Origin of the sequence: Alistipes sp. AM16-43, from assembly GCF_003435745.1 — a bacterium.
GTDB lineage: Bacteria > Bacteroidota > Bacteroidia > Bacteroidales > Rikenellaceae > Alistipes > Alistipes onderdonkii.
Genome location: NZ_QTUQ01000002.1, coordinates 57,672 through 173,014 on the forward strand (window position 1 = coordinate 57,672; position 115,343 = coordinate 173,014).

99 protein-coding genes, 1 tRNA gene and 1 pseudogene (2 of these 101 cut by a window edge) are annotated in these 115,343 nt (G+C 60.7%); 41 read left to right on the top strand and 60 right to left on the bottom strand.

What is annotated here, in order from left to right:
* On the bottom strand, positions 1–2,615 hold the 5' portion of the coding sequence (locus DW189_RS03465) for a two-component regulator propeller domain-containing protein (RefSeq protein WP_117506898.1). Its footprint begins 1,504 nt before the window's first position; the window shows 2,615 of its 4,119 coding nt (coding positions 1–2,615); the start codon lies at positions 2,613–2,615; the stop codon falls past the left edge of the window.
* Positions 2,616–2,855: 240 nt separating this feature from the next.
* Here DW189_RS03465 and DW189_RS14355 point away from each other — a divergent pair, with 240 nt between their 5' ends.
* The gene (locus DW189_RS14355) at positions 2,856–2,999 is read left to right on the top strand and encodes a hypothetical protein (protein ID WP_162508146.1); all 144 of its coding nucleotides are present in this window, start codon (positions 2,856–2,858) and stop codon (positions 2,997–2,999) included.
* 76 nt (positions 3,000–3,075) lie between these two features.
* Here the strand turns inward: DW189_RS14355 and rsxA are convergent, their stop codons facing one another.
* The 8 genes from rsxA to DW189_RS03505 form a co-directional block, all read right to left on the bottom strand.
* Entirely contained in the window at positions 3,076–3,654 is a 579-nt protein-coding gene (gene rsxA / locus DW189_RS03470; protein WP_022333297.1) for an electron transport complex subunit RsxA, read from the bottom strand.
* Positions 3,655–3,656: 2 nt separating this feature from the next.
* The gene (locus tag DW189_RS03475) at positions 3,657–4,241 is read right to left on the bottom strand and encodes an RnfABCDGE type electron transport complex subunit E (protein WP_018695001.1); all 585 of its coding nucleotides are present in this window, start codon (positions 4,239–4,241) and stop codon (positions 3,657–3,659) included.
* Positions 4,234–4,911, bottom strand: coding sequence for an RnfABCDGE type electron transport complex subunit G (locus tag DW189_RS03480; protein WP_229065184.1), 678 nt, complete (start codon positions 4,909–4,911; stop codon positions 4,234–4,236). Before DW189_RS03480 ends, DW189_RS03475 begins: the two co-directional genes overlap by 8 nt.
* Positions 4,912–4,924: 13 nt before the next feature.
* Complete coding sequence (locus DW189_RS03485; protein WP_026318209.1) at positions 4,925–5,890, bottom strand: RnfABCDGE type electron transport complex subunit D; 966 nt, start codon at positions 5,888–5,890, stop codon at positions 4,925–4,927.
* 21 nt (positions 5,891–5,911) lie between these two features.
* The gene (gene rsxC / locus DW189_RS03490) at positions 5,912–7,255 is read right to left on the bottom strand and encodes an electron transport complex subunit RsxC (protein ID WP_018694998.1); all 1,344 of its coding nucleotides are present in this window, start codon (positions 7,253–7,255) and stop codon (positions 5,912–5,914) included.
* A gap of 97 nt (positions 7,256–7,352) precedes the next feature.
* Positions 7,353–8,507: an RnfABCDGE type electron transport complex subunit B gene (locus DW189_RS03495; RefSeq protein WP_117506899.1), complete on the bottom strand. Its 1,155-nt coding sequence runs from the start codon at positions 8,505–8,507 to the stop codon at positions 7,353–7,355.
* Complete coding sequence (locus tag DW189_RS03500; RefSeq protein ID WP_117507180.1) at positions 8,507–8,929, bottom strand: SoxR reducing system RseC family protein; 423 nt, start codon at positions 8,927–8,929, stop codon at positions 8,507–8,509. The genes DW189_RS03495 and DW189_RS03500 overlap by 1 nt, the downstream gene beginning before the upstream one ends.
* Positions 8,930–8,934: 5 nt before the next feature.
* The gene (locus DW189_RS03505; protein WP_117506900.1) at positions 8,935–10,515 is read right to left on the bottom strand and encodes an NAD+ synthase; all 1,581 of its coding nucleotides are present in this window, start codon (positions 10,513–10,515) and stop codon (positions 8,935–8,937) included.
* A 518-nt stretch (positions 10,516–11,033) separates the two neighbouring features.
* On the opposite strand from DW189_RS03505, the gene DW189_RS03510 reads away from it, so the two are divergent.
* Positions 11,034–11,483 carry a cupin domain-containing protein gene (locus DW189_RS03510; protein ID WP_117506901.1) on the top strand — a complete coding sequence of 150 codons (450 nt, stop codon included), beginning with the start codon at positions 11,034–11,036 and terminating at the stop codon, positions 11,481–11,483.
* Between the two features lie 207 nt (positions 11,484–11,690).
* Here DW189_RS03510 and DW189_RS03515 read toward each other — a convergent pair whose 3' ends face one another.
* From DW189_RS03515 to trkA, 7 genes are all read right to left on the bottom strand, one after another.
* On the bottom strand, positions 11,691–12,452 hold the full coding sequence (locus DW189_RS03515; protein ID WP_022333290.1) for a zinc ribbon domain-containing protein: 762 nt from the start codon (positions 12,450–12,452) through the stop codon (positions 11,691–11,693).
* A gap of 24 nt (positions 12,453–12,476) precedes the next feature.
* Positions 12,477–13,262: a Nif3-like dinuclear metal center hexameric protein gene (locus tag DW189_RS03520; RefSeq protein ID WP_117506902.1), complete on the bottom strand. Its 786-nt coding sequence runs from the start codon at positions 13,260–13,262 to the stop codon at positions 12,477–12,479.
* Positions 13,263–13,388: 126 nt separating this feature from the next.
* Complete coding sequence (locus DW189_RS03525; protein WP_018694991.1) at positions 13,389–13,955, bottom strand: MerR family transcriptional regulator; 567 nt, start codon at positions 13,953–13,955, stop codon at positions 13,389–13,391.
* 2 nt (positions 13,956–13,957) lie between these two features.
* Positions 13,958–15,427 (bottom strand): methyltransferase RsmF C-terminal domain-like protein, encoded by a 1,470-nt coding sequence (locus DW189_RS03530; RefSeq protein WP_117506903.1) that lies wholly within the window; start codon positions 15,425–15,427, stop codon positions 13,958–13,960.
* 6 nt (positions 15,428–15,433) lie between these two features.
* Positions 15,434–16,048 (bottom strand): deoxynucleoside kinase, encoded by a 615-nt coding sequence (locus DW189_RS03535; RefSeq protein WP_018694989.1) that lies wholly within the window; start codon positions 16,046–16,048, stop codon positions 15,434–15,436.
* A gap of 109 nt (positions 16,049–16,157) precedes the next feature.
* Complete coding sequence (locus DW189_RS03540; protein WP_018694988.1) at positions 16,158–17,630, bottom strand: GH3 auxin-responsive promoter family protein; 1,473 nt, start codon at positions 17,628–17,630, stop codon at positions 16,158–16,160.
* Positions 17,631–17,699: 69 nt separating this feature from the next.
* A complete protein-coding gene (gene trkA, locus DW189_RS03545) occupies positions 17,700–19,040 on the bottom strand; it encodes a Trk system potassium transporter TrkA (RefSeq protein ID WP_022333285.1) in 1,341 nt (446 codons plus the stop codon).
* Positions 19,041–19,176: 136 nt separating this feature from the next.
* Here trkA and DW189_RS03550 point away from each other — a divergent pair, with 136 nt between their 5' ends.
* Positions 19,177–19,437, top strand: a complete 261-nt coding sequence (locus DW189_RS03550) for a hypothetical protein (protein ID WP_022333284.1) — start codon at positions 19,177–19,179, stop codon at positions 19,435–19,437.
* Positions 19,438–19,454: 17 nt separating this feature from the next.
* On the opposite strand, the gene DW189_RS03555 is transcribed toward DW189_RS03550, so the two are convergent.
* Both DW189_RS03555 and DW189_RS03560 read right to left on the bottom strand, forming a co-directional pair.
* Positions 19,455–20,657: a leucine-rich repeat domain-containing protein gene (locus DW189_RS03555; protein WP_162508145.1), complete on the bottom strand. Its 1,203-nt coding sequence runs from the start codon at positions 20,655–20,657 to the stop codon at positions 19,455–19,457.
* Between the two features lie 145 nt (positions 20,658–20,802).
* Positions 20,803–21,654 (bottom strand): 3'(2'),5'-bisphosphate nucleotidase CysQ, encoded by an 852-nt coding sequence (locus DW189_RS03560; protein ID WP_117506905.1) that lies wholly within the window; start codon positions 21,652–21,654, stop codon positions 20,803–20,805.
* A 316-nt stretch (positions 21,655–21,970) separates the two neighbouring features.
* Here DW189_RS03560 and rplU point away from each other — a divergent pair, with 316 nt between their 5' ends.
* The 3 genes from rplU (at position 21,971) to DW189_RS14200 (ending at position 23,151) form a co-directional block, all read left to right on the top strand.
* Positions 21,971–22,282 carry a 50S ribosomal protein L21 gene (rplU, locus tag DW189_RS03565; RefSeq protein ID WP_055204064.1) on the top strand — a complete coding sequence of 104 codons (312 nt, stop codon included), beginning with the start codon at positions 21,971–21,973 and terminating at the stop codon, positions 22,280–22,282.
* A gap of 19 nt (positions 22,283–22,301) precedes the next feature.
* Positions 22,302–22,562, top strand: a complete 261-nt coding sequence (gene rpmA / locus DW189_RS03570; RefSeq protein ID WP_009598768.1) for a 50S ribosomal protein L27 — start codon at positions 22,302–22,304, stop codon at positions 22,560–22,562.
* Between the two features lie 223 nt (positions 22,563–22,785).
* Positions 22,786–23,151: a hypothetical protein gene (locus tag DW189_RS14200; RefSeq protein ID WP_130065718.1), complete on the top strand. Its 366-nt coding sequence runs from the start codon at positions 22,786–22,788 to the stop codon at positions 23,149–23,151.
* A 166-nt stretch (positions 23,152–23,317) separates the two neighbouring features.
* Here DW189_RS14200 and DW189_RS03580 read toward each other — a convergent pair whose 3' ends face one another.
* The 4 genes from DW189_RS03580 to nifJ form a co-directional block, all read right to left on the bottom strand.
* Entirely contained in the window at positions 23,318–23,746 is a 429-nt protein-coding gene (locus tag DW189_RS03580) for an META domain-containing protein (RefSeq protein WP_022333281.1), read from the bottom strand.
* 80 nt (positions 23,747–23,826) lie between these two features.
* Positions 23,827–24,600, bottom strand: a complete 774-nt coding sequence (locus DW189_RS03585) for a S1/P1 nuclease (protein WP_162851429.1) — start codon at positions 24,598–24,600, stop codon at positions 23,827–23,829.
* A gap of 130 nt (positions 24,601–24,730) precedes the next feature.
* Entirely contained in the window at positions 24,731–25,888 is a 1,158-nt protein-coding gene (locus DW189_RS03590; protein WP_162508144.1) for a BACON domain-containing protein, read from the bottom strand.
* A 188-nt stretch (positions 25,889–26,076) separates the two neighbouring features.
* On the bottom strand, positions 26,077–29,619 hold the full coding sequence (gene nifJ / locus DW189_RS03595; RefSeq protein ID WP_117506909.1) for a pyruvate:ferredoxin (flavodoxin) oxidoreductase: 3,543 nt from the start codon (positions 29,617–29,619) through the stop codon (positions 26,077–26,079).
* A gap of 788 nt (positions 29,620–30,407) precedes the next feature.
* Between nifJ and DW189_RS03600 the strand changes: the two genes are divergently transcribed.
* Together DW189_RS03600 and DW189_RS03605 are read left to right on the top strand one after the other, a co-directional pair.
* Positions 30,408–31,646, top strand: a complete 1,239-nt coding sequence (locus DW189_RS03600; RefSeq protein ID WP_117506910.1) for a M16 family metallopeptidase — start codon at positions 30,408–30,410, stop codon at positions 31,644–31,646.
* Entirely contained in the window at positions 31,643–32,908 is a 1,266-nt protein-coding gene (locus tag DW189_RS03605) for a M16 family metallopeptidase (RefSeq protein ID WP_117506911.1), read from the top strand. The genes DW189_RS03600 and DW189_RS03605 overlap by 4 nt, the downstream gene beginning before the upstream one ends.
* Before the next feature lie 183 nt (positions 32,909–33,091).
* On the opposite strand, the pseudogene rsmA reads toward DW189_RS03605, so the two are convergent.
* The 6 genes and pseudogenes from rsmA to recQ all read right to left on the bottom strand — a co-directional run.
* Positions 33,092–33,775: pseudogene (gene rsmA / locus DW189_RS14570) on the bottom strand (16S rRNA (adenine(1518)-N(6)/adenine(1519)-N(6))-dimethyltransferase RsmA); the annotation flags it as partial.
* A gap of 385 nt (positions 33,776–34,160) precedes the next feature.
* A complete protein-coding gene (locus DW189_RS14730) occupies positions 34,161–34,379 on the bottom strand; it encodes a GNAT family N-acetyltransferase (RefSeq protein WP_162508143.1) in 219 nt (72 codons plus the stop codon).
* A 234-nt stretch (positions 34,380–34,613) separates the two neighbouring features.
* A complete protein-coding gene (locus DW189_RS03620) occupies positions 34,614–34,853 on the bottom strand; it encodes a hypothetical protein (protein WP_018694971.1) in 240 nt (79 codons plus the stop codon).
* 1 nt (position 34,854) lies between these two features.
* Complete coding sequence (locus tag DW189_RS03625) at positions 34,855–35,040, bottom strand: hypothetical protein (protein WP_147326489.1); 186 nt, start codon at positions 35,038–35,040, stop codon at positions 34,855–34,857.
* Between the two features lie 12 nt (positions 35,041–35,052).
* A complete protein-coding gene (locus DW189_RS03630) occupies positions 35,053–35,271 on the bottom strand; it encodes a hypothetical protein (RefSeq protein WP_022333272.1) in 219 nt (72 codons plus the stop codon).
* Positions 35,272–35,345: 74 nt separating this feature from the next.
* Positions 35,346–37,538: a DNA helicase RecQ gene (gene recQ / locus DW189_RS03635; protein WP_117506915.1), complete on the bottom strand. Its 2,193-nt coding sequence runs from the start codon at positions 37,536–37,538 to the stop codon at positions 35,346–35,348.
* 100 nt (positions 37,539–37,638) lie between these two features.
* Here recQ and lptB point away from each other — a divergent pair, with 100 nt between their 5' ends.
* The 12 genes from lptB (at position 37,639) to DW189_RS03690 (ending at position 52,779) form a co-directional block, all read left to right on the top strand.
* Positions 37,639–38,460 carry an LPS export ABC transporter ATP-binding protein gene (gene lptB, locus DW189_RS03640; protein WP_022333270.1) on the top strand — a complete coding sequence of 274 codons (822 nt, stop codon included), beginning with the start codon at positions 37,639–37,641 and terminating at the stop codon, positions 38,458–38,460.
* A gap of 66 nt (positions 38,461–38,526) precedes the next feature.
* Positions 38,527–39,771, top strand: a complete 1,245-nt coding sequence (gene aroA, locus DW189_RS03645; RefSeq protein ID WP_018694966.1) for a 3-phosphoshikimate 1-carboxyvinyltransferase — start codon at positions 38,527–38,529, stop codon at positions 39,769–39,771.
* Positions 39,772–39,776: 5 nt separating this feature from the next.
* Positions 39,777–40,754: a chorismate synthase gene (gene aroC / locus DW189_RS03650; protein WP_018694965.1), complete on the top strand. Its 978-nt coding sequence runs from the start codon at positions 39,777–39,779 to the stop codon at positions 40,752–40,754.
* Positions 40,754–41,725, top strand: a complete 972-nt coding sequence (gene prmC, locus DW189_RS03655; RefSeq protein WP_259295423.1) for a peptide chain release factor N(5)-glutamine methyltransferase — start codon at positions 40,754–40,756, stop codon at positions 41,723–41,725. Before aroC ends, prmC begins: the two co-directional genes overlap by 1 nt.
* Entirely contained in the window at positions 41,707–42,219 is a 513-nt protein-coding gene (locus DW189_RS03660; RefSeq protein WP_117507182.1) for a regulatory protein RecX, read from the top strand. Before prmC ends, DW189_RS03660 begins: the two co-directional genes overlap by 19 nt.
* Complete coding sequence (locus DW189_RS03665; RefSeq protein WP_117506916.1) at positions 42,204–43,931, top strand: M23 family metallopeptidase; 1,728 nt, start codon at positions 42,204–42,206, stop codon at positions 43,929–43,931. The genes DW189_RS03660 and DW189_RS03665 overlap by 16 nt, the downstream gene beginning before the upstream one ends.
* Positions 43,932–43,989: 58 nt before the next feature.
* Positions 43,990–44,376 (top strand): response regulator, encoded by a 387-nt coding sequence (locus DW189_RS03670; RefSeq protein WP_022332860.1) that lies wholly within the window; start codon positions 43,990–43,992, stop codon positions 44,374–44,376.
* Positions 44,377–44,466: 90 nt separating this feature from the next.
* Positions 44,467–46,554: a sensor histidine kinase gene (locus DW189_RS03675; RefSeq protein ID WP_232045507.1), complete on the top strand. Its 2,088-nt coding sequence runs from the start codon at positions 44,467–44,469 to the stop codon at positions 46,552–46,554.
* Entirely contained in the window at positions 46,551–47,864 is a 1,314-nt protein-coding gene (locus DW189_RS03680) for a sensor histidine kinase (protein WP_117506918.1), read from the top strand. Before DW189_RS03675 ends, DW189_RS03680 begins: the two co-directional genes overlap by 4 nt.
* A gap of 351 nt (positions 47,865–48,215) precedes the next feature.
* Entirely contained in the window at positions 48,216–50,999 is a 2,784-nt protein-coding gene (locus DW189_RS03685) for a glycosyl hydrolase (protein WP_259295424.1), read from the top strand.
* 3 nt (positions 51,000–51,002) lie between these two features.
* The gene (locus DW189_RS14580) at positions 51,003–51,356 is read left to right on the top strand and encodes a hypothetical protein (protein WP_259295425.1); all 354 of its coding nucleotides are present in this window, start codon (positions 51,003–51,005) and stop codon (positions 51,354–51,356) included.
* A 13-nt stretch (positions 51,357–51,369) separates the two neighbouring features.
* Positions 51,370–52,779: an L-fucose/L-arabinose isomerase family protein gene (locus DW189_RS03690; protein ID WP_117506919.1), complete on the top strand. Its 1,410-nt coding sequence runs from the start codon at positions 51,370–51,372 to the stop codon at positions 52,777–52,779.
* A gap of 5 nt (positions 52,780–52,784) precedes the next feature.
* Here DW189_RS03690 and DW189_RS03695 read toward each other — a convergent pair whose 3' ends face one another.
* Positions 52,785–53,684: a helix-turn-helix domain-containing protein gene (locus tag DW189_RS03695; RefSeq protein ID WP_117506920.1), complete on the bottom strand. Its 900-nt coding sequence runs from the start codon at positions 53,682–53,684 to the stop codon at positions 52,785–52,787.
* Positions 53,685–53,810: 126 nt separating this feature from the next.
* A tRNA-Arg gene (locus tag DW189_RS03700) sits at positions 53,811–53,884 on the bottom strand.
* 346 nt (positions 53,885–54,230) lie between these two features.
* Between DW189_RS03700 and DW189_RS03705 the strand changes: the two genes are divergently transcribed.
* The 8 genes from DW189_RS03705 (at position 54,231) to DW189_RS03740 (ending at position 63,199) form a co-directional block, all read left to right on the top strand.
* Entirely contained in the window at positions 54,231–54,785 is a 555-nt protein-coding gene (locus DW189_RS03705; protein WP_022332855.1) for a 30S ribosomal protein S16, read from the top strand.
* A 252-nt stretch (positions 54,786–55,037) separates the two neighbouring features.
* Positions 55,038–55,568: a ribosome maturation factor RimM gene (locus DW189_RS03710; protein ID WP_055204031.1), complete on the top strand. Its 531-nt coding sequence runs from the start codon at positions 55,038–55,040 to the stop codon at positions 55,566–55,568.
* Between the two features lie 14 nt (positions 55,569–55,582).
* A complete protein-coding gene (mnmA, locus tag DW189_RS03715) occupies positions 55,583–56,884 on the top strand; it encodes a tRNA 2-thiouridine(34) synthase MnmA (protein WP_117506921.1) in 1,302 nt (433 codons plus the stop codon).
* 701 nt (positions 56,885–57,585) lie between these two features.
* Entirely contained in the window at positions 57,586–57,825 is a 240-nt protein-coding gene (locus DW189_RS03720; protein ID WP_018694950.1) for a helix-turn-helix domain-containing protein, read from the top strand.
* 9 nt (positions 57,826–57,834) lie between these two features.
* On the top strand, positions 57,835–58,788 hold the full coding sequence (locus DW189_RS03725; protein ID WP_117506922.1) for a hypothetical protein: 954 nt from the start codon (positions 57,835–57,837) through the stop codon (positions 58,786–58,788).
* Positions 58,789–58,959: 171 nt separating this feature from the next.
* Complete coding sequence (gene ppdK, locus DW189_RS03730; protein WP_117506923.1) at positions 58,960–61,689, top strand: pyruvate, phosphate dikinase; 2,730 nt, start codon at positions 58,960–58,962, stop codon at positions 61,687–61,689.
* Positions 61,690–61,877: 188 nt separating this feature from the next.
* A complete protein-coding gene (locus DW189_RS03735) occupies positions 61,878–62,366 on the top strand; it encodes an outer membrane beta-barrel protein (RefSeq protein ID WP_022332850.1) in 489 nt (162 codons plus the stop codon).
* A 302-nt stretch (positions 62,367–62,668) separates the two neighbouring features.
* Positions 62,669–63,199 carry an outer membrane beta-barrel protein gene (locus tag DW189_RS03740; RefSeq protein ID WP_055211021.1) on the top strand — a complete coding sequence of 177 codons (531 nt, stop codon included), beginning with the start codon at positions 62,669–62,671 and terminating at the stop codon, positions 63,197–63,199.
* Positions 63,200–63,492: 293 nt separating this feature from the next.
* Here DW189_RS03740 and def read toward each other — a convergent pair whose 3' ends face one another.
* The 8 genes from def to DW189_RS03780 form a co-directional block, all read right to left on the bottom strand.
* Positions 63,493–64,038, bottom strand: a complete 546-nt coding sequence (gene def / locus DW189_RS03745; protein WP_018694945.1) for a peptide deformylase — start codon at positions 64,036–64,038, stop codon at positions 63,493–63,495.
* A complete protein-coding gene (gene ruvX, locus DW189_RS03750) occupies positions 64,035–64,448 on the bottom strand; it encodes a Holliday junction resolvase RuvX (protein WP_018694944.1) in 414 nt (137 codons plus the stop codon). Before ruvX ends, def begins: the two co-directional genes overlap by 4 nt.
* A 3-nt stretch (positions 64,449–64,451) precedes the next feature.
* A complete protein-coding gene (locus DW189_RS14365; protein WP_156326287.1) occupies positions 64,452–64,613 on the bottom strand; it encodes a hypothetical protein in 162 nt (53 codons plus the stop codon).
* Between the two features lie 10 nt (positions 64,614–64,623).
* Positions 64,624–66,168 carry a glycine--tRNA ligase gene (locus DW189_RS03755; RefSeq protein ID WP_117506924.1) on the bottom strand — a complete coding sequence of 515 codons (1,545 nt, stop codon included), beginning with the start codon at positions 66,166–66,168 and terminating at the stop codon, positions 64,624–64,626.
* Positions 66,169–66,584: 416 nt separating this feature from the next.
* Positions 66,585–67,217: a RadC family protein gene (locus DW189_RS03765; protein ID WP_022332847.1), complete on the bottom strand. Its 633-nt coding sequence runs from the start codon at positions 67,215–67,217 to the stop codon at positions 66,585–66,587.
* Positions 67,218–67,364: 147 nt separating this feature from the next.
* Positions 67,365–68,063, bottom strand: a complete 699-nt coding sequence (rnc, locus tag DW189_RS03770) for a ribonuclease III (protein ID WP_117506925.1) — start codon at positions 68,061–68,063, stop codon at positions 67,365–67,367.
* 97 nt (positions 68,064–68,160) lie between these two features.
* Entirely contained in the window at positions 68,161–69,408 is a 1,248-nt protein-coding gene (gene fabF, locus DW189_RS03775) for a beta-ketoacyl-ACP synthase II (protein ID WP_117506926.1), read from the bottom strand.
* Between the two features lie 42 nt (positions 69,409–69,450).
* On the bottom strand, positions 69,451–69,687 hold the full coding sequence (locus DW189_RS03780; protein ID WP_018694937.1) for an acyl carrier protein: 237 nt from the start codon (positions 69,685–69,687) through the stop codon (positions 69,451–69,453).
* A gap of 178 nt (positions 69,688–69,865) precedes the next feature.
* On the opposite strand from DW189_RS03780, the gene pepE reads away from it, so the two are divergent.
* The 4 genes from pepE (at position 69,866) to DW189_RS03800 (ending at position 73,194) form a co-directional block, all read left to right on the top strand.
* A complete protein-coding gene (pepE, locus tag DW189_RS03785) occupies positions 69,866–70,567 on the top strand; it encodes a dipeptidase PepE (RefSeq protein ID WP_117506927.1) in 702 nt (233 codons plus the stop codon).
* Between the two features lie 53 nt (positions 70,568–70,620).
* Positions 70,621–71,463, top strand: a complete 843-nt coding sequence (locus DW189_RS03790) for a prephenate dehydrogenase (RefSeq protein WP_117506928.1) — start codon at positions 70,621–70,623, stop codon at positions 71,461–71,463.
* Between the two features lie 5 nt (positions 71,464–71,468).
* Positions 71,469–71,834, top strand: a complete 366-nt coding sequence (locus tag DW189_RS03795; RefSeq protein WP_022332842.1) for a YraN family protein — start codon at positions 71,469–71,471, stop codon at positions 71,832–71,834.
* 133 nt (positions 71,835–71,967) lie between these two features.
* Positions 71,968–73,194, top strand: coding sequence for a 3-deoxy-D-manno-octulosonic acid transferase (locus DW189_RS03800; protein WP_018694933.1), 1,227 nt, complete (start codon positions 71,968–71,970; stop codon positions 73,192–73,194).
* Positions 73,195–73,365: 171 nt separating this feature from the next.
* Here the strand turns inward: DW189_RS03800 and DW189_RS03805 are convergent, their stop codons facing one another.
* Together DW189_RS03805 and DW189_RS03810 are read right to left on the bottom strand one after the other, a co-directional pair.
* A complete protein-coding gene (locus tag DW189_RS03805) occupies positions 73,366–74,655 on the bottom strand; it encodes a histidine-type phosphatase (protein ID WP_174760547.1) in 1,290 nt (429 codons plus the stop codon).
* Entirely contained in the window at positions 74,649–75,935 is a 1,287-nt protein-coding gene (locus DW189_RS03810; protein ID WP_117506930.1) for a serine dehydratase subunit alpha family protein, read from the bottom strand. Before DW189_RS03810 ends, DW189_RS03805 begins: the two co-directional genes overlap by 7 nt.
* Positions 75,936–76,008: 73 nt before the next feature.
* Here DW189_RS03810 and DW189_RS03815 point away from each other — a divergent pair, with 73 nt between their 5' ends.
* Together DW189_RS03815 and DW189_RS03820 are read left to right on the top strand one after the other, a co-directional pair.
* The gene (locus DW189_RS03815; protein ID WP_117506931.1) at positions 76,009–76,566 is read left to right on the top strand and encodes an NUDIX hydrolase; all 558 of its coding nucleotides are present in this window, start codon (positions 76,009–76,011) and stop codon (positions 76,564–76,566) included.
* Between the two features lie 137 nt (positions 76,567–76,703).
* On the top strand, positions 76,704–77,375 hold the full coding sequence (locus DW189_RS03820; protein ID WP_018694929.1) for a DUF421 domain-containing protein: 672 nt from the start codon (positions 76,704–76,706) through the stop codon (positions 77,373–77,375).
* A gap of 184 nt (positions 77,376–77,559) precedes the next feature.
* Here DW189_RS03820 and DW189_RS03825 read toward each other — a convergent pair whose 3' ends face one another.
* Positions 77,560–78,246, bottom strand: a complete 687-nt coding sequence (locus tag DW189_RS03825; protein WP_117506932.1) for a SagB/ThcOx family dehydrogenase — start codon at positions 78,244–78,246, stop codon at positions 77,560–77,562.
* 88 nt (positions 78,247–78,334) lie between these two features.
* Here DW189_RS03825 and DW189_RS03830 point away from each other — a divergent pair, with 88 nt between their 5' ends.
* The gene (locus tag DW189_RS03830; RefSeq protein ID WP_117506933.1) at positions 78,335–79,423 is read left to right on the top strand and encodes a 4Fe-4S dicluster domain-containing protein; all 1,089 of its coding nucleotides are present in this window, start codon (positions 78,335–78,337) and stop codon (positions 79,421–79,423) included.
* A gap of 13 nt (positions 79,424–79,436) precedes the next feature.
* On the top strand, positions 79,437–80,108 hold the full coding sequence (locus DW189_RS03835) for a GNAT family N-acetyltransferase (protein WP_117506934.1): 672 nt from the start codon (positions 79,437–79,439) through the stop codon (positions 80,106–80,108).
* 171 nt (positions 80,109–80,279) lie between these two features.
* Here DW189_RS03835 and DW189_RS03840 read toward each other — a convergent pair whose 3' ends face one another.
* The 5 genes from DW189_RS03840 to DW189_RS03860 all read right to left on the bottom strand — a co-directional run bounded on the left by DW189_RS03840 (position 80,280) and on the right by DW189_RS03860 (position 85,027).
* Complete coding sequence (locus tag DW189_RS03840) at positions 80,280–81,461, bottom strand: transglutaminase-like domain-containing protein (RefSeq protein ID WP_022332835.1); 1,182 nt, start codon at positions 81,459–81,461, stop codon at positions 80,280–80,282.
* Positions 81,458–82,192, bottom strand: a complete 735-nt coding sequence (locus DW189_RS03845) for a copper homeostasis protein CutC (RefSeq protein ID WP_117506935.1) — start codon at positions 82,190–82,192, stop codon at positions 81,458–81,460. Before DW189_RS03845 ends, DW189_RS03840 begins: the two co-directional genes overlap by 4 nt.
* Before the next feature lie 132 nt (positions 82,193–82,324).
* Positions 82,325–82,906: a lactate utilization protein C gene (locus DW189_RS03850; protein WP_117506936.1), complete on the bottom strand. Its 582-nt coding sequence runs from the start codon at positions 82,904–82,906 to the stop codon at positions 82,325–82,327.
* The gene (locus DW189_RS03855) at positions 82,899–84,290 is read right to left on the bottom strand and encodes a lactate utilization protein B (protein WP_117506937.1); all 1,392 of its coding nucleotides are present in this window, start codon (positions 84,288–84,290) and stop codon (positions 82,899–82,901) included. Before DW189_RS03855 ends, DW189_RS03850 begins: the two co-directional genes overlap by 8 nt.
* On the bottom strand, positions 84,287–85,027 hold the full coding sequence (locus tag DW189_RS03860; protein WP_117506938.1) for a (Fe-S)-binding protein: 741 nt from the start codon (positions 85,025–85,027) through the stop codon (positions 84,287–84,289). Before DW189_RS03860 ends, DW189_RS03855 begins: the two co-directional genes overlap by 4 nt.
* Before the next feature lie 270 nt (positions 85,028–85,297).
* Between DW189_RS03860 and DW189_RS03865 the strand changes: the two genes are divergently transcribed.
* Complete coding sequence (locus DW189_RS03865) at positions 85,298–86,605, top strand: Ig-like domain-containing protein (protein ID WP_117506939.1); 1,308 nt, start codon at positions 85,298–85,300, stop codon at positions 86,603–86,605.
* 117 nt (positions 86,606–86,722) lie between these two features.
* Here the strand turns inward: DW189_RS03865 and DW189_RS03870 are convergent, their stop codons facing one another.
* Positions 86,723–87,160, bottom strand: a complete 438-nt coding sequence (locus DW189_RS03870; protein WP_117506940.1) for an Hsp20/alpha crystallin family protein — start codon at positions 87,158–87,160, stop codon at positions 86,723–86,725.
* Positions 87,161–87,394: 234 nt separating this feature from the next.
* Between DW189_RS03870 and DW189_RS03875 the strand changes: the two genes are divergently transcribed.
* On the top strand, positions 87,395–87,958 hold the full coding sequence (locus tag DW189_RS03875) for a Crp/Fnr family transcriptional regulator (RefSeq protein ID WP_117507184.1): 564 nt from the start codon (positions 87,395–87,397) through the stop codon (positions 87,956–87,958).
* 80 nt (positions 87,959–88,038) lie between these two features.
* Entirely contained in the window at positions 88,039–89,415 is a 1,377-nt protein-coding gene (locus DW189_RS03880) for an MATE family efflux transporter (protein ID WP_117506941.1), read from the top strand.
* On the opposite strand, the gene DW189_RS03885 is transcribed toward DW189_RS03880, so the two are convergent.
* From DW189_RS03885 to DW189_RS03935, 11 genes are all read right to left on the bottom strand, one after another.
* Complete coding sequence (locus tag DW189_RS03885; RefSeq protein ID WP_232045505.1) at positions 89,390–93,427, bottom strand: two-component regulator propeller domain-containing protein; 4,038 nt, start codon at positions 93,425–93,427, stop codon at positions 89,390–89,392. The two genes, DW189_RS03880 and DW189_RS03885, sit on opposite strands and share 26 nt — an antisense overlap.
* A 384-nt stretch (positions 93,428–93,811) precedes the next feature.
* The gene (locus tag DW189_RS03890; RefSeq protein ID WP_117506942.1) at positions 93,812–95,281 is read right to left on the bottom strand and encodes a sialate O-acetylesterase; all 1,470 of its coding nucleotides are present in this window, start codon (positions 95,279–95,281) and stop codon (positions 93,812–93,814) included.
* Positions 95,282–95,294: 13 nt separating this feature from the next.
* Positions 95,295–97,040 (bottom strand): right-handed parallel beta-helix repeat-containing protein, encoded by a 1,746-nt coding sequence (locus DW189_RS03895; RefSeq protein WP_117506943.1) that lies wholly within the window; start codon positions 97,038–97,040, stop codon positions 95,295–95,297.
* A 24-nt stretch (positions 97,041–97,064) separates the two neighbouring features.
* A complete protein-coding gene (locus DW189_RS03900; protein ID WP_117506944.1) occupies positions 97,065–99,041 on the bottom strand; it encodes a glycoside hydrolase family 97 protein in 1,977 nt (658 codons plus the stop codon).
* Positions 99,042–99,056: 15 nt separating this feature from the next.
* Entirely contained in the window at positions 99,057–101,096 is a 2,040-nt protein-coding gene (locus DW189_RS03905) for a hypothetical protein (RefSeq protein ID WP_390613198.1), read from the bottom strand.
* 39 nt (positions 101,097–101,135) lie between these two features.
* The gene (locus tag DW189_RS03910) at positions 101,136–102,164 is read right to left on the bottom strand and encodes a hypothetical protein (RefSeq protein ID WP_232045503.1); all 1,029 of its coding nucleotides are present in this window, start codon (positions 102,162–102,164) and stop codon (positions 101,136–101,138) included.
* A gap of 5 nt (positions 102,165–102,169) precedes the next feature.
* Positions 102,170–103,480 carry a M60 family metallopeptidase gene (locus DW189_RS03915; RefSeq protein ID WP_232045501.1) on the bottom strand — a complete coding sequence of 437 codons (1,311 nt, stop codon included), beginning with the start codon at positions 103,478–103,480 and terminating at the stop codon, positions 102,170–102,172.
* A gap of 70 nt (positions 103,481–103,550) precedes the next feature.
* Positions 103,551–104,918 carry a M60 family metallopeptidase gene (locus DW189_RS03920; protein ID WP_117506948.1) on the bottom strand — a complete coding sequence of 456 codons (1,368 nt, stop codon included), beginning with the start codon at positions 104,916–104,918 and terminating at the stop codon, positions 103,551–103,553.
* A gap of 157 nt (positions 104,919–105,075) precedes the next feature.
* Positions 105,076–106,734, bottom strand: a complete 1,659-nt coding sequence (locus tag DW189_RS03925; protein WP_117506949.1) for a DUF1735 domain-containing protein — start codon at positions 106,732–106,734, stop codon at positions 105,076–105,078.
* 46 nt (positions 106,735–106,780) lie between these two features.
* Complete coding sequence (locus tag DW189_RS03930) at positions 106,781–108,631, bottom strand: RagB/SusD family nutrient uptake outer membrane protein (protein WP_117506950.1); 1,851 nt, start codon at positions 108,629–108,631, stop codon at positions 106,781–106,783.
* A gap of 13 nt (positions 108,632–108,644) precedes the next feature.
* Positions 108,645–111,764, bottom strand: coding sequence for a SusC/RagA family TonB-linked outer membrane protein (locus DW189_RS03935; RefSeq protein WP_259295426.1), 3,120 nt, complete (start codon positions 111,762–111,764; stop codon positions 108,645–108,647).
* A gap of 334 nt (positions 111,765–112,098) precedes the next feature.
* Between DW189_RS03935 and DW189_RS14585 the strand changes: the two genes are divergently transcribed.
* The gene (locus DW189_RS14585) at positions 112,099–112,863 is read left to right on the top strand and encodes a GNAT family N-acetyltransferase (protein ID WP_026318193.1); all 765 of its coding nucleotides are present in this window, start codon (positions 112,099–112,101) and stop codon (positions 112,861–112,863) included.
* A gap of 42 nt (positions 112,864–112,905) precedes the next feature.
* Here DW189_RS14585 and DW189_RS03955 read toward each other — a convergent pair whose 3' ends face one another.
* Together DW189_RS03955 and DW189_RS03960 are read right to left on the bottom strand one after the other, a co-directional pair.
* Entirely contained in the window at positions 112,906–113,142 is a 237-nt protein-coding gene (locus DW189_RS03955) for a helix-turn-helix domain-containing protein (RefSeq protein WP_018694904.1), read from the bottom strand.
* Between the two features lie 388 nt (positions 113,143–113,530).
* Positions 113,531–114,571, bottom strand: coding sequence for a nucleoid-associated protein (locus DW189_RS03960; RefSeq protein ID WP_117506952.1), 1,041 nt, complete (start codon positions 114,569–114,571; stop codon positions 113,531–113,533).
* Positions 114,572–114,718: 147 nt separating this feature from the next.
* Between DW189_RS03960 and DW189_RS03965 the strand changes: the two genes are divergently transcribed.
* Positions 114,719–115,343: the 5' portion of an NAD(P)H-dependent flavin oxidoreductase gene (locus DW189_RS03965; RefSeq protein WP_018694902.1), read on the top strand. Its footprint extends 365 nt past the window's final position; 625 of the gene's 990 nt are visible here — the first part of the coding sequence; the start codon lies at positions 114,719–114,721; its stop codon lies beyond the right edge, outside the window.

Genomic DNA, 115,343 nt, shown 5'->3' on the forward strand with positions numbered 1-115,343 from the left:
GTAATGATGATCGTCAGGGGCGTCATCAGCTCGTGGGTGACATTGGTAAAGAACTGCAATTTGGCGTGGTTCAGCTCCTCGGTTTTCCGGCGTTCGAATTTCGAAATGCGGATTTCATGCTGCATGCGCAGCCGGTAGCGCAGGAAGCGGATCGCACCGTAGGCCATCCCCGCAAGGGCTGCGAGATAGAGCGCCACGGCCCACCACGAGCGCCAGGGTGCCGGCAGGATACGCACCTTCAGCACCCGCTCGTTGCTGCTCCAGACACCGTTGCCGCCCGCCGCCTGCAAATGAAAGGTATAAATGCCCGCAGGCAGGTTGTTGTAGGAGGCGAAGCGGTGCTGCGAATCGACCAATACGTACTCCTTGTCGAACCCGTCCAGCTTGTATTTGAAGATGTTGTCCCTCGGATTGGCATAAGAAAGCATCGAAAATTCGATATAGAAATTGTTTTGCCGGTGGGTCAGCGTCACCTCATCTGCATAGTCGATCTCCCGGGAGCTGATATGCTCCCGCTCCTTTTCCGGCATGGTACGCAGGGACTGGTTGTGAACCCGGAAATCGGTCAATACGATCGGAAGTTTCGACTGGTGGGGCTGGATGCGGTTGCCCGTAAAGATGCGCAGTCCGTTCGAACCGCCGAACGCCATGCGTCCGTATTCGACACGCGCCGATGCATTGCGGTTGAAGAAGAACGATTGCAGGTCTGCCGTAATAATATAGGTGTTGATATGCTCGGGAGTACCGTTTTCGTCGGGCGAGAACGAGAACACGGCATCGTTGGTCGTAATCCACATGCGGCCGTTCTCATCCCTTGCAATGTTGGTGATCCCCTTTTTCTCGATGTTGGGGAATGCCGTGACCGCCTTGAAACGATCCTCCGAAGGCGAATATACCGCCAGTCCGTCGGCAATCGTCCCCGCCCAGAGGTTACCCGCATCGTCCGTACCGAGGCAATAGACGTTATCGGCCGTCATCCCCGCCCCACGCCGGTACTGGTTCCAGTCGCGTCTTTTCGTATCGACACGGATGATCCCGTCGCCGTTGGTCGCAATCCACACGACCCCGTCGCCGGTGCAGCAGATATCGAATATGCGTGTCGATGCGAAGGGCGTCTTCCGCCCCAGCCATATGTCGAGCGTCGAGAGCTGCCCGGACGCCGATTCGATATAAATTCCCGACCTCGAACCGATCCACAAATTCCCGTCCGGATCCTCCCGTAGCGCAAGCACGCAGTCGTCGGCAAACAGCGGCAGCGTATTCCGGTTGATCTGGCGCACGCGATGGCGTTTCTCGTCGTAGCACCATACACCCGAACTCCACGTCGCAAAGCACAGCTCCGAAGTGGCGTTCCTCCTGATTATGGCATTGACGGTCGAAGTATAAGGCAGCACACACAGGTCGGGATGCTCCCGGTAGCTGACGATACGGCCGCTGCGGGTATTATACCTGATCAGCCCGAAATCGAGCAGCCCGAGCCAATATTCGCCCTCGCCGATGTAATACATACTCCGTACGGAACTGGTGTTGAAGCGGGCACGCACCGGATCGAGCCGGTTGAATTCGAATTTCATGCCTGCGGTCTGTATCTTGCAAACACCGCCGCCCAGCATCCCGATCCACATGAGGTTGTCCCGGGCCCGCATAATCGAATTGACCTCGTTGTAAGGCAGGTCGCCCACATCCTCGCCGGGTTTGAAATTCTGGAACGAGGGCCGGTGATTCGGGTCATGCAGGATACTCAGTCCGCTGCGGGTTCCCACCCACAGCGTGTTCTGCGTAATATCCTCTTCGATGGCATAGACAATGTCGTCGAGCAGCGCCGTATCGTCGTCTTCACGGTGCTTGTAACGGGCATATTGCATCCGCCCGGGAGCATAGGGGTTTATCAGGCGGATCAGTCCCGCGCCCCATGTGCCCACCCAGACATTCCCGTCCGCATCGCAGAAGACGACATGCGCATGCCGCAGGATTTCGTCGTCATACGTGTAGGTACGTTCTTCGCGGAGATCGTAGCGCAGCAATCCGCTGCCGTAGGAGGCGACCCACAGGCTGCAATTGGCATCCTTGACGACCGAAGTGATGTCCGTGACGAGCTTCCCGTCGGCATTGCGCATCGTAACCGGACGGAAATAATGTTCCGAGGCATTTTTCCGGAACAGGCCTTTGTCGCTTCCGACCCATATCCCGTTACCCGTATCGCAGATAATGACCGAAATGTTGCAATCGTCGACCGCTTCGCAGCCCGTCGCCGAGATCGTGCCCGTCTTCTTGTCGAGCCGGAACAACCCGCGTTCCGTCCCGATCCAGATCACCTTGTCGCGGTCTTCGGCCACGACATTCACGAACGAATTGAACGCCACGCCCGAAACGTCGTGCATACCGTAAGTGACCACTCCGTACCCGTCATACCGTGCCAGGCCGTTATAGGTCGGAATCCAGATATACCCGTCGGAATCCTGATAGAGCTTGCGCACTTCGCTCGACGGCAGGATGTCGGAAGGGATCGGCTCGAACCGGATTTTGGAATAGGGTTCGGCAGACACGTACCCCACCATGGCAAGCATGGCCGACACAGCTGCAAAAAGGCGGGAAAGTATCAGATTCGGACGCATGAACGGTAGTTTTCGGAATTCTAAATTACACATTTTTTCCTCATCCGCAACGCCGGACACCCGATTTACCCCCGCGAAAGGCACACAAGAGAGGCTTTCCGGTAAATTTTCGACCTCCGACGAAGTTGACCGCCTTACTTTTATCCATCCGGAAGAAAATCCGGTAAAAATTCGCGGCCTCGACAAACCTTCCAGGCCGAAAACGGATTTACCCTGCAACCGTGGGATCTTCGAACACCATTGCCAATCGACGGACGGCCCCGTGAATCCGATTACGTCCCGGTCTTCATCCGCAAGCCTGAAAACGGCAACCGCTACGGCTTCGTCTTCGGCATCGACCAGGAAGGCATGATCGGCGCCGCCCGGATTCGGATATACTGGTAACCACAATCCCCCCTCCGTTCCACAAAAACAGCCACCCTCATTTCCGAAGGTGGCTGTTTCGCATTGCGGGACGTCGTTATACCAGCCCCGAGAATCCCATGAAGGCCATGGCGAGGATACCGGCCGTGATCAGCGCGATAGGCACGCCCCTGAAAGCCTTGGGCACGTCCTCGAATTCGAGCCTCTCGCGGATACCGGCGAAAAGCACCAGCGCCAGGGCGAATCCCAGTGCCGTAGCCACCGAGTAGGTGACGCTCTGCAAAAGGTTGAACTCTTTCTGGATCATCAGGATCGCCACGCCCAGCACGGCGCAGTTGGTCGTGATCAGGGGCAGGAAGATGCCCAGTGCCTGATATAACGAAGGCGAAAGTTTCTTGAGCATGATCTCGACCATCTGCACCAACGCGGCGATCACGAGAATGAAAACGATCGTCTGCATGTAGACGATGTCCAGCGGCACAAGCACATAAGCCTGGATCAGCCAGGCCACCACGGCGGCGATTGCCATGACGAACGTTACGGCAGCGCCCATACCCATCGAGGTCTCGACCTTCGACGACACGCCCAGGAACGGGCAGATGCCGAGGAACTGCGCCAGCACGACGTTGTTGACGAAGATGGCGCCGATGATGATTGCGAAATATGAAAGCTCCATAACTATTTCTTGGCTAATTTATTAAACAATACCATGAGGTACCCCAGCACCAGGAATGCCCCCGGTGCGAGGACGAAGATCAGCGGCATGTAATCGGCCGTTCCGAGGCTGATGCCGAAGATCGCGCCGCTGCCCAGGATCTCGCGCACGGCACCTACGGCCGTCAGGGAAAGCGTAAAGCCCAAACCGATCCCGACACCGTCGAGCACCGAGTCCAGCGGCGTATTCTTCGAGGCGAAGGCCTCGGCACGCCCCAGAATGATGCAGTTCACCACGATCAGCGGGATGAAGACGCCCAGCGCCTCGTACAGGGGCGGCGTGTAGGCTTTCATCAGCATTTCGACCACGGTCACGAACGAGGCGATCACGACGATGAACGCCGGGATGCGCACCTTGTCCGGGATGATGTTCTTGATGAGCGAGATCACCAGGTTCGACATGATCAGCACGGCCATCGTCGCCAGCCCCATGCCCATGCCGTTCCCGGCCGAGGTCGTCGTACCCAGCGTAGGACACATGCCCAGCACCAGCACGAACGTCGGGTTGTTCCTGACGATGCCGCTCAGAATGATGTTCAGTTTATTCATTTTGCCCTCCTTCCTGAGCCGCCGGCCCGTTGGTTTGTTCCTCTGCCGAATCTCCGGCCGCAGAAGTCGCTCCCGACGATACGTCTGTCGGCGCCGTACCCGTCGCTACGCTCTTGTAAGCCATCCAGGCGCGGTTGATCGCATCGACATAGGCGCGCGAGGATATAGTCGCGGCCGTCAGCGCGTCGACGTCGCCGCCGTCCTTCTTCACGGCCAGCTTGCCGTCCACGAGCTTCATCGTTTCGAGTTTCTTGCCCTGGATGCTCCCCAGCAGCACATTTTCCTTGTCGGCCATCTTCGTCCCGAGCCCCGGGGTCTCAGCCTGCCTGAGCACGTTGACGTTGACCACTTCACCGTCGGGCGTGAAGCCCACCATCATGCTGATCGCGCCGCCGAAACCATTCTTGGTCATCGACTCCACGGCGTAACCCGCGACCTGTCCTCCCTTGGTTGCGGTGTAGACCGTGATCGGCATATCGTCGATCGTCAGCGCTTCGGGTGCGGTCTGGTCGAACGGCGGAAGCACGACCTTCAGCGCCTCGACCTTCGCCGCCTGCTCGGCCTGGGCGATCGGTTCGGCCGTAATCATGTTCACGGCGCCCACACCGGCCGAAGCCACGAGCGTGATGCCGAACAGTACGGCCGTCATATTCACAAGTGTACTTTTCATACTGCGTCACCTCCTATTTAACGCCGAAGCGCTTGGGTTTGACATATTTGTTGATCAGGGGCACACAGGCGTTCATGATCAGTATCGCGAACGACATACCCTCGGGATAGGCGCCCCACAGGCGGATGCACATCGTGATGGCGCCGATACCGATGCCGAAGATCACCCCCCCTCTGACGGTCATCGGCGAGGTCGAATAATCCGTCGCCATGAATATCGCGCCCAGCAGGGCTCCGCCGGCCAGTACATGGAACAGCGGGAGCTGCCACAGCACCGCCCCGGTACTGCCCGAAGCGAGGGCCACGACAAACGCGAATACGGCCATCGTACCGAGCACCGACACGGGAATCTGCCACGTGATGACGCGGCGCCAGAGCAGGTATACGAAGCCGCAGATCAGGGCCAATGCCGCCACCTCGCCCAGCGAGCCGGGCATATTGCCCAGCAGCAGTTCCTGCACACCGAGCACGTCGGGGGCGGCGCCGTGTTTCACGGCCGCCAGCGGCGTAGCGCCCGAAAGTGCGTCGAAAGCTCCGTTCGCCGGCATCGGGAACGAAGTCATCTGCACCGGGTAGGCGATCAGCAGGAACACACGCCCCACCAGCGCGGGGTTGAACGGATTTTTGCCCAGCCCGCCGAAGGTCATCTTGGCGATGGCGATGGCGACGAATGCGCCGATCACGACGATCCACCAGGGAATCGAGGCGGGCAGGTTGAAAGCCAGCAGCACGCCCGTCACCACGGCCGACCAGTTCCCGATTGTCAGCGAGCCGCCGACGAGGAACCGCTGGATGAGGTACTCGAACAACACGCAGCACGCCACGCTGAGCGCCGTGACACGCAGCACGTCCACCCCGAACACCACCGCCGAGACGACCAGCGCGGGCATCAGCGCGATCACGACGTCGCGCATGATCCTGGCCGTCGACTGCGAAGTCTGCACGTGCGGTGCGGGAGCAACAACAAGTTTGTTTGCCATAATATCTTTCTGTTTTTCCATTTACTTTTTCGGTGCCGCGGCACGTGCGCGGATAATGCCCATGACAGTCTGTTTCCCCAGGCGCACCCAGTCCAGCAGCGGCAGGTAAGCGGGGCACGAGGCCTGGCAGCAGCCGCACTCGATGCACGAAGTGATCATCTGCGCCTCGACTTCCTCCCAGCCTTTCTTCTGGGTCATCTTCGAGAGGTAATAGGGTTCGAGCCCCATGGGGCAGGCAGCCACGCACTTGGCGCACTTGATGCACTGCGAGGCCTCGCGGCGCTGGGCGTCGCGGCCGCTCATGACGGTGATGCCCGAGCACCCCTTCGTCACGGGCGAGGCGAGGTTGACCATCGCGCGCCCCATCATCGGGCCGCCGTTGATGACCTTGCCCGCATCGGCGGGAAGCCCTCCGGCCGCCTCGATCAGCGCCTCGACGGGCGTACCCATGCGGGTCAGCAGGTTCTTGGGCTCCCGGACGCCTTTGCCCGTGATCGTCACCACGCGCTCGATCAACGGCTTGTGCTTCTGCACGGCCTGGTAGACCGCATAGGTCGTCGAGGCATTGCACACCACGGCACCCACGTCGATCGGGAGTGCGGGCGGGGGCGGCACCTCGCGCCCCGTAATGGCCGCGATCAGCTGTTTCTCACCGCCCTGCGGGTATTTCACCTTGAGGGGCACCACCTCGATGCCCTTATACCCTTGGGCCAGACGGCGCAGGTGCGCAATGGCGTCGGGTTTGTTATTCTCGATCCCGATATAGGCTTTCTCCACGGCGATGGCCTTCATCAGTATCGTCACGCCCACGAGCAGCTCCTCGCCGTGCTCCAGCATCGTACGATGGTCGGACGTAAGGTAAGGTTCACACTCTACACCGTTGATAATCAGCGCCTCGGCTTTTTTCCCGGGAGGGATCGAGAGTTTCACGTGCGTAGGGAACGTCGCGCCGCCCATGCCGACGATGCCGGCGTCCTTGATCCGGGCGACGATCTCCTGTGCGGAGAGCGTGCACTCCCTGACGATCGTCTCCGAGCGGTCAATCCCCTCGGCCCAGTCGTCGCCCTCGCGTTTGATCGTAATCATCACCTGGCGCAGCCCCTGCCCGTTGGGCACCATGTCCACGGCCGTTACCGTCCCCGAAACCGGGGCGTGGATATTGGCCGACATAAAACTGCCCGCCTCGGCGATGAGCTGCCCCGTCACGACCTTGTCGCCCTTGGCGACCTTGGCCACGGCGGGGGCGCCGATGTGCTGTGCGAGCGGGATCGTCACCACGTCGGGCAGCGGAAGCACCTCGATCGGTTTGGCGCCGCTCAGTTTATTTTCCGACGGATGGACTCCGCCTATTGGAAATGTCTTCATATCTTGTGTTTCTCTGATTTTTCGGTTGGGTTTCTTCCTTCATCTCCCATGCCCGGCACGGCGTCACCCGCCCGCCCGGCATTGCGGAAACATCCGTTTATTCGGCTTCCGGGGCTGCCCCGCCAGTTTTCGGAGCCTCCGTCGCATTCCCGGTTGCCGCTGCTTCCTGCACAGCGGCGGATGCCGGTGCAACCTCCTTCTCAACAGCGGGTACAGCTTCGCTTACAGGAGCTTTCGGGGCTACGGAAGGCGCACCCTCTGCGGCCGCAGGTGCGGCCTTCGGGGCGGCTTCAGGCACCGGTGCGGTTCCCTTCGCATCGGCGGGCGCAGCATCGGCGGACTTCGGGGCCCGGGCAGCCTGGGCTGCCGCAGGAGCCTCCTTCGCGGCCGCAGGTGCGGCTTTCGGGGCAGCCGGTGCCTTCGGTGCCTTGGGCAGCGGATCCATGCCCGCCAGCACGATGGCGCCTGTCGGGCACTCGTTCACGCACTTACGGCAGAGCTTGCACTTCTGCGGGTCGATATAGGCGAGATTGTTTTCAATGGTGATGGCACCGAACGCACAGACCTTCTGGCATTTGCCGCATCCGATGCAACCCGCCTTGCAGGCCTTCATCACCACGGCGCCCTTGTCCTTCGACACGCACGACACATACACCGCCCGATTCTTCGGCCACTTCTTGCGCAGTTCGATAATCATTTTGGGACACGCCTTCACGCAGGCCCCGCAGGCCGTACATTTGTCGGGGTCGACTTCGGGAAGTCCCGTCGCGGGATTCATGCGGATCGCATCGAACGCACACGAGACGACGCAGTCCCCGAACCCGAGGCAGCCGAATGCGCACCCCGTCTGGCCGATGTAAAGCGACGATGCCACGGCGCACGACTTGGCACCGTTGTACTCGTTGGTACGGGGGCGTTTGTCACAGGTGCCGCCGCAGCGCACGGTGGCCACCTGCGGCTCCTTTTCCGGTGCCGACTTGCCGAGGTAGGCCGCAACGGCCTTCATGCAGTCGCCGCCGCCCACCGGACAGAAGAGCGCCGAGATGTCGTCCTGTTTCACGAGCGCGTCGGCCATGCCGCGGCACCCGGCGAAGCCGCAGCCGCCGCAGTTGGCGCCCGGCAGCATCTTCTCCACCTCGTCGATCCGGGGATCTTCCTCGACCTTGAATTTTTGGGCCACGAAGTAAAGGATCACCGCGGAAAGCACTCCCAGCGCACAAAGCGTCAGGATTGTGTAAAGTAATACTTCCATCAGTAGTGTTTGGTTATTGAGAAATGAATTGTGTGTTCGATTTTATGCCTGAAGAGCCATAATACGCAGTAATAGACGACCACGGCTCCCAGAGCGGCAAGCGCGCCGCGGCCTTCGCTCCAGCCGAGCAGCGCAACGGCGGCGACCAGCACGGCCAGCAGCACGGCCAACGCCCCGACATAGGCCAATATAACGGCGACAGCGCCCGCACTACGACGGACGCCGACCATAACCTTCTCCCCCGCGGCATAATGCGCCGCGTCGGGACTCTTCACGACCACGATCTTGTCCTGCGCTTCGGCCAGGCCGCACGCTTCGCGGGCCTTGCAGCTACCGCAGGCACTGTGGGAGGTGATCCTCACATAGACCGTGTCGCGTTCCGCGCGTTCCACCACGCCGCTATGTTCAATCCGTGAAGCCACCGCCCTCAATCGCCGTATTTGTTGGTAAGCGGCATAAGGCGCTCGTGCCCGAACGAGCACATCGACAGGCGCAGTACGGGCGGGAACTGGTAGCGCTTCTTCTCGTTGCGCATGATCATGGCGTGGATCTTCTCCACGACCTCGGAATCGAAGCCCGCATTGACGATCTCCTCGCGGTGCTGCCCCTCCTCGATCATGCGGTAAAGGATCGCGTCCACCACTTCGTACGGCGGCAGGATGTCGCTGTCCTTCTGCCCCGGGTGCAACTCCGACGAGGGTTCCTTGTCGAGGATATTGCCCGGGATGGGGTCGCCCTGCGTGCGGTTGATATAGCGCGCCAGGTCGTACATCTCGCTCTTGTAGAGGTCGCCCGTAGGGCTGAAAGCGCCCGCCGTATCGCCGTAGAGCGTACAGAGCCCCAGCGCATTCTCGCTCTTGTTCGACGAGTTGAGCAGGATGTAGTCCGCCTTGTTCTGCACGGCCATCAACAGCACCGTGCGGATACGGGTCTGGATATTCTCTTCCGTGGCGTCGAACTCCCTGCCGCCGATGACCGGCTTGAGGGTATTGACCACGCTGGTGTATATTTCCGTGATGGGAATTACGTTATATTCGATGCCGAGGTTCTCGGCCAGCTTCTTGGCATCTTCGACCGAATGGTCGGAAGAGAACTGCGAGGGCAGGAGCAAAGCCCGGATATTTTGGCGTCCCAGCGCGTCGGCGGCCAGGCAGGCCACCACGGCCGAGTCTATGCCGCCAGAAAGGCCGATGCAGGCCTTCTTGTAGCCGTTCTTCACGAAGAAGTCGCGCAGGCCGCACCGGGCCGCCTGGTAAACCATCCGCGTACGGTCGTTGTAGGTCGAAGGGATCGTAACCGGCTCGCCGGCCGCCTTGGTATCGAAGATCTGGAAATCCTCCTCGAAGTGCTTCATCATCAGCACCAGCTCCCCGCGGTTGTTGAACGCCCCCGACGTACCGTCGTAAACGATGTCCGTCGAACCGCCTACCTGGTTCACCAGCACGAGGTTCTTACCCTCGACGAACGACAGGTGGCGCATCATCTCGTAACGGTAGGTCATCGTCCCCCGGCCGTATTTGCGGGCGTTTATCGAGATGACGGTCTCGACCGACTTGTCGAAGTCATGCTCGCGGCTCAGGTCGTCGCCCACGACGATGGCGCACTTGTGGCCCTTGATCGTCGCGTACTCGAATCCCTTCGAAGGGACGAGGAAGCCCATTTCGCGGCGTGCGGTGATATATTTCTTACCCACGTAGCGCAGCACTTTGCGATCCTGGATCAGCGCCGCGGCGCTGATGGTGCCTTCGCGCGTCAGGATCGGAAGTCCCACGATGGCCGCGATACCGTCGCAGCACGACGCGATTTCGACCAGCGCATCCTCGCACAGTTCGAGGAAGGTCGTTTTACGCAACAGGTCGAAAGCCGGGGTTCCGCTCACGGCCTGTTCGGCAAAGATGACCAGGTCGGCACGCTGCGCTTTCGCTTTGTTGATCGAATCGATGATTTTCGAGGTATTGCCGTCGATATCCCCGATCGTATAGTTCAACTGGGCAAGGGCTATTTTCATCTATCAGTAATTTTAGTAGGCAAATTACAACTTTGCAAAGTTAAGGATTATTTATAAAATAGGAAGGATTTTTGGTGTTAATAAATTAACATTCCCCAATTTACAAAAAAATTTAAAAATCCCGAAACCCCGGCACTTTTACCTGTCCCGGCCGCAAACCGCCCGGCAGATACCGTTCCCCAACCTCCCGGCGCCCAACAAGCTCCCACCCAGCCCAGTAAAACCGCCTGTCCGGCCGCTATTCCCGCAGCCGGCCAGCACACGCCGAGTCCCTGCCCGGCAGGCTTTGCGCGGGAGGGCAAAACGCCCCGTATCACGGCCGCGCGTGTCGCCGCGCACATGCTGCCTGCAAAAAAATCTTTTTTTTCACCCGGATTTCTGCCTGACATACAACATCAGTTACCTAAATGTTAGCAACATACGCCAGCGTACCGTCTTGCACGAACGCTGCATTCTCCTTACCTTCGCAACGGCAATACAGAGAACACAATTCATAAACGCTTTAATAACCCTTAACCATGAAAAAGGTAGAAAAAGTGGCCTCAGGCGCGAATTTCGCAGCCGTGACGGTCGGAAAAACCGAAGAGTTGAACCAGTACGCGCTGCCGCTGGCACCGGGCGTGGAGATCCCGGGAAAAGTATTCGTAGGCGGCGACCTGCAGGCCACCGGGGCCGAGATGTCGTTCCAGCAGTTCGCACCGGGCGGCAGCGTCGGGTTCCTCCACACCCACAAGACCCACGAAGAACTTTACATCATCCTCGGCGGAGACGGGGAGTTCCAGGTCGACGGGCAGGTCTTCCCCGTAGGCGAGGGGAGCGTCGTGCGGGTTTCGCCTGCCGGCAGGCGTTCGCTGCGCAACACGGGCGACAGCCCGATGACGATGATCTGCATCCAGTACAAAGCCGCCTCCTTCGACGCGGGAGACGCCGCCGACGGCGAAATCCTCCCCGACCAGGTCGTCTGGTAGGCAGCCCGGGCTCCCGGCTCCCGGCACGACAAGACAACAACCCCGAAAATCCGCCGCGCCGCGCATACGGCAAAGGCGGATAATCCAGGGACACAGGGGCATGAACGCCCGAATGCTACGGCAGGCAAGAGCCCGGGACTTGGCCCCCCCAATGCAAAGCAGGCCGGAGTGTACACTCCGGCCTGCTTTCTTAATTTTTCCACAGGGCTATTCCAGCCCCTCTTCGGGATCGGCCACAAGGATACGTCCGCAATATTCGCAGACGATAAGTTTCTTGCCCTGGCGAATCTCCACCTGGCGCTGCGGGGGAATCCGGTTGAAGCAACCGCCGCAGGCATCGCGCTTCACGGTCACGACCGCCAGCCCGTTGCGCACATTGCTGCGGATGCGGCCATAGGCCGACAACAGGCGCTCGTCGATCTTGGCCTTGACCCGGTCGGCCTGTACTTCGTACTCTGCGACCTGGGGTGCGGTTTCGGCTTCGATCCCTTCCAGTTCGTTCTTCTTGGCAGCCAGGTCGGCGGCACGGCCTTCCGCTACGGCTTCGGCCTCCTCCAGCTGGAGTTTCTTGGCTTTCACACCGGCGGCGTACTCCTTGAGGCGCTTCTCGGCCAGTTCGATCTCCAGTTCCTGGTACTCGATCTCCTTGGTAATGGCATCGAACTCGCGGTTGTTGCGCACGTTGTTCTGCTGCTCCTTGTAATTGCCGATGAGAATCTTGGCCTGGTCGACCTCGCGCTTGCGCTGCTTGGTGAGCGTGTTCAGCTCCTCGATTTCGGCATTGATGTTGTCGATCCGGGTTTTCAGGCCGGTCATCTCGTCTTCGAGATCCTGAACCTCGAGAGGCAGTTCACCTTTCACCTTGTTGATTTCGTCGATCCTGCTGTCGATCTTCTGCAATTCATAGAGTGCGATGATCTTCTCCTGCATCGAATAGTCAACGTCGGCAGTTTTCTTCTGTGTTGCCATATAATGTACGTGTATAGTTTAGACTTAAACCAAATAGTTCACCGGATTGCGAGAGCTTTCACTCTTGCGAACCGCAAAGGTAATCAAATTTTTCGACAAAATATCAAATAAAATCTGAATTGCGCAATATTCACTTTCAAAATGGCCTATATCCGCTACGGTGAGGGCTTTATCCGGCGTCATGAAGTCGTTGTACTTCATATCCGCCGTGACGTATATGTCAGCCCCCGCACGGCGCGCGTCGCCGATCATCGAAGCCCCCGCACCGGTGCAGACCGCCACGCGCCGCACCTCGGGCGAAGCGATGTCGCTGTGGCGCACGACCCGAACGCCCAGCACGCGCTGCATGCGGCGCATGAACTCCACCGTAGCCATCGGCTCGGACAGCTCGCCCACCACGCCGAACCCGACCTTTTCGTCCGCCTGCACGGGTTGGAGCACGCGCAAGTCCCCCACGCCCAGCATCTCGGCCAGCCGCCAGCTCATCCCCCCGGGGGCGCTGTCCAGGTTGGTGTGGCACGCATAGAGCGCAATGCCGCCGCGGATAGCCCGCTCGACGCAGCGCTGCACCTGGTCTGCCGAATTGAAACGCTTGAGCGCATGGAAAACGATCGGATGGTGCGTGATGACCATGTCGCACCCTTCGCGTTCGGCCTCGGTCATCACTTCGTCCGTGACGTCCACGGCCAGCAGCGCCCTGTGCACCTCGTCGTCCGGGCGCCCCACGATCAAGCCTGCGTTGTCGTACGATTCCTGCCATGCGAGCGGTGCGAAACGCTCGATGACATCGGTCACTTCCCTGATTAGCATAGTATCCTGATTTGTCTGGTTATCATTTTTTCCGCCCCGGCGGGGCCATCCGCCCTGCGGCCGCGGCACTGCGCGTTCCGCCTTGCTGCGCAGCCTTCCCCAAGGGATGCGGCGCCCGTTGCGCCCCTAAAAGAGCGACTGTTCGTAAAAGGCGAAGAGCTCCTTGTGTTCCGGCTCCTCCTTCTTGCGGCGGGGCTTGCGCGGACGCTTCGACGCGGGCTGCCCGGGTTCGGCAGCCCCCTGCGCCGCGGCATCCTCCGGGACGATCTTCACCACGGGTTTCGCCTTGCGACGGGGCACTGCCGCCCCGGCCTCCGCCGCCGGGACTTCGGCATCCCCGTCGGCGAGGAGTTCGCCCTGGCCCGCCTTCAGGTCTTCACGCACCTCGACCAGCAGCGCACGGATGCGTTGCAGGCGCTCCATCAGCTCGGCATCGCGCTGCACGCCGCCCTCGGCCGCAGGCTTCTGTTTCAGGGCTTTTTTGGCGCCCTCGAGGGTCATGCCCCGCTCCTTGACCAGGTGGTAGATCAGTTTGAGGTTCTCCACATCCTGCGGCGAGAAGAGACGGTTGCCTTTCTTGTTGCGCTTGGGGCGGATGACGCTGAACTGCGACTCCCAGTGGCGGATCAGCGACGCATTGACGTCGAACATCTCGGCCACTTCGCCCATCGAATAAAAAAGTTTCTCGGCCATATCTATCGTTTAATAATTCGCAATGTATTGGGGTACATGTTGTTCACCCGGTTACCGATCCGCTTCGCAAACCCGAGCGCCCGCCCGCGGGCACACACCAGGTTCACCCCTTCGGAAAACGCCCCGGCGGCGACCTCCTGCCTGCGCAGGTAACACAGCGCCTGCGCCTCGTCCAGCTCCGCAGCGGGCACCGCCTCGCGGTTCAATCCGCAGAAGAACGCCAGCGCCGGATCGGGCCGCAGGCTTCCCTTGAAGAACTGCCCCATCGCCACGCCCGCATAGATCACGGGCAGCGCTTCGCCGAGCGCCTTCACGGCCTCGGCCTGCGCGACGTAATATCCGTAGCAGGTATCGCCCACCGCCGCGAAGCACATCCGCTCCGGCGTGCGCACCCAACGGCGCAGCTCCGCCGCCGACGCCTTGTCCACCTGCGCAAATACCGTGCGCCGCGCCTTCGGGGTGCGGCAACGGCCCCCGGCATCGTAAGCCTTGCAGGCCACGGCGGCGAAAAAACCCTCGCCGCGTGCCCGGTGAGGATAGAACCGGTAGGTGCGGAAAGCCCCCACCCGGCCGCAGACGATCCCCCACGCCCCGTCGGCAGCCATGTCTTCCGCCTCTGCGACCTCGTCGCCCGCCCATGCGAGCATACGCTCCAAAGCCCCTTCGTCCTCGTCGCGGTTGAAGGTGCAGGTGCTGTATATCAGCCTGCCACCGGGTTTGAGCGCACGCCATGCTTCACGTAATATCCCGTCCTGCCTTGCGGCACAGAGCTTTACATTCCCCTCGCTCCATTCGGCGCAGGCCTGTGCATCCTTGCGGAACATCCCTTCGCCCGAGCAGGGGGCATCCACGGCCACCACGTCGAACCACGCCTCGAAGTCACCCAGTAGCCGGGGTTCGCAGGTCGTCACGGCGACATTTCCCGTACCCCACTTGCGGACGTTGTCCGCCAGTACCTGCGCACGGCGGCGGTCGATCTCGTTGGCGACGACCAGCCCGTCGGGCCCCGCGAGCGAGGCATAGAGCGTCGTCTTGCCGCCCGGGGCGGCGCAAAGGTCGAGGATTCGCTTCCCCGCAACCCCCTCTCCGCCCATCAGGCGCCCCACGAACTGCGACGACGCCTCCTGCACGTAATATGCCCCGGCATGGAAATCGCTGTCGAAGGTGAACTGCGGCCGCACCGCCAGGTAATACCCGTCGGCGCACCAGGGTACACGGCCGTCGGCGTTTTGCAAAACCGGAAGCGGGGCGGGCACATCCGTCCGGGAGCTCCCCTGCGGCGATCCGTATCCTCCCGGTGCCGCCCCGGTGCCGTCCTGCACCGCTCCGGGTTCGGCCGCACCGGCACATTTGGCAGGGTTCAGCCGCACGGACACGGGCGGCTCGGTATCGAGTGCGGCGCACAGCGCCGCCCCCTCTTCCGGCCCCAGCTCCGAAAAGACGCGTGCGGCGAATTTCTCAGGCAGCGTCATGCGTCGCTATCTGTTTTCGAGCGCATCGAGGCGCGCACATATCTTCTCCAGCACCGTAGGGTCGGAGACGAAATCCTCATGGTCTTTGTCGACGACCAGCACATCGCCTTCGTAGATGTTGTCGATCCAGTTGTTATACTTGTCGTTCAGACGCTTGAGGTATAATTCGTCGATGTTCATCTCGTATTCGCGGCCGCGCTTGCGGATCTGCGAAATGAGCGTCGGCACGCTCGCCTTGAGGTAGATCAGCAGGTCGGGCTTGGGGATGAGCGTGGTCATCAGCCGGAACAGTTTCATGTAGGTTTCGATGTCGCGCGAGGCCATCAGCCCCATTTCGTGGAGGTTGTCCGCGAAGATATGCGCATCCTCGTAGATCGTGCGATCCTGGAAGATCGCCCCCGAATCGCGGTTGTCGGCCAGCATGTCCATCGTCTGCTGGATGCGGCTCCCGAGGAAATAAATCTGCAAATTGAACGACCAGCGGTTCATGTCCTCGTAGAAATCGCCGATGTAGGGGTTGTTGCACTCCTCGAGGTAGGCTTTGGCGTTGTAACGCTCGGTCAGAATCCGGGTCAGCGTGGTCTTCCCGCTTCCGATATTGCCTGCAATGGCTATATACATATTATACGATATTTGTTTTACATTTTAAATACTGCCCGGCCGCTCCGGACAGCCGCCGGAGTGCTCCGCAACGGTGCATCACGGCATTACGCCGCAGCAACACGCGCCGTCACTTCGCTTCCCCGCCGAACGCCAGTATCTCGTCGGCCACACGGCGGTCGTTGACCAGCCGCGGCACCTTGTTCTTGCCCCGGGCACGCATCCACGCGAGGAAACGGCCGTGGCCGACGACCGTCAGCCGCTGCCGCTCGAGCGTCGTGCGGCGTTTGGCGTCGTAGTCCGAATTCACGGCCCGCAATTCGCGGTCGAGCGCCTCGGCGAAATGCTCGCGGCTGTCGGGCTCGCGCTCGAACTCCAGGATCCATTCGTGGGCGCCCCGCTCGCGCAGCGACATGTAGCACGGCGCCACGGTATATTCCCCGACCACGGCCCCCGTTTCGTTGCAGGCGGCCAGCAGTGCGCGGTCGGCGTTGTCGACGATCAATTCCTCGCCGAAGACATTGATATACTGTCTCGTACGCCCCGCGAAACGAATGCGGTAGGGATTCGTCGAAGTGAATTCCACCGTATCGCCGATCTCGTAGCGCCACAGGCCGTTGTTCGACGTGATGAGCATGGCGTAGACCTTGCCGCATTCCACGCCTTCGAGCGGCACGACGGTATCCCCGCTGCGGAACTCGAAGAAATTGCCGTAGTCGAGCATCAGCAGCATGTCGCTCCGCGACGGGTCGTCGGCCAGCGCGAAGAACCCTTCCGAGGCGTTGTAGGTCTCCATGTACTGCATCCTCTCCGAAGGGATCAGCGCCTCGAACGAACGGCGGTAGGGGGCGAACTCCACGCCCCCGTGGGCGAACATGCAGAGGTTGGGCCACACTTCGAGCAGGTTCTCCCGCCCCGTATAATCCAGCACGCGGCGCATCATCGCCAGGTTCCACGACGGCACCCCGGCGAAGGCCGTGATATTTTCGCCCGTGCACTCGCGGCAGATGGCCTCGACCTTGCGGTCGAAATCGGGGATGATCGCCGTGGCGGTGCGCGGCGCCCGGAACCAGCCGCTCCAGAACGTCGTTTCGTGGATCAGCACCGCCGACAGGTCACCCACAAGGTTGCGCCCCTCGCGGCTGCACGACCCGCCGAGGGTCAGCGTCTTGCCGTCGAAAACCTTCGTTTTCGGGTTGTTGGCCGCGAATACCGTCGCCACGTCCCGCATGCCGAGCGTGTGGTTCCACCAGAGCGACTCCTCCGTGACGGGAATGTACTTGCTCCGGTCGGAAGTCGTGCCCGACGAGCGGGCAAAGAGTTTCACCCGCCCCGGCGCGGTGACGTTACGCTCCCCGGCCAGCATCTTTTCGATATAGGGTTTGAAGGTTTCGTAATCGAACGTCTCGACCATCGACTGGAACTGCTCCACGCTGCGGACATGCCCCAGGTCGTACCTCCACCCGAATTCCGTCCCGCGCCCGCGGCGCAGCAACTGCCTGAAGATACGCTCCTGCGTCTCGGCAGGACGGCGCCGGAAACGGTCGATAGCCCGCTCGCGCTGCGAAAACCAGGCCTTGAATAATATGCTTCTAAACGACACTTGTCTGTTCGGTTTCATTTTCCGCCGGTGTGCGGGCCCCGGCGCACGCCGGGCCCGACAGCGCCGTCGTCAGTTAAAAAAGTATCCCACTTTGCCCACCGACGCAGGCATGGCGAAGACCACCACGCGGTCGTAGGGGTTGATTTCCATGTTGTCCACGGCGATGAAGACCTTGTCGCCGCGCACGATGCCGCCGATGATCGTGTCCTCGGGCAGCCCCAGGTCTTTGATGCGGCTCTTCACGGCCGGCGCATTGGGCTTGACGATGAATTCCAGCACCTCGGCGTCGCTGCCCGTAAGGCACTTGATGGCCTGCACGTCGGTCGACATCGTGAAGCGGAAGATGTTCGACGCCGTCACCAGTTTCTTGTTGATGATCGTGTCGATGCCGATCGACTCGGCCAGGTTGATGTAATTGAGGTTCTCGACCTCGGCGATCACCTTCTTGACGCCCATGCGCTTGGCGAGCATCGCCGCGAGGATGTTGGTCTCGCTGCGCCCCGTCACGGCCACGAAGGCGTCCATGTTCGAAAGCCCCTCTTCCATCATGGCCTCGGTGTTGCGGCCGTCCTCGTTGATGATGAGAGTCTTTTCGAGCATCTCCGCCAGCCGGTAGGCCTTCTCGGCGTTGTAGTCGATGAGCTTGATGTTCACCTCGTCCTGCAACTCCGTGGCGATGCGGATGCCGATGCGCGACCCGCCCAGAATCATCATGTTCTTGATCTCGATGTTCGACTGTCCCGAGAACTCCATGACCTGTTTCACGGCATCCTGGCGGGCGATCACATAGATCGCGTCGCCCTCCATGAACAATTCGCCGCGGCGCGGGATGATCGTCTGCCCGCCGCGCGTGATGGCCACCGTGCGGTAGCTCAGCGGGGCCTCGTCGTCATCGAACCCCTCCAGCGGCTTGCCCACGAGGGGCGAGGTCGGCTCCAAGTGGAAAACCACCAGCGAGAGCTTGCCGCTCGAAAAATCGACGAACTCCGTGGTCGAGGTATGCCCCAGGAGGTTGATGACTTCGCTGGCCGCAACCTTCTCGGGGTAGAACAGGTAGTCGATGCCCATATCGATGAACATCTCCTTGTTGTTGGGTTCCAGGTATTCGTTGTTGTCGATGCGGGCGATGGCTTTCTTGGCCCCGAGCTTCTTGGCCAGCATCGCCGCCACGACATTGTCGTTCTCCACGTGGTTCACGGCGATGAACAGGTCGCACTTGCGCACCTGCGCCTTGCGGAGCACGGCGAAGGTCGTCGAATCGCCCTCGACCGAAATCACGTCGGCAAGGCTCCCCACGTCGGAAAGCAACTTCTGGTCGGCGTCGATGATGGTAATGTCGTGGCCGTTGCCACTGAGCATTTTCGCCAGATGGCTCCCCATCTCGCCCGCACCCGCTATCACGATTTTCATAGTATTGCGTCTGTTGTCGTTTCGTTTCAGCGCCGCCCGCCGACAGGATAAGGCAGCATTTTTGCAATTTATCTTACAAATGTATACATTTGTGACCGAAAGCCAAAATTTCAGCACATAAAAATACCTTACCGTTATGCCAACGTGGTTAATCGTTTTCCTCTTCGCCCTCGGCGCCGTAGCCCTCTTCGTCGTGGGCATGTCGCTGACGCTGATGATCAAGGGACACCATATCGACTCGGAAATATCGACCAACAAGAACATGCAGCGGCTGGGCATCCGGTGCGCCGTGCAGGAATCGCGCGAGGACTCCGGACAAACAGACTGCGCCGACGCGGGCTGTTCGGGCAACTGCTCGGCATGCGACATCGAACAGACAACAAAAAAAGAGGAGTGACGCTCCTCTTTTTCGTATCAATCGCTCTCCTTGAACCTTATCAGGATGTGCTTATCAAGGTTGATCCATGACATCCGGTCGTATTGGGCACTATTCCTGAAAAATACGGTTTTCAAGACGGGCGAATTGTCACAGACCAGGCTTTCCAAATATTGCAACCCGCTCACATCGAGCTCCTCCACATCGCAGCCCGACATCCTCACGTATTTCAAAGCAGGATATCTCGACAAATCGACATCTGCCACCGACAGGTTCCTCAAATCCAGATTATACAAGAGCCCGTTCCGGGCAAAAGAATCCAGCGAGCGCAGTTTGCACGCCCCCTTATCCGCACACACCAACTCACACCAGTACAAATTGATAAGATAACTAAAATCAGAGAGGGATTCGAACCCGCTGCAATCGGTATCGAACAACTCCCGGACATAAACCGCCTCATGGCGGGAAATCCGCCCGTCCCCGTTCTTATCAAAATTCCTTGCGGCCAGTGCCACCTCTACCGCCGCATCGGCAAAGACAAGGTTTTCATCTCCGGCCACCTCCAAAACGACATCGTCGTCACCAAATATGCCCGGTACCTGCCGCCAATCCAGCGAGATCCGCATCCCCGCATTGCCCTCACACCAAATCATAGTAATATCCCCGCACGGCCTCACATCAAGGGCGGAAATCCCGTTATTCGCACAATCTATGGATTTCAAGCCGGGAGTTTCGGAAAAGTCCAGGTTGCGAAGCCGGTTATTCCGGCAAAGCAAAAAGGTCAACACAGGCAAATTTTGCAAATCGAGTTTTTCCAGGTTATTGGCCGCACAATCGACACGGCTTAGGTTCCGGAGACCATCCACGACGAGTTCTTCGAGTTTGTTCCCCGCACAACACAAAGTCCTGAGTTCCGCATTCCGGCTGACATCGAGCCGCACCAGATTACCCCCGGCAGATTGGTTACAATATAAAGACTGTAATCCGGTAAAGTATTCGATCCCGTCCAGCGACCGGATATCCTTATCGTCAAAATCCAGCGACACCACATTTTTGATTTCACCGACCGTAAGTACACCATCCCCGTTACGGTCGTACGTCCGCAGGCAAAATGCCCCGAATGCGTCATCGCCGAATACGGCCACCGTATCATCGGTCATGGCGGGCGGCTTTACTTTTTCCTCCGAACAGGATACGCCGAGCAACAATCCCAGCATACAGAACAGGGAGATTTTTTTCATGGGAGGCAAGCTTTGACACATCTAAATTAACAGTTTTTGCCCGAAAGTGCAACTATTCCAAGTAAAAACAGCACAACGGGGCAAGCACACGAAAAAAGGCGGAAACAAATCCGCCCTGACTTACCGGTTCCGCATTGCTGCGGCGTCAAATCTTGCAGTACTTCGACCGGCAGACGAACCACGGGTTGCGCAGGTCTTTTTCGTTGTAGCGCAGCACCCCGTCGTCGGGCAGCGTGCGCGTCCGGCCGCCGGCCTCGGCGAGGATCAGCTCCCCGGCCGCCGTGTCCCACTCGTAGGTATGCGTCGTGCGGACATAATAGTCGACCCGCCCCTCGGCCAGCAGGCAGAACTTGTACGAACTGCCCTGTTCGACGATCTCCAGGTCGGGGTGCGTCGCACGCAGGCGGGCGATATGCTCGGCGGTCTCGGGTGTCTGGTGCGAGCGCGACACGGCCACACGCAGGCGGGGATGCGGACGCACGGCCTCGCACTCCAACGGCAGGCGCGTCCACCCGGTGACGATCTCGTCGTAGGTATATTCCGCCCCGGAATCGGGCACCACATGTTCCTTGACATACGAGCCTGCATCCCGCCCCGCGATATACAGCTTCTCGAAATAGGGCACGTAAATCACCGCCCCCATGCAGACGTTGTTCTCCATCAGGGCGATGTTGACCGTAAATTCGTTGTTCCCCTTGATGAATTCGACCGTCCCGTCGAGCGGGTCGACCAGCCAGTAGAGCTCCCAGTTGCGGCGCTCGTCGTAAAGCATCTCGCGCCCCTCCTCGCTCAGGATGGGGATGCGCGTCGGGCCCAGGTATTCGCGGATGGTTTTGTGCGCCAGCCGGTCGGCGAGCGTGATCGGCGTCTTGTCGTCTTTGAGGCTTATATCGTAATCGTCGAGGTTTTTATAGACATTCATTATCGAGGCTCCGGCCCTGACTGCCGCATTGATGAGCGGCGGCAGCAGGTACATCCTCACCTTGTCGTTTATCATCGTAGCTCTTCTTTTGAGTTCGGTAACTTCGGTTGCCATGGTAAAGGTAACAAGAATTTATGACATTGTGAAATTTTTAACAGCTATTTCACGCCGAACCTCCCCGGGCAGCTTCGGCGCAAGACAAAACCTCCTGTGCGGGGCGCCCGCTGTTGCAGGGACGGCACGGCGTCATGCGGCACTGTCCGCGGCGACCCCGCCCAAAACCATGCCAGAGCCGACCGTGCCGAAAAAAATTCGCGCGGGATGTTGCTTATAAAATAAATATGCGTATATTTGCACTCCGAATTATGTTCAAATACATATATCGCATTAAATGTACGTTATAGTAGAGATTGCAGGTCAGCAATTTAAAGCTGAGAAAGGTCGGAAACTTTATGTCCACCGTCTTCAGGGCGAAGAAAATTCGTCCGTAAGTTTCGACAAAGTCCTGCTCACAGACAACGACGGTCAGGTCAAAGTAGGTGCACCTGTAGTGAAAGGCGCCTCGGTGAAGTGCAAGATCCTGAAGCATCTGAAGGACGAAAAAGTCCTGGTCTTCAAGAAAAAGCGCAGAACGGGATATCAGAAGTGCAACGGCCACCGTCAGTATCTGACACAGGTTCTTGTCGAGGAAATTGTTGCATAACCTTTAAAACTGAAGAGAAATGGCACACAAGAAAGGTGTAGGTAGTTCGAAGAACGGCCGCGAGTCGGAAAGCAAGCGACTCGGCGTCAAGTTATTCGGTGGCCAGTTCGCTAAGGCGGGCAACATTATCGTTCGTCAGCGCGGCACGGTTCACAACCCCGGTGAAAACGTGGGTATCGGTAAAGACCACACGCTCTTCGCCCTTGTAGACGGCACCGTCGAATTCTGCAAGAAAGGCGCAGGCAAATCCTATGTGAGCGTAACTCCCCTGAGCGAGTAAGCGTTCCGATAAGAGACACAAGACAAGCGGCTTCCCCTTTCGGGAGGCCGCTTGTTTCTTTGAGCCCCGAAGCCATGCGGCGAATCCCCATGCGCGAAACACACGGGGAGACACGATACGGCCATATACGCCTCCCTCATGCAGTTTTTCAGCTATCGGTTCCGCTGCCCGGCTCCAATACAAATAAGTAGTTGCAGATTGCGGAAAATTGACTACCTTTGCTATGCAGTACACCGTAATTGCATGCGTTCTTAACATATTGAGTATTATAAACGATTGTATTGACATCCTGAAATCTGGTAAATTTTTTGCAAGTTCAAATACAGTCCGCTCCCGGAAGGGTGCGCGCTGTTTTGTTGGATTTGCGGGTTTACCAGAACCTCAGGAGTCACAGATTCGGCGGCACTCTTCTTCTTTTGCACAAATGAACCCCATTTGTCGCGCTCCTGCCGATGCAATCGAATCCTATGCGGCGGCAGGATACTTTTCCGGTAACCGGATTCTTCATACAAAAAGAGAGTTGCGTCACTTTTTTTCCTGCCGCCGTTCTTTTTTTGCCCGCTCCGGCCGCCCCCGCATCCGGCCGTAAAACAATCCCCCCTCCCGCCACATAGCTCCCGCATCCGGCCGTTCGGCTATTTCCCGGCATCCATACCGGGAGCGGTTCCCCACCAAACCGTCGTTTCATTCCGCCTTATACAAAAAAAAACGGCAGCCCCGTCGGGGACTGCCGCAAATATTCCGCGTCGGCGGAATTACTGCTTCGCAGGCTCTTTTTCGACGGCCTTGAACACGGCCAGCGCTTTGTGGTCGTCGAAGAGGGTCAGCTCCGCACCCTTGATCTCGAAACGGTCTACCTCGTCGAGCATCTTGACGAAGGCATCCTCGTACTGCATGTCGGGGCAGGCCATCCGGGTCATGCCCAGGTTCTTGAGTTCGAGTTCCTTGCCTTTGAGCTCATACTTGCCGAAGAAGCGGTTGCAGTTCGTACGCCCTGCGACCATCGTATCGGCGGCATTGAACTCCAAGGTGAAGAAATCGGCCTCCTTACCGACGGCCGCGGCCGGGATTGCCTCCATCTTGGCGAGTTTCCATGTCGTGCCTTCGAGCTTCTTGTCCTGGCCGGCGCTTCCGCAGGCGGCCATCATCATAAGCAGCGCAGCGGCTGCAAAATACTTTTTCATAACGTACCTGTAAGAATTGATAACATGACGGCCCCTGCAAGAATCGCACAAAACCGCCTCACGTCTGCAAAATTACAAAATTAACCGAATAGTTGGTTAAGTACGGCAGCCAAACGGTAGCCCGCCTTGAGGATTTGCTCCTCGGCGAACGGATGTACCGTATTGAGCAGGTCGCGGGCCTCGTCCTTGTTAAACGTCTGGCCGGGCTTCGTCCACTCGTAAATCACGCGGCAATCCCGGGCGCTCTCTTCGAGCCAGTCGCGGGGCGTCCCGGCGGTGACTGCACGGATCTCCTTCTTCGTAAGGCGATCCAACTGGTGGCGGTACTCCACGTATCCCCAGCGGTGGTTCAGGTCGAGCACCCCGCTGTCCCAAAAACTATGGAATTCGCTGGGCCTCCCGTTCAGGTCGAACTTGAAATTCTTATACCAAGGGTATTTCACGTGCACGGGGCAATGCATGTCGCCCACCAGGTGCACGAGGTATTTGATCGACACCAGCACCGTCGAATCGTCCAGGCTGCGGTAATCCTTCAATCTGGAGATCGCCTCCTCGATGCATTGCAAGGCGTCGCCTTTTGCGTTGGGCACATACTTCCCGTCGGCGTCGACCCTATCGCCGTGCCAGCCCGAGGTCACCTTGTAAGCCGGTGTATGGCGGTACACATCCATCCACGAGGCATAATAGACGATCGAACGGCCGTCGAGGTATTTCTCGATGTTCTTCTTCGCCTTGGGCGTCAGGTTGCACTCGGCGATATAGGCGATGGCGTCATGCCCCGATTTGCCCCAGCCGAATGCCGTACCGCAATAGCAAAGGAGCATTGCAGCCAACAAAAGAAAACTTTTCTTCATAATTGATTCATTTTAGGTTACCGAAAGCAAAAATAGGAAATATTATTCGGACAGACAAGATTACAAAAGAAAAAAAGCAGGTTGCGGAGTTTCCGCAACCTGCCTGGAAAGGGTTTGTTATCGTGTCCGCCTATTTCGTAAGGCCGATGCCGATCTCGATGGATTGGCTCTGGTTGAAGAGCGCATCGAGCAACGAGTTGACCAGCGCCTTTGCCGGGATCTTCATCGGGTCGGATTCGGGGTCGAGCGACACCTCAATATCCCCGTCGGGGAGGAAAGCATCGACCAGCGAAGTAATCAGCGGCATGTAAGGCATCATCATCTCCTTGTCGACCTTCAGCGTCGTAACGCCATCCTTGACCCCGTACTTGAGCGGGATGGCATAGTAATCGTCGGTCGCTTCGATCCCAAGGCCCGGGTACTGTGCCAGCAGGGCGTCGATGATCTGGGGCAGGTTCATTTCGAGCTCCGCCTGGCCGATATAGGTCAGGTACTCCTTGTCGATGGCGAAATAGACCTTGCCGTCCTTGGTGTAATAGGTAATCGCATCGACAGGCAGCACCTCCAGCGTCTCGGCATTGGGGAATTCGACCTCGGGGCCGAACGTAGGGCCGGCATTCATGTCGAACCCGAGCATGTCGCGGTAACCCGCGCCGATCGTCCCGTCGTCCTTGAAATCGAAATAGGTGAGGCCGCCGCCATACATCATCCCCACGAGCTGGTTGGCCAGACCGGTGACGGTGGTAACGGGCCAGGTATATCCGGGAACACCGAGAAGGAAACCCATGTCGATCTGCGGCACCTTTTCCGGATCCATATCAGCGTATACGGGGTTGATGAAGAAATTAGCGATCGGATTTTCGGGATCGGGAACATAGGGCGTATACCGGCCCACCAGATCCGACGAGAACACGGCCTTCTGGCTGATGGAAACGGTCACCGACTCGGCACCCTTGGCGCTCAGGACGACATCCGCCGTACGTGCATCGCCCGTATTCCGCGCCACGGTGACCACCACGTCGCCGTCGTTCACTTTCGCGGTGATCCATCCGGTTTCGGAACCCTTGTAGTTCACGTCGACCTGGATCGCGCCGACCGTACCGTCGGTTCCCACCTCGAATCCCTTCGAATAGGCTCCGCTCGTAAATTTCAGGGCGCCGGTTTCCACGCTGAGGGTACCGGTAACCGGGCCGTCGCCCTTGTTGTCGCTGTCGCTACATGCCGTAAACGCTACCGTGGCAGCGCACATGACGAGCACACAGGTAATTTTGTGCACAAAATTTTTCATAAGTGAGATACTTGTTTGTAATTCAAATGTGTGCAAATTTATCCTCTCAGGTCTATATGGACAAATAAATTCACTCGGGGGGGGGATTTCAAAAACGAACGCGCGTTTTTTCATCACGAAGCATTTTCCGGATATACAAAAAGGGCCGCGGCACAATGCCGCGGCCCTCCGCATAACGTATAATATAATTAGTATTCCATCTTCGCAAGGCGCTGGTAGCCGTTGTAACGCCATTTGGCGTTCTCCTCGGCGGCTGCGAACAGCTCGTCGGCCTCGGCCGGGAACGACTTTTTAAGCGAAGTGTAACGCACCTCCTTCATCAGGAAGTCGCGGAACTTCGACCAGTCGGGCTCCTTCGAGTCCATCACGAACGGGTTCTTGCCCTGCTCCTCGAGCTGCGGGTTGTAGTGCCACAGGTGCCAGTAACCGCAGGCTACGGCCTCCTTGCCCACGGTCTGCGTGCGCGTCATGCCGCCCTTGATGCCGTGGTTGATACACGGAGCATAGGCGATCACGAGCGACGGGCCGGGATAGGCCTCGGCCTCCTTGAGCACGTTGAACAACTGCATCTGCGAAGCGCCGATCGAAACCTGCGCCACGTATACGTAGCCGTAGGTCATGGCGATGGCGCCGAGGTCTTTCTTGCGGATACGCTTGCCGGCCGAAGCGAACTTGGCGACGGCACCCACGGGTGTCGATTTCGACGACTGTCCGCCGGTATTCGAGTAAACCTCGGTATCCACGACCAGAATGTTCACATCCTGGCCCGATGCCAGCACGTGATCGACACCGCCGAAGCCGATATCGTACCCCCAGCCGTCGCCGCCGATGATCCACTGCGACTTCTTCACCAGCCAGTCCTTCATCTCCAGGATATCCTTGCAGTAATCGCAGCCGCAGGCCTCCATCATCGGGACGAGGCGCGCCGAGACCTCGGCCGATTTGGCCGACGAACCGCGCGAAGCGATCCACTCCTGCATGACGCCCTTCAGCTCGTCGGAGCATTTCGTACAGTTGGCAATAGCCTGCTCCATCGTATTCTGGATACGGTCACGGAGTTTCTCGACGCCGAGATGCATACCCAGGCCGAATTCGGCGTTGTCCTCGAAAAGCGAGTTCGCCCATGCCGGGCCCTGGCCCTTGTCGTTGGTGCAGTACGGGGTCGACGGTGCCGAACCCGAATAGATCGAGGTACAGCCCGTGGCGTTGGCAACCATCATCTTGTCGCCGAACAGCTGCGAGATAGCCTTGATATAGGGGGTCTCGCCGCAACCGGCGCAGGCGCCCGAGAACTCGAACAGCGGCTGTGCGAACTGGAGGTTCTTCACCGACTTGGTCTTGTCGACGACCTGCTTGTAGCCGATATGCTTGGTGATGTAGTCCCAGTTCTTCTGCTGGGGCATCTGCTCCTCCAGAGGACGCATTACCAGTGCCTTCTCCTTGGCCGGGCAGACGTCGACGCAGTTCGAGCAGCCCGTACAGTCGAGCGGCGAGATCTGGATGCGGAACTTGTACTCCTTGGTCTCGCCCAGCCCCTGCTTCCATTCCACGCCCGATGCGGCGGCCTCGGCCTCCGTCGCGAGGAACGGACGGATCACGGCGTGCGGGCAGACATAGGCGCACTGGTTGCACTGGATACAGTTCTCGATCTTCCACTCGGGGACATTCACGGCGATGCCGCGCTTCTCGTAGGCGGCCGTGCCGTTCTCCCACGTACCGTCCTCACGGCCCGTGAAAGCCGATACCGGCAGGTCATCGCCCTTCAGCCCGTTGATCGGCTCAACGACCTTGCGCACGAACTCGGGATACGACGCATCCGAAACATGTGCGAAGCCGTTGTCGTCGATCTGCGCCCATTCGGCCGGCACCTCGACCTTCACCACGGCGTTGCCGCCGGCGTCGACGGCCGCATAGTTCATGTTGACGATGTCCTCGCCCTTCTTGCCGTAGGATTTCAGGATGGCATGCTTCATCTCGTCGACAGCCTTGTCGAACGGGATAACGTTGGCGATCTTGAAGAATGCCGACTGCATGATGGTATTCGTACGCGAACCCAGCCCGAGCTCGGCGGCGATCTTCGTAGCGTTGATGATATAGAAATTGATCTTGTTCTTGGCCAGATAGGCTTTCATGTGGTCGGGCAGCGTGGCGCAGGTCGTAGCCGCGTCGTGCACCGAGTTGAGCAGGAACGAACCGCCGGCTTTCAGCCCTTTCAGCACGTCGTACTTGTCGACGTACGAAGGCACGTGGCACGCCACGAAGTCGGGCGTGGTGACCAGATAGGGCGAAGTGATCGGCAGGTCGCCGAAACGCAGGTGCGACGAGGTGTAACCGCCCGACTTCTTCGAGTCGTACGAGAAGTATGCCTGGCAATATTTGTTCGTCGTGCCGCCGATGATCTTGATCGAGTTCTTGTTGGCGCCTACCGTACCGTCGGCACCCAGGCCGAAGAACAGCGCCTCGAACGTACCGGGCTTGGCGAGCGAAATCTCCTCGCCCACGGGCAGCGAGCGGAAGGTCACGTCGTCCACGATGCCCACCGTGAACTGGTTCTTGGGCTCGTTGGCCGCAAGGTTTGCGAACACGGCCAGCATCTGCGCCGGCGTAGTGTCCTTGGACGAAAGGCCGTAGCGGCCACCGATGATGAGCGGTTTGCGGTCGGCCGGAATATCCTTGCAGTTGGCGAATGCCTCGACGACATCCAGGTAGAGCGGGTCGCCGTTTGCACCCGGTTCCTTAGTACGGTCGAGCACACAGATGCGCTTCACCGTTTCGGGCAGCACCTCGCCCAGGTATTTCACCGAGAAGGGACGATAGAGGTGAACGGTCACGACGCCCACCTTCCCGCCACGGGCGTTCAGGTAGTCGACCGTCTCCCGGAGGGTTTCGGTCACCGACCCCATCGCGATCACGATGTTCTCGGCGTCCGCAGCTCCGTAATATACGAACGGCTTGTACTCGCGGCCGGTGATCTTCGAAATCTCGCGCATCGCCTCGGCGACCATGTCGGGCACGGCGTCGTAGAAGCGGTTGGCGGCCTCGCGGGTCTGGAAATAGATGTCGGGATTCTGCGCCGTACCGCGGGTCACGGGGTGCTCGGGATTGAGCGCACGCTCGCGGAAGGCCTTGAGCGCATCGCGGTCGAGCATGGCGGTCAGGGCGGCCTCGTCGATCAGCTCGATCTTCTGGATCTCGTGCGAGGTACGGAAGCCGTCGAAGAAGTGCAGGAACGGCACGCGCGATTTGAGCGACACGATGTGCGCCACGCCCGCCAGATCCATCACCTCCTGCACCGACGAAGTCGCCAGCATGGCGAATCCCGTCTGGCGGGTGGCCATGACGTCCTGGTGGTCTCCGAAAATCGACAGCGACTGTGCGGCCAGCGCACGCGCCGAAACGTGGAACACGCCCGGCAGCAATTCGCCGGAGATCTTATACATATTGGGAATCATCAGCAGCAAACCCTGCGACGCGGTGAACGTCGACGTCAGGGCACCGCTCTGCAGCGAACCGTGTACGGCGCCTGCGGCACCGGCTTCGGACTGCATCTCGACAACTTTCACCGTTTCGCCGAAAATATTTTTGCGACCCTGTGCGGCCCACTCGTCCACGAGTTCGGCCATGGTCGACGACGGCGTGATGGGATAGATCGCCGCAACTTCCGAGAACATGTATGCAACATGTGCCGCAGCGTAGTTACCATCACAAGTGATAAATTTCTTTTCTGCCATTTTGTTGAAATTTTAGATGATATTGTGTGTTTTTCCTGGATTCGGGACAAAATGCGTTGCAAAGATAACAATTCCGGCGGAAAAATCAGTCCGATTTTCTGACAAATCATCCGGTTTTTTCACTACGCAGGATGTTATTGGAATAACAACGGGGTTGTTATTTATTTAACAACGAACTCGCGGATAATCACCGACTTGCCGAACTTATTATCCGATAGCGGATTACCCGCCACTCCCTCGCGGGCACAGTCCGGGCTGTGCGTGCACGGGGCCGGAGCGCCACCCCTGCCGGCAAGACAAATCCCGGGCCGGAAAAAGCAGCGGAATTTTTTCACAGACACATTGGCGGTTGAGAAAACAGATAATTTTTTGGCCGTCAACAAATTTTACGCGGCGAAACACTGGGAAATAAAGGCCGATAAATAGGTTGTTCGGGCGCGGCGATTGCAAATCGGGATTTTTTTCCTAATTTTGTTCCATAATTCGTTCTTTACATATCATCGTGTATAAACGATAGTATTGGGGCCCTAAAATCTGGTAAATTTTTTGTTATCCCACAATACAGATCGTACCCAGAAGGGTGCGTGCTGTGATTTGTGGGATAGAGGCTGACCAGAGCCATGGGCCACAGGTTCGGCACCACTCTTCCCGTTTTCTGCCGAAGCGTTTTCCACACGCAGCGGCAGGGTAATGGATTCCAATCCCCAAACTTCATAGTCTTCGAATCCATCTTCAAATGAGGCGTCACTAAATTTTCCTGCCGCTGCTTTTTTTATATCTTTGCATCCATGATCGAATACAAGAAGAGAACACTGGCGAACGGCCTGACGGTCGTCGTCAACCGGGATAAGGCTTCGAAACTCGCCGCAGTAAACCTATTATATAAAGTCGGGGCGCGCAACGAGAACCCCGCGCGCACGGGTTTCGCCCATCTGTTCGAACACCTGATGTTCCGCGGCACGCGCGAAATCCCGAATTTCGACCTGCCCGTGCAGATGGCCTGCGGCGACAACAACGCCTTCACCAACAACGACTACACGGATTTCTACATCACCCTCCCGAAGGACAATATCGAGACAGCACTGTGGCTCGAAAGCGACCGCATGGAGGGGCTGGACATCACCCCCGAAAAACTCGAGGCGGAGAAACGCGTGGTGATCGAGGAGTTCCGCCAGCGCTACCTCAACCAGCCCTACGGCGACCAGCCGATGCTGCTGCGGGCACTGGCCTACAAAGTACACCCCTACCGCTGGGCGACCATCGGGCTCACGCCCGACCACATCGCCGGGGCGACACTCGACGACGTGCAGGCCTTCTACCGCACCCACTACCACCCTTCGAACGCCATCCTGTCCGTCTCGGCCGACTTCGACGAGGAGCGCATGCTCGACCTTGCCGAAAAATGGTTCGCCCCGCTCGCCGACCGCACCGTGGCCCCCCAGCCCATCCCCCGCGAACCGGATCAGGAGGCGCCGCGCCGGGAGGAGGTCGAACGCGACGTGCCCGCCACGACCCTGTCGCTGGCATTCCACATGGGCGGCCGCACCTCGCAGGATTTCTATACCGCCGACCTGGTTTCCGACCTGCTGTCGGGCGGCGACTCGTCGCGGCTCTACAAACACCTGGTGCAGGAACAGCGCCTGCTGGCCTCGGTCAACGCCTACATTTCGGGCGACATCGACCCGGGATTGTTCGTCTTTACGGGGCAACTACTGCCGGGCACCTCTCCCGAGCAGGCCGAAGCGGCTTTCCGTGCCGAAATCGAAGCATTGCAAAGCGTCCCGGCATCGGACTACGAGGTCGAAAAGGTCAAAAACAAGTTCGAGGCCAACACGCTCTTCGGCGAGTTGAACGTGATGAACAAAGCGATGAACCTGGGCTTCTACGAGATGCTGGGCGACCTGCCGCTCATCAACGGCGAGGTGGCGGCCTACCGTGCCGTCACGACCGGCGACATCCTCGCCTTCAGCCGCCGCACCTTCCGCCCCGAAAACTGTTCCACTCTTATCTACAAAGCGAAAAAATGACACAACCACCCCTCGTAATACCCTCCGACGTTGAGGTCGCACAGGCCGGAAAGAGCCTGTTGGCAAACGGTTCGACGCTCTACACGCTCGCCTCGGACGATTTCGAAGTGCTGCGCGTCACCTTCGTGTTCCGCGCCGGATCGGCCATGCAGCGGGTTCCCTTCTCGGCGTCGACCGCCGCCAACATGCTCGCCGAGGGGACACGCGACATGACGGCACACCAGATCGCCGAACGGCTCGATTACTACGGCTCGTTCTACGACGTTAACATCGACCGCGACTATGCCTACATCAGTTTCTGCATGCTCTCCAAATTCTTCGACGAAACGCTCGCCGTGGCCGAACAGATACTCCTGCACCCCATTTTCCCCGAGGAGGAACTGCGCACCTACTGCGCCAAGCGCAAGCAGCGGCTGGCCGTCGAACGCACGAAGGTCGACACCCAGGCCCGCGAGGCTTTCGCCCGCGCCCTTTTCGGGCCCTCGCACCCCTACGGCATCTCGGCCGACGAAGCCCAATACGATGAACTCACGCGCGGGGATGTAGCGGCGTTTTATGAAAGCCACTATACGGCGGACAACGGGTTCACGATATGCAGCGGGCGCATCGGCGACCACGAACGGCAGGCCGTCGCGGCGCTGGCAGAACGGTTGCCGCGGCGCAAACCCCAAGCCGGCATCCCGTTCCCGGCACCCGTGACGCAGCACGAAGCGCGGGTCGACCATCCGGGCGCCGTACAGTCGTCGATCCGCATCGGAAGGCTGCTTTTCCCGCGCCAGCATCCCGATTTCCTCGGCATGCAGGTCGTGGCATCCGCCCTGGGCGGTTATTTCGGTTCGCGCCTGATGCAGAACCTGCGCGAGGAGCACGGCTACACGTACGGCGTGGTGGCCGCCATGGTCAACTTCGAACGGGAGGGCTATTTCGCCGTAGCGGCACAGGTCGGGACGGAGGTCACGCAGGAGGCCCTGCGCGAGATTTACGCCGAAATCGAACGGTTGCGCGCCGAGCCGATGCCCGAGGGCGAACTTTCGCTCGTGAAGAACATTATGGTCGGTGAGATGATGCGTATCCTCGACGGGCCGTTCGGCATTGCCGACGTTACGATCGAGAACATCCTCTGCGGCCGCGACCATACCGTCATCAACGAGAACATCCGCCGCATACAGGCCATGACGCCGGCCGACGTGCAGCAACTGGCTCGGAAATACCTCTCCCGCGAAGAACTGGTGACGGTCATTGCGGGAGACCTGAGAAAATAGACGCCTGCGCATTGCGGCTGCGGAGCAATACCCCGCCCGCCGAACGGCATGAAAAAAGCACCGGGCTCCCGGTGCTTTTCCATTTCCGCCTCCAGTACACACTGTCCGCCCTTCCCTGCCCGGCATCCGACGACTCGAACCCGCACCCAAACTGCGGTATCCGACGTCCACGACCCGCCGCGATTATTTCCGGTTGGCCGCGACCCAGTCGGTCAGCTGCACGAAATCGGCGACCGAGAGCTGCTCGGCGCGCTGCGTAAAAAAGGGATGTTCTGCGCCGCCGAAATCGCCGAACACCGCCCGCAGCGAGTTGCGGATCATCTTGCGGCGCTGGCCGAATGACGCTTTCACCACCTTCACGAACAGCGCCTCGTCGCAGCCGAGCCGCCCGACGCGGTTGCGGCGCAGGCGGATAACGGCGCTTTTGACCTTGGGCGGCGGGTTGAAAACCGTTTCGTTGACCGTAAAGAGGTATTCGATGTCGTACCAAGCCTGCAACAACACGCTCAGGATGCCGTATTCCTTCGACCCCGGAGGCTCCGCGATCCGTACGGCGACCTCCTTCTGGATCATGCCGACGCATTCGGGCACCAGGTCGCGATTCTCAAGCACCTTGAAAAATATCTGCGAGGAGATGTTGTAGGGGAAATTCCCGATGATCTTCAGCCCCCGCGGAAAACGCTCGCGCAGGTTCATCTTCAGGAAATCGCCCTCGATCAGCCGCGGTGCGAACTCGGGGAAATGCGCATGCAGGTATTCGACGCTCTCCGGGTCGATTTCGGCACCGTAGGTGGTGATGTCGCCGCGCCTGAGCAGGAACTGCGTCAGCACCCCCATCCCGCAGCCGACCTCCAGCACGTCGCAAGGGACTGCGCCGCCCCGTTCCTCTTCCGCGACCGCCGGCGCACCGGCAGCGGTCGTATCCGCCGCGATCCGGGCATCGGTCGCTATCCCGGCACCGTCCCCGTTCCGGGTTTCCGCCCCGGCTCCGGCATATCCAGCCGCATTCGCCCGGGTTTCCGCCCCGGCATCGGCACTTCCAGCCGCCATCGTCTGGGTTTCCGCCCCGGCATCGGCACTTCCTGCCGCCATCGTCCGGGCTTCTGCCCCAGCTCCGGCATATCCAGCCGCATTCGCCCGGGTTTCTGCCCCGATCCCCGGTCTTTCGCCCCCCGAAAGCGCATCGCAAATCTTGCGCGCGATATTGAGGTCGACCAGGAAATGCTGTCCCAGCGCCTTTTTTGCCCTTACTTCACTCATTTTCGTCTTTCAATAATTCGTAATAACAGCCGTCCACGAACGCCCCGTTCTTGAAAAAAGCCTTGCGGAACGTCCCGACATGCCGGAACCCGGTTTTCACCAACACCCGCTGCGATGCGGAATTGGTGGCATAAGCCGAGGCAAAGATACGAATTACCGGGGTATTTGCGAACATCCACTCCACGGCCTGCCGGACGGCCGCCGTCATCATGCCCCGCCCCGGCAGCGGCTTGAGAGCCAGAAGCCGATTTCGGCGCCGAAGCGTTCGACATCCATCCCAGGCACGAACTCCACGCCGCCCACGGCCTTGCCGCCTGCCACGACGGCGAAATCCAGCGGCAGGAAACAAGCCCGCTCTTCCGGAATAAAACTGCCGCCCCATCGGAAACCGCAAGCCTCCGCCCGGAAACCGAACCGCCGGGCAACGATGTCCGGCGGATGAAGGTCAGCGTTTCGACCGGCGGGATTTTTTCTTCTCCTGCCGCTCCCGGGCACGGCGTTCGAGCCGCACGCGGCGCTGCGTGAGGCGGAACGTATAGAGCAGCCCCACGAAACCCACGCCGAGCAGCGTGATCCAGAACCACACGGCAATGCCGCGCTCCATATACTCCAGGGCGTAGATTATCCCGGCCACCGCCACGATCATCATCACGAGGCGGACTATCTGCATCACATTGGTTTTCATATCAGTCTTCGTTTTGCGTATTTTTGCGGCCCATGCTCCGGGCGCGGACGACCAGAATCCCCGACGCACCGATCAGTACGAGCGGCACGTACCAGATATCCCGCCCGTCGTCGGACAGGATCCGCCACAACGAAACGACGCCGCACACGAAGAAAAACACGGACATGATCGTCAGGAACCGTTGCATGGCACACATAGGTTACGGTATTTTGTATTTGTTCACCTCGTCGAGGTGCTTGCGTTTGCGCTTGTGGCATTCGTTGTACACCATCCCGACGCCTGCAAGCACGAACAATACGGCCACGACGAGGTCGAATATACAATTGCTGTTCGACAAGGCCCAGAATATATTGACTCCGAGCCACACGAGTGTCACGATCAGGAAAATCACGGCAACAGTAAAAGTCTTTTTGTTCATAGGCGTATTATTAAGTTAGTGTCAATCCTCGGAACAGTGACGCAACAGCCGTGGGATGGCAGGTGTCCAGGGCGTCAGTTGCCCTGCTCGCAGATGAATTTGATACGCACCAGACGTATCTCCTCCTCCGTATAGTCGGCCCCCAGTTCGTCGATGGCCGCATCGAGCGAATCGCTCTCGGCGTCCTCCTTGAAATAGAGGTAAATGTCCTCGATCTTGTCCTCGTCCATAAAGTCCCTCAGATAGTACGAGATGTCGAGCTTCGTACCCGAGTTGACGATGCCTTCGATCTCGGTCAGCAGTTCGTCGAAATCGAGGTCTTTGGCGCGGGCGATATCCTCGAAATCCATCTTCCGGTCGATGGACTGGATGATGAAGATCTTGTTGCCCGACTTGTTGCCGACCGACTTGACGATCATGTCCTGCGGACGGATGATCTCCTTCTCCTCGACATAGGCCTTGATGAGCTTGACGAACTCCTCGCCAAACTTGCGGGCCTTGCCCACTCCCACGCCGGTGATGTTCTGCATCTCCTCGATGGTGATCGGGTACTGCACGGCCATGTCCTCGAGCGACGGATCCTGGAAGATGACGAACGGCGGCAGCCCGTGCTGCTTGGCCACTTTCTTACGCAAATCCTTGAGCATCGCAAAGAGTTCCTCGTCCGCCGCGCCGCCCTTGCCCATCGGGACGACGGCCTCGGCCTCCTTCTCCTCCTCGTCATAGTCGTGGTCGAGCGTTACGGTGACGGGGAAAGGCATGGCGATGAAATTCTCGCCCTTGCGGTTCACCGAGATCAGCCCGTAATTCTCGATATTCTTGTCCACCAGCCCCAGGATCAGTGCCTGGCGCAGCACGGCGCCCCAGAAACGCGCGTCGTGCTCGGCACCCGCCCCGAACCACTTGCTCTTGTTGTGGCCGTAGCTCTTGATGAGCGCCGTGGTCTTGCCCGTGAGCACGTTTATCAGATAGTCGGCCTTGAACTTGTCGCCGATGTCGCGCAGCGCCTCGAGCGCCATCTTGAGCGCCGCCCGCGCGTCGATCTTCGGCTTGGGATTCCGGCAATTGTCGCAGTTACCGCAGTTCTCCTCCGTATACTCCTCGCCGAAATAGTGCAGCAGCGTCTTGCGGCGGCACATCGAACTCTCGGCATAGGACACCGTTTCCAGCAGCAGCAGCTTGCCGATCTCCTGCTCGGCGATGGGTTTGCCCTGCATGAATTTCTCCAGTTTCTGGATGTCCTTGTAACTGTAAAACGTCAGGCAGTAACCTTCGCCGCCGTCGCGGCCGGCACGCCCCGTCTCCTGGTAATAGCCTTCGAGCGACTTGGGGATGTCGTAATGGATGACATAGCGCACGTCGGGCTTGTCGATGCCCATGCCGAAAGCGATCGTGGCGACGATCACCTCGACCCGCTCCATCAGGAAGTCGTCCTGGTTGGCGGCGCGCGTCGCGGCGTCCATGCCCGCATGGTAGGCCAGCGCGCGGATGCCGTTGGCCACGAGCAGTTCGGTCAGCTCCTCGACCTTCTTGCGGCTCAGGCAGTAGATGATGCCGCTCTTTCCCTCGTTCTGCTTGATGAAGCGGATGATATCGCGGTCGACGTCCCCCTTGGGGCGTATCTCGTAATAGAGGTTCGGCCGGTTGAACGACGACTTGAACACCGAAGCGTCGGACATGCCGAGGTTCTTCTGAATGTCCAGCTGCACCTTGGGCGTAGCCGTCGCCGTCAGGGCGATCAGCGGCGCGGCACCGATTTCGTTGATGATCGGGCGGATGCGGCGGTACTCGGGCCGGAAGTCGTGCCCCCACTCCGAAATGCAGTGCGCCTCGTCGATGGCGTAGAACGATACCTTTATTTTATGCAGGAAGGCCACGTTGTCCTCCTTGGTCAGCGATTCGGGGGCGAAATAGAGCAGCTTCGTCTTCCCGGCCAGCACGTCGGCACGCACCTGCGCGACGGCCGTCTTGTTGAGCGACGAATTGAGGAAATGGGCGATTCCCGACTCGGCCGAGAAGGTGCGCATGGCGTCCACCTGGTTCTTCATCAGCGCGATCAGGGGGGAAATGACGATCGCCACGCCCTCCATGAGCATGGCCGGAAGCTGATAACAGAGGGATTTCCCGCCGCCCGTAGGCATCAGCACGAACGTATCCTTCCCTTCCAGCACATTGCGGATCACCGCTTCCTGGTTCCCTTTGAACGACGAAAAGCCGAAGTACTCCTTCAGCTTGTCATGCAACAGGGACGATTCAAATTGTTTCATTTCGCCGTTTCTACTCTAAAATCAGAAAATTCAATGTAAAGTTAAAAAACTTTTCGGAAAAAAGCATAACTTTGTAAAAATTTTATAGCAAGAGAACGCAATGCGCCTATACACCAGCGAACTTGTCAAAAAATATAAGGCCCGTACCGTCGTCGACCACGTCTCGATCGACGTCAACCAGGGGGAGATCGTCGGACTGCTCGGCCCCAACGGAGCCGGCAAGACCACGACTTTCTACATGATCGTGGGGCTTATCAAGCCCAACGAAGGGCGCATCTTCCTCGAGGACGACGAAGGCAAGGTCGCCGAACTGACCAAGGAGCCGGTCTACAAACGCGCCCAGATGGGCGTGGGCTACCTGGCACAGGAGGCATCGGTCTTCCGCCGCCTGTCGGTCGAGGACAACATCCGCGCCGTACTCGAAATGACCGATTTCTCGAAGGAATACCAGAACGAGCGCGTCGAGTCGCTGATCGAGGAGTTCCGCCTGCAAAAGGTGCGCAAGAGCCTCGGCATCCAGCTTTCGGGCGGCGAACGGCGCCGTACGGAGATCGCGCGCGCGGTGGCCATCAACCCGGCGTTCATCCTGCTCGACGAGCCCTTCGCGGGCGTCGACCCCATCGCCGTGGAGGACATCCAGTCGATCGTGGCGACGCTCAAGCACAAGAACATCGGCGTCATCATCACCGACCACAACGTCGACGAGACACTGGCCATCACCGACCGCACCTACCTGCTCTACGAGGGCAAGATCCTCAAGACGGGTACGGCCGAGGAACTGGCCGCCGACCCGATGGTTCGCAAGGTCTACCTCGGCCAGCATTTCGAGCTCAAGAAGAGCCACCAGCTGACCCAGCAGATGAAGAACCGCAAGGGACAGCAGGCGCAGCAGGCCGGGGAGGAGACCGAAACACAGGAATAGAAGCGAGGATTTTAAATTCAGGGTGCCGGCCAACCCCGGTGCCCATAAAAGCATATAACCTACACAATGGACAAGACGGTTCCATTGGGCCGCGTTAAAGGCACGCTGACGCCGCCCTGTTCGAAAAGCTATGCACAGCGTGCCCTGGCGGCATCGCTCCTCTGCGGGGAGACCTCGGTGCTGCGCAATCTGGAATTCTGCGACGACACGCGCTCGGCGCTGCGGTGCATCGAGACGCTCGGCGCCCGCGTAAAGCACGTGGACGCCTCGACCCTTTCGATCGAAGGCGGGCTGCATCCCCGCGGGAAGGTGCTGCACGTCGGCGAATCGGGGCTCGCCACACGGCTTTTCACCCCCATCGCCTCGCTCTGCGGGATGCCCGTCACCATCGAAGGCCAGGGCACCCTGCTACGGCGTCCCATGCACATGATGATCGACCCGCTGCGCCGCCTCGGCGTCCGGGTGCGGGACAACGACGGTTACCTGCCCTTCGAAGTGCGCGGCCCGATCCGGGGCGGGGAGATCGACGTCGACGGCTCGGTTTCGTCGCAGTTCATCACGGGGCTGCTGCTGGCGCTCCCGCTCTCGCAGCACGACACCACGCTCCACGTCCGCAGCGCCGTCTCGACCCCCTATCTGGACATGACCGTCGACACGGCGGCACGTTTCGGCGTGGAAATCTGCCATAACGACTACAAGGAGTTCTACATCGAGGGCGGACAGCGCTACCGCCCGGCCTTTTTCAGCATCGAGGGGGACTGGAGCGCCGCGGCCATGCTGCTCGTGGCGGGCGCCGTCGCGGGCGAAGTCACCGTGAAGAACGTCTCCATGCTTTCGAAGCAGGCCGACACCGCCATCTGCACGGCACTCGTGCGGGCCGGGGCCGCGGTCATCAACGACGAGGACTCCGTGACGGCCTCGCACCGGCCCCTGCGCGCCTTCGAATTCGACGCCACGCACTGCCCCGACCTTTTCCCGGCACTCGCGGCGCTCGCGGCGGCGGCCCAGGGCGAGAGCGTCATCCGCGGCACCTCGCGGCTCGAACACAAGGAGTGCAACCGTGCGGACGCCATCCGCGAAGAGTACGCCAAGGCGGGCATCGAGGTGGACACCTCCCAGGAGGACATCATGCGCATCCGCGGCGGCAGGATCCGCCAGGCCCGCGTGCAGAGCCACGGCGACCACCGCATGGCCATGTCGATGGCCGTCGCAGGACTGCTCTGCGACGGGGAAATGACCATCGAAGGCGCCGAATGCGTAGCCAAGAGCTACCCCGGATTCTTCGAAGACCTGGAAAAAATCAGAATCTGAACGCCATGAATATTTTCGGACACAATTTCAGGCTCGCCATCTGGGGCGAGTCGCACGGCCCGCAGATCGGTATCTCGATCGACGGGGTTCCCGCAGGTATTCCGCTCTCGGCGGAAGATTTCGAAGCCGACCTCGCACGCCGCCGCAGCGGGGCCCGCGGCACCACGCCGCGCCGCGAGCCGGACATCCCGCAGATCGTATCGGGGCTTTACAACGGCATGACGACGGGGGCGCCGCTCACCATCGAATTCGCCAACACCGACACCCATTCGCAGGATTACGCCACCGTAGCCCGCCACTACCGGCCTTCGCACGCCGACCTGGTGGCCTACCACCGCTTCAACGGGTTCAACGACCCGCGGGGCGGCGGCCATTTCTCGGCACGCCTGACCGTGGCGTTCGTCGCCGCGGGCGTCGTCGCCAAGAAGATGCTCCCGCCGGGCATCGCCTTCGACACGCGCATCACCGAGATCGGCGGATGCACCGACCCCGCGCGCTTCGACGAGGTGCTGCGCGCAGCGGCGGCCGACCGGGATTCGGTCGGCGGAATCATCGAATGCCGCGTACAGGGCGTCCCGCTGGGACTGGGACAACCCTTCTTCGATTCGGCCGAAAGCCTGATCGCCCACCTGTTGTTCGCCGTCCCGGCCGTCAAGGGGGTCGAATTCGGCAGCGGCTTCGCCGGGGCGCGCATGCGCGGTTCGCAGAACAACGACCCGCTGCTCGACGTCGAAGGCACTACTGCGACCAACAACGCGGGCGGCATCAACGGCGGAATCACCAACGGCAACGAGATCGTGGTACGCGCGGCGGTCAAGCCGACCCCGAGCATCGGGCGCGAACAAAATACCTACAACCTGGCGACGGACAAGGTCGAGCCGCTCACGATCCGCGGCCGCCACGATGTCTGCGTCGCCCTGCGCGGGGCCGTGGTCGTCGAAGCCGCCGTAGCCATCGCGCTGGCCAATTTCATCCGGCACTGATGTCCGTCCCCGAAACCCCCGCCCCATACGCCCCGCAGCCGCAGGACGGATCTGGATACATGGACGCCCTGCAGCCGCTGGACGCGGCAGAAGGCCACGGCAACCCGCCCTCGCAGGCGGCACCGGAGGGCACCACCCGCCGCGGGCTCCTCGACAAACTCACAGCCCGTCTCACGGGACTTTACGACGCCCGCGAGGCACGGAGCATCGCCCTGATCGCCCTCGCCGAATTGGCGGGGCTTCCCCTATCGGCCTTGCTGACCGACCCCGGCGCACCGATGGCAGCCGACGGGTTCGAGGCGATGGCCGCACAACTCGCCGCCGGCCGTCCCGTGCAATACGTGGTGGGGCACACGGAATTTTACGGGCACCGCTTCACCGTACGCGAAGGGGTGCTGATCCCCCGCCCCGAAACCGAGGAGCTGGTCTCCTGGGTGGTACACGACGAACGCAGGGCCCGTGCCCTGCTCGACGTGGGCACCGGCAGCGGCTGCATCGCCGCGAGCCTGGCGCTCGCGCTGCCCGGGGCCGAGGTTTGCGCGGCCGACCTGTCGGACGCGGCGCTGGCGATCGCCGCCGAGAACTGCCGCACGCTCGGCGCCCGGGTCACACTCCGCAGGGCGGATGCGCTCGGCGGCCTGGACGAAGCCTTCCCGGGGCCGTTCGACGCGATCGTCTCGAACCCGCCCTACGTGCCGCAAAGCGACCTTGCGGCAATGCACGCCAACGTCCGCGGGTACGAACCCCGCGAGGCGCTGTTCGTCCCCGACGACGACGCACTGCGATTCTACCGCGCCATCGCCCGCGCCGGGCGGCGGATGCTCCGTCCCGGCGGGAAGCTCTATTTCGAGATCTACGAACGCTCGGCCGGGCAGATGCGCCTCATGCTCGGCGAGGAGGGATATACGGACACCGAGGTGCGCGAAGACCTCAACGGAAAACCCCGCATGGTATGCAGCCGGATGAACTAAGGAAAAAGAAGGTCAAGACACCCGAGCAGGCGCTCGCCGCGCTCATGCGGCTCTGCGCCCGCGCCGAAAAATCGCAGGAGGACGCCCGGCGGCTGATGCGCGGCTGGGGACTCGCGGAACGCGACGCCGAGGGGGTGCTGGCCAAACTCGTCCGCGACCGCTTCATCGACGATGCCCGTTACGCCGGGGCTTTCGTGCGCGAAAAACTGCGGCTGAGCGGCTGGGGCGAATACAAGATCCGCACGGCCCTGCAACGCAAGCGCATCGACCGGGCGCTGATCGACGCGGCACTCGCCGAAGCCGACCGTTCCGGCATGGACGAACGCCTGCGCCGGCAACTGGAACGCAAGGCACGAACGGCGAAATATACGACACAATACGAACTGAAAACCAAACTGATACGTTACGGGCTTTCGCTGGGATACGACTACGAAACGGTCGTGGAGGCCGCCTCGGGGCTCGTGACGGACACGGAGACATGCGACGAATTCTGATACTGCTCATATCGACCGCCTCCTGCTTCGGGGCCCGGGGACAACACCCCGCCCCGGAGGAGTACATATACCCGATCTGCAACGTCGAAGGGCTCTACTCGGCCAATTTCGGCGAGATGCGCCCCGGGCATTTCCACGCGGGCATCGACATCAAGACCGACGGTGCCGAGGGCAAACCCCTCGTGGCCGTGGCCGACGGCTACGTCTCGCGCGTAAGCCTGGGCGCCTACGGCTACGGGCGCGCCGTCTACCTCACGCTGCACAACGGCACGACGGCCGTCTACGGCCACCTGCAACGCTTCCGCAAGGACATCGAGGAGCGCGTGCGCGAAGAGCGCCACGCCCGCCGCTCGAACAGCGTAAACCTCTGGTTCGGCCCCGACACCTGGCCCGTGAAGCAGGGCGACGTGATCGGTTATTCGGGCAACAGCGGCTCGTCGATGGGGCCGCACCTTCACTACGAACTGCGCGACACCCGCACGCAGCGGCTTTACAACGTCGTAAGCGCCGGGATCATCCGCCCCCATGACGACCTCCCGCCGCGCATCATGCGGATCCACTACATCGAGGTCGACACCGTGCAGGGCATCCCCGTGCACAGCCGCCCGGAGAGCTATGCCGTCGTCCGCAGCGCCGGGGGCAACTACCGCCTGACGCGCGAAGAGCCCGTCGGCGCGGGGCGCAAAGGCTACTTCGTCGTCGAGGCCAGCGACCGCCGCAACGGCGTGGGCAACACCTTCGGCCTGTGGCGCCTCGCCCTGTCGGCCGACGGCAAGCCCCTTTTCGAATACCGCATGGACGGCTTCGAGCAGGCGAATTCGCGCTGCTGCGACGCCGTGAGCTACTACCCGCTGCAACTCACCTCGCGCAACGAGGTGATCCGCACGGCGCAACTGGCCGAATCCCCCGACTGTTTCTACCCCGTCATGGAGGAACGCGGAATCGTCCGCACCGAAGCGGGACAGACCCGCCGCATCCGCATCGAGGCATGGGACGACTGCGGCAACCGCTCGCAGCTGGAATTCGACATCCTCGGCCGGACGGAGAGTTTCCGTGCCGAAGCCGACAGCGCCGCCACGGTGCTCACCCCCGGGCGGACGGGCATCGTCCGCCTCGAGCGCGAAGTCACGGCACGCATCCCCGCCGGAGCGCTCTACGAACCGGTTTTCTGCCGCGCTGAACGCTGCCCCGCCCCGGCGTCCGATTCGACGCTCCTCGTCCTCACGTCCGGCTACCGCATCCTCCCGGTCACCACGCCGCTGCACCGGGCGATGACGGTCAGCGTGCGGGCGTTCGTCCCCGAAAACCTGCAGCCCCACACGGTGCTGGCCGCCCGCAACGTCAAGGGGCGCCTTACCTGCATCGGCGGGAAATACGCCGACGGTGCCGTCACGGCCACGACCCGCACCACCGGAGAACTGTTCGTCGTGGCCGACACCATCCCGCCGCGCATCCGCCCGCTCTTCACCGAAGGGGCAGACCTCACACGCGCCCCGGCCATGCGCTTCCGCGTGGGCGACAACTTCTCGGACATCGCCTCGTGCACCCTGTTCATCGACGGCAAATGGGTTCCCTGCGACCGTCTCCCGATGCAGGACACGCTGATCCACCTGTTCGAGGAACCCCCGGCCCGCAAAAGCCACAGCGTCCGGCTCACCCTGACCGACGCCTGCGGCAATACGGCCTGCTGGGAAGGAACAATTCGCCGGTAATCCTATTTGTTTTCCGGAAAAATTTTTTATATTTGCACTCGTCCCAACTGTAAAAACAATGACAGACAACAATCCAGATGCACGTAAACCGCTGATACTTATTGCGGAAGACGTTGAAAGCAATTACAAATTGCTGGAAATAATACTCAAAAAAGAGTATGAGCTGCTATGGGCGAAAAATGGCAGAGAGGCCGTCGACTATGCATTGGAGCATCATCCCGATGCCGTGTTGATGGACATCAAAATGCCTGTAATGGACGGTATCGAGGCACTCAAGGAGATACGCCGGCATACCACCCAATTACCCGTTATCATGCAGACCGCCTATGCCTTCGACACGGATCGCCGCATCGCCGAGGAAGCCGGATGCAACGGCTTTATTACCAAGCCGGTAATGCCCCGGGAGTTGAAAATGTATCTGGATATGAGCCTGAAAAAGGCATAAGATCCCCATAATTTTCCACAGAACGGAGCCGGACTTTTTGTCCGGCCCGTTTTTTTTACTACCTTAGTCCCAATTTTGCGTTACACCCACATGTCCCCTGTCCGCCTGCTTACATGCATCTACTGCGTCGTCTTCGGCACAGGAGTATCCCTTATGGCCGCACCGTCCTCCGTCACGGACAGCCTCCAGGGCAGACTGGCGCATACGTCCGATCCCCGCGAACGGGTGCAACTGCTGCTCAACCTCAAAGACCTGAACGAGGACACGCACCTCAACCTGCCTTATTCCATCCAGCTTTTCCGCGAAGCGGCGGCCATCCGCGACACCTACGCCATGTCCGTGTCCATCATCCCGATCCTCAGCCGGTATTCGATTTACACCGAAAAGAAAGATACGCTCCGCTATTACGTACAGGCGCTCCGCGACCTGACTCCCGGCACACCCGAAGAGGGTGCCGACGCCTATGCAGAAATGTGCATCGGGTTCTACCGCCTGGGACACCAGTACGACCTTGCGGAGAACCTCAGGCTGGCACACGAGGTTTACGACTGGAGCAATACCCCGCCCGAAGAACCCGAGAACATCTACCAGCGCACCAAACGCCTGTTTCTGCGCGGCTATGCCAACATCACGCTCTGCTACTACGAAGGCGGAAACCAGCGGGCCTACATCCCGCAGACCGACACGTGGCGCGAAGCCTACGAACTGACGAGGCAAATGCCGAACCTCAATATCCGCAGGTGCTTCGCCAACATCATTTACTACGTGCTGAGCGGCGCCTACAACCAGAGCTACCGCCACGATGACCAGGTCGCGCTCACCAACGACCAGATCGCACTGCTCGACCGCTACTATTCCGCCGACAGCATCCTCGGGCGGCGCCCCTACCTCTATAAGGACAACAGCTACGTGCGGCCTTACCAGCAATTGCTGCAATGTGCGCTCAACATCCGCCGCAACGACTACGCAGCCTTGTACTTCAACGAGTTCCGCAACCGTATGCTCGCGGCCGAAGGGGAAAACCTGCTGCGCAACAAAAGCTACCTCTACGAAATGGGCTATCTCTGGAAAGCCAACACCGACGCCTATGCCGAAAGCATCCAGTATTCCGATTCGCTGATCCGCCTGATCGAGAGCGGCAAAGGCTATTTCAGCATGCTGCCCAACAAGGTCTACCAGGCCTACCGTGACCGCAGCATCCTGCTCACCAAGGCCAAGCGTTACCCGGAGGCTTTCGAGGCCTTCGGGCATACGATATTGGTGCAGGATTCGATCCTCACCGCCGAACGCCGCGAACGCCTCGAAACGATCCGCCGGCAACACGACCTGGACAAGCGCAAGTTGACCGAAACGCGGGCCTTGATCCGCAACCGCGCAGCCACGAGCCTCTCGATCGTCGTCATCGTGCTGCTGATGTCCGGCACGGGGATTTACCTCCTGCGATCGCTGCTGCATAACCGCAGGCTGAAGGCCGACATCCTCCGCCACAGCCGCAAGGCCCAGGAGAGCGAACACATGAAATCGGTCTTCGTAAACACGATCTGCCGCGGCGTCGGCCCCGCATTCGACGCCATCGACACCGCAGCCTCGCGGCTGATGCTGTCGGACATCGGCGCAACCGAGCGGAACGCCTGCTGCGAATCCATCCGCGTCAACGCCGACCTGCTGCTTTCGGCGCTCGACAACATGCTCGAAGCCGCCAACCTCGACAGCCTGACCGAGGCCCTGCGGCTGGAGGAAACCAACATCGACGAGGTGTGCCGCGCCGAACTGCTCGCCGCTTCGCGGCTTAGCTGCAATCCCGGGGTGGCCTTCACGATCGAAGCCCCGGAGAACCCGGCCACCGTCCGCACGCATGCCAAATACTTTTCGTTCGTGGTACGCGCGCTGCTCGACAACGCCCGCAAATTCACCCGGGAAGGCGCCGTCACGCTCCGCTATGAAATAGACCCGCGCCGCAACGAACTTCGGGTTACGGTGACCGACACGGGCTGCGGCATCCCGCCCGCAAAACGCAACGACATCTTCGGCCTGCCCTCCGACGACTCGAAGGCGACGCCGGGGCTGAGCCTCGCTTTATGCCGCCTGATCGCCCGGCACCTCTCGGGCAACATATCCCTCGACGAGGCATATACCGCCGGTGCACGTTTCATCTTCACAATCCCCGCCAAGCCATGAGCACGCGCCGACCGATACTCTTCCCGGCAATATGCCTGGCGCTCGCGGTTTTCTGCGCCGCAACGGCGCAGCCGCTGCAACCCGAGGGCGACAACGAATTCGGGGGTACGCCCGGCATGCACCTTTTCCTGCAAAGCAGGTTCATCCGTACGCACCAGGCCGACCGGCTCCACTTCGCCCGCATGCGCCACTACCGCGAAGGTTATCTCGATGCCGTCGGGCACGGGGAGTACGCCAGGGCCCTGGCCTTCTCGGATTCGCTGATCCGCACCGCCGAACGCCACCCCGTGGCCGGCGTGCACTTCACGGATTGCTACAAGGAACGGGCGGACATGTTCCGCAGGCTGCACCGCGACTCCGAGGCCTGCATGGCCTATGCCCGTGCCGTGAAGGTACGGGATTCGCTGCTGCGGCTCGAACAGAGCAAAGTCATCCGCGAGAAGCAGGAGTCGTACGAACTCGACCGGATGGCGCTCGACGCGGCGCTGCTTACGGCCCACCACCACAAAACTGCCCTGGCCTACGTTTCGCTCGCGCTGCTGGTGATCGCTGCGGTCGTCGGTGCGATCTATGTCGGCAACCGCCGTACCCGGCGACTGCAGAAGGAGTTACTCCTGCAAACGAAGCACGCCCACGAAAGCGAACTCAAAAAGGCCGCATTCGTCAACTCGGTCTGCCACGAAGTGCGTACGCCGCTCAACTGCATCATGGGATTCTCCGAGCTGCTCTGCGCCGAGGAGATCACCCCGGAGTCGCGCGCCCAATACTGCGAAATCATCCGGGACAACCGCCGCCAGCTGCGATTCCTGTTCGACGACATGCTAGAGGTGGCCTACCTCGAAAACCTGCACGCGCCGCTGCCGTGCCAGTATACGAACCTCTGCGCCGTATGCCAGGCGCAACTGCGGATCATGAAGGTGAGGTACCCCAAGCCTGGCATCGTTTACAAAGGCGCGATCCCGGTCGCGGAGATTGCGCTCAACACCAGCGACAAATACCTGACGATACTCATCTCGGCACTGCTCGGCAACGCCTATAAATTCACGCAGGAAGGCACGATCAGCCTCGAATGCGACCGTCTGGGCGACAACCGCGTCTTCGTCGCCGTCGCCGACACGGGCTGTGGCATCCCGCCCGAGAAGCACGGCTATGTCTTCGAGCGTTTCACCAAACTCGACCCCTTCAGCCAGGGCAACGGCCTCGGGCTCTACCTCTGCCGCCTGATCGTCACCCACCTGCACGGGGAGATATACATCGACTCCGGATACACGGGCGGGACGCGCATCGTCGCCATCCTGCCGCGCAGGTAACCCCGCCTGCATCCGCTGCCCCACACCCGCTGCCCGGCCGTGCGGGGCACCCGTCCCCGGCTCGCCGTGTTTTTTCCGCCGGCTTTCAGCGCCCCCACCGTTCTGCCGGATCCCCGGCCCTCTGATTCCCCGATTCCACAGTCCCCCGTTCCTAACGATCCCGCCTGCCCGGCCCGGCAGCATCCCGGCCATACCGTCTCTCCCTGCTCCGCATCCCGCCCCGAACCTCTCGGTTCGCCCGCGCCATCCTCCGCACGCTTTATCAGAAATGAAAAGTCATTTATCAGGATTCGTTACCGCCCGAAGCGCACAACCTTTACCTTTGTAAAACAAACACACTCCGGAACAACCATGAAAACCACCTCCTCCGCAATCAAAAGCCTGCTGGCGGCCGCCCTGGCGGCATCGTGCCTCGCCAGCTACGCCGCAGCGCCCCGGAAACGGGAAATGAAATTCGAGAAGCTCCGAAAGGAATTCGCCGATCCCCCGCGGGCATTCCGCCCGGCACCCCTGTGGGTCTGGAACACGCGGGTCACCCGCGCCGACATCGACCGGATGCTGGGCGACTTCAAGGCGCAGGGCTTCGGCGGCGCCTTCGTCCACCCGCGGCCGGGGCTGGTCACCGAATACCTCTCCGACGAATGGTTCGACCTTTATAAATACAGTGTGGAAAAGGGGAAAGAACTGGGGCTCGACATCTGGATCTACGACGAAAACTCCTACCCGAGCGGCTTCGCAGGCGGACATGTTCCCGCGCAGATGCCCGAATCCTACGACCAGGGCCAGGGGCTCGCGCTCACCAAAACCGCACTGCCCCCGGCCGATGCGGGAAAATACTTCCTCTGCCTGAAAAAGGAGGGCGGCACGTTCCGCGACATCACCGCCGACACGGGCCGCTACAAAGACGTCCCGGGCGAATACTACCTTTATGAAAAGACCTATTACGGCCGTTCGGGCTGGCACGGGGGCTACTCGTACGTCGACCTCTTGGTCGAGGGCGTCACCGAAAAGTTCCTCGACATCACCATGTCGGGCTACGAAAAGACCTTCGGCAACGAGCTTGGCCCGGTCATCAGGGGGCTTTTCTCCGACGAACCGTGCATTCCCAGTTCGGGCGGCGTGCGCTGGACGCCCGACCTGTTCGATGTGTTCCGCAAACAGTGGGGCTACGACCTGGCAACTTCGCTGCCCCTGCTCTCCGAGCAGACGGGCGACTGGAAACAGGTACGCCACAACTACCTCGAAACGCTGACGCAAATGTTCGTAGACCGTTGGGCGAAGCCCATGTCGGCCTATTGCGACCGCAAGGGCATGCTCTGGACGGGGCACTACTGGGAACACGACTGGCCGAGCATGTACCAGGGCGGCGACAATATGGCCATGTACGCGTGGCACCAGATGCCCGCCATCGACATGCTCTTCAACCAGTACAACGACCAGAGCCCGCAGGCGCAGTTCGGCAACGTCCGCGCCGTGAAGGAGCTGCGCAGCGCCGCCAACCAGACCGGCAGCGTACGCACGCTGAGCGAAACCTACGGCGGCGGGGGCTGGGACGAGACGTTCCGCGACTTCAAGCGGCTGGGCGACTGGGAATATGCGCTGGGCGTGAATTTCATGAACCAGCACCTCTCGCACATGACCATCGCCGGCGCCCGCAAATATGACTATCCCCCGGTCTTCACCCGCCTCTCGCCGTGGTGGGAGGACTACAAGGTGCTGAACGACTACTTCGCCCGCCTGTCACTCGTGCTCAGCCAGGGCGAACAGATGAACGACATCCTCGTCCTGGAACCGACCACGACGATCTGGCTCTACTACTCCTATGTCATGAACGACCCCCGCTGCATGGAGATCGGCAGCGCATTCCAGCGTTTCGTCACCACGCTCGAAAAGGCGCAGGCGGAATACGACCTGGGCTCGGAGAACATCATCAAGGACCGCGGTTCGGTCAGGGGCGGTAAATTCGTCGTCGGAAAACGCGCCTATGCGAAGGTCGTGATCCCGCCCATGACCGAGAACCTCAACGCCGGGACTTTCAGCCTCATCCGCGAATTCGTCGAGGCGGGCGGGCAACTGGTGCTCTTTGCCAAACCGACGCTCGTCGACGGGCGGCCCAGCCCCGAACTGGCGGATTTCCTCGACCGCAACGCCTCCCGGATACGCCGTTACGCGGCACTGGACGATAAGGCGATCGCCGAATCGTTCGCGGACGACAGGATCCGTTTTTGCAACGTCAGGGGCAACGACCTCTACCACCAGCGGCGCAGCTACGAGGACGGGGAGCTCCTGTTCCTGGTCAACTCCTCGCTAAGCGACACCGCCACGGGCAGCGTCGGCCTCCCGGCCGGGGAGCTGGTCGAGCTGGACGCCGTCTCGGGCGACATGCGTCCCTACCCGCACACCGCCGACGGGAAAAGCGTCGGGGCGGACTTCAGCCTGCCGCCCGCCGGGAGCCTCCTGCTCTTCGCCCCGGCTTCGGGCCGGAGCGCCCTTGCACGTACCTCCCGGGCGGCATCCGGCACCGAAACACAGCCAGCAGGGAGCACCAAGCTGGAGCCCGCCGGCCCGCTGGAGGTCACCCGCCTGAAAGACAACGTCCTCAACCTCGATTTCTGCGACCTGACGGTCGACGGGCGCACCGAGCGCAACCTCTACACGTTCGAGGCGTGCAACAAACTCTTCAACCATTGCTACGGGACAGGCAACCCGTGGGACTCGGCCATCCAATACCGGCAGGCAATCGTCGAACGCGACACGCTGACCACGGGCGACATCCGTGTAAGCTACCACTTCGTCGTGGCCGGGGACTTCGACACGCGCGGCATGAAGCTGGTCGCCGAACAACCCGGCATCTGGAACGTGACGTTCAACGGCACGCCCGTCGAAGCCGCGGCGCCCGACACGCTGCTCGACAGCCGCTTCGGAATCTACCCCATAGGCAACCTGGTGCGGCGGGGGACGAACACCGTCGAACTGAGCGTCTCGCCCATGAGCATCTATGCCGAAATAGCCCCAGTCTACCTTTTCGGCGACTTCGCGCTCGAATCGGCCGGGGCGGGATGGATCGTCCGCGAATCCGCCGGGAAACCGGCCTTGGGAAGCTGGAAACGGCAGGGGCTCCCCTTCTATTCGTAGGACATGGCCTACGGCCGGGACTACGACATCGACGACCCCGCGGCCGGCTACACGCTCCGGCTGAGAGCCTGGGAAGGGACACTCGCACGGGTCTGCGTGAACGGCCGCAAAGCGGGCATCATCGCCTGGCAGCCCTATGCGTTCGACCTCACGCCCTACCTGCGCAAGGGACGCAACCGCGTCGAAGTGCAGGTGGTGGGCAGCCTGAAAAACCTCTTCGGCCCCCATTACAGCGCCGACAAAGGCATCGCAGGCCCGTGGCACTGGAACAACGTGCCCAGACAGCTGCCCGGCAGCGACTACGACCAGCGGGACTACGGCCTGCTGGAAGATTTCGAAATCGTCATGACAAAATAACGGATCACAAACCATGAAAATAGGATTGATCGCAGTAGGGCTGAACACCTACTGGCACCAGTTCGGCGGACTGCGCGAAAGGCTCGACGGCTACCGGAACGCCATAAAGGAAAAAATGGAAGCTTACGGCGGGCAGATCGTCGCCGACGCAGGCATGGTCGACGACGTGGACAAGGCTCACGCAGCCGCGGCCCTTTTCAGGCGCGACGAAGCCGAAGTGCTGTTCATCTTCATCTCGACCTACGCCCTTTCGTCCACGCTCATCCCCTTCCTCGGGGAGGGCATCCCGGTCGTGCTGCTCAACCTGCAACCCGCCCCGGCCATCGACTACACCCGGCTCAACGGCATGTCCGACCGCGGGGAGATGACGGGCGAGTGGCTCGCCAACTGCCAGGCCTGTTCGCTGCCCGAATTCTGCTCGGTATTCAACCGCGCCGGCACCAAATACGACGTGGTGACGGGCTACCTCGACGACGCGCAGGCCTGGGCCGAGATCTACGGGTGGATCGACGCGGCGAAAGTCGCCTATGGCATGCGCCGCAACCGCATGGGGCTGCTGGGCAACTACTACGGCGGCATGGTCGACGTCTACTCCGACCTCAGGCTGCAAAGCACCGTCTTCGGCACCCATGCCGAAATCCTGGAGATGTGCGAACTGCATGCGCTCCGCCAGGCGGTGACGCAGCGCGAGGCCGACGCGAGGGTCGCCGCATTCGGCGAGGCGTTCGTCATCGACAAGGGCTGCACGCCCGACGAGCTGGAGCGCGCCGCACGCACTTCCGTGGCGCTGGACAAGCTCGCCGAGGCGCACCGGCTGGGTTCCTTGGCCTACTACTACGCGGGGGCGGCGGGCAACGCCTACGAGGACATCGTCACCTCGGTCATCGCCGGCAACACCCTGCTGACGGGGCGCGGCATCCCCGTCGCGGGCGAATACGAGGTGAAGAACGTGCAGGCCATGAAAATCATGTCGCTGCTGGGCGCCGGGGGTTGTTTCTCGGAATTCTACGGCATGGACTTCACCGACGACGTCATCCTGCTGGGGCACGACGGCCCGGCGCACTTCCTGCTCGGCGAAGAGAAAGCCCGCCTGGTGCCGCTTCCCGTCTATCACGGCAAACCCGGCAAGGGGCTGTCGATCCAGATGTCCGTGAAACACGGCCCGGTGACACTCCTGTCGGTGGTCGAAGGACGCGACGGGATTTCGTTCCTGCTGGCCGAAGGCGAATCGGTGCCGGGCCCCGTGCTGAACATCGGCAACATCAACAGCCGTTACAGGTTCCCGCTTCCCGCACGGGAATTCATCAACCGCTGGAGCAAGGCGGGGCCTTCGCACCACTGTGCCATCGGTGTGGGACATGTCGCCGGGGCGATCCGCAAATACGCCGCGCTGCTTGGAATCCCGGTGACGGTCGTCTGCTGAGGGGGTTACCGCCCGGGCTGCCTCCGCTCGCGGCGGTACTGCTGGGGCGGGACGCCCTCCCTTTTGCGGAAGAAGGTGGAAAAGTGGCTCGGGGTCTCGAACCGGAGCCTGTATGCGATCTCCGCGACGGTAAGCTCCGTCGTATCGAGCAGCTTCTTGGCACGCAGGAACCGGATCTGCGAGAGATATTGCGCAGGCGAGGTATCGGCATACTGCCGGAACATCTTGCGGAACCACGAATAGCTGACCGACAGGCGTTCGGCGATCCCCTGCGGCGTGAGGCCGTCCTCGACCTCGCGCTTCATGATCGCGCGCGCCTCGTCGATCTTGCGGATGGCCAGCGAGTCGTCGAACAGAATGTTCCGGTGCTTGTAGTAGACCGACCCCAGCAGGAACTGCACGATCCCCGCCGCAACCTGCTGGTAACCGGCCTGTTCCCGGAGCGCATAGCCGACGATCTCCTCGTACATGCCGATGATCGTCTGGCTGAACCCGAGGTCGAATACCGGGCTGCGCGGCGAAAAGAACCCGTTGGCGACCTGCGCATCGACGCTGCCGCCCCGGAATCCCACCCAGTGTTCGAACCACCCGGTAGCCCTGTCGGGCTCGTAGGTATGCCACTCCCCGGGGAAGAGCAGGATCATCGTCCCGGCCCTGATCCGCCGGCGGCGGCACGAGCGGGACTCGAAACAGCCCTCCCCGCGCGATATGTAGACCAACTGGTACTCCTTCAGGACGCGCCCCTTGCCGGGGTCGAAAATATGGGACTCGGGATGCTGCGCCTGCGGGTAGGAACTGTGCGCCGCGACGGCCTGGTACCCGGCCGTGGTGACGACCAGCCCCCACGCCTCGTCGTTGCGGCTGATGTTGAGATACTTTATGTTGCAGCCCGGTAGCGGTTCCATGCCTGAAAATATCGGATTCGACCCAAATTTACGAAAAAGTCCGCAGAGCGCCAAACCCGGCGCCGGAAGATGCGCGGAAAAACGAAAAGGGAGCCCGGATTCGATTCCAGCGCTCCCTTTTCCGGGTGATTCCGGCGCGGTTCGAACGCGCGACCCGCAGCTTAGAAGGCTGCTGCTCTATCCAACTGAGCTACGGAACCATCGGCAAAACCGCACCTGCGGTGACGATTTGCGCCGCAAAGATAGGAATTTTTTTCACAACAGCCCCCGGCTGAACGAAAAATATCGCTTCCCGCAAGGATGCAACGGCCTGCAACCCCGCGGAAACCCGGTTAGGGGCACGGCCCTGCACCGCCACAAGCCCGCCCTTTTTCCGGCAGTTTCCGCTGCAGCCCGCCATGCACCGTATCCGGCAGAAAAACAGACTATCGCACCGATTTTTCGGCGAATTATTTTGCCGGGCGGAATATTTTGTCTACATTTGCAGGCTTAAAAGCCCAAAGTGGGTGAGCGTTTTTTATTAATTACAACAAAATTTTATAGCAAATGGCTGTTAAAATTCGTCTGGCACGCCACGGTAAGAAAGGTTTTGCTTTCTACCACATCGTTGCCGCAGATAGCAGAGCGCCACGTGATGGTAAATTCATCGAAAAGTTGGGAACCTACAACCCCAACACGAATCCTGCTACGATCGACCTCGACTTCGAGAAAGCATTGGGTTGGTTACAGAAAGGCGCACAACCTACGGATACTTGTCGGGCTATCCTCTCGTACAAGGGCGTATTATACAAGAAGCACCTGTTAGGCGGTGTCGCCAAGGGCGCATTCTCGGAGACCGAAGCCGAAGCCCGCTTCAACAAATGGCTGGGCGAGAAGGCCGGTAAGATCGAGGCCAAGAGCAACAAGCTCGCCACGGATGCCAAGTCGGCCGAGAAAGCACGCCTGGCTGCCGAAGCCAAGATCAAGGAGGAGCGCGCAAAGGCCATCGCCGAGAAGCAGGCCGCTGCCGCAGCTGCCGCCAAAGAAGCCGAGGAGGCTGCCGCCGCCGAAGCTGCCGAGGCTCCCGCAGAGGGCGCAGCAGAGGCTCCTGCCGCAGAATAACACCAGGAAAGCTTCTTTCCGGAATCCCGGTAAATTTCCCGCAACGGGAGGTTTACCGGTTTTTTTCATTACTTTTGCAGATAGTCCCATGCGGGCGCATCCCGTGCGGGAATCGTCCGGCAAGGCACAGCGAGGCGCTGCACGGCACGACAAGGCGGCAGCACAGCGGGGCCGGGTGTAACGGAGCGGCCGGGATACCCGCTTCCCCCGTTCCGCACCGCGATACGGACATAAGAGAAAAAACGAACCGATATGAGCGTTACTATTCCCGCAGGCAGGATCAACAGGCTTTTCGGCACCGACGGAGGTGTGATGCTGTCGCTCTATGCCGATTTCCCGGCGCAATTCGATACCGGCACCCCGCTGCTGGTCACGATCGACGCCCTCGAAGTGCCGCTCTACTGCGAGCGCTTCGAACGCCGCGGCACCTCGGGCGCCGTGGCCTCATTCGCCGATTTCGACACCGAGCGCCGGGCTCAGGAACTCGTCGGGCTTGAATTCCGTATCGAATGCGACGAGGACGAAGACGACGAATTCTACCTGGAAGACCTGATCGGCTTCGCCGTGACCTGCACCGAAGCGGGCGCGGACGGCGCAAAGGGAGCGGCCGCCTTCACGGGTTCGGTCACGGACTACTACGACAGCGACGCCAACCCGCTTTTCGAGCTGGAGATCGGCGGTCGCACGGTGCTCGTCCCCGCCGCCGAGGAGTTCATCGCCCATATCGACTTCGGGGGGCGCACGATGAAACTGGTGCTGCCCGAAGGGCTGCTCGACCTGTAAATAACAATATTACTATGGCACGTGTCGTAATCGGACTTTCGGGCGGCGTGGATTCATCGGTCGCCGCCTACCTGCTCAAACAGCAGGGGCATGACGTCGTGGGGTTGTTCATGATCAACTGGCACGACACGACGGGAACGCTCGAGGGCGACTGCCCGTGGCACGACGACCGCGTCTTCGCCGAACTGGTCGCCAAAAAACTGGACATCCCGCTGCACGTCGTCGACCTCTCGGCGGACTACCGCACCCGCGTGGTCGATTACATGTTCTCGGAATACGAAAAGGGACGCACGCCCAACCCCGACGTGCTGTGCAACCGCGAAATCAAATTCGACGTCTTCCTGCGCGAAGCGCTCCGGCTGGGCGCCGATTTCGTCGCCACGGGGCACTACTGCCGCAAGGCCGAGGAGACGCTGCCCGACGGGCGGACAATCTATAAACTCCTCGCGGGCGCCGACCCCAACAAGGATCAGAGCTACTTCCTCTGCCAGCTCTCGCAGGAGCAGCTGCGCTACGCCCTGTTCCCCGTCGGCGACCTGCTCAAACCCGAGGTGCGGCGCATCGCCGCCGAACAAGGATTGGCCACAGCCAAACGCAAGGATTCGCAGGGCATCTGCTTCGTGGGCAAGGTCGACCTTCCGGCCTTCCTGCAACAGAAGCTGGCCTCGAAAAGGGGCAACGTCCACGAGATACTCCCCACGTGGCCGAAATACGGCCCCAAGGCCCGAATCCCGGCGGGCACACCAGATGCCGGACAGGCAATCCCCGCCCCGGCATCCCCGGCCGCCGAACGCCCGGACGACAATCCCCACTCCCCGGGCGGACAGCACGCGGCCGACGTACCCCCTACGACCGAACAGCTCGCGGCACTGGCCGCCCCGTGGCGCTACACCGTCCGCGACGGCAAGAAAATCGGCGAGCATGGCGGGGCGCACTTCTACACCATCGGCCAGCGCAAGGGGCTCGGCATCGGCGGGCGCAAGGAATCGTTGTTCATCCTCGCCACCGACACCGTGCAGAACGTCATCTATGTCGGCGAGGGCGACAGCCACCCCGGCCTGTGGCGACAGGCACTGCATATCGCCCCCCGCGAGATACACTGGGTCAACCCCGCGCGCACGATGCCGGCAGGCCAAAGCGCCCGCTTCAGCGTCCGCATCCGCTACCGCCAGCCTTTGCAGGAGGCCACGCTCTTCGTCCGCGACCAGGGAGCCTACATCCTCTTCGACACCCCCCAGCGGGGCATCACACCGGGGCAGTTCGCCGCATGGTACGACGGCGACGAACTGGTCGGTTCGGGGATAATCTCGGAATAGTTTTTCCGATCCCAGCCCCCTCCGAAAAACGGTTTCAAGCCCCCTGCCGGACAGGCGCGGCGTATATTGCCGCTTTTCCTAAGCATAGATTTGTCTTTTCTCAAAAGGCAAATACGTACCTTTTGGTGGCAAAAGGTACCCAAAACCATCCGCATGCCGTTTTCGCGGGAGCAACTGCGGAGCCTCGCTGAACGGGCACGAAAGACTGCGCTTTTCGCACGCCCGTTCCGGGCGCTCGGCGCCGCAGCCGCTCTTTATCCGCTGCAAACGAAATGCGGAAAATCCTGCTGTCCGGAATTCTCGCTGTGCGGCAAAAAACAGAGAAACACGATAACAAAAATCCCGACTTGATGCCGGAGCCGTCGGCGGACGGCGGACTAAAAGCGCGAGAAACGGGGCAGGTTTGCTTGCAAACCCGCGATTAGGCGCCCGTTTCCAGCGTTAGGACGCCAAGAGCAGGCGAGGCATCCGTCGGAGAGTTTTTGGTACTTTTTGCGGAAAAAAGTACATGGCGGAATTTGCAAAAAAACTCTTGGAACCAAAAGAATCGTATACATTTCCCCTCCAAAGATACCAAAAACAAAAATTCCGGCACAAAGGCCGTAGTACACCGGCTTAATAACTACCTATACATAGGCGAATTTAAGTTATAACTATACTTTCACAATGGCATAATTTTTAGTTTTACATCATCTAAACAGATGCTTGTGAAACCGAAAAGTGCTTTCGACATATACGTCAGTGCCGCAGTTCGCAAAGAGCGGATGGCTCAACGTGTTTCACAGGCCACATTGGCTTATGGTATAGGAGTAAGCGACGGATTCATTTCACAAGTTGAAAGCCCGAAAAATCCTTCAAAATACAACCTCAACCATATCAACGAGATCGCCCGGTTCCTGGGCTGCTCGCCGCGCAAGTTCCTGCCCGAGGAGCCGTTATAACCCCGGCCTATGTCGCTGCAACGCATCATAACCGCCCTCGCTGCAACCGGCCACGCACACTCCGTCCCGGGCAGCCGGACTTTACGCGCCTTGCAACGGCTGCCACGCATCATAACCGCCCTGCTGCTCTTCCTGGCAGGCATCCCCGCTCATGCACAGCCGCGCACGGGCATCGTCTACTGGGATCTCGACCACCTCTACGACACTGTCCCCGCCCTGTTCTACAATGACACCGACTACACGCCCTCGGGACGCCTGGCGTGGGACACGGAGCGCTACCGCCGCAAGATACGCCATACGGCGGCCGTCATCGACTCTATGCGCATGCCGCTCGTGGCGCTGTGGGGCGTCGAGAACGAAGCCGTCGTCCGCGACATCGCAGCCGCCTGCGAGGGCGATTACAGCTACCTGCACCGCACGCTCAACTCCCTCGACGGCATGGATTTCGCACTGCTCTATTACGGCGACCTCTTCGAGCCCCTCTACGACGAGCCGGGGCGCCGCTACCTCTACATCGAGGGCCTCCTCTACCGCCGCGGCAAACCCATGCGACGGGGATCCGGCCGCGTCGTCCGCCCCACGCGCACCGACACCATAGGGCTCGTGCTGTGCAGCGACACCCGCATGGCCGAATGGGTCGTCCGCGACCTGCGCGAAGAGCGCCCCGGGGTGAAGCTGCTCGTCGCGGGACGCACCTCGTCGCTCGCCCCCGGAGCCTTCGGGCTGCGCGACGCACTGGAGCGCCCGGCACGGCTCGGGCGGGGCAACGTCCGCCGCCGGGGCGGCTGGCAGATGCGCGACCGCATTCTGGCCGACACGGCGCTCCGCACCTCGGCGGGCGATGTCTATGCGCGCCGTTATCTGATTGACCCCAAGACGAATACCCCGCTTCCGACCTACGAAAAAAGGCGGTACAGGGGCGGCTACGGCTACGCCCTGCCGGTATTCGTTTACTTGGAGTAGATTTTTTTGGAATTCCGGAAAAGTTTTTATATATTCGCATTCCCAACGGCGAATATGAATTCTTTGACGAGGCGGTAACAGGAATGTCACCGCAATTTTCGTCTGTGAAAAGCGGCAAGTTGACAAAAAATTTATAAATTTATATACCAATTAAATTAACCAAGAAAAATTATGGCAGACGTTAAACGAGTCTATACCTTCGGCAACAAGGAAGCCGAAGGCAACGGCAAAATGCGTGAGCTGCTCGGCGGCAAGGGTGCGAACCTCGCGGAGATGAACCTCATCGGCATCCCCGTCCCCCCGGGCTTCACGATCACCACGGAAGTATGTTCCGAATATTACGCCCACGGCAAGGAGGCCGTAATCCAGATGCTCCGTCCCGAAGTGGAGAAGGCGATGAAAAATATCGAAAAGCTCACCGGGATGAAATTCGGCGACAAGGAGATGCCGCTGCTGGTGTCGGTACGCTCGGGTGCCCGCGCTTCGATGCCCGGCATGATGGACACGATCCTCAACCTGGGTATGAACGACCAGGCCGTGGAAGCCGTCGCCAAGCGTACGGGCAACCCCCGTTTCGCATGGGACTCGTACCGCCGTTTCGTACAGATGTACGGCGACGTGGTGCTGGGCATGAAACCCGAATCGAAAGAAGACCACGACCCGTTCGAGGTACTCATCGAGGAGCAGAAGCACAAGCGCGGCGTGAAGAACGACACCGACCTGACGACCGACGACCTGAAGGAGCTGGTCAGGAACTTCAAGGCTGCCGTCAAGAAGCAGACCGGCGAGGATTTCCCGGCATGCCCGTGGGATCAGCTCTGGGGCGCCGTATGCGCCGTATTCGGTTCGTGGATGAACGACCGCGCCATCCTCTACCGCAAGCTCAACAACATCCCCGCCGAGTGGGGAACGGCCGTGACCGTTCAGGCCATGGTATTCGGCAACATGGGCAGCAACTCGGCGACGGGCGTAGCCTTCTCGCGCGACGCCGCGACGGGTGAAAACCTCTTCAACGGCGAATACCTCATCAATGCCCAGGGCGAGGACGTCGTGGCCGGCATCCGCACCCCGCAGCAGATCACCCTCGAAGGGTCGAAGCGCTGGGCGGCCGCACAGAACATCTCCGAGGAAGACCGCCGCACGAAATACCCCTCGCTCGAAGAGGTCATGCCGGTGGTTTACAAGGAACTCGATGAGATCCAGCACCACCTGGAGCAGTATTTCAAGGACATGCAGGACATCGAGTTCACGATCCAGGACGGCAAGTTGTGGATGCTCCAGTGCCGCAACGGCAAACGCACCGGCGCGGCCATGGTCAAGATCGCGATGGACATGCTCCGCGAAGGGCTGATCGACGAACGCACGGCCGTGCTTCGCTGCGAGCCCGCGAAGCTCGACGAGCTGCTCCACCCCGTATTCGACAAGAAGGCCATCACCAATGCACAGGTCATCACCAAGGGCCTTCCCGCATCGCCGGGCGCCGCGACGGGCCCCGTGGTATTCTTCGCCGAAGATGCCGAGAAAACCCTCGCCCAAACCGGTCAGAAAGCGATCCTCGTGCGCATCGAAACTTCGCCCGAAGACCTCAAGGGCATGCTCGACGCCGCCGGCATCCTCACCGCCCGCGGCGGTATGACCTCGCATGCGGCCGTCGTCGCACGCGGCATGGGCAAGTGCTGCGTATCGGGCGCCGGGGAGCTGGAGATAGACTATAAAACCCGCACGATCAAAGTCAACGGCTTCACCGTCAAGGAGGGCGACTGGATCTCGCTCAACGGTTCGACGGGCGAAGTTTACCTGGGACAGGTAGCCACGATGGCCGCCGACCTGAGCGGAGACTTCGGCCAGCTGATGGAACTGGCAGGCAAATACGCCGTGCTGAAAGTCCGCGCCAACGCCGACACGCCGAAGGATGCCGCACAGGCATTCGGATTCGGCGCCGAGGGCATCGGCCTCTGCCGCACGGAGCACATGTTCTTCGAGGGCGACCGCATCAAGGCTTTCCGCGAGATGATCCTCGCCGACGACGAGGCCGGACGCCGCGTGGCACTGGCCAAGTTGCTGCCCATCCAGCGCAGCGACTTCGAAGGCCTGTTCAAGGCCATGAACGGCTTCCCCGTGACCGTCCGCCTGCTCGACCCGCCCCTGCACGAATTCGTGCCGCACGACGAGAAAGGCCAGAAGGAGATGGCCCGGGAGATGGACGTACCTCTCCAGAAGATCGTCGCCAAGGTCGAGTCGCTGGCCGAGTTCAACCCCATGCTGGGACACCGCGGCTGCCGCCTGGGCAACACCTACCCCGAGATCACCGAGATGCAGGCACGCGCCATCATCGAGGCGGCCATGAATGTCCGTGCGCAGGGCATCCCCGTGCACGTCGAGATCATGGTTCCGCTCGTGGGCAACCACAAGGAGCTGCGCTACCAGAAAGGCATCATCGACTCGACGGCCGAACAGGTATTCTCGGAGCGCAACGACAAGATCGACTACATGGTCGGCACGATGATCGAGGTTCCCCGCGCAGCCGTGACCGCCCACCAAATTGCCGAGGTCGCCGAGTTCTTCTCGTTCGGCACCAACGACCTGACGCAGATGACGCTGGGCTTCTCGCGCGACGACATCGGCAAGTTCCTGCCGATCTACCTCGACAAGGGCATCCTGAAGAACGACCCGTTCCAGATCCTCGACCAGAACGGCGTGGGACAGCTGATCCGCGAGGCCGTATTCAAGGGCCGCGGCAAGCGCCCGATGCTCAAGTGCGGCATCTGCGGCGAGCACGGCGGCGAACCTTCGTCGGTCGAATTCTGCCACTACGCGGGCCTGAACTACGTGAGCTGCTCGCCGTTCCGCGTGCCCATCGCACGCCTGGCGGCCGCCCACGCAGCCCTCAAGGAGAAATAAGCCTTCACCCGGCAACCGCCGGAACACCCATACCAGCGAAAGCCTGCGGCGTGCATGCCGCGGGCTTTCGTTTTTAGCGACAAAAAAGTCCGGTTCGTTGAAAAATTTTTGCCGTGGCGGATAAGTTTTGTATATTTGTTCTGGCAAACAGTATTATTCGCAACTTTTGTTAAATTAAAGCAACAGACATGAAAAAGATTTTTCTTACGGTGATCGTCGTGCTTTTAGCAGTAACGACGGTTTCGGCACAGTACAAGGGCGACTGGGGAGTTGGCCCCAAAATCGGGGTATACACGAATGCGGGTGCCGACGGAGCCATCTTCGGTATCGGTGCGGCCGGACAGTACAGCATCACCGACAACTGGCGTGTAGCTCCCAGTATCCTGGCCCTTTGCAAGACGGATTGCTCGGTGGATATCAGCGCCGACGTACAATACCTGTTCAACATCGCCCCCGACTGGCATATCTATCCGCTGGCAGGTATCAGCGCCAACGACATCGGCGACTGGTCGTGCGGTATCAACCTCGGCGGCGGCGCGGACTTCTCGATCACCCGCAACTGGGACGTTTCGGCCGGCTTCAAATGGATGATCCAGACCGCCAAGGATTATGTACCCGGCTTTGTGAAGCGCAGGAACCCCATCGTTATCAATATCGGCGCGACGTACAGGTTTTAAGCCCCATCCCGAGAGGAAACAAAATCCCGGCACTTACGAATAAGTGCCGGGATTTTTCATGTCCGCAACCCCGATCCCGGCTATCCCGTGCCGGCTGAATAGCTTCCGCCGGATACAGGAAGCGACGGCGGAAGTTGCAAAAGTGTGATCCGCAAAATCCGAAAAACACATATCACGGCACGAGTGTTGTACGTCGTTCAGGCGACAAGGCAGTGCATCGGAGAGGTCGTCCCCAGTCGGGATGGGATCCTGTGACTAATTGACAACCACTTGATTATTCATATAAAATTAAACTGAAAGCCATGAAAAAAATTCTTCTGATCGCAACCGCGGCATTGTTTGCCTGGACGGCGTCCGCCCAGGACAACAACTACCGCAACACCCGTGACAACAACCGCAATGCGGCCCAGGCAGGCAATTACCGCAGCACGCCGGACAATTACCGCAGCGCCGTGGGCCCGCGCGTGAACTTCTATACCAATACGGGCGACGCTTCCGTCGGGATCGGTGCCTACTACCGGTACAGTTTCGATTCCCACTGGCGTATCGAACCGTCGATCTATGTCCTGACGGAAAAGGACAGTTCGGTCGACATCAATTTCGACGCCCACTACGTATTCCGCATCGCCGACTGGTGGGGCGTCTATCCCCAGGTGGGCGTTGTCGCCAATGACATCAAGGACTGGGCATTCGGCATGAGCGTCGGCGGTGGTTTCGACTTCAACGTCGCGCGCCGCTGGAACATCTCCGCAGGTCTGAAATACGAGCCCATGTTCGACAGCGGCCGCAGCAATCCGCTCGTCGTCTTCGTAGGCGCAGCATACAGGTTCTGACAAGAGCAGTTACCGACGTAGAAGGGTCTGCCAGACAAGTCCGTTATTTACGATTTCACCCCCGCCAGAGCAATCTCGGCAGGGGTGAATTGTTTTGAGGAACTTGTCAGGCAGCCTTTCCCGTTTCGTCATGCGGCAAAACCGCCGGCTCCCCGGGGCTGTGCCGCTGCGAGGCAGCAGCCGGGACGAACGTCCCGTTTGCCATGGCAAGGCCGGAACAGCTTTCCCGCCGGACGCAACCTGCTGCACAGGCGACAGGCCGATCCCGCGGACGCATGGCCCCGGCATACGGGTTATTTGGTCTTATACGCGCAGCGGTATTTGCCCTTTGCCAGGTTCATCAGCTTTCCTTTCAGCAGGTTGCGGCGCAGGGGCGAAATCCGGTCGGTGAAGACGATGCCCTCGATGTGGTCGTATTCGTGCTGGATGACCCAGGCCTTCAGCCCGTGGAACTCTTCGTCGTGCTCGACGAAATCCTCGTCCATATAACGCATCCGGATCGCCAGCGAGCGGGGCACGTCAGCATGGATGCCGGGGAACGAGAGGCATCCCTCGTTGTAGGTCTTCTTTTCCTCCGACAAGGCATAAATCTCGGGGTTGATAAAGGCGCGCTTGTAGTCGGCGCACTCCGGGTCGTCCTCGCCCCAGGGTGTGCAATCGACGATAAAAAGGCGGATATTCTTGCCGATCTGCGGTGCTGCCAGCCCGACGCCCTCGGCTTCGCCGAGCGTCAGGAACATGTCTTCCACGAGTTTCTTCACCTCGGGATAATCGGGCGTGATCCGCTCGCAGGGCTTGCGCAGCACGTCCGAACCATAAATTACTATCGGATAAATCATTTGTTAAACTCCATATAACTCTGTAAAATAATCGTGGCCGAGATCTTGTCCACCAGCGCCTTGTCCCGGCGCGCCATCTTGCCGATACCGCTTTCGAGCATCGTGCGGTGCGCCATCACCGAGGTGAAACGCTCGTCGTGGAAGACGACCTCCTTGTCGGGCCAGGCCTTCCGCAGGCGCACGGCCAGCGGCTCGATGAAACGCCACGTTTCCGAAGGCGTGCCGTCCATGCGCGAGGGCTTTCCCACCACGATGGTACTAACGTCCTCCGAGGCGAAATATTTTGCCAGCCACGCCTCAAGTCCCTTCGTATCGACCGTATCGAGCCCCCCGGCGATCAGACGCAGCGGATCGCTCACGGCAATCCCCGTGCGCTTCGTCCCGTAGTCTATGGCAAGTATCCGTCCCACGCACTAAAGGTTCGGGCCGGATTCGCCGCCCATATAACAGTAGTTCCTCAGCAGCCAGCCGGCCAGCATTCCGGCCGCCAGGCAAAGCAGCAGCGCCCACCAGGGGAAACGCCGTTTTTCACCCTCGACGATGCTGTCGGAATCGAAAATATTGAACCGGCCCATAATCGCCCCGCTACAGGTTCATTTTCCGGAACAGCTTGCGGTACGAGCACTCCTCTTCGACGAGCGAAGGCAGCGACTCGATCATGACGCGCTCCTGCTCCATCGTATCGCGGTGGCGCACCGTCACGGTGCCGTCCTCGAGCGTCTGCCCGTCGACGGTCACGCAGAACGGCGTACCGATGGCATCCTGGCGGCGGTAGCGCTTGCCGACGGAATCCTTCTCGTCGTAAACGACGTTGTAATCGTATTTGAGGTCGTCGACGATCCGCTGCGCCACCTCGGGCATGCCGTCTTTCTTCACCAGCGGCAGCACGGCCACCTTCACGGGCGCCAGCGCAGCCGGCAAACGGAGCACGACGCGCGAATCGCCGCCATCGAGCTGCTCCTCGGTGTAAGCCGCCGACATTACCTGCAGGAACATGCGGTCGACACCGATCGAGGTCTCGACGACATAGGGTACATAGCTCTCGCCTGTTTCCGGGTCGAAATACTGGATCTTCTTGCCCGAGAATTTCTGGTGGTTGCCCAGGTCGAAATCCGTACGCGAATGGATGCCCTCGACCTCCTTGAAACCGAACGGGAAGTTGTATTCGATGTCGGTCGCGGCATTGGCATAGTGCGCCAGTTTGTCGTGGTCGTGGAAACGGTAGCGGTCGTCGCCGAAGCCCAGTGCACGGTGCCAGGCCATACGGGTCTCCTTCCACTGCTGCCACCACTTCATCTCCTCGCCGGGGCGTACGAAGAACTGCATCTCCATCTGCTCGAATTCGCGCATACGGAAGATGAACTGGCGGGCCACGATCTCGTTGCGGAACGCCTTTCCGATCTGCGCGATTCCGAACGGCAGTTTCATGCGGCCGGTCTTCTGCACGTTCAGGAAATTGACGAAGATACCCTGTGCCGTCTCGGGACGCAGGTAGATCGTATTGGCACCCTCGGACGTCGAGCCCATCTGGGTCGAGAACATCAGGTTGAACTGGCGCACCTCCGTCCAGTTGCGCGTACCCGAAATCGGGCACACGATCTCGCAGTCGACGATGATCTGACGCAGTTCATTCAGGTCATTGGCGTTCTGGGCGGCCACGAAACGCTTGTGCACCTCGTCGCGCTTGGCGAGGGTTTCGGCCACACGGGGCGAAGTCTCGCGGTACTTCTCCTCGTCGAACGACTCCCCGAAGCGCTTGCGGGCCTTCTCGACCTCTTTTTCGACCTTTTCATCCTGCTTGGCCAGCCAGTCTTCGATCAGCACGTCAGCGCGGTAACGCTTCTTCGAGTCCTTGTTGTCGATCAGCGGGTCGTTGAACGCACCGACATGGCCCGAAGCCTCCCACGTGCGGGGATGCATGAAGATCGCGGCATCCAGCCCCACGATATTCTCGTGCAGCTTGACCATCGAATCCCACCAATAACGCTTGATGTTATTCTTCAGCTCCACGCCGTTCTGGCCGTAGTCGTAGACGGCGCCGAGCCCGTCGTATATCTCGCTCGAGGGGAATACGAACCCGTACTCCTTGCAGTGCGCCACTAGTTTTTTGAAAAGTTCTTCCTGCGTCATTTTATCTTGTTTTTAAATTATTTTCCAAATTACAAAAGTACAAAATAATTGGGAACTACGTTTTTCCGTAGCGAATTTATTTCTATATTTGCCACGGCGGCCTGCCATGGGCCGCCGACATAAGAGACAAAAAAAGTGCATCGGCTTTTTTCTTCCGGCAGAAAATTGGACACTTTCCCGGACGGTAAGGAACGAAGGTTGATGCTCTCGCTGTTTTTCAGCGCGGGCATATTCTACCATTCTACCGTTCGGGTCGTCCAATACCTCTGCCGTGGATGTAGGATCGAGTCCGCGCTTTTGCGTCCCGCCCCGACGAAACGACCCAAACAAATGACGGGAACGATGAAACTTCTGATTGCGCTCATTGCCATCGCTATCATAGCAATATGCGGCAATGCCGGAAGTAAGAAATAGTGCTACACCAGCCCGGCGCGCAGGAACGAGAAATCGCCTTCGCGCGCTATGATTATGTGATCCAACAGCCGGATGTCGAACAACGCCGCAGCCTGTGCGACACGCTCGGTGAGCACCTTGTCCTGCGGACTGGGCGCCGCAGCCCCCGAAGGGTGGTTGTGAATCAGCACCAGCTGTGTGGCGAGCAGTTCCAACGCCCGTTTAACAACCAGCCTATGGTCGACGACCGTTCCCTGCACCCCGCCCTGGCTTATGCGCTGGCGCTCGATGATGCGGTTGGAAGAGGTGAGGTAAACCGCCCAACACTCCTCATAGGCAAGCGTTTCCAGCTGCGGGCGGAACAGCGCCACCACGTCGTCGCTCGTCGCAATGACATCCGCCTCCGCAGCCCGCGACGCCGCGACGCGGCGGCCGAACTCGGCGGCAGCAAGCAGCAGGCGGGCACGCCTGAGCCCCAACCCGCCGACCATCCGCAGGCGGGCTGCATCTTCCGACCCGATACGCGCGAGCGCCCCTCCGCAGGCCGCAAGCAACGCCCCGGCCGTCTGTTCGTCATCGGTCAGCACGGCCAGCAACTCCGCATCGCTGAGGGATTCGACGCCCCTCGCCGTCATCTTATCGGTAATCGTCTTCATAGGGAAAATATCAGGCAGGAAATCGGGTCTATATCGCGCAGTATGCGGAAAAGTTATCGGTCACAAAATCGAGCCGCATATCGTAAGCATCCGGCCGGCCCAGGGCATCAGCCGGGCTTTCCGCCGGCACCGGATTATAACCGAAAGTTATTGCGTCAGCCGGTCGACCCTGTCCAGCAGCGACGCGCACTGCTCGTCGGTCATGTACTCCGCCACGGAGAATGCGGCATGCTGCTCGGCCTCTTTCTTCGATTCGCCCGAGCCGTGCCCCACCTCTATGCCGTCGACCAGCACCGTGGAGTAAAATACGGGGTGGTTCGAGGAGTACTCCTTGTCGTTACCCGTGCGGAATACGATCTTGAGGTGGTTTTTCTGGCACCACTCGATCAGCCGGCTCTTGAAGTCGGTCTCCGACTCGGTCAGTTCGTCGAGGTTCAGGGCCTGGAAATAAATCCGGTTGATCAGCAGCCGGTTGGTGAACTCATACCCCTGGTCGAGGTAGACGGCACCTATCATCGCCTCGAAGGCATCGCCGTAGATATGCTTCTGGCTGATGCTCGTACTGGCGTTCGAGATGACATGCCGATCCAGGCCGATTTTCACGGCCAACTCGTTGAGCGACTGCCTCGACACGATCTTCGACCGCAGCTGCGTGAGGAACCCCTCGTCCCGGTCGGGATACTCGATGAAAAGGTAGTCCGAGGTAACGGCCTCTATCACGGCGTCGCCCAGGAATTCGAGCCGCTCGTTGTTGATCGGGCGCCCGTCCTCCAGAACCAAAGAAGCTGACTTGTGAATCAAAGCCAGCTTGTAAAGTTCGATGTTGTTCGGGATAAACCCGAACATATCATCGACAACCTTATAATACGCCTTATCCCGCCCGAAATTCCTTCTAAGGGGGCGCAGTATGAAATCGAACACGGCCCGGACGGTTTTAGGGTAATCAGATCTTACGGAAAATGACCGTGGAGTTATGTCCGCCGAAACCGAACGTATTGCTCAGGGCACACCTCACTTCGCGCTTCTGCGCCTTGTTCAGCGTGAGGTTCAGGTTCGGGTCGATCTCCGGGTCGAGGTTGTCGCAGTTGATGGTCGGGGGAACCACGCCGTGCGTGATGGCGAAGATGCAGGCCAGGGCCTCGGCAGCTCCGGCAGCACCCAGCAGGTGACCGGTCATCGACTTGGTGGAAGAGATATTGACGTTATAAACGTGGTCGCCCAACACACCGGCGACAGCCTTCAGTTCGGGGATGTCGCCCGCGGGGGTCGAGGTACCGTGGACATTCACATAATCGATATCTTCGGGTTTGATGCCGGCGTCCTTGATGGCGTCGCGCATCGACTTCATGGCACCCTTTCCTTCGGGATGGGGGGCGGTGAAGTGGTAAGCGTCGGCAGAAGCGCCGCCGCCGATGATCTCGCAGTAGATCTTGGCACCGCGGGCCTTGGCATGTTCATACTCCTCGAAGATCAGGGCACCGGCGCCTTCGCCGATCACAAAACCGTCGCGATCCTTGTCGAACGGACGCGAAGCGTGCTGCGGGTCGTCGTTGCGCGTGGAGAGCGCCTGCATGGAGTTGAACCCGCCGACACTCGGCTCGTTGACCGCAGCTTCGGAGCCTCCGGCCACCATCACGTCGGCCTTCCCGTAGCGGATGGCGTCGAACGCGGCGATCATACCGTGGTTCGAAGATGCGCACGCAGACACCGTGCAGTAGTTCGGCCCCATGAAGCCGTACTTCATGGAGATGAAGCCGGCAGCGATGTCGGAGATCATGCGGGGAATAAAGAACGGGCTAAACCGCGGGGTTCCATCCCCTGCGGCCCAGCCCAGACACTCATCGAAGAAAGATTTGATTCCTCCGATGCCCGAACTCCAGATCACACCCACCTGCTCCTTGTCGACGGCCTCGAGGTCGAGCGCCGAATCCTCGACGGCCTGCGTGGCCGCGATCAGGGCATACTGGGTGAAAAGGTCGTACTTGCGTACTTCCTTACGGTCGAAATAGAGGTTCGAGTCGTAATTCTTTACTTCACAAGCAAACTTCGTCTTAAACTTCTCTGCATCGAAATGAGTAATCGGTGCGGCACCGCTGACTCCCTTCTCCAAATTCGAAAAATACTCTTCAATATTATTACCGAGCGGGTTGATCGTACCGATGCCCGTAACAACTACTCTTCTTTCTGTCATAAATTTAAGGCTATAAGAGGCTGTGAAAGCTCTTTTTATAAATTATTTCTTGTGCTCTTCGATATACTTGATAGCGTCGCCAACGGTAGCGATCTTCTCAGCGTCCTCGTCCGGAATCTGGATATCGAAAGCCTTCTCGAACTCCATGATCAATTCTACGGTGTCGAGCGAATCAGCACCCAGATGGTTGGTGAAGCTTGCTTCGGGTACAACCTCCGATTCCTTGACACCCAGTTTGTCGACGATGATCTCGACAACTTTTGATTGAACTTCTGACATAATTTTAATTTTTTAGTTAAACAATTATTTGGAAATAGTTCTTTCGTATTTCCGGGGTAATTTTGCGCAAAAGTAACACTTTTTTTATTACTTTTGACAAAACAGACCTTTTTTTTATTCACAACTTTTTCGACATTTAGCACATTTTTCAAATTAAACGATTCAAAACCATAGGCTTATGAAATTGCTTCTGATCTCGAATTCGACCAACGCCGGAGAGGAATACCTCCGCTATCCGATGCCCGAAATCGGGCGTTTCCTGCAGGGCGTCAGCGAAATCGTATTCGTCCCCTATGCCGCCGTGACATTTTCCTACGCCGAGTACGAAAAAAAGGTGCAGGCACGCTTCTCGGAGCTGGGTATCCGCGTGCGCTCGGTACACCGGGCCAAAGACCCCGCGCGCATGGTACGCGAGGCGGAAGCCCTGTGCGTCGGGGGCGGCAACACCTTCGCGCTGGCAAAAAAGATGCAGGAGCAGGGGCTTATGGCTGCCATCCTGCGTAAAATCAAGGCCGGGACTCCCTATGTCGGCTGGTCGGCGGGCAGCAACGTGGCATGTCCCACCATCTGCACCACAAACGACATGCCCATCGTCGAGCCGCAGTCGTTCAGGGCTGTCGGAGCCGTAAAGTTCCAGATAAACCCCCACTACCTCGACGCCAACCCCGAGGGGCACGCCGGAGAGACGCGCGAGCAGCGCATCCTAGAATACATCGAGGCCAACCCGCGGCGCTGGGTCGCCGGGCTGCGCGAAGGGTGCATGCTCTGCCATGCGGAGGGGAAACTCGAACTGATCGGCAAGCGCCCGATGCGCATGTTCCGCAAGGGCATGGAGCCCTTCGAAGTACAACCGGGCAGCGACCTGTCGTTCCTGCTCTGATCCCCGGCCGGAAGCGCTTCTGGCCGTAATCAAAAATATTTATATAAATAGGTATGAAAGTTCTGATAGCGGGCATGGGCCTCATAGGAGGCTCTTTTGCCCTCGCGTTGCGCGACCGCGGCATGGCGGACGAAATACTCGGTGTCGAGAGTTCGGAGGGTAACGCCGCCGAGGCACTGCGGCTCGGGCTGGCCGACCGCATCGTGGCGTTCGAAGAGGGCATCCCACAGGCCGACCTCGTGGTGCTGGCCACCCCTGTCGATACAATTCCCCTGATGGCCGTAAAAGCCCTCAACCGCGTAAACGGCAGCCAGGTGGTGATGGATTTGGGTTCCATCAAGGCCGAATTGTGCGAGGTTATCTCGATGCACGCCCGCCGCGGGCGCTTCGTAGCCGTCCATCCGATGTGGGGCACCGAATACAGCGGGCCGCGCGCTGCACAGCACGGCGCCTTCACGGGGCGCAACGTCGTATTGTGCGAAGTGGAGCGGAGCGACCCCGACGCGCTGGCGATGGCCGAGCGGATCTTCCGCACGCTGGAGGCGCCCGCCGTCTACATGGACGCCGAGGAGCACGACCTGCATGCGGCCTACGTGTCGCACATCTCCCACATCACCTCGTTCGCGCTGGCGCTGACCGTGCTCGAGAAGGAACGCGAGGAGCGGCACATCTTCGACCTGGCGGGCGGCGGGTTCGAGAGCACCGTGCGGCTGGCCAAGAGCTCGGCCGCCACGTGGGTGCCGATCATGCTGCGCAACAAATACAACCTGCTGGACGTGCTGCGCGAGCATATCCACCAGTTGCAGATCATGCGCAGGATGATCGAGCGCGACGACGCCGAAGGGCTGAAGGCCGCCTTCGACCGGGCCAACTCGATCCAGCGCATCATCCACTGACAGGCATGAGTACGACGGCCGAAACGGGACGTGCGGGCGAACGGGCCGCGGCGGAATACCTCCGCCGTGCGGGGTATGAAATCTGCGCCCTCAACTGGCGCAGCGGCCGCTACGAACTGGACATCGTGGCCCGCAAGGCGGGGATCGTGCATTTCGTGGAGGTCAAGACCCGCAGGGCCGGCTCCCTGACGCCGCCCGAGGCTGCCGTCACGCCGCAGAAGTTCCGCGCACTGACGCGGGCGGCCGTGCGTTACCTGGCCGCAACGGGCGGGCAGGACGAGGCGCAGTTCGACCTGGCGGCCGTGGACGTGATGCCCGACGGGCACATGGAGGTACGCCTGGTGGAGCAGGCGATGGAATACAACTGGTAATTTTGCATTTCCGACAAATTATACTACCTTTGTCGCACTGAAAATGAAAGCCCTGCGTACAGGGCCGGAAAACCCGGGCCCGCCCGGCGAACGTTAACGTATAGTATTTCAACACCGCAAACCGTAAACACCGATGTGGTTATATAATTTCGGTCTGACACTCTATGTGTGGCTCATCCGGCTGGTCGCACCGAGGCATCCGAAGGCACGGCTATGGATAGACGGGCGCAAAGACCTCTATAAACGCATGGCCGAGACCATCGACCCGACCGACCGCATCGTCTGGGTGCACGTCGCGTCGCTCGGCGAATTCGAACAGGGGCGGCCCATCATCGAACGCATCCGCAAGACCCATCCCGAATACAAGATCCTGCTCACGTTCTTCTCGCCCTCGGGCTACGAAGTCCGCAAGAATTACCAGGGCGTGGATTACATCTTCTACCTGCCGATCGACACGCCGCGCAACGCCCGCCGGTTCCTCGATGCGGCGCATCCCGAAATCGCAATCTTCGTAAAATACGAATTCTGGCTTAACCTGCTGCGCGACCTGCGCCGCCGCAAGGTGCGCACCTATATCGTCTCGGCCATCTTCCGCCGCAACTCGATCTTCTTCCGCCCCTACGGCGGCATGTGGAGGCAGGCGCTGGAGTCCTTCGACGTGATGTTCGTGCAGAACGAGGAGTCGAAAAAGCTGCTGGCCGGGCTGGGCTTCGACAACGTGATCGTAGCGGGCGACACGCGTTTCGACCGCGTGGCCGAAATCGCCGCCGCAGCCAAACATATCGACATCATCGACCGGTTCAAGGGGGACAAACGCCTCTTCGTGGCGGGTTCGACCTGGAACCCGGACGAAGAGCTGCTGATCCGACTGATAAACGACAACCCCGACGTGAAATTCATCGTGGCACCGCACGAGATGGACGAAGGCCGCATGGCACGCCTCGCGGCCGAGGCCAAGGGCGGGACGCTCCGCTACACGCAGTGCACGCCCCACACGGCTTACGGGTCGAAGCAACTGCTGATCCTCGACACGGTGGGGATCCTGGCGTCGGTCTACGGCTACGCGACGTGGAGCTATATCGGCGGCGGGTTCGGTGTGGGGATACACAACACGCTCGAAGCGGCGACATTCGGGCTTCCGGTGGCATTCGGCCCCAACTACGCGAAATTCAAGGAGGCACGCGACCTGGTGACGCTCGGCGCCGCCCGTTCGGTGAAAAACTACGACGAACTGCGCACGTGGTTCATCCCCTTGCGCGACAACGAGGATTTCCTGCTGAAAACAAGCCGTATAGCCAAAGACTACACCACCCGTCACCAGGGTGCCACGAACATCATCGTCAAGACCATCTTCCATTAGCCGTCCCCAAAGAGGGGACTATCGGCGTCCACCCCGGAAAGGCCGCGGAAAAGATTGCCCGACAAGCCGGTTAAAAAATCACCCTCGTCAGAGATGCTTCTGACGAGGGTGATTTTAATTCCGAGAACCGGCGGGCAGCCCCTTTATTTTTATGCCCGGCACCGGGGCATGTCATTCATAGAGCGACTTGCAGTAGTCGCGCAGGGTCTCCCAGGGATAATAGGGGCCACCGCCGACCGGCAGTTCGGCATCGCGCTCGTTGTGCAGCACCCGCACCCGCACGTCGCCGGTCTCGGGGTTGCGGAAGAAGATGAACTGCACGTTGGTCGCCATGGGCGATACGCGGTGTATCTGCCACACCCCGGCAGCTTCCTCGGCCGTCCATACGCGCCCGGAAGCCTCCCTGACGCCCAGGAGCGCCACCAGCGGAATGACGTTCACGTCGTGGCCGAAACGCAGCGAAGCCGAGAGGTTCTCCTCCCCCGCGACGACCCGTTCGGCAGTCTCCACGATATTGCGCAACAGGGGCTTGGCATCGGCGATGATCGGGTCGCCGAAACGCTTCGACGGGCCGAACATCACGTAGCGGCGGAAATTCTCGGCTTCCCAGGCGGCGTATATCTCCTCCTCGGTGAAGAGGTCGTAGAGCGAGATGCCCAGGTATTCGACGTCCTGCATGATGGCGGCCTGCGCCAACAGCTGGTTCATCAGTTTCGCCGGCCTTTTCACCTCGCGTTCCACGAAGGCGGGGTCGGAGAAGAGCGACGCCATCAGACGGGCGGGATGCGTGCGGGCATCCTGCAGGCTGTCGGCCACGGCACCGGATGCCTTTCGCTGGGAATTCAACCCTGCGCCGTTGCTCATATAAGGGATGTAGCGCTGGCTCGATTCGCGGGTCATCCGGATTTCGGGGTTCAGCTCCTTGAGACGCTCGTTGAAGGCCGCCATGCTCAGGATGCAGCGCGGCACGAGCGTCGAACGGCTCTGGACAAAGCATTCGCGGCCGTCCTCGGTCGAAAAGACCTCGGGATAGGCCTTATACATGCGTTCGGCGATGCCCCGGTGTTCCGCCACGCCGCGGGGCGAGAGGTCGCCGTAACGATCCCGGGCATCGGCTGCGATGACTTCGACCTTAGCCAGCAGGTCGCGCCCTTTGGGGGTCAGCACCCCGGCCGAGTCGGCTTTGCGCAGGATCCCCAGCGGCTCGGCATAGATCTTTTCCGAAGTATGCCAACGGCTGCCGTGGCGGCCATAGTGGCTGATGTAAAAGGGAACATAGCCCTTCGGGGCGGGTACGGCGGGGCCGGGCAGGTACTCGTACGAGTGGTAAATCCCGCCCGCGCGTTCGGGCATGGCGGCGATCTGCTCACGGGCGGTCTGGGCCGTGGCGCCCCAGAGGCCGAGCAGCAGGAACGCCGCAAAGAGCCTCATTTTCATGGTCAGTTTATTCATAGTCAGCATTTATGTGTCATTATTCCCAGTACGACCCTGTCGGTCTCGTTCATGCCGTCGCGGCCGATGGCCGTGAGGTTGCGGATGCACTTGTCGACATCCTCTTCGATGATTCCCTCGACGGGCGTCACGCAATGGCCGTCCATCGCCATCATGGCCGAGATCACGGCGGTCGAGACGCCGCTCGTGAGCTTCATGGAGCAACTCGGCTTGGCTCCGTCACAAATCATGCCCGTAAGGTTGGCGATCATGTTTTTCACCGCCGCCGCGACCTGCCCGTAGTCGCCGCCCATCAGGTAGGTAATGCCGCAGCTCGACCCCGTGGCGGCCACCACGCAGCCGCACAGGGCCGACAGGCGGCCGAGGCTCTGCTTGATATAGATCACCGTGAGGTGGCTCAGCACCAGCGCACGGATCGTCTGCTCCTCGGTGGCGGCGGTCTGCTCGGCGTAGACCACCACGGGAAGCGTCGCCGCGATGCCCTGGTTGCCGCTTCCCGAGTTGCTCATCACGGGGATCATCGCCCCGGCCATGCGGGCGTCGCACGCCGCGGAGGTGTAGGACAGTATCCGCGAGAAAATGCTGTCGCCCATAATCTTCCGTTCGCGCTCGCAACGGAGCGTACGCCCTACGCAGTGGCCGAACTCCCCGGCGAAAGCCTGCTCGGCGGCGGCCTTGTTCAGGCGGCGTGTTTCGAGGATGAAGCGCAGTTCGTCGAGGGGCGCCGTCGTGGCGAACTCCCACACGCGGTGCAGCGTGAGGGGTACTTCGCCCCCATCCTCTTCGGCCGCCGAGGCCGTACGTTTGTCGAGCGTCACCTCGCCGTCGCGCTCGAGGTATACGAACGAGGTATGGCCGCCCGCGATCACCGCCGTGGCACAGTGCCCGGCGCCCCGGGCCTCGACCTCGATATAGAGTTTCTCGGCGATACCCTGCTTCAGGTCGATACATACGCGCTTTTCGTCGATATACCGGCGGCCCTGCGCAACGGCTTCGGGCGTCACATCGCGCAGCACTTCCAGCCGGTACTCCGAACGGCCGACGAGCGCCCCGAGCGCCACGGCGATCGGCAGGCCGATCATCCCCGTACCGGGGATCCCAACGCCCATGGCGTTTTTGAGGATATTGGCGCTCAGGCGCACGGCGACCTTTTCGGGACGCGAGCCGAGCAGTTCGGCGGCACGCGCCGTGCACAGCGCCACGGCGATGGGTTCGGTACACCCGATGGCGGGCACCACTTCGCGGTTGATGAGGGCGATAATACGCTTTCGTTCGTTCTGGGACAACATGGATGTTTTTTTTCGGATGTTACAAAGATAACTATTTTTCGCTATTTTTGCATCCGACAAGTAAGACGCCGCCATGGAAAATCCGAAAAAACGCAACTGGAAAGTTCTCACCAGCGAATACCTCGCCCGCAAACCCTGGTTTACGGTACGCCACGAGAGCATCGAACTGCCCGATGGGCGCCTCATACCCGACTACTACGTCTTCGAATATCCCGACTGGGTGAACGTCATCGCCATTACGAAAGAGGGGAAATTCGTCTTTATCGACCAATACCGCCACGGGCTGGGCGAAACGGACTATGAAATCCCGGCGGGCGTGGCCGAGCCCGACGATGCCTCGATGCTGGCCGCGGCACAGCGCGAACTGGCCGAGGAGACGGGGTACGGCGGCGGCCAGTGGCGCGAGCTAATGGTCGTGGCGCCCAACCCCTCGACGCAGAACAACCTGACGTACTGCTACCTGGCGACGGGCGTGGAACGCCTGAGCGAACAGCACCTCGATGCTACGGAGGACATCCGCGTACATCTGTTCTCGGGCGCCGAGGTTCGCGAGCTGCTCGAAAGCGGCCGCATCCGGCAGGCGCTGATGGCCGCACCCCTGTGGCGTTACGCCGCGGAATACGGCCTTTAGCCCCCGAGGAAGGCGGCCGGAGATACGGCCGTACCACGCTATTCGCAGGACGGGCTCCTCACCGCCCGGGCAGGTTTTTCCGGATTTGCGCGGAATTTGCAGGCTGAGGGGAAACGGAAAAATAAAACCTGCACACCATGTATCTATCCATCGCCATCAAACTGCTGGTCGGAATGCTGGGCGTGATCTTTTTCCTGCGCATATCGGGGAAGACCCAGATGGCACAGCTCACACCCCTCGATTCGGTAAACTCGTTCGTACTCGGGGCGCTGGTCGGCGGCGTAATCTACAACCCCGACACCCCGGTATGGTATCTGGTATTCGCCTTCGCGGTGTGGACGGCGGCCAACGTCTCGCTGCGCTACCTGATGCGCTTCCACCGCATCCGCAGGGCGATCAAGGGCGACTCGGTGATGCTCGTCCGCGACCGCCGGCTGGTGATGCGCGAATTCCGCCGCAACGGGCTCGAAATGGAACAGTTCCGCACCATGCTGCGCGAAAACGGCATCTTCTCGATGTTCGACGTCGACGACGTGCGTTTCGAAACCAACGGACGGATAACCATATCGCGCCGCAACGAACCGCCAGAATCGTACCTGCTCGTCAACGGGGGCAAGGTCATGGAAGACGCACTCGAACGCAGCGGCAAGGGCAAGCGGTGGCTCCTGCGCCACCTCCGGCAGGCGGGATACCCCGATGCGGAAAAACTTTTCTGCGTGGAGTGGACACCGGGACGCGGATTCTATATCGTCCCGCTGGAGGAACCCGACGGCCGGGATGCGGCAAAGGAGACGCTTTCGGCAGACTAAGGACGGAACAGCCGGAAACGGTCTTCAGGACAACACCGGGGAACGCGCCCGGGACAACCCGGGCGAAAGGCCGTGACCGAACCAAAGCCGGGGCGCGCCATCCGACCGGCCTTAGCCGCATCTGCGGACAAATAAAAAAGGGACGGCCTAAAAGCCGTCCCTTTTCCATTCCAGGGGCACACCGCTATTTGCCCACCGTCTGCACCAGCGCAAGGAAGTAGCGGCCGGGGTCAAGGCCGAGGGTCTCGAGCAGCTCGGCCTCGGGGGCACTGCCGCGCGTGATCGACTTCAGGCCATGGCCCGCGGTGTAGAGGTTGACGTTTTCGGCATAGCCCGCGGCATCCTGCCCGCAAAGGTAGCGGACATGCCCGGCAGGAATATTCTTACCTTCATAGACCGACATGTCGGCCACATAAGCCAGGTTGAGCGGCGCCGTGAACACGAACGGCTGTGCCCCTGCGACGCTCCGGCGGTCGCCTTCCGCCACACGCACCAGTTTCTGCCCCTTGGCATCGTAACGGTAAACGCCCTCGGGGAAAAACGCATAAATGCGGATGGGATACAACGCCAGTGCCGAAGGTGCCGTGAGCCGTCCGTCCTGCGGGCGGTTGATGCCGCCGGCCGCCCACATCACGCCCGACAACTCCTCGAGCGAAAGGGCTTCGGGAGCATATTCACGCGAGGAGCGGCGGTTCTGCAACGCTTCGTTGACCGTCATGCCCGATTTCGGGTCGGGCTTCAGGAGTGCGATCTCCGGCCCGTGCTTCACCGCGGTCTTCGTTTCGGGGGTCTGTGCCTGCTCCCCGGCCGTCTGCGTGCCGCCGCATGACGCAAGCAGCAAGGCCGCACATGCAAAAATCTTCATAGTCATCTCTTCTCAATTTTACAGGTTTCCGGACAAATATAAAAATTCAGCCGGAAAAACGCTATCTTTACACCGAAAAAAATCTGCCGGGAACATGAAAACGACAAGCATTTACACCCTCTTTTTCTCGCCTACCGGGACATCGCGGAAAATCGCCGCGGCCGTGGCGCAGGGGATGACAGAAACGGAAGGGACAGCCACAGAAGAGTCCGCCGGACACAACGCGGACGCAGCGCAGGCACCCTCTTCCGGGCAAGTCCCGGGAGCGGGCTCCGCAGCGGCGGCGGCACCGGAACCTGCCGCCGGAAACAGGGGCGAAACGAAAAGCATGCACGGGGAACCGACAGTCACGGCCATCGACCTGACCCATCCCGCCGGGTACCCCGCCCCGCTGCCGGGCGAAGCCGTCGCCATATTCGCCGTGCCGGTTTACGGAGGGCACGTGGCGCCCGCAGCCCTGGAACGCCTGCGGGAGATCCGCGGCGAAGGCACCCCGGCCGTCGTCCTGGCCGTCTACGGCAACCGCTCGTTCGGCACGGCCGTCGCAGAACTCGCCTCGTTCGTCGCGGGACGGGGATTCGTGCCCGTAGCGGCAGGGGCATTCGTCGGCGAGCATTCGTACAGCACACCCGAAACCCCGATCGCACAGGGACGCCCCGACGCACGGGATCTGGCTGCCGCCACGGCATTCGGGGCTCAGGTGCGCGAAAAATTAGCGAAAACAAGGCCTTCCCCTGGCAGGAACCCGGAAACGGCATCCGACACCGCAGCAACCACCCGGGCAACCCAAACCGGCAGCATGGATGCAGCCAAGGCCCCCGCAACGGGCGCCCTTGTCCCCATCGACCCCACGAAACTGCGCGAACCGCGTACGCCGCTCCTCCCGAAGCTGCGCTTCATCCGGTTCGTACTGGGATACCGCCGCCGGCAGAAACGCCACCCCGTCGTCCTGCTGCCCGAGGGAGATGCCGCACGCTGCACGCAATGCGGCCGCTGCGTCGCACTGTGCCCCACGCAGGCCATCGCACGCGGCGACGAGCTGCACACCGACCCGGCACGCTGCATCCGCTGCTGCGCCTGCGTGAAAGGGTGCGCCTTCGGTGCCCGCACATTCCGCACGCCTTTTGCAGCAGCCCTCGCCCGGAACTTCACGCGGCGGAAACCGCCCGTAACCTTATTATAACCCTTATTGCAACATGATCGAACACCTCACACAACCCTCGCCCGCAGAGCTGGACGCACTGACCGCCCTCTGGGAGGCCTCCGTGCGGGCGACGCACGATTTCCTCAGCGAGGAGGACATCCCCTTCTTCCGGCAGATGGTTCGCAACGAAGCGCTTCCGGCCGTAGACCTGTATGTCATACGGGACACCGACGACAGGACAGACCGGGCCTGCGGGTCTGGCGGGACAGACGGGACAGACGGGGCGGACGGGAACAGGGGATCGACCGCGACAGGCCAAACGGGCGAAACAGGACGCGACAGCCGGACAAACGAGTTCGGCGGGTTCACCGCCTTCGCAGGCGTCGCCGGCGATATGCTCGAAATGCTGTTCGTCGCCCCCGGAATGCGGGGCAAGGGATTCGGCCGGCAACTCGTGAACCACGTCACACGGCACTGCGGCGTGCGGCGGGTCGACGTCAACGAGCAGAACCCGCAGGCCGCGGGTTTCTACGAACGGATGGGATTCCGCACCGCCGGGCGCGACGCGACCGACCCGTCGGGCCGGCCCTACCCCATCCTGCATATGGAACTCGGACACGCCCCGCACACAGGGCTCGTACCGATTCCGAGCCTGCTGACCGACCGGATCGACATCGGCTTCCGGGCCGAAGTGTCCGGCACGGATACGGAAAAGCAGCCCTGACGGAAAGTGCTGTCCGACAAGCCCGGTTCTTACGATTTCACCCCCACCCGAGTTATCTCCGGCAGGGGTGATTTCCATTTTTGGGGAGCAGGCCGACAGCCCGTCCCGCACCATCGGCGGAGAAGCGGGAAAGGGTGGGATTCCCGGATGAAAAGGACGCAGCTAACGGCGCTATCGCATATATCCCGTAACGGTCAGCGGGGCATCGCCCACCTCGGCCGTGACCTCCGTCGTTTCGCCGCGGGCGTTCTCGTAGCGGAACGTATAGGACTTGCCTTTTTCCAGCAGGAACCTCAACGCATCGTTCATGTCCTGCCTCGGCCCGGCCGTACGGCCTCCGCCCATTTGCTCGGCACCGCAGAAGACATCGACATTGGCCGCCACGCGGGCGTCCGAGCGCCCTTCGTGCGCCGCACTGTCGTACATCACGAAAGTCACCGTCGTATGCCTTCCCTGCGCCACGAGGGCCTGTTCGTAGGATGCATAGAGGTCGCGGTAACGCTGCGAGACATCGACCCCGTGCACCTCACGCGAGTCCTCGCTCCACACCATCGGAAACCAGTCGCCGGTGGGCCGGAACGACACGGCGAAGATGCCGTGCGTACGGTCGTCGAGCGCCCGCCCGGCATCCGAAAGGAACCAGGCATGGTCGAGCCCCGAGGGGTAATATTCCGTGAAATACCAGCGGCCGCCGATCCATACCTCGACCCAGCTGTGGTTGCCGCGGTCGTCGTGCCACGCGGGAGTCCCGGCGAAACGCGCCGGGATTCCCGCCGCGCGCAGGGCGTCGACCAGCAGCACCGAAAGCCCCGTACAGGAGGCCATATGCTGCCGCATCGACTCGGCAGGGCTCTGGTTGGTCTTTTCGCGGGCGGTGTTGTACTCCACCCCGACGTCGGCCGCGATATTCCGGTTCACGGAGTCGATCGCCGCGCGGATGTCGCGGCAAAGCGCCACGCGCCGGGCGAAGCGCGGGTAGAAATCCGCCCGCCAGCTGTCGCGCACCTCGTCCACGGCGGCATAGGGCAGCACCTCGTTCAGGAAGACGGAATCGGGCAGCGCACGTGTCCACGGGTATTCGCGGCGGGCACGGTAGGCATATTCCACATTCTCGCGCAGCAGGTCGAGGCGCATCGTGTCGCGGTCGCCCCGGGGCATGTGAGCGATCAGAAAGGCCATCCCTTCGCGCTGCTCGCGCGGAGTTTGCCGCAGCAATTGCCGCAGGCTGTCGGCGCGCGGGCAGCCAGCCAGCGCGGCATCCAGCAGCGGTTCGTATCCGGCGGGGACACCGCAGCCGTAACGGCCGCAGGCACAGAGACACGCCCCCAGCAAAAGGAAGATGATGCGTTTCATGGTTCGAGCAGGGTAAGTATTTGTCGGATGAGCCGTTCGTCGGCACAAAGAAGATCGTATTCGGAAACATCGCCGCAGCCGCCCATCGAAACATGCGGGTTGCGGAAAACCATGCCGCCCGGACGCACGCTGCGGGCGCTGAAATGCACGGCATCGACGCCCGTGGCCGCCAGCTGCCGCACATTCGAGGGGTTGACGCCGCTGCCGGCCATCAGTTCGATGCGCCCGGCGGCCTGCGCCACCAACGCCCGCAGCGTGTCGATGCCTTCGACGGCCGTATTGCGGCCCCCCGAGGTCAGGATCCGGCGGCATCCGGCAGCCACCGCCGCTTCGAGCGCCTCCTCCAGGTCGCACGCCATGTCGAACGCCCGGTGGAAGGTGGTCTGCATCGGCCCCGCCTCGGCGACCAGGGCAGCCGTACGCTGCACGTCGACCCGCCCGTCGGGGGTGAGCACGCCGAAGACCACGCCGTCGGCGCCACATTCGCGGGCGAAGCGCACCTCTTCGAGCATTTGGCGGAATTCGGTATCGGAATAGAGGAAATCCCCGCCGCGGGGACGCACCATCACGCTGAGCTGCAACCCTCCGATACGGCGCGCCATACGGATGGCGGCAGCCGAAGGGGTCGTGCCGCCCTCGTAAGGGGAGGCACACAATTCCACGCGCGTGACACCCGCACGGCGGGCAGCCTCGCACACCTCGACGCTGTAGGCGCAAAGTTCGGTCGTCATACGGCAAAGGTAAAAAATCCGCACCGGAAAAACAAGCCTGCGAAAACGGCCGGCTGCCGCGGCAGAAAAAGGTACGGGAAATCCCGACCGGCACATGGCACACGGCGTACTCCCCGCTCCCGGGGCAGGCGGTCAGCGCAGCACGACGGTGACGGACATCGGCCCGTGGGCGCCGAACACCAGCGCCTGTTCGATGTCGGCCGTCTTCGAAGGGCCCGACATGAAACACCCGTAGGCGAAGTCCCCGACTTCGGGGCGCACGACGGCTTCGTGCATCGTATCGACCAGCGCATCGCGCGGGATGACGACCATCAGCGCCGTGGCGCCGAAATAGAGCGCCTTGTGGCGGATGTCCTGCGGGATCCACACGGCACCGTTCTCGGCGACACCGAACGCCCCCGAAACGACCCCCAGGTCTATGTCGACCAACTCGCGCGGGTCTTCGACCCGGTCGGGATTCACCGTGGCGACGGTCACTTCGGGCAATGCCGAAGCGACACTCTTCGCATCGGGGTAGCAGCGGCGTACGACCTCATCGAGCGTCGTTGCCCCGTCCAGCCATACGGCCTCGCCCCCAGCCGCCCGGAGCCGCTGGGCGAACATCGCCGCAGGGTCGTCGAAATGCTGGGGTTCGTAGCCGAAGTCGGGGTATGCGTATTCGGGCATTCCCGCCGCGGCGATCCGTTTCAGTATGTTTTCCTTGCTGTTATTCATCTTTACTCGTTTTTCCGGATTTTACCTCGCCCCGCTTCCACAGGGCATTGAACGTCTTGGGGGCAAACGGCGGCATGTCGCGGCCCGGGGCGCTCCACGGATTGGACCGGTTGTTGAGCACGGCGTGCGGGAGATGCTCCGCGACGCGGGCCAGCGCGATGCCGCCGTAGAATCGTCGTCGCCCTCCCATGATGAAGTCCATGCCTTTGACCGTCAGTTTCTTTACCGGGTCGGCCAGATGCATGGGCGCCAACTCCTGCCGCCATGCGTAAATCTGTTCCCCGAGGTCGATCATCGCCGGGCATACGTCCGAGCAGGAGTAGCACAGCGAGCAGGCCGAGACATTGCCGTGGTGGAGCTTCGGCGAACGCAGCATCGACAGGTTGATGCCCAGCGGCCCGGGGATGAAATAGGAGTAAGAATAGCCGCCCGAGCGCCGGTAGACGGGGCAGGTATTCATGCAGGCACCGCAACGCAGGCATTTGAGCATGTTGCGGTGCGCGGCATCGGCCAGCCACTCCGAGCGGCCGTTGTCCACGATCACGACGTGTATCCGTTTGCCTGGTGCAGGCTTGCGGTAGAGCGACGTGTAGGAGGTGACGGGCTGCCCCGTCCCCGAACGCGCCAAGAGGCGCGTGAAGACCGCCAGCGCCCGCATGTCGGGGATAACCTTCTCCAGCCCCATGATGGCGATATGCAGGTCGGGGAACGACGTTCCCATGTCGGCATTCCCCTCGTTGGTACAGACGGCCAGCGTCCCCGTGGAAGCCACGGCGAAGTTGACGCCCGTCATGGCGATGTCGGCGCCCAGGAATTTGGGCCGCAACTGGCGGCGAGCCTCGTGCGTCAGGTAGGTGGGATCGCTGTTGCCGTGCTCGGTGCCGAACTCGCGCTCGAAAAGCTCGCCGACCTCCTCACGGCGTACGCCGATGGCGGGCAGCACGATGTGGCTGGGCGGCAGCTCCAGCAACTGCATGATCCGCTCGCCCAGGTCGCTCTCGACGGCATCGACGCCCCGCTCGCGCAGGTAGGGCGTAAGCCCGCACTCCTCGGAGAGCATCGACTTGCTCTTGATGAGGTTCCGCCCGCCGTGCTCCTGCACCAGGCGCCACACCGTGGCGTTCATCTCGTCGGCATCGGCGGCCCAGTGCACCGCCATGCCGTTGGCCGTGGCGTTGCGTTCGAACTCTTCGAGGTAATGCCCCAGATGGCTCAGCGTATGGCGCTTGATCTCGGACGACATGCGCCGCAGGTCTTCCCATTCGGGCACCGTGCGTGCCATCTTGTCGCGCTTTTCGCGTACGGCGTAAAGCGCCTTGTCGTGCCACGCCGTGCGTTCGGCGTCGGCGATGAATTTCGCGGCGGCTTTGGAGTGGGTGCTCATAACTTCGAATTGAGGATTTCAACGGCATGGATGGTGCGGATCGGGAGTTTGTCGTGGTCGATAACCCCCTGCATGTGCATCAGGCACGAAGAGTCGGCACCCGTAATGTATTCGGCACCCGTAGCCATGTGGTCGCGCACCTTGTCGCGCCCCATGCAGACCGACACGGCGTTCTCCTCGACGGAGAACATGCCGCCGAAACCACAGCATTCATCGCGGCGCGACGGCTCGGCGATGTCGATGTCCCCGACCAGCGAGAGCAGGTCGCGCAGCTTCGACATATAGGGCACGTTCAGCTCGCTGGGCGATGACAGCCCCATTTTGCGCACCCCGTGGCAGGAGTTGTGCACGCTCACCCGGTGCGGGAAACGTGCATCCAGCTTCGCGGGCCGCACCACGTCGTGGATGAACTCGCAGATCTCCCAGATACGCGAATCGACACAAGCGTGCTCGCGGTAATTGTCCAACAACCGCGGATAGCCTTCGCGCACGAAAACCACGCAACTGGCCGAAGGCCCCACCACGTAGTCGTACTGCGCAAAAAGCGCATCCATATGTGCGGCCAGCGCCCGGGCGTCCTTCTCGAACCCGGCATTGGCCATCGGCTGCCCGCAGCAGGTCTGTCCGAGAGGGTAATCCACCTCGCAGCCCAGCCGCGAGAGCAGTTCGTACGACGCACGCCCCACCCCGGGGTAGACGGCGTTGATATAACAGGGTATGAACAATCCTACTTTCATGTTCGTCGGTTTAGTATGCTGTCGCGTATGCCCCAAAGATAGCGGATTTACGCGAAAATTGTCCTCCCCCGGGCCATTTGGGCTATAAAACGGATGTAACATGGCTAATAACCAACGTCATATAAATCAAACAAAATAAATTATCGAACTTCCAAATCCCGGCCGCAATAACATATTTAGCTCTACAATAGAAATAAATAGACGCATTACATGTGCCGCTAAGCTTTTTTTCGTATTTTTGCTATCGTCACTTTTAAATTCAATCCTATTATGAAATTAACCACACTATTCATGCTGGCCATCACGTCAGCCATTACTTTGGTCGGTTGTTCGGACAACGATGATCCCAAAAATCCGGTAGCCGTTACGGGCGTAACCTTGAACACGTCCTCTCTCAGCCTGCATAAAGGCGAGTCCGAAACGCTTACCGCAACGGTAAAACCGGAAAATGCCGAGGATAAAACAGTAACATGGAGTTCGTCGGACATTACCTGCGTTTCGGTAGACAATACGGGTAAGGTAACAGCCATCGCCATCGGCAAAGCCACCGTCACAGCCGAAGCCGGTCAAAAATCGGCGACCTGCCTGATAACAGTAACGGGAATTCCCGTAGAGTCGGTTACGTTGGACAAGGAAACCCATGAAATGCAGGTCGGAGAAACCGTAACCCTGAAAGCGACCGTGCTTCCGGACAATACGGACGATAAAATCATCACCTGGACTTCCTCTAAAACAGATGTCGCCACAGTAAACGACGGTACGGTTTCAGCCGTTGCTGCGGGGAAAACCGTCATTACAGCAAAAGCGGGTGAAAAAACGGCAACGTGCGAAATAACGGTAACCGCCCGTCCCTCCACACCTGCTATCGGCGATTACTACTACTCCGACGGCTCTTATTCCTCCGCCCTGGAAACGGGGAAAGACCCGATCGGAATTATATTCTGGGTCGGCGATCCCACGAAAGACGATGCGATCCTGAGACAGGAACATCCCGGATGTACTCATGGATTGGTTGTAGCCCTGCACGAAACCGACAGTCCGTGGCAGGCATATTACTCCGATTACGATGCGACGGTCAGCGCATGGCTCGGAAACAACCTCACAGGCTATACCTCCCTGCTCGCCGGTTATAAAATGGACGACAACCTCAATAAAATGCTGGGATATAACAATACCAAGGCCATCGAGGCATTCAATGCAGACGAAGCCAACGAATGGTGGGAGGTCGAAATCGTAACCTATGTCCAGGAATATCGCGACAAGACCAAAGCGCCCGAAAATTCAAGCGACTGGTACGCCCCCTCGGTAAAAGAACTCTCATTACTTTGCACGGGAGTCTTCGACGGGAATATCGACGATCTCGGGTACGAGGACGAACCCGACACAGCCAACAGCCTCGCGATCAACGAAAGATTGGCGACAATCGGGTCTGCAAGCCAATTAAGCAACATTACCTACTGGACGGCTTCGGAAGAAGACGGACGTACGGCAAAAATCATAAATTTCAAGTCCGGCATTGTGGCCAGCAGCAATAAGGGCAATGACAGCAACTTGATCCGGTGCATACTGGCATTCTGAAAACAGCCTGATCCCTGTCTGTCCACAGATACGGGCTGACAGAAAAAACACCCCGGATACGAATTCGTATCCGGGGTTTCTGCTCCCAGGAGTATTTCACCTGGGCTACGCATGCCTCTATTTCACTTCGATCTGGCGCGTGGCGGCGGCCAGTTCCTCGACCTTCTTCTTGGGAATGTCAATGGTCATCACGCCGTTTTCGACCCTGGCCGAAATTTTCTCGCGCTCGATGTTGTCGGGCAGCAGCAGGCTCTGCTGGAACTGCGTATAGGAGAATTCGCGGCGCAGGTAGGTACCTTTGTGCTTCTTGTCCTCCTCCTTCTCTTCGGATTTCTTCTCCAGGGAGATGATCAGCTCGTTGTCCTCGTTGATGTGGACTTTGAAATCCTCACGGGTCATGCCCGGAGCAGCGACCTCCACCTTGTACTCGTCTTCGTCTTCGATGATGTTGACGGCAGGAGCCGTGGCGTTGCGGCGTTCGGCGAGCCAGTTGTTATCCAGAAATTCGTTGAAAATGCTCGGCAGCCAGTTTTGATTCGTTCTTGCAGGTGTCATAATCTTGTCCTCCTTGTTTTATTTTGGTTTAACTTTATTTTCTTTCGCAGCCCCTTCCGGAGCGGTTTCATCCGTAACAGGTCAAATCCTGTGCCAGCCGTATGGAAATGAAAAAATGTCACAAATTGTCACACACCCTGCTATTCCGACATGACAAACCGGCAAAAAAACCTTCCGGCAGCGACGGAACAGGCGGCCTTTTCGCATTTGCGGAAAAAAGCCTACCTTTGCCGCATGGATTTCGCACGGATACTGACCGAACGCTACGCGCTCTCGGACGAGGGCACAGGTCTGCTTATGCAATCCGCCACGCTGACGCAACACGCCCGCAAGGAGGTCATCATCGAGGAGGGGCAGCGCGACCCGGACGTCTGCTTCGTGGCCGAGGGTTCGGTGCGCACGTATGTCATGCGCGAGGACAAGTGCGTCATCTTCTCCTTCTCGTTCGAGGGCGACCCGGCTACCTCGACGCTCGGCACACAGCCCGGCGGCTTATCGCGCCAGACGATCGAAACGATGGAGCCCACGACGCTGGTACGCATCCCCCGCGCCCGCATGGACGAGCTTTTCGCCGGGAACGCCGAACTGGCCGACTGGGGACGGCGCATGGCCGAGGAGCAGTTGCGCCGCCACGAGGACTATTTCGCCGACTACGCCTGGCGCGGCAAACGCGAACAGTACGGCCGCATGTTGCGCGAATACCCCCAGCTGCTGCAGCGCATCGCCCTGAAAGACCTCGCGGCCTACCTTTTCCTCACACCCCAAAGCCTGAGCCGCATCCGCGCCGGGGTCAAATGACACGGAAATTACCATAAGATAACTTTTCCCGGCGCAGAATGCCTTACTTTTGCACCACCTCAAAAAAAAGAGGTGCAACTATGTTACGCGACAGTATCGATTACAAAGGCACGGCGGTCGGCAAACTCTTCCGCCGCTTTCTTTTCCCCACGGTCATGGGGATGGTCTTCTCGGCGGTGTTCGTCATCACCGACGGGATATTCGTAGGCCGCGGCATCGGCAGCGACGCACTGGCGGCAGTCAACCTCACCGCCCCGCTCTTCACGCTCGGCACAGGGCTCGGGCTGATGTTCGGCATGGGCGGCTCGGTGGTGGCGTCGGTGAACCTGGCACAGGGCAAACGCCGCGTGGCCCAGATCAACATCACGCAGTCGCTGGTCATACCGGCCCTGCTGATCGCGCTGCTCAGCGCCCTGCTGATCCATTGCCACAAACCGTTGCTGCTGCTGTTGGGCACGCCGCCCGAGCTGATGGTTCCCGCGCGCGAATACCTCGTGTGGTTCACGCTCTTCCTCGCGCCGCTGGCCGTCTTCAACATCCTGATGTTCATCGTGCGGCTCGACGGCGCACCCCGGTTCGCCATGGCGTGCAACATCATGGCGGCCTGCATAAACATCGTACTCGACTACCTCTTCATCTTCGAATTCGGGTGGGGGCTCGCAGGCGCGGCCATCGCAACGGGCATCGGCTATATCGTAGGCTCGGGCGTGATGCTGCGGTACATGCTGCGCAGCAGCCGCACGCTGCACTTCGTGAAGTTCAAAACCAGTTACAAGAGCCTGCGCCTCACAGCCCGCAATCTGGGCTACATGACCTACATCGGGTTCCCGGCGCTGCTGAGCGAGCTGGCCATTTCGTGCCTGATGGTCGTGGGTAACTACACGTTCATCCGCTACACCGGCAAGGACGGCGTGGCGGCGTACAGCATCGCCTGCTACATCTTCCCGATCATCTTCATGGTCTACAACGGCATCATCCAGTCGGCACAGCCGATCATCAGCTACAACTACGGCGCAGGGTTGATGCGGCGCGGCAGGGATGCGTTCGCGATGGCACTCGGCTCGGCGTTCGCCTGCGGGCTGGCGGTATTCGGGTTCACATGGCTGTTCAGCCCGTGGATCGTGGGGCTGTTCCTGACGCCCGACGCCCCGGCCTATGCAATCGCCGTGCGCGGCCTGCCGCTCTTCGCCGCCGGGTATCCCTTTTTCGGAATCAACGTCGTCACGATCGGCTACTACCAGAGCATCGAGCGCGGACGGCTTGCGACGGGCCTCACCGTGCTGCGGGGCATCGTGCTGATGGCCTTCTGTTTCCTCGTACTGCCGCGGCTGGCGGGCGTGGCGGGGATCTGGCTCGCGGTACCGGCGGCCGAACTGGCCACGACCCTGCTCCTGCTCGTACTGCTGCGCCTCGACCGCGGGATGAGGCGGCCTATTCCCGGCGGTATTTCTCCATGAATTCGGTGGGCAGCATCCCGAACTGCGCATGGAAGCACTTGGCGAAATAGGAGGTCGAAGTGAAGCCCACCATATAGCATATCTCCGTGACGCGCAGGTCGTTGGGTTTGGAAAGCAGCTCGGCGGCCACCCTGAGGCGCGTGGAACGCAGGAACTCGTTGGGCGTAGTGCCCGTCAGCGACTTGATGCGCGAGAAAAAGAGCGTACGGCTGACATTCACGGCTGCGGCGATATCCTCGACCGAAAGGTTCGAATTGGAGATGTTGTCCATGACATACTGGTTCACCTGCGCCATGAAACGGTTGCCCGAAGGGCTCGCCGCATCCCCGTCCATGACCAGGTAGGGCATTTTCGAGAATTTCAGGCGCAACCGGCCCCGAATGTCGATAAGTGCCCGGATTTGGCGGTCGAGGTAATCCACCGACAGCGGCTTTTCGAGGTAGGCGTCGGCACCCGCCTCCAGCGCACGCACCTTCGCCGCCGAAGAGGAGTCCACCGAAACCAGCACCACGGGGAGGTGATCCAGCGCCGGGTCGTTGCGGATCGCCGCGCAGAGCGCCACGCCGTCCATCCCTTTCATCGCCACGTCGCTCACAACGGCCGCGATGCCCCGGCTTCGGAGCAGGTCGAGCGCCTGCCGCCCGTTCGTCGCACAATGGATCGTATAGCTGCCGGAGAGATGCCGCACGAAAAAGTCCGCGAAGTCGGCATTATCCTCGGCCAGCAGGATGTCGGGCAGCCGCTTCTGCACCTCGGGCTGCACGGCCGCCACGGCCGGCTGCCCGGCAGGCACTCCGGAATCGCCATCCGACCCGGGGACGGGACGGGGTGCACCGAGCGGAACCGTCACCGTAAACTCCGTCCACTGCCCCACGGCACTTTCGACCCCGAGCACGGCGCCCATCCGGGTCGCCAGGCTCTTCGCCACGGCGAGCCCCAGCCCGCTGCCGGAGACACACTTGTCCGACGTATAGAAAGGTTCGAATATCCGGGCTTTCTCCGCCCGGTCTATCCCCGCGCCGTCGTCGCGGACACGCACCCGGAACACATCGCCGGGCACCTCTCCGCCGGGGCCTTCGAGCGTTATGTCGATGCGGCTCTCGGCGAACTGGTAGGCATTGCCGAGTATCTGACCCACGATCTTCGAGAAGTGGTCGCAGCACATCTCGGCCGTGAGGGCTTCGCCGGGCAGCCCGAGGTGCACCGCGATGCCGCGCCGCGGGACGGCATCCCCCACCGCCGCGACCACCGTCCGCAATACCTCCCGTACGTCGACGCGCTCCGGGGCACGGGAAGCGGCATGCTCGCCCTCCTCCGCGCTTTTCAGGTTCAGGATCTGGTCGACCAGCGTCCGCAGCCGCTCGCAGTTCTTGCGGATGATGTCCACGTCGTCGCGCAACCCGGGCAAATCCCCGGCGCGCTTGGCGATCTGTTCGACGGGTGCGGCAATCAGCGCAACGGGCGTACGTATTTCGTTGGCCACCTCCGTGAAGAGGCTCACCTTGGCCTCGAGCAGGTCGAGCTTGTTCTTGCGGGTGATCGAGGCGATCTGTTCGCGGTGCGCGCGGCCGATCCTGCGGCGCAGCCACAGGCCGCCGCCCGCCACGGCCAGCAGAGCCAGCACGCCGTAGGCCACGATCATGGCGCGAGCCATCCACCACGGCGGCAGCACGAGGATCTCGACCACGGCCTCCTCGCCGAACTGCTCGCCGCCGGTCGAGGCGCTCACGACGAAGCGGTAACGGTTCGGCGGCAGGTTGGTGTAGGAGACATGCTGCACCCCGGCCCCTTCGTCCAGGCCGGTGGTGATCCATTTGTCGTCGAAGTTCTCCAGCCGGTAACGGTAGACCGTCCTTAGCGGCGAGGAGAAGTTGAGCGCAATGAAATCGAGGCTGAACGACATCTTCCGTCCGCGCAGGCGCACCGAGCGCTGGCAGTCGATGGTATTGGACAGCAGCCGGCCGTCCACGGGCACGCTGCGGTTGAAAAGCTTGAAATCGGGGAAGACGACGCTGAGCTTGGCCGAATTCTCGCGGCGCGTGAAATCATAGGGATAGAACTTGTTGATGCCGTTGTTGCAGCCGATGTAGATATGCCCGGTCGAGGACTTGATGCCCGAATTGGCATTGAAGATATTGGCCAGCAGTCCGTCGTCGGAGGTGAACTTGTAGATCGACTGCGGGCCGTTCCCGGGGCTGTATTTCAGCAGCCCGCGGTTGGTCGTGAGCCACAGTTCGCCGCCGTTCTGCACGATCTGGAACACGGCGCAGTTGCCGTAGGGCAGCATGTCGAACTCCCTGGAGAGCGTGTCGGCCGCGATGTCGTAACGGCAAAGCCCGCAGCCGTGGGTGCCGATCCACAGGTTGTCCCCCTCGACGGCCAGGCAGCTCACGAAATCGGAAAGCCCGCCCCCGGAATCGTGCGAACAGAGGGCGAACCGGCCGTCGTCGAACCCGTAGCGGATCAACCCCTTGCCCAGCGACGCGAACCACAGGTGCCCGCGGGCATCCTCGCAGATGTCCACCACGTCGCTGTTATGTCCCAGGCCGAATGCGCACGTGATGGTCTGCGAAACGTCGTCGTAACGACAGATGCCCATTTTGGTGCCGATCCACAACTGCCCCCGCGAATCGCGGAAAACCGAATAGACGTCGAGATTGTCGAGTCCCGTGCCGGCCTGCGTGAAGTGCTTCATCTGCCGCGTGCGCAGGTCGATGCGGTAAAGCCCGTCGCCATACGTCCCGACCCACAGCCATCCGCCGTCGATGGTGAGCGCATGGATGTTGAGCGCCCGGTCGCGCGGGTCGACCGCCACGGGCGTATAGCTGCCCGTACGCGGATTGTAAAGGCTCAGCCCCCCGTCGTCGCTGCCGATCCAGATATTCCCCTCGGGATCCTCGCAGAATTTGCTGATGATATGCCCGCACCCCTCGCCGGCCTCGATGAGCGTGAAAAGCGAACTGAGCGGCGAGAGGTAGTTGATGCCGCCGAAATAGGTTCCGATCCACACGCCGCCGTCACGATCCTTGAGGATGGAGTGGATGAATTTGTCGTTGAGCCGTCCGTTCCGGTTGGTCGTACCGTTGTCGACATGCTCGAAACTGCGGTTCTTGGTATTGAAATTCACCAGGCCGTGATCCGTCCCGAGCATGATTATCCCCGGGGCGTATTCGATCATGCTCCGCACGCGGCCGTACGCCTCGCCGTCCTCCGGGCGGTTGCAGGTGAACGTCAGCCGCGAAAGTTCGAACTTGTAGAGCTCGCAGGCATACCCTGCGATCCAGATGTCGCCGAAGGAATCCTGGCACATGGTACTGATACGCGAGATCGGCTCGCGCGTGAGCGTGTCCTCGACCCGGAAGGTCGAAAAACGGTTGTTCTCGGGGTTGTAGCGGCTCAGCAGCGAACCGCCGCCCGAAGCCACCCAGATGTTGTTGTCGTGGTCGAGCAGGATTTTCACGATGACGTCGGACGAGAACGCTTCGGGGTATTTCGCGGCGTTATAGTGTTCGAACGTGCCGCTCTTGAGGCTGTAACGGTAGAGGCCGTCGCCGAGCGTCCCGATCCACATGTTGCCCGCGACGTCCGCCGCAAGCGAATAGACCAGCAGGTTGCGGCGCTCCCGGCCATCGCTGCCCAGGATGGGCAGGTGGACGAACGACTCGTCCTTCGAGTCGAAAATATAGACCCCGTCGCTGGTTCCGACCCATATGCGGTCGCCGTTGGGGAACCCTTCGCCGCAAAGACTGTAAATACAGTTGTTTTCGAGCGTATTGCGGCGGCGGTAATCGGAGCGGTAGTTGGTGAAATCGTAGGAGTTGAACCGGTCGAGGCCGTCGGCCGTGCCGACCCAGACATACCCCTTGTCATCCTGATAGAGGCACTGGATGGTATTCGACGACAACCCGCTGTTGTCGGTATAATACCTGAATTTGTGCTCCATACCGTTCCCTGCACGCAACACCAGACACATCACGACCGCACATACCGCACATTTCACCCTCGATTCCATAGCGCCGACCCTTTAGAGAACTTTATAATCTTTATCATTCCATCCCGCAAAACCGACGCAACCTTTCCCGGGGCGGAAGCATCCGATGGGAAAAATACTTTCTTTCCTTAATATATACAAATACAAGGCACCATTATACCTATTTCGGGCAGCAGAAATGCGCCGTCCGGCTCCGAAGCGGAAGGCATTATCCGTCGGGGCACCGCCCTTACGCGCCGCAATCCGCCGCCCCGCCCCGAAGACATGCCGCCCCCGGGCGGACGGCCGATGCCATCCGCAATACAGACACAGGATACGGGTCGCTATCCCCGTGAATAACAGGGAGTACCCGGAAATGAGCCGGGAAGAGGGGGGGGGAATTCGGGATTCATGGCCGCCGGATGTTTACCTGATCTCACCGATATCGTCCAGCGGCCAGTCGTCGGTGCGGAACGGGACAAGGGGCTGCCCCATCGTCGTCATGACATTGGCTTCGGGACAGTAATTGCGGAAGGCGTAGCGCACCGCCACAGGGTCGGGCACCCGGTCGGAGCTCACTTCGATCCGGTTGTCCCAATATTTGAAATTCGCAACGGCAGGGTGGAAAACCCGGTCTTCGCCCGCAATCTCGAAGCCGCCCGGACGAAGATAGCCGTCCGGGCCGAAGGCCACGAAACTGTCGACGCCGTTTTGAGCCCGGACGGGCAGGTTGTCGAAAGTCAGCACCAGTTTATTGCCGTCGCGCTCCATCGACTTGTATACCGGCGCCGGGGCGGGCAGCCCCGTCACCCCGTAATCGTTCGCCAGGGCGAGGAACGCCAGCCGCTCCCCCACTTCGCGCTTGCGCGCCGGATGGATGCAGGTCGGATTGCCCAGGTCGGTCGTGGCGGCGATCCCCGAGTGCGGGATTTCGGCCAGCGCACGGTACTGCGCCTCGATCACCAGCGGCAGCGAACGCAGTGTGTCGCCCTCGTAGCGGTAAGGCGCCAGCTGCGTATAGTAGAACGGCATCTTCGCGTCGCCCCACGCGTTGCGCCAGAGTTTGACGAGCGAAACCTGCAACGCCTTGTAATCGTACCAGTTCCTGCGGTTCGACTCGCCCTGGTACCAGATGAACCCTTTGGCCGTATAGCGGCAGACGGGCAGGATCATCCCGTTGTAGAGCCGCTGCGGGATACTGTTGTCGTAGGTTCCCGACTTGGCGACGGCGTGGTCGATGCCCGGCGTCGCGTCGATGGCGTCGACGGTCATCCACGCCTCGATGGTCGAACCGCCCCAGTTGGGAGTGATGAGCCCGACCGGAATGCCCAATGCCTTGTAGAGCATACGCCCGAAGAAATAGCCCACGGCGCTGAACTGGCCGACGGAGGCGGGCGTCGCGGTCTGCCAGGCCGCATCGCAATCGTCCAGAGGCGTCTTGGACGAGACCCTGGGGACGGTGAACATCCGGATGCCGGGGTACATGCCCGCATCGGCGATGGCGTCGACCGCCCCTTCGACCGGCTGGAACATGAATCCGCTCACGGGCATCTCCATATTGGACTGTCCCGAGCAGACCCACACTTCGCCCAGCATCACGTTGTCAAGCACGACCTCCTTGCCGTCGCTGACGGTCACGGTATAGGGGCCTCCGGCTTCGCCCGTGGGGAGCTTCAGCGCCCAGCGGCCCGAGGCATCGGCCCGGGTTTCATGCGTGCGGCCGTCCCACGATGCAGTGACCCGCACCCGGCTGCGGGGCGATGCTTCGCCCCAGAAATTCACTTCCGTATTGCGTTGCAGCACCATATTGCTCCCCAGCACGGCGGGGAGTTTCACCCGCGCCGGGAGCTGCACGGCCAGCAATAGCGCCAGCACGACGGAAAAGAGCCGTTTCATCGGAAAAAGTCGTTTATTTTTTATCGGTCTGTTTCTTATCGACGACCACGCGGTCGCAATTCCGCGTGATGAAATTGCGCTTTTCGTCGAGTACATAGGGATAATCGTCGGTGTATTCGATGACGTTGTCGCGCGTGAACACGAACCCGTCGACACAGTAGAGGTTGACGATACGCGGGTCGAACACGCGGAAGGTGTTGCCCTCGACCCGGATGTTGCGGTGGTAGCGGCTGGTCTCGCGGTCGGGGATGCCGCTGCCCACGGCAATACATGCCGAGCCCCAACCGGGACTGCCGTAGTTGCCGTTCTCGAAGAGGTTGCGGCGGATCACCACGTCGCGCACGCCCGACTGCTCGTACCAGTAGTTGGCGTCGCCTTCGATCAGGATGGCCGCCCCGGCGATGTGGAAGTAGTTATCCTCGATGACCATGCGGTTGCGCGAGCCCAGCAGCAGGCCGCGAGCCCGGTTGCCGCGCATGCGGCAGCCCTCGATGAGCACCTCGGGATATTCGTCGTCGGCCGCCACGACATGCATGGGCTCGACCCCGTCGGGGAGCGGCTCGGTGAAGGTGACTTCGGTGTAAACCTTGTTGAGCCGCCTGACCGACTTCACCTTCCGGCGGGCATAGGTCTCCACGTTGTTGTTGTCGACCAGTTCGAGGGTCATCCCCGGCACGATGAAATCCACGCCGTACTGCCCCGAGTTGCGCCAGCGGAGCAGCAGTTTGTCGGGGCCCCCGACCTTTTCGACGGCCATGTACAGCCCGTGGATATTCGTCGCGTCGTCTTTCTGGTTCTCGAACGTGCAGTCGATCATGCGGATGTACCCGCCGCAGTTGACGTAGTGCGTGGCGTCGGCCGTAATGCTGATCATGCGCCCCTTGCCGGGCGAGGGGACGATCACCAGCTTGCGAAGCTCGATGTCGCGGCTGCGCTGCGCGATCACACCCATGCCGCCGCAGTGGTAGAGGTTGACGTCGCGGATGGCAACGCCCCGGCAGTCGGCGAGCGTGAAACCGGGGTTGTAACGCGCAGCCGCGCCGAATACCATCACGTTGCCGACCGTGGCGGTCAGGTCTTTGCGCAGGATGCGGATGTTGCCGTTGGCGCATTTTTCGGCCGGGATCGTCCGGTTCGACAGCCAGTAGTCCGTGGCACGGAACGCCGGTTCGCGCCGCACGGCGTCGAACTCCAGCAGGTTGGAGAAGGGGTACACCGTACCCTCGGCATCGCGGAAACGCAGGCAGCCGTTGACGATGTCGCAGAGGTAATCTTCGGGGAACTCGATTTCCAGCCAACCGTCGCCCTTCGCCACAACGGTGCCCTCGGAATTGAACGTACGGGTGAAGTCGATCGTCAGGTCGCGCACCGTAATGTTCTCACAGTCTTCGAGGCTGAACGGCGAGATGAAGCCCGTGAAGAGCAGTTCGGTGCCGTTGCCGTCGATCTCGAAGTCGCGCATACCCACCAGGTCGAACGCGATGCGCTTGAGGCTCTCGTCGTTGTTGCTGATGAACTGGTACTTTTCGACCGCCCGGTCGGGGCGCATGCGGAGCTGGCCGCCGGGCAGCACGAGCCGCGAGGCGCCGACCTCGGCACAGTGTTCCAGCGCGGCCCGCACGGCGGGCACGGCATCCGTCCCGGCGGCGCCGGGCGCGAGGAAATCTTTCAGGTAGACGGTTTTTTCCGCCGCAGGTGCCGCATATACGGCCAGGATGGCCAGCAGGGCGGCGCAGCATTTTCTCAGGGTTCGGTTCATAAGGGTCGTATTTTTCGGATAGGGTTATTTGTTATCAGCCGGTTCGATCTTCAGCGCGAAGCCGCCGCCGGGCGCCACGGGTATTTGCAGCCGTGTCGCGGAGGTCACCCGTTGCGTGGAGAGCGCATAGCGGGCGGGCTCCGCAGCCGAGCGGCCGTCATCGGCGAGCAGCGTGGCCGTATACTCCCGCCCGGGGTCGAGCAGCGACAGGTCGACATCGAGCGTGCGCGGCGTCCAGCCGGTAAGCCCGCCCACATACCAGCAATCCTGCCGTTTGCGTGCCGTGACGATATATTCGCCGATCTCGCCCGCGAGCACCCGCGTCGTATCGAACACGACGGGCAGCGAAGCGATGAAGCGCGTGCAGGCCTCGTCGGCCATGTAGCGCGTCGGAGAGTCACAGAGCATCACCAGCGGTGCGTCGAAAACCACGTAAGCCGCCACCTGGTGCGCCCGCGTGCCCTGGCTCATCGGGTTGCGGTAGTCTATCCGGAAGCCTTCGCGCGTGGCATTGCGGTAGGCGCCGGGCGTGTAGTCCACCGGGCCCTGCACCATGCGGATGAAGGGGAAGGTCACGTCGTAGAGCGGCATGTCGGGATTGCTCCACTTGAGTTCCTCCAGCCCGAAGACGCTTTCGAAATTGACGATATTGGGATAGGTGCGGTTCTGACCCGTGGGTTTGTAAACGCCGTGGATATCGAGCACCAGGCGGTGCGCGGCGGCGACCCGGGCAAGGCGGTAGACCAGCTCGACGGCCTTCTGGTCGTCGCGGTCGATAAAGTCGACCTTGAAGCCGCGGATACCTAATCCGGCATAGTAGCTGCACGCCTCTTCGAGCTTGGCGTCGAGCACGTTGCCCACGACCCACAGCATCAGCCCGACACCTTTGGCGTCGGCATAACGCACCAGTTCGGGCAGGTCGATCTGCTCGACCACGGACATCACGTCGCCGGCCTTCGGATCCGACCACCCTTCGTCCAGCACGACGTATTCGAGCCCGTAGTCGGCCGCGAAGTCGATATAGGCCTTATAGGTTCGCGTGTTGATGCCCGGCTCGAAGTCCACGCCCGTCAGCCCCCAGTCGTTCCACCACTCCCAGGCCACCTTGCCGGGCTTCACCCACGAGCAGTCGCCGATGCGGTTCTCTGCGGCGAGGGCATAGACCAGGTCGTTGGTCGGAAGTTCGCGGTCTTCGTCGGCTACGGCGAGGATACGCCACGGATATGTCCGCGTGCCCTCGACGCGGGCGATATAGTCGTGGCGCGTGGCGACCTTCTCCTGGCAGCGGCGCTCGTGGAGGTAGCAACTGTCGGGCACGGCGGCGAACAGCCCCCGCAGGCCACCCGCCGAGGGCGTCAGGAACATGCCGGGATAGGCTTCCAGGTCGGCTTCGCAGACCAACACGCGGCCGGCGGCGCCGCAGTCGGCGGCCAGCGGCAGCAGGACGGGTTTTTCCGTTCCCAGCGCGCTCAGGCGGCACTTCTCATACTGGCTCTGGTAGGCGTTGCACAGGCCGTCGGAATAGGCGGCGAACAACCCGGGGTCGCCCGCGAAATTGAACTCGGCCACTTCACCGGCCACGGTTCGTTCGCCCGGCAGATGCGTTTCGATACGGTAGGCGCAACCCTGGTCGAAGACCCGGAAAGTCACGGCATAACCGCCTTCGAAGGTAAGCCGCAGCTGGTTGTAATGCTCCGTGAAGCGTGCCTGCCGGTAGAAGGGGGCCTCGACGACCCGTTCCACCGTTTCGCGCCGCGCATCGGTCACCTTCGCACCGCGTCCCAGCACCGTACCGTCGGCGAAGTGCAGCCCGATGGCCGAAGGCAGCAGCACGGGCGTACCGTGGCGGGTCACGGTATAGGTCAGCGAGTCGGCCGCACGAATCCCGACGCAGAGCGTCCCGTCGGGCGAGGCGACTTTGAAATCAGTCCCGGGGCCGGACGAGCAGGCGGCCGCGAAGGACAATGCAAACGAAATGGCGAAGCAGCGGAAAAGGTTCATAGGTAAATCGGATTGTTAATCGGTTAGTTTCACCCGTATCGTCGCGCCGGGTGCCGCGCGGTATATTTTCGGTTTTGCGCCGGGCCGGGCCACCGTAATGCGGAGCCTGCCGTCCGCCTCGCGCCGGGCCGTGATGTCGAAATCGGAGCCGAACGCCCGGATATGGCGCAGGGACATGCCGTCCCAGGCAGCGGGCATGGAAGGCGTGAGGTCGAACGACCGCAGCCCCGTGGGGCGGATGCCGAACAGGCCCTCGGTGATGATGCGGCAGTAGAGCCCGCTCTCGGCCGAAAGGTGGCGCTGCGAGCCTTCGGGCCACGCCTCGATGGGATAAGGCACATGGTCACCCAGCAGGCGCCGCTGCGAATAGCGGTGCAGCAGTTCGGTCGCACGGTCGGCCTGCCCCACGTTGTAGATCCCGCGCAGGGCGTAGAGCGTCGAGCGATCCCAGAACGTCGAGCTGCCCTGCTGGGTCAGCAGGCCGTCGTCGGTCATCAGCTCGGGGCCGAGCAACGCCCGGACGGTGCCTTCGCTGCGCTCCTTCAGCCCCACGATCAGCGGCATGCAGATCCACGAGCGCAGCAGCGTATTGCCCGCATAGTAGCGGTAGGTGTCGTACCCGCCGACCTCGCCGCCGAAGTGCGCGTCGATAGCTCGGGCGAGCGCCCCGGCCTGTGCGGCATAGCGGGCGGTCTGGGCGGATTCCACGCCCAGCTCGCGGCCGAGCGACACGGCCGACAGCAGTGCATCGTAATAGAGCGTCGAGGTGCAGAGGTTGGCATCGCCGGTGGGGAAACGCCCCTCCAGTTCGTCGGTGTCGGAAGCCACGACGCCGTCCGCCGTAAGCTGGCGGCGGCAGTATTCGAGGCACCACTCGACGAGCGGCCACAGCTCGGCGGCCTCGGCACGGTCACCGCGTGCAAGGGCGTAGCGTGCCGCCCCGCAGGCGATCATCGCGGCGTCGCCGCGGTCGCCCGCGCCGTTCCAGATGTCGTCGCCCTCGGCGATGACCGAGCTGGGCAGCGGTTCGTATGCGGGGTTCATGAAGCGGGCGAAATGGCGGAACGAATTGAGCGCCGAGGCATTGCCCACCCCGTAGCCCAGGAAGGGGAAGAAGGGGTTGACGTATTCGGCCTGGTCGTTGGCCCAGATGGCCGCATAGTAGGATTCGCCGCCGGGGGCGTGCATGTAGCCGCCCTTGGTCGCAACGATGCTCTCGGCAGCCCGCAGCTTGGCATAGCGGAATTGGGTGTCGATCACCGGGTCGGGGGTTTCGAGCACGAGGTTCGCGTCGATGCACTCCCTGACGAACGCCATCCGGGCGGCGAATTCGGCCGCCACGTCGGGGTGCAGGGGCTCTCCGCCGCCCGGGTAGGCCTGGAACACGGCGTCGAACGCGAGCGAGTCCCCCGCGGCAAGCGTAAAGGTGCCGCTGCCCGCGATGTCGCCCCGCACGACATAGCTGCCCGTGACGCCCTTGGCCGGATCGGTCGTCACGACCTGCGAGAATTCGGGTACGGAAACCGTCAGCGGCTTCGCCCCGACGTTACGCAGCGTGTAGCGCTCGCACATGAGCGGCAGCGTGCGCGAAGGGAAGATCGTACGCGTCATCTCCACGACGGGCTCGGGTTTCATGTCCCGCGCCGAACCGACGTTCATCTTACCGACGCCCCAGCGGCTCTGCACCTCCAGCGCACCGTCGATGACCACCTGCCCGACCCGTTCGTCCTGCAAGGCCAGGCCGTTGACGCCCAGTAGCGAAGGGATGTCCGCGGCCATGCGGTACATCAGGCTGGCGTGGGTGTTGTTAGGCAGGGTGCGCAGCAGGGGGAACACGAGCGAACGCTCCTGACGGAACGCCCCGCGCGAGTCGACGCCCCAGCGGAGCACGAAGGCCATCCGCTCGCCGCTCATCTCGATGTGGTCGTCGTGCGGGATGTCGCTGCCGACCTTCCACACGATGCCCCGCCCGTCGGGGGCGATCTGCCAGCGTTGTCCGCATACGGCAACTGCGGACAGCATGAAAATGCAAGTCAGTAAGGTTCTTCGGGTCATAATTCGGTGTTTTGTGATTGAGAGCCCTAAAGATAGCAATTATTCGTCAATTCCTACGGCGTGAACCAGCCCGCAGCCGCGTTTGAGCCGCAGCCGGAGCGTATGCTCCCGCTGCCCGGCAAAACGGGTGTTCTGCAACTCGTAGAGCGGCAGCCAGCCATAGGCTTTCACGCCGCCGTATTCCGCCTCGACCAGACAGTTGCAATAGCGCACGCCGAACTCCTGCTCGGGTTCGAAAATTCGCGCAACGGGAACCGTACAGCGTCCGCGGCGGTCGGTCGCGGCCCCGGCCTGCGGCTCGGCGGTCACCGTATAGGTGTACCATCGCACGGGATAGAACCGCACGACAGCCCCTTTGGCCGGGCTTGCGTCGGCATCCGCCACCTCGACCCGGATACGGTCGGGCAACACGCCCGCCACCAGGTCGTCGATGTCGACATTGCGGTCGGCGGCATGGTCGATCATGCGGACGGCATAGTCACTCCAGAGCTCCTCGCCATAGGGATAATTCATGATGCACCGCACGCCGGAAAACGCCTGTCCGTTGACGGGGTTCTTGTCCGCGTCGACCTTCATGGCATAGATGTCGGGGACGCCCCGCGCATGGCCGAACTCGTGGATGATGCCGTCGATGGCGTTCTTCTCGAACGGGCTGTTGAAACGGTCGTTGTGCGTGCGCGAATGGTAGATGGCCTGGATCCCGTCGCCGTACCAGCCGCCGCCCGTCTCGCGGGGATCGGATTTGTAACCGTCCATCACCACCAGATAATCGTGGTCGGGATGGGGCTTGCGGATCTGGTCGGCCGACACGCCGTCGTAGATGTAGAAGGCGTCCCAATCCACCACGAAATCGTAGACCGCACGCAGCTGCGCCCCGTAGTTGAAAGCACGGTTGACGCGCCGGAACATATCTTCGGTCAGTTGCACGACCCGGTCGCGCCCGCCCAGCGAATCGACCGATTCGCGGTCGATGCCGACCTTGACGCGGAAGGTATAGACCGGTTGTGCGGCAGCGCGGAACGCGGCGGCCACGACCAGGGCCAGGAGGGCTGTTCGCAAGGTATTCATCGGCATCAGTTTCTAAGCGATTCCTCGATCAGGGCCAGTTCCCCGGGCGTATAGGTCGCCGCCACGACATCTTCGCCCGCGGCCTTCGAAACGTAGGAGAGGAAGAAGAGGAATTTGTCGTAGGGCGTCTCGAGCCCTTCCTGCCCCGAGTCGCCGAGCGCGTAGAGTTCGCGGAACGCCTTTTTGTAGACGTCCCACCCGTAACGCTCCTTGATGCGCAGGAAGGTGTAATGCAGGGCATCGCCGTTGTTCTTGGGGATGCCGGCGCCGATGGTTTCGTCGTAGAAAATCTTGTAGTAGTTGATTACGTCGGCACCCCGGTAGCAGATGTCGCGCTGCGACATCGTACCGTCGCACGCTTCGAGGGCATAGGACATGCGGAAATTGGCGAAAATCTCGTCGTTCCAGTTCCAGCGTCCCGTACCCGAAATGTTTCCCTGCGAGAAGACATGGCCGATCTCGTGGATGATGCCGAAGCCCCAGTCGCCGAACTCGACCGTGCGGTCGAGCAGCTTCGACACGGCGACGTGGCTGTTCCACAGGATCGGGTTGCCGGCCAGCGCCCAGTAACCGGGTTCGATGCCCGGCGTGTTGAGGATCATGATTTTGCGCCCGTCGAAGGGCACGTCGCCCACCAGGTCGCGGTACGCCTCGTACGTGCGGTCGAGCTTCGAGAGCCAGGCGTCGATGTCGGCATCGGAGACGGTCACCTTGTCGCGGTCGAGCCTCAGCACGATGTGTTCGCCCTCGCGGGTATAGAGGGCCTCTTCGGGCGCCGGTGTGACCTTCACGTTGTCGTACCACACCGTCCCCGAGGCTTTGCCTCCGTTGTAGGTGCCCCAGGGGAATCCCAGGCCGCAGCAGACGACGGCTTCGCCCTGCCGGTCGGGCACGAAATCCATATACACTTCCGTCCAGTCGTTGGTGCCGTAGGCGAACTCCGAGGCATTCCACGACTGTTCCAGTCCCTCGGGGTCGAGGTAGAGCACGGCGCCGCGGCCGTCCTGCACGCTGTCGCACTTCATCAGCGCACTCAGGCGGTAGAGCTTGCCGGGATGCAGCCCCGTAAGTTTGTGTTTGATGGCCAGGGCGGTCTTTTCGGCGCTGGCGATCTTCACGCATCCGCTGCCGTCGGCACCGCCTTCGGGCAGGTATTCGACCGTGCCGGGCACCTCCCCGGCGTTATGGTTCCAGTAGCGCGCGAACCTTTCGGGCCGGTCGAAATTGTCGGAGAAGACCTTGACCTTCGAGCCGAAGGCGCACAGGCACAGCACGCACGCCGCGACGGCGGCGAGTAGAAATACCACTCTCTTCATTTTTCGTATTGGGTATTAATTGCCGCCCGGCAGAGGCGACGCATCGCCCCGCGACGGGATACGGCGGTTATTATTGCAACTGTTTGCGGATCGAAGCCAGCTCGGCCTCGGTGAAATACTGCGTCTTGACATCCACGTCGCGCCCGGTCAGCCGGGTAGCGTGCTTGGAAAGGAGCGAAAGCAGGTATTCGAACTTGTCGTATTTGCCCGAGGGCGCGCCGCCCGTGGTCGTCAGTTCGCGGAAAGCGGCCTTGAAAGGTTCCCAGCCGATGCCGCCCGGGCCGGCCAGACGACCGAGCATGTAATGGATGCCGTTGTCGTTGACCTGCGTGTAGACCGTATTGTCGTAATCCTTCTTGTACATGTCGAGAATCTCGCGCCCGGTGTAGACCCGTTCGTCCATCCAGACCTTGCCCTGGTTCTGTTCCAGGCCGTACTGCATCCGGAAATTGGCGAACATCTCGTCGTTCCAGTTCCAGCTCGAATTGCCCAGGTTGAAGACGTGCCCCAGTTCGTGCATCAGGCCGAAGCTCCAGGTGCCGTGCTGCGCCAGCTCCTCGAAGGTCGAGGTGACGGCCGAATAGTTGCTGCTCCACAGGATGGGATAGCCCGCCAGCGCCCAATAACCGCTTTCGAGCCCGCGCGACGAAAGGATCGCCAGCTTGCGCCCCTCGTGCGGGGTCGCCCCCACCAGGTCGGCATACGACTCGTACATCCTGTCCAGGTTGGCGATCCACTCGGTGATCTGCGACGCCGAGGCGTAGACCTGCGAGGGTTCGACGAAGAGGCGGATATGCTCGCCTTCCTGCATGAAAAGTTCGTCGGTGACCTTCACCACGCTCACGTTGTCGAAGTAGGCCGTGCCGGTCGAATAGCCGCCGTTGGTCGTCCCGCCGTAACGGAACCCCAGCGAGCAGACGATCTCGGCAGTCCCGTCGTCCTGCGAAAGGAAGTCGAAATGGAGCGACGTCCAGTTCCTGAGGTTGGTGCCGTAGAGGAATTTCGAGGCGCCCCAGAACTGCTTCTGGGACATGTCGAACAGGATGGCGCCGCGCCCCTCGTCCTGCGGAATGTCCGAATATTTGACCTTGGCATACATGCGGTACATCTGGTCGGGTTCCAGCCCCGTAAGCTTCTGTTTGATGCCCACGCCGCAACGGCCGTTCTCGGGGAACTGCTGGATCTTGATGCAGCGGCTGTCGTTGACGCCGGCACCCTCGACCACCTCGACCGTCACCTTGCCGCCGTTGTGGAAATCGACGCGCGTCCAGCCTTCGAGCCCCTTTTCGAAGCCGCTGTTGACGACCTCGACGGCATTGGGATCCACGACGGGCGGCACGGGAGGTTCGGGCCCGGGCTCGCCGTCACCGTCGCCGCCGCATGACCAAAGCGCCGCGGCCGACAGAACTACGCACAAAAAGAATCGCATTTTTTTCATAACCGGTATATTTAAAATTCAATCATTTCAGGGTTTTCAGCGCGGCGATCTGTGCCGGAAAGGTTACAGGCCGGAGCAGCCCCCTGCCAGCAGGGCAGCGGTTGCCGATGGCCGGGGGATACCCTGTGTACCCCCGGCCATCGGCCCTGCCAGACCGTCAAAGGTCTGCACGGTTGGACAGTACCACTTCGATACCGAATCCGCCCGTCGCGCCGTACGCACCGTCCATAACCCGGAGGTTGAAATAAATATCCCCCGTGTCAGTGTCCAGATAACTGCCGGAATCGACAATCTGGTCATAACCGTCAGCTCTTTCGTTGGGACGATCCGAGAAATCGACGAGTACCCGCCGATTGGGATGTCCTGCGACCGTTTCGTCCGAAATATTGAAGTAAATCAGGCCGCCTGTCCACGTCTGGTTGTAATTGATGATGTACTTCTGCTTCTTCGCATTCCGCGACTCGGCATAGCCGTCCTGTCCTGCGATGAAAATAGCCGGTTTCAGAACTCGGTTGCTTTTTTCTTCGCCCCAGACTTCCTTGTCGTAGGTGCCCTTGAGCGTCTTGTTCACCTCAATGTAGAATGTCGACGGGCCGGTTACGATCGTGCCGTCCACCAGTTCGCTGCTCTTGAAGGTCAGCGGAACCATGTATTTATCGGCGCCGTCGTAATCCAATTCCGACAGATCGAGCTCGAACGAGAGTTCGCCGTATTGGCTGCCGGCCTGAATTTCAGTCGGGGTAACGACCACCTTGGCGGCATCCAGCGTCTTGAATGCAGTCCCGTGCTCCGTGTTGTAGGTTTCGACCTTCTCCGGTTCGAATACGAAGTCGACGGGCTGGCCGACAGTCATCGGGGAGTTCATCTGCACCCTGATTTTTCCCTTGCCCGACGTTTTTGCGAGGTCGGCGACGTTCGTTACCCATATTTTGAGTTCGGACATCTGAATCAAGACATAAACCGGCTCCCGCTGGACGACCGAATAGTCGTCGGAATGCATTTCGAGCGGCAGCAGGTAGGTGCCCTCACCGCCGATTGCAGCGCAATCGAATTCGATGCGGCTCTCGATTTCCAGCGTTTCCGTATCGAAATCCGATTCCTTGATTTTATAATACTGCTCGGGCAACAGCTGGTAAGAGGTGCCGTGCTCCTCGTTATAGGCATCGACTTTCGATGCATTGACCCGATAGCCGATTTTCGCCACCTCCAACGTGTTGAAATTGGCCGTGGCGTTCAGCGTAATTTCCTGCGGCAGCGGAATGGTCGGAATGAACTCCAGCTGCGGCATCTGTTCGGGCATCTCCACCTGCACAATCGGCTCGACGATGTTCAAACGCAACAGCGCCTGCATCATCGAACCGCCGTCCTCGACGGGCGTGGAGGCATTGGAAATACGGATGGGGAGCAGCATGTTGTTAGCCGCAGCCATGCCTTTGGCCGCAATCAGGGCTTTGGGATGTATCCGCACGGAAATATCGACGGACTTGACCGTACTTGCAAGTTGCGCATTCTTCGGAATGTCGTAGAACTGCGTTTCCAGCAGTTTATAGTCGGTGTTGTACAATTCGTTGTATTCGGCGAGCAGTGTTTCGTCCACCACGATATCCAATTCCAGTTCTTTCGACAGACCGGCAGTTCTCGAAACATTGATGACGGTTTCGTAGTCGTCATAGATGGATATGGTATTGGCCGTGTACAGCCCGTTCTGTTCGAAAACCGGGTCGGGCAGAATATTTATGTCCGAATACTCCACGTCGCAGCCGGTGAAAGGCAGCGCCAGGGCCGCGAGCGCCAGTATCTTAAAAAACTGTTTCATAGCGAATTTTCCATTTTTAAGTTTAACATGTGTCCGGCTGCGGCCATCAATAGTAGGGCGCCTGCACCAGCTGCGTGTTGAGCATGATCTCCGAAGACTTGATGGGCAGGAAGTAGTGCTGGATGTCGAAGCGCTTGTTGGCCACCTTGGTCAGGGTGAAGAACGCCGGGTCGGTGGCACCCGTACCGCGCGACATGTCCAGCCCGTATTCGTCGTGGTTGAACTCGCCGTCGGGGCCATGGGCCGTGAACCAGCGGCGCACGTCGAAATAGCGGTTGCACTCCCACGCCAGCTCGATCTTGCGCTCGTGGCGGATCATCTCCCGCATCTCGTCCTGCGAATAGCTGCCCTCATAGGCCGGGATGCCGGCACGGGTGCGGATTTCGTTGAGGTAATAGAGCGCTTCGTCCTGCCGGGAGGTGCCGTAGTACTCGTTCAGGGCCTCGGCGTAATTGAGGTAGACCTCACCCAGGCGGATGATGGGGAAAGGCACGTTGAGCATACGCGTCGCCTCGCTGGTCTGCTTGTTGCTGCGGTAATCCAGCGGAAGGTTCTTGCGCACGGAGAATCCCGAGGTGTTCTTGTCGCCCGGGGTGCTGCCGTTGCCGCTCAGCCCCGAGTACCAGAAATCGACCACGCCGTAGCCGTCGGCATCCTGGTAGCTGTCGGTCTTGTTCTCGTAGGCGTACGACAGGCGCTGGTTGGGGAAATGAACCGAGGCATAGAACCGCGGCTCGCGGCCGACGAACATCCAGAACGTATTGGCGATGGTGCCGTCGCCGGCTTCGGACGAGAATTTTTTGGAGGCGAACCACTCTTCGAGCGGGCGGCTCGGGCTGCCGTCGGCCATGAAGAAATCGTTGATCATGCCGATGGCCAGCGAATAGCGGCCGTTCCAGCCGTACCAGCGCGCCGGCAGGGCGCACATGCCGTACCACTGCACCGAGTTGGGGTGCCCCCAGATGATCTCGGTATTCTTGCCGGCGCCCCAGGTGGTCGTCACGGCGCGGAGGTTATCCACGATCTCATCGAACGTAGCGTCAGCGGCCGGTTTGAGCAACTGGTATTCGGTCATGTCGATGACCGTCTTGGCGGCATCGGCGGCCTTCTTCCACAGCTCCTTGTCATAGGTCTGGGGCATGAGCACCGTGCCGTCGTGGTTCGTCCAGTTCTTGTAGGCCGAATTGCCGTTGAAGAGCGGGCTGGCGACCATCAGCAGCATGCGCGACTGGATGGCCCGGGCGGCACCGATGGTGGGGAGCCCCAGCGTGAATTTCTCGTCGCGGGCGGCGGGCATGCCGTTTTCACAGGCCCAGTCGATCTCGCCGTTGATCCAGCGGACGCATTCGCCGAGCGTGTTGCGCGCCTGCGAAGCCCCGATCTGGTCGGCCGAACGGCTGGTCTCTACGATGGGGATCGGGCCGTAGAGGCGCAGCAGCAGGTAGTGGTAATAGGCACGCATGAAGCGGGCTTCGGCACGCATCGTGCGGCGGTCGATCTCGCCCAGTTCGGCGCACTTGTCCACGTTTTCAAGGAACAGGTTGCAATGGCGGATGGCCTGGTAGTAACGCACGAAGAAATAGAGGTTGTAGGAACCCGTGTAACCGTAGTAGTTGTCGGGGCTCATCTTCCCTTCAGCGATATTGCGCACGTGCGATTCGAGAATGTAGGCCGATTCGTCGGTGCACCAGAAATAGGGAATCTGGCCGCTGTAATGCATCTCCTGCACCATGAAATCGTCGCTGTAAATGCGGTTGTACCACTTGGTGGTCTCGATCTTGGACGAGAAGATCTTGTCCATCGAGTTCAGGTCTTCGGGATCCTGATCCAGATAGTTGGCGCAGCCGGTAAACAAAAGGAGCGACGCGAGCATTAAATATACGATATTCTTTTTCATTCTTTAGGCTGTATTAGAAGGTTAAATTCACACCGACGAAAACCTGGCGCTGCATGGGATAGGCATCGGCACCCGTCTCGGGATCCCAGTAGTCGGAGATAAATTTGCTGACCGTAAACAGGTTCACACCCGTGGCATAGATGCGCAGCGAGCTGCACCGGAGCTTGCTGGCCCAGGCCGAGGGCAGCGTATAGCCGATCTCGACATTCTTCAGGCGCAGGTAGTCGCTGTCGCGCTGCCACCAGGTCGAAGTCTTGTAGTTGTTGGCATCGGCACCGTAGGACAGGCGGGGCGAGAAGGCGTGCGGATCGGGGTTGTCCACCGTCCAGCGATCCTTGAAGATGGTCATCACGTTACCCATGAACTTCGGGCCGCGGTCTGCCTGGAACGGGTAGAAATACCAGCCGCCGCTCAGGTAGGAGGAACGGTTGGCGCCGCCCTGGAAGAGGAACGAGAAGTCGAAGCCCTTGTAGTTGAGCGACGCTCCGAAACCGTAGACGATCTCCGGCATCGTGGGGTTGCCGATCCACGTCATGTCGGCCTCGGTGATCTTGCCGTCGTCGTTGAGGTCTTCGTAGCGGATGTCGCCGGCACGCAGCTGCTGCTTGTCCAGGCCGAACTGCGTATAGTAGTCGGGCATGTTGTCCAGTTCCTCCTGCGAGAAGAGGTGCATGGCACGGTAGCCCATGGTCAGTCCGTAACGCACGCCGCGCTGATCCTGCCACGGATAGGCATAGTACTTGCCGTCGTCGATCACCTTGTTGCGGGCAAAGGTGAAGTTTCCGCGGACGGAGACGGTGAGGTCTTTGCTGAAACGCTTGACGTATTCGGCCGAAACCTCGAAGCCGCGGTTCTCCATCAGACCCATGTTGGCGTAGTTGGTATAATCCTTGGGAAGCCCCGAAATCTCCGAGAACTGGGGTGCGAGGAAGATGTTTTCACGCCGCTCGTAGAAGAAGTCGGCATTGATTTTCAACTCGTTGAAAAACCCGGTTTCGATACCAACGTTGTATTTGGTCGACACCTCCCACGTCACGTCCTGGTTGGCCATGCGACCTTCGCCGATACCGCCGGCCCCTTGGTCGAAGTTGACGCCGAGGTTGCCGTAACCGTTGGCGCCGCTGTTGATCGTAGCCAGGTAGATGAAACGCGTACTGGGGATCTGGTCGTTGCCAACCTGCCCGACCGACGCACGGATCTTGAACCACGTCAGCACCTCGCTGTTGCGCAGGAAGCTCTCCTCGGAGGCCACCCAGCCGATAGCCACGGCGGGGAATACGCCCATGCGCTTGCCCTTGGCAAAGTTCTCCGAACCGTTGAAACCGATGTTGGCCTCGATCAGGTAACGCTTGTCGTAGGCATAGGTAAGACGGCCGGCAAGGCCGAGCGAACGGTTGGGCAGCGACTTGAGGTAATCGCTCGTAGCCTCCTGCAACCGGTAATCCTTGGCGAAGCCGAGCAGCAGGCCGCCGACCTCGTGCTTTTCGCCGAACGTCCGGCTGTAATTGATCGCCGCCTCGACGTACTGCGTACGGGAACCGTTGCCGGACTGTTTGTAATTCAGGTACTCCTGTTTCTGGTCGGCCTGCCACTCGGTGCGGATCAGTTCGCCGTCCTGGTCGCGGCCCGTGGCCTCGAAGAAGTTGATGTTGCGCGCACGCTCCTCCACCGAATAATTCACGGCGTCGTAGGCGTAGCTCACCTTGGCCGAAAGGCCCGGGGTGATGAACGAGAAATCCTGGTTGATCGTCAGGTTGGCGCGAAGCGTATTGCCGGTGGTCTTCTTCCAACCGCGCTGCGTGAGCATGTTATAGGGGTTGTTCAGGCCGTCGCGGCCGGCCAGTTCGCCGTCCTTGAAGCGGACGGGGAAAGCGTTCGGCGCCGCGTTGATGATGTCGCGGTAGATGGCAGCCGATCCCTCGACGGGCTCCATGTTCTCGGTCACGTTGCCCTGCACGCCCAGATTCACCACCGTGGTCTTGGTGATGTCCATGTCGACGTTCGAGCGGAAGTTATAGCGTTTGTAGTTGACATTCTCGCCGTAACGGCCGATCTTGTCGCTCACCCACGAATATTTGCCGGGTTTGACGGCATACTGCCCCTCCTGGTTGTAGAAGGAGAGGGCCGTGAAGTAGCGGGCGAACTTGCCGCCGCCCGAGATGTTGGCGCTCACCTTCTCCGAAAGAGACACCTTTTTCATAAGGAGCTTCTGCCAGTCGACATCGGGATAGACCTCGGGGTCGGTCTGCATGCGCATGGCCTTGATCTCGTCGGCGCCGTATTTCAGTGCCGCCGAGGCATTCACGGCATCCACCGCCTCGTTGAACATTTCGGAGCGGGTAGCGGCGTCGACGAACGACAGGCGTTTGCTGGCGAACGAGAAACCCTGCTCGTAACGCAGGTCGATCCGGGCCGGGCCGTCGAAACCGCGGCGCGTGTTGACAAGGATAACGCCGTTGGCACCGCGTACGCCGTATACGGCCGTGGCGCTGGCGTCTTTCAGGACGCTGAACGACTCGATCTCCAGCGGGTCGACGTCGTTGAGAGGACGCTCGATACCGTCGACCAGGATCAGCGGATCGGGACTGCCCGTAAAGGTGGCGATACCGCGGATCCAGAACTGGGCGTCGTCCTTGCCGGGCTCGCCCGAGGTTTGCAACGCGACCACACCCGCCAGGTTACCGGCCAGCGTCTGGCTCAGCGACCGTACGGGGACGCGCAGCTCCTCGGGCCGGATCGTGGAGATGGCCCCCACGACCGATTCGCGTTTCTGGGTACCGTAGCCCACGGAGACGATTTCGACGCTCTCCATGCCGATGGCCTCGGGCTTGAGCGTGATCGTCACCGACCCGGCACCCTTCGACGCCACCTGTTGCGCCTCGTAGCCGACATACGATACCACGAGCGTGACGTTGCGGCCCGTATTCTTCAGGTTAAAGGTGCCGTCGACATTGGTCGCCGTGGCGATCGTGGTGCCTTTGACCATGACCGTCGCACCGATGACCGGCGCACCGGTCTCATCGAGCACACGTCCGGAGATGCCGGTGGCCTGCGCCCACAGCAACGACGCAGAGAACACGGCTGTCACAAGTAATAGTGCTTTCCGGGAAAAACGGTTAGTAGAAAAACTCATACACACTAATTTTAAGGTTAAAAAATAGGTTCGGTGGGTATCCCGGGGGAGGCCCCGCAGAAGGGCTGTCCCGCTGAAAACGAATTTAGGACGGGGCATCGGGATAAAAGTCCGCAGGGCACAACCAGGGGTCTGGAGTTACGATTTTTGCCTATTATGTACGATTTTATCCCGGATTTTTTTGCCGGATTCGCACGGGGCATGGTAAAAAAGGCTGCGGAAGGCATCCCGCCCGGGCGGAAGGAGGGATAAAAAAGCCGTACGGCGGAAATTCCGCCGCGCAGATATCCCCCGGGCAGTAGCGTATCACGGCATTTTATCCTATATTTGCCGTATGGACGAAAAATTAGTGTTCCGGCGCGCCCGCCCCGCCGACGCGGCGCGCATCATGGAGATCATCCGGCAGGCGCAGGCGCAGATGCGGGCACTGGGAAGCCTGCAATGGCAGGACGGCTATCCGGCAGCGGCCGATATCGGACACGACATCGCTTGCGGCTACGGATGGGTCTTCGAGAAACCGGAGGCGGAAAAGAGCCCCGAAGCGCGGGGAAGCGACGGCACGGGGGCTGCGGGTTTCCGTCCGGAAACGGCTGCCGCGCGGAAAATAACGGACACGGGGGAGGCCGGCGCAACGGGATCCGGCGCCGACGAAACGGCAGCGACGACGGAAGAGGCGACGGAAGAGGCGACGGAAGCGACGGAAGAAACACGCAAAGCGCGGGAGATGCGGGAGACGCAGGCAGCAAAAGCGGCCGCAGCCCAAGCCCAGGGCAACGTCGTCGCCTACGGCGCGGTGGTATTCGACGGGGAACCGGCCTACGACGCCATCGAAGGGGCCTGGCTCACCGACGGGGACTATGTCGTACTGCACCGCATGGCGGTGGCCGACGGCGAGAAAGGCCGCGGGGTGGCGACGGAGTTCATGCGGCGCGTCGAAGCGATGGCGTGCGGGCGCGGCACGGGCAGTATGCGCGTCGACACCAATTTCGACAACCGTTACATGCTGCGTATGCTCGGGCGGCTGGGGTTCGTCTATTGCGGGAAGGTACGCTACCGGAGCGGCGAACGGCTGGCATTCGAGAAAACCCTCGGGACATGAGGACATAAAATGAGGGAACCGGCCGCATGGCCGGTTCCCTCTTCAGGATGAGTGCGTCACTATGTCCTGAAACAACTCCCCGGGTGAAATATCATAATAATCACAAAGGTCAGCCAAGGTCGACAGCGTGATATCGGAACATCCGGCTTCGATCCGGCCGACATTCAGCCCGGTATCGAAACGCACGACTTCCTGAATCAGGTTACGCCTTCGTCTGGCTTTCGCCAGCCTGTCAGCAACCTGCCCGACAAAAAAGTCATTTCGTCGCTGCCTTTTCATAGTGCAAATTACCGCATTTATACCCTGATTTATAACTACAAATAAGTAGTTGGCAGGATGATACCGCTTCCACTGAAGTCCTGAGACGGATAATCCGCCGATTTCAGCCCGAATGCACTATAATCGCATCGTCCCGGAATATCCTGCAAACGATGACCCGGCCTTCACCCGGTTATAATGGACCATAAAAACAGGCCGTGCGAGATAACGCAGCAACCTGCCGTACCTTTCGGAATCCCCACTTCATATACAAATATACACAATAAGCGACTATTTGCTCCCTGTGAAGGGGATTCAAAATCCGGTTATTCGGCACAATACACAAAAAAAGCGGGCTGCACCTTGCAGTCCGCCTTGCCGGCACGGCAATCCCGCCCGGGAAAGGAGGTTATTCCTCCTCCTGGTAATAGACCTTGTAGAACTTGCCCTTTTCGTCCTCGCCCTGCTCCAGCAGGTTGCGGTTGCCGTGGACATAGATATGGAAATTGCGGTCGAGCTTGATGACGCTCTTATAGGCGCGCGCCTGTTTCCTGACGGCGGAATCGGAAATGGCGAACTCATCCTCGATACGGATCTCGCGATCCTGCTCGTACTCCTGTTTGTAGCGTGTGAAGCTCTCCATGACCTCGGGCTGGCGGATCACCTTTTCAGAAAAGTCGTCGAGCGAAAAACTGTCCTGCTCCCTGAAGTATTTCATCGTCTCGTTGAGCATCTCGGCCTGGTCGGCCTTCGACACGTCGAACTCCGCAGGAAGGTGCCTGGTCACGTATTTCTTGCACATGGCCAGGACGTTGTGCGTGTTGTGGTAGTTGTCCTGCCGCGGGCGGACATGCAGGAAATCGTCGATCCAGTAACGCGCTTCCGCCCGGTTGGTGTTGTCCACGACGCAGACGGCGAAGCCTTCTTCGCGCTCGGTATCGAACACGAGGCACCCCTTGTCCAGTTTGTTGACGTCGATCCCCTGGCAGGAGAAGATATGCAGCTGCCCGTCCTGCTCCCCGACATCGAGGAACGTACCGCGGGTTTCGGACTTGAAAAGCCCGACGGCATCGACCGCATCGCCCCCGAAGCGGCAGCCGGTGAAATAGGCGACGTAAAATTCGCCGCCCTTGATCTGCGGGTGGGTACCCGCCTCGTAAAGGTGCCGGGCAAGGTTCACGGAGTTGTCGTAGAACGTCTCCCGGTCGTCGAACACCTTGCAGACGAAATTATAGACTTCGTTGCAGGCCAGGTCGGTTTCGTGGTGGAGGTTGTAGTACTCCTCGGATTTGAAACCTCCGGCGAAATAGGTGGTCAGGATCTGCATCAGGCCCGTGTCGCCGACCTGCCCGGACAATGCGGGGGAGACGAGCAGGGGCTCGTCCTTGGCCTTGTTCCCGACGATATGCACGGCCAGCGCCGCGATCCGGGTATCTTCCGTATATATCATGGTTGTGAACGGTTATTCGTAAAACGCAGGGCAAAGGTGGCAAAATTTTCAGCCCCGGCCAAGGAATACGGCCGTTATTTCCCGTGGCAGGCAGCTTGCACTCCCGATAATTTGCCTATTTTTGCAGGACGACAAATACCTGAAACCATGGAAAACAGAATCACTTCGCTGTTCGGCATACGCTACCCCATCGTCGCGGGCGGCATGATCTGGTGCAGCGGCTGGCGGCTGGCCGCAGCCGTGAGCGAAGCAGGCGGACTGGGGCTGATCGGCTCCGGCTCGATGACCCCCGACCTGCTGCGCGAGCATATCCGCAAATGCCGCGCGGCGACCGAAAAACCGTTCGGCGTGAACGTCCCGCTGATGTACCGCTACGCCGAAGAGATCATGGGCGTCATCATGGAGGAACGCGTGCCCGCGGTATTCACTTCGGCAGGCAGCCCGAAAACCTGGACGGCCCGCCTGCACGAAGCGGGATGCAAGGTGGCGCACGTGATTTCGAGCACGAAGTTCGCCCTGAAAAGCCAGCAGGCAGGGGTCGATGCCGTGGTAGCCGAGGGCTTCGAGGCCGGCGGCCACAACGGACGCGAGGAGACGACGACGATGGTGCTCGTACCCCAGGTGCGGCAGGCCGTGGCGATACCGCTGATCGCCGCGGGCGGCATCGCCACCGGGCGCGGTATGCTGGCGGCTTTCGCACTGGGCGCCGAGGGCATCCAGATGGGAACGCGGTTCGCGCTTTCGGAAGAGAGTTCGGCCAGCGACGCATTCA

Coding starts and splice junctions, on each gene's coding strand:
- rsxA (WP_022333297.1), bottom strand. CDS start 3,654: ATGGAGCTTTCATATTTCGCAATCATCATCGGCGCCATCTTCGTCAAC.
- DW189_RS03475 (WP_018695001.1), bottom strand. CDS start 4,241: ATGAATAAACTGAACATCATTCTGAGCGGCATCGTCAGGAACAACCCG.
- DW189_RS03480 (WP_229065184.1), bottom strand. CDS start 4,911: ATGAAAAGTACACTTGTGAATATGACGGCCGTACTGTTCGGCATCACG.
- DW189_RS03485 (WP_026318209.1), bottom strand. CDS start 5,890: ATGGCAAACAAACTTGTTGTTGCTCCCGCACCGCACGTGCAGACTTCG.
- rsxC (WP_018694998.1), bottom strand. CDS start 7,255: ATGAAGACATTTCCAATAGGCGGAGTCCATCCGTCGGAAAATAAACTG.
- DW189_RS03495 (WP_117506899.1), bottom strand. CDS start 8,507: ATGGAAGTATTACTTTACACAATCCTGACGCTTTGTGCGCTGGGAGTG.
- DW189_RS03505 (WP_117506900.1), bottom strand. CDS start 10,515: ATGAAAATAGCCCTTGCCCAGTTGAACTATACGATCGGGGATATCGAC.
- DW189_RS03510 (WP_117506901.1), top strand. CDS start 11,034: ATGAAAAAGGTAGAAAAAGTGGCCTCAGGCGCGAATTTCGCAGCCGTG.
- DW189_RS03515 (WP_022333290.1), bottom strand. CDS start 12,452: ATGGCAACACAGAAGAAAACTGCCGACGTTGACTATTCGATGCAGGAG.
- DW189_RS03520 (WP_117506902.1), bottom strand. CDS start 13,262: ATGCTAATCAGGGAAGTGACCGATGTCATCGAGCGTTTCGCACCGCTC.
- DW189_RS03525 (WP_018694991.1), bottom strand. CDS start 13,955: ATGGCCGAGAAACTTTTTTATTCGATGGGCGAAGTGGCCGAGATGTTC.
- DW189_RS03530 (WP_117506903.1), bottom strand. CDS start 15,427: ATGACGCTGCCTGAGAAATTCGCCGCACGCGTCTTTTCGGAGCTGGGG.
- DW189_RS03535 (WP_018694989.1), bottom strand. CDS start 16,048: ATGTATATAGCCATTGCAGGCAATATCGGAAGCGGGAAGACCACGCTG.
- trkA (WP_022333285.1), bottom strand. CDS start 19,040: ATGAAAATCGTGATAGCGGGTGCGGGCGAGATGGGGAGCCATCTGGCG.
- DW189_RS03550 (WP_022333284.1), top strand. CDS start 19,177: ATGCCAACGTGGTTAATCGTTTTCCTCTTCGCCCTCGGCGCCGTAGCC.
- DW189_RS03555 (WP_162508145.1), bottom strand. CDS start 20,657: ATGAAAAAAATCTCCCTGTTCTGTATGCTGGGATTGTTGCTCGGCGTA.
- DW189_RS03560 (WP_117506905.1), bottom strand. CDS start 21,654: ATGATAAACGACAAGGTGAGGATGTACCTGCTGCCGCCGCTCATCAAT.
- rplU (WP_055204064.1), top strand. CDS start 21,971: ATGTACGTTATAGTAGAGATTGCAGGTCAGCAATTTAAAGCTGAGAAA.
- rpmA (WP_009598768.1), top strand. CDS start 22,302: ATGGCACACAAGAAAGGTGTAGGTAGTTCGAAGAACGGCCGCGAGTCG.
- DW189_RS14200 (WP_130065718.1), top strand. CDS start 22,786: ATGCAGTACACCGTAATTGCATGCGTTCTTAACATATTGAGTATTATA.
- DW189_RS03580 (WP_022333281.1), bottom strand. CDS start 23,746: ATGAAAAAGTATTTTGCAGCCGCTGCGCTGCTTATGATGATGGCCGCC.
- DW189_RS03585 (WP_162851429.1), bottom strand. CDS start 24,600: ATGAAGAAAAGTTTTCTTTTGTTGGCTGCAATGCTCCTTTGCTATTGC.
- DW189_RS03590 (WP_162508144.1), bottom strand. CDS start 25,888: ATGAAAAATTTTGTGCACAAAATTACCTGTGTGCTCGTCATGTGCGCT.
- nifJ (WP_117506909.1), bottom strand. CDS start 29,619: ATGGCAGAAAAGAAATTTATCACTTGTGATGGTAACTACGCTGCGGCA.
- DW189_RS03600 (WP_117506910.1), top strand. CDS start 30,408: ATGATCGAATACAAGAAGAGAACACTGGCGAACGGCCTGACGGTCGTC.
- DW189_RS03605 (WP_117506911.1), top strand. CDS start 31,643: ATGACACAACCACCCCTCGTAATACCCTCCGACGTTGAGGTCGCACAG.
- DW189_RS14730 (WP_162508143.1), bottom strand. CDS start 34,379: ATGATGACGGCGGCCGTCCGGCAGGCCGTGGAGTGGATGTTCGCAAAT.
- DW189_RS03620 (WP_018694971.1), bottom strand. CDS start 34,853: ATGAAAACCAATGTGATGCAGATAGTCCGCCTCGTGATGATGATCGTG.
- DW189_RS03625 (WP_147326489.1), bottom strand. CDS start 35,040: ATGCAACGGTTCCTGACGATCATGTCCGTGTTTTTCTTCGTGTGCGGC.
- DW189_RS03630 (WP_022333272.1), bottom strand. CDS start 35,271: ATGAACAAAAAGACTTTTACTGTTGCCGTGATTTTCCTGATCGTGACA.
- recQ (WP_117506915.1), bottom strand. CDS start 37,538: ATGAAACAATTTGAATCGTCCCTGTTGCATGACAAGCTGAAGGAGTAC.
- lptB (WP_022333270.1), top strand. CDS start 37,639: ATGCGCCTATACACCAGCGAACTTGTCAAAAAATATAAGGCCCGTACC.
- aroA (WP_018694966.1), top strand. CDS start 38,527: ATGGACAAGACGGTTCCATTGGGCCGCGTTAAAGGCACGCTGACGCCG.
- aroC (WP_018694965.1), top strand. CDS start 39,777: ATGAATATTTTCGGACACAATTTCAGGCTCGCCATCTGGGGCGAGTCG.
- prmC (WP_259295423.1), top strand. CDS start 40,754: ATGTCCGTCCCCGAAACCCCCGCCCCATACGCCCCGCAGCCGCAGGAC.
- DW189_RS03660 (WP_117507182.1), top strand. CDS start 41,707: ATGCAGCCGGATGAACTAAGGAAAAAGAAGGTCAAGACACCCGAGCAG.
- DW189_RS03665 (WP_117506916.1), top strand. CDS start 42,204: ATGCGACGAATTCTGATACTGCTCATATCGACCGCCTCCTGCTTCGGG.
- DW189_RS03670 (WP_022332860.1), top strand. CDS start 43,990: ATGACAGACAACAATCCAGATGCACGTAAACCGCTGATACTTATTGCG.
- DW189_RS03675 (WP_232045507.1), top strand. CDS start 44,467: ATGTCCCCTGTCCGCCTGCTTACATGCATCTACTGCGTCGTCTTCGGC.
- DW189_RS03680 (WP_117506918.1), top strand. CDS start 46,551: ATGAGCACGCGCCGACCGATACTCTTCCCGGCAATATGCCTGGCGCTC.
- DW189_RS03685 (WP_259295424.1), top strand. CDS start 48,216: ATGAAAACCACCTCCTCCGCAATCAAAAGCCTGCTGGCGGCCGCCCTG.
- DW189_RS14580 (WP_259295425.1), top strand. CDS start 51,003: ATGGCCTACGGCCGGGACTACGACATCGACGACCCCGCGGCCGGCTAC.
- DW189_RS03690 (WP_117506919.1), top strand. CDS start 51,370: ATGAAAATAGGATTGATCGCAGTAGGGCTGAACACCTACTGGCACCAG.
- DW189_RS03695 (WP_117506920.1), bottom strand. CDS start 53,684: ATGGAACCGCTACCGGGCTGCAACATAAAGTATCTCAACATCAGCCGC.
- DW189_RS03705 (WP_022332855.1), top strand. CDS start 54,231: ATGGCTGTTAAAATTCGTCTGGCACGCCACGGTAAGAAAGGTTTTGCT.
- DW189_RS03710 (WP_055204031.1), top strand. CDS start 55,038: ATGAGCGTTACTATTCCCGCAGGCAGGATCAACAGGCTTTTCGGCACC.
- mnmA (WP_117506921.1), top strand. CDS start 55,583: ATGGCACGTGTCGTAATCGGACTTTCGGGCGGCGTGGATTCATCGGTC.
- DW189_RS03720 (WP_018694950.1), top strand. CDS start 57,586: ATGCTTGTGAAACCGAAAAGTGCTTTCGACATATACGTCAGTGCCGCA.
- DW189_RS03725 (WP_117506922.1), top strand. CDS start 57,835: ATGTCGCTGCAACGCATCATAACCGCCCTCGCTGCAACCGGCCACGCA.
- ppdK (WP_117506923.1), top strand. CDS start 58,960: ATGGCAGACGTTAAACGAGTCTATACCTTCGGCAACAAGGAAGCCGAA.
- DW189_RS03735 (WP_022332850.1), top strand. CDS start 61,878: ATGAAAAAGATTTTTCTTACGGTGATCGTCGTGCTTTTAGCAGTAACG.
- DW189_RS03740 (WP_055211021.1), top strand. CDS start 62,669: ATGAAAAAAATTCTTCTGATCGCAACCGCGGCATTGTTTGCCTGGACG.
- def (WP_018694945.1), bottom strand. CDS start 64,038: ATGATTTATCCGATAGTAATTTATGGTTCGGACGTGCTGCGCAAGCCC.
- DW189_RS14365 (WP_156326287.1), bottom strand. CDS start 64,613: ATGGGCCGGTTCAATATTTTCGATTCCGACAGCATCGTCGAGGGTGAA.
- DW189_RS03755 (WP_117506924.1), bottom strand. CDS start 66,168: ATGACGCAGGAAGAACTTTTCAAAAAACTAGTGGCGCACTGCAAGGAG.
- DW189_RS03765 (WP_022332847.1), bottom strand. CDS start 67,217: ATGAAGACGATTACCGATAAGATGACGGCGAGGGGCGTCGAATCCCTC.
- rnc (WP_117506925.1), bottom strand. CDS start 68,063: ATGTTCGGGTTTATCCCGAACAACATCGAACTTTACAAGCTGGCTTTG.
- fabF (WP_117506926.1), bottom strand. CDS start 69,408: ATGACAGAAAGAAGAGTAGTTGTTACGGGCATCGGTACGATCAACCCG.
- DW189_RS03780 (WP_018694937.1), bottom strand. CDS start 69,687: ATGTCAGAAGTTCAATCAAAAGTTGTCGAGATCATCGTCGACAAACTG.
- pepE (WP_117506927.1), top strand. CDS start 69,866: ATGAAATTGCTTCTGATCTCGAATTCGACCAACGCCGGAGAGGAATAC.
- DW189_RS03790 (WP_117506928.1), top strand. CDS start 70,621: ATGAAAGTTCTGATAGCGGGCATGGGCCTCATAGGAGGCTCTTTTGCC.
- DW189_RS03795 (WP_022332842.1), top strand. CDS start 71,469: ATGAGTACGACGGCCGAAACGGGACGTGCGGGCGAACGGGCCGCGGCG.
- DW189_RS03800 (WP_018694933.1), top strand. CDS start 71,968: ATGTGGTTATATAATTTCGGTCTGACACTCTATGTGTGGCTCATCCGG.
- DW189_RS03805 (WP_174760547.1), bottom strand. CDS start 74,655: ATGCTGACTATGAATAAACTGACCATGAAAATGAGGCTCTTTGCGGCG.
- DW189_RS03810 (WP_117506930.1), bottom strand. CDS start 75,935: ATGTTGTCCCAGAACGAACGAAAGCGTATTATCGCCCTCATCAACCGC.
- DW189_RS03815 (WP_117506931.1), top strand. CDS start 76,009: ATGGAAAATCCGAAAAAACGCAACTGGAAAGTTCTCACCAGCGAATAC.
- DW189_RS03820 (WP_018694929.1), top strand. CDS start 76,704: ATGTATCTATCCATCGCCATCAAACTGCTGGTCGGAATGCTGGGCGTG.
- DW189_RS03825 (WP_117506932.1), bottom strand. CDS start 78,246: ATGACTATGAAGATTTTTGCATGTGCGGCCTTGCTGCTTGCGTCATGC.
- DW189_RS03830 (WP_117506933.1), top strand. CDS start 78,335: ATGAAAACGACAAGCATTTACACCCTCTTTTTCTCGCCTACCGGGACA.
- DW189_RS03835 (WP_117506934.1), top strand. CDS start 79,437: ATGATCGAACACCTCACACAACCCTCGCCCGCAGAGCTGGACGCACTG.
- DW189_RS03840 (WP_022332835.1), bottom strand. CDS start 81,461: ATGAAACGCATCATCTTCCTTTTGCTGGGGGCGTGTCTCTGTGCCTGC.
- DW189_RS03845 (WP_117506935.1), bottom strand. CDS start 82,192: ATGACGACCGAACTTTGCGCCTACAGCGTCGAGGTGTGCGAGGCTGCC.
- DW189_RS03850 (WP_117506936.1), bottom strand. CDS start 82,906: ATGAATAACAGCAAGGAAAACATACTGAAACGGATCGCCGCGGCGGGA.
- DW189_RS03855 (WP_117506937.1), bottom strand. CDS start 84,290: ATGAGCACCCACTCCAAAGCCGCCGCGAAATTCATCGCCGACGCCGAA.
- DW189_RS03860 (WP_117506938.1), bottom strand. CDS start 85,027: ATGAAAGTAGGATTGTTCATACCCTGTTATATCAACGCCGTCTACCCC.
- DW189_RS03865 (WP_117506939.1), top strand. CDS start 85,298: ATGAAATTAACCACACTATTCATGCTGGCCATCACGTCAGCCATTACT.
- DW189_RS03870 (WP_117506940.1), bottom strand. CDS start 87,160: ATGACACCTGCAAGAACGAATCAAAACTGGCTGCCGAGCATTTTCAAC.
- DW189_RS03875 (WP_117507184.1), top strand. CDS start 87,395: ATGGATTTCGCACGGATACTGACCGAACGCTACGCGCTCTCGGACGAG.
- DW189_RS03880 (WP_117506941.1), top strand. CDS start 88,039: ATGTTACGCGACAGTATCGATTACAAAGGCACGGCGGTCGGCAAACTC.
- DW189_RS03885 (WP_232045505.1), bottom strand. CDS start 93,427: ATGGAATCGAGGGTGAAATGTGCGGTATGTGCGGTCGTGATGTGTCTG.
- DW189_RS03890 (WP_117506942.1), bottom strand. CDS start 95,281: ATGAAACGGCTCTTTTCCGTCGTGCTGGCGCTATTGCTGGCCGTGCAG.
- DW189_RS03895 (WP_117506943.1), bottom strand. CDS start 97,040: ATGAACCGAACCCTGAGAAAATGCTGCGCCGCCCTGCTGGCCATCCTG.
- DW189_RS03900 (WP_117506944.1), bottom strand. CDS start 99,041: ATGAACCTTTTCCGCTGCTTCGCCATTTCGTTTGCATTGTCCTTCGCG.
- DW189_RS03905 (WP_390613198.1), bottom strand. CDS start 101,096: ATGACCCGAAGAACCTTACTGACTTGCATTTTCATGCTGTCCGCAGTT.
- DW189_RS03910 (WP_232045503.1), bottom strand. CDS start 102,164: ATGAATACCTTGCGAACAGCCCTCCTGGCCCTGGTCGTGGCCGCCGCG.
- DW189_RS03915 (WP_232045501.1), bottom strand. CDS start 103,480: ATGAAGAGAGTGGTATTTCTACTCGCCGCCGTCGCGGCGTGCGTGCTG.
- DW189_RS03920 (WP_117506948.1), bottom strand. CDS start 104,918: ATGAAAAAAATGCGATTCTTTTTGTGCGTAGTTCTGTCGGCCGCGGCG.
- DW189_RS03925 (WP_117506949.1), bottom strand. CDS start 106,734: ATGAAACAGTTTTTTAAGATACTGGCGCTCGCGGCCCTGGCGCTGCCT.
- DW189_RS03930 (WP_117506950.1), bottom strand. CDS start 108,631: ATGAAAAAGAATATCGTATATTTAATGCTCGCGTCGCTCCTTTTGTTT.
- DW189_RS03935 (WP_259295426.1), bottom strand. CDS start 111,764: ATGAGTTTTTCTACTAACCGTTTTTCCCGGAAAGCACTATTACTTGTG.
- DW189_RS14585 (WP_026318193.1), top strand. CDS start 112,099: ATGGACGAAAAATTAGTGTTCCGGCGCGCCCGCCCCGCCGACGCGGCG.
- DW189_RS03955 (WP_018694904.1), bottom strand. CDS start 113,142: ATGAAAAGGCAGCGACGAAATGACTTTTTTGTCGGGCAGGTTGCTGAC.
- DW189_RS03960 (WP_117506952.1), bottom strand. CDS start 114,571: ATGATATATACGGAAGATACCCGGATCGCGGCGCTGGCCGTGCATATC.